This is a genomic window from Nitrospirillum pindoramense, from assembly GCF_007827955.1.
Lineage (GTDB): Bacteria > Pseudomonadota > Alphaproteobacteria > Azospirillales > Azospirillaceae > Nitrospirillum > Nitrospirillum amazonense_B.
On sequence record NZ_VITR01000007.1, the window covers coordinates 110,205 to 223,601 of the forward strand.

The 113,397-nt window shown below is 68.5% G+C and carries 98 protein-coding genes, 3 tRNA genes and 1 other RNA gene (2 of these 102 running past the window's edge); 59 read left to right on the plus strand and 43 right to left on the minus strand.

Annotated elements, in window-relative coordinates; all coding sequences use genetic code 11:
* Positions 1-374 carry the 3' portion of a ribosome biogenesis GTP-binding protein YihA/YsxC gene (yihA, locus tag FBZ90_RS13240; protein WP_145610552.1) on the plus strand. It extends 292 nt beyond the left edge of the window, so only the last 374 of its 666 coding nucleotides appear in the window; its start codon lies off the left edge, out of view; it ends in the stop codon at positions 372-374.
* A 130-nt stretch (positions 375-504) separates the two neighbouring features.
* Positions 505-1,431, plus strand: coding sequence for an acetylglutamate kinase (gene argB / locus FBZ90_RS13245; RefSeq protein WP_145732788.1), 927 nt, complete (start codon positions 505-507; stop codon positions 1,429-1,431).
* Between the two features lie 205 nt (positions 1,432-1,636).
* Here the strand turns inward: argB and FBZ90_RS13250 are convergent, their stop codons facing one another.
* The 3 genes from FBZ90_RS13250 to FBZ90_RS13260 all read right to left on the minus strand — a co-directional run bounded on the left by FBZ90_RS13250 (position 1,637) and on the right by FBZ90_RS13260 (position 5,099).
* Positions 1,637-1,981 carry a hypothetical protein gene (locus tag FBZ90_RS13250; RefSeq protein ID WP_145732789.1) on the minus strand — a complete coding sequence of 115 codons (345 nt, stop codon included), beginning with the start codon at positions 1,979-1,981 and terminating at the stop codon, positions 1,637-1,639.
* A gap of 80 nt (positions 1,982-2,061) precedes the next feature.
* The gene (locus FBZ90_RS13255) at positions 2,062-3,309 is read right to left on the minus strand and encodes a DUF2336 domain-containing protein (protein ID WP_145732791.1); all 1,248 of its coding nucleotides are present in this window, start codon (positions 3,307-3,309) and stop codon (positions 2,062-2,064) included.
* Positions 3,309-5,099, minus strand: coding sequence for a sensor domain-containing diguanylate cyclase (locus FBZ90_RS13260; protein WP_145732792.1), 1,791 nt, complete (start codon positions 5,097-5,099; stop codon positions 3,309-3,311). Before FBZ90_RS13260 ends, FBZ90_RS13255 begins: the two co-directional genes overlap by 1 nt.
* A gap of 220 nt (positions 5,100-5,319) precedes the next feature.
* Between FBZ90_RS13260 and FBZ90_RS13265 the strand changes: the two genes are divergently transcribed.
* The 4 genes from FBZ90_RS13265 to FBZ90_RS13280 all read left to right on the plus strand — a co-directional run bounded on the left by FBZ90_RS13265 (position 5,320) and on the right by FBZ90_RS13280 (position 8,891).
* Entirely contained in the window at positions 5,320-6,060 is a 741-nt protein-coding gene (locus FBZ90_RS13265) for a pyrimidine 5'-nucleotidase (protein WP_145732793.1), read from the plus strand.
* Between the two features lie 160 nt (positions 6,061-6,220).
* On the plus strand, positions 6,221-7,066 hold the full coding sequence (dapD, locus tag FBZ90_RS13270) for a 2,3,4,5-tetrahydropyridine-2,6-dicarboxylate N-succinyltransferase (protein ID WP_145732795.1): 846 nt from the start codon (positions 6,221-6,223) through the stop codon (positions 7,064-7,066).
* Between the two features lie 5 nt (positions 7,067-7,071).
* Positions 7,072-8,289, plus strand: a complete 1,218-nt coding sequence (gene dapE / locus FBZ90_RS13275) for a succinyl-diaminopimelate desuccinylase (RefSeq protein WP_145732796.1) — start codon at positions 7,072-7,074, stop codon at positions 8,287-8,289.
* A complete protein-coding gene (locus tag FBZ90_RS13280) occupies positions 8,286-8,891 on the plus strand; it encodes a hypothetical protein (protein WP_145732797.1) in 606 nt (201 codons plus the stop codon). The genes dapE and FBZ90_RS13280 overlap by 4 nt, the downstream gene beginning before the upstream one ends.
* 26 nt (positions 8,892-8,917) lie before the next feature.
* On the opposite strand, the gene truA is transcribed toward FBZ90_RS13280, so the two are convergent.
* The 3 genes from truA to def all read right to left on the minus strand — a co-directional run bounded on the left by truA (position 8,918) and on the right by def (position 11,270).
* Entirely contained in the window at positions 8,918-9,658 is a 741-nt protein-coding gene (gene truA, locus FBZ90_RS13285) for a tRNA pseudouridine(38-40) synthase TruA (protein WP_145732798.1), read from the minus strand.
* A 5-nt stretch (positions 9,659-9,663) separates the two neighbouring features.
* Complete coding sequence (fmt, locus tag FBZ90_RS13290; protein ID WP_145732800.1) at positions 9,664-10,623, minus strand: methionyl-tRNA formyltransferase; 960 nt, start codon at positions 10,621-10,623, stop codon at positions 9,664-9,666.
* Positions 10,624-10,763: 140 nt separating this feature from the next.
* The gene (def, locus tag FBZ90_RS13295; RefSeq protein WP_145732801.1) at positions 10,764-11,270 is read right to left on the minus strand and encodes a peptide deformylase; all 507 of its coding nucleotides are present in this window, start codon (positions 11,268-11,270) and stop codon (positions 10,764-10,766) included.
* Positions 11,271-11,505: 235 nt separating this feature from the next.
* Between def and FBZ90_RS27815 the strand changes: the two genes are divergently transcribed.
* The 3 genes from FBZ90_RS27815 to FBZ90_RS13310 all read left to right on the plus strand — a co-directional run bounded on the left by FBZ90_RS27815 (position 11,506) and on the right by FBZ90_RS13310 (position 15,425).
* Positions 11,506-12,309: a TonB family protein gene (locus tag FBZ90_RS27815; RefSeq protein ID WP_186455793.1), complete on the plus strand. Its 804-nt coding sequence runs from the start codon at positions 11,506-11,508 to the stop codon at positions 12,307-12,309.
* 508 nt (positions 12,310-12,817) lie between these two features.
* Positions 12,818-14,515, plus strand: a complete 1,698-nt coding sequence (locus FBZ90_RS13305) for a methyl-accepting chemotaxis protein (protein WP_186455794.1) — start codon at positions 12,818-12,820, stop codon at positions 14,513-14,515.
* A 145-nt stretch (positions 14,516-14,660) separates the two neighbouring features.
* Complete coding sequence (locus tag FBZ90_RS13310; protein WP_186455795.1) at positions 14,661-15,425, plus strand: energy transducer TonB; 765 nt, start codon at positions 14,661-14,663, stop codon at positions 15,423-15,425.
* A 23-nt stretch (positions 15,426-15,448) separates the two neighbouring features.
* On the opposite strand, the gene recR is transcribed toward FBZ90_RS13310, so the two are convergent.
* The 4 genes from recR to ffs form a co-directional block, all read right to left on the minus strand.
* The gene (gene recR, locus FBZ90_RS13315; protein ID WP_145732805.1) at positions 15,449-16,057 is read right to left on the minus strand and encodes a recombination mediator RecR; all 609 of its coding nucleotides are present in this window, start codon (positions 16,055-16,057) and stop codon (positions 15,449-15,451) included.
* A gap of 123 nt (positions 16,058-16,180) precedes the next feature.
* Positions 16,181-16,504, minus strand: coding sequence for a YbaB/EbfC family nucleoid-associated protein (locus FBZ90_RS13320; protein ID WP_040842623.1), 324 nt, complete (start codon positions 16,502-16,504; stop codon positions 16,181-16,183).
* A gap of 3 nt (positions 16,505-16,507) precedes the next feature.
* Positions 16,508-18,454 carry a DNA polymerase III subunit gamma/tau gene (locus tag FBZ90_RS13325; RefSeq protein WP_145732806.1) on the minus strand — a complete coding sequence of 649 codons (1,947 nt, stop codon included), beginning with the start codon at positions 18,452-18,454 and terminating at the stop codon, positions 16,508-16,510.
* 93 nt (positions 18,455-18,547) lie between these two features.
* An RNA gene (gene ffs, locus FBZ90_RS13330) (signal recognition particle sRNA small type) lies at positions 18,548-18,645 on the minus strand.
* Positions 18,646-18,777: 132 nt separating this feature from the next.
* Between ffs and nudC the strand changes: the two genes are divergently transcribed.
* Positions 18,778-19,749, plus strand: a complete 972-nt coding sequence (nudC, locus tag FBZ90_RS13335) for an NAD(+) diphosphatase (protein WP_338121716.1) — start codon at positions 18,778-18,780, stop codon at positions 19,747-19,749.
* On the opposite strand, the gene hisN is transcribed toward nudC, so the two are convergent.
* Together hisN and FBZ90_RS13345 are read right to left on the minus strand one after the other, a co-directional pair.
* Entirely contained in the window at positions 19,746-20,537 is a 792-nt protein-coding gene (gene hisN, locus FBZ90_RS13340) for a histidinol-phosphatase (RefSeq protein WP_145732809.1), read from the minus strand. The genes nudC and hisN overlap by 4 nt on opposite strands.
* Before the next feature lie 123 nt (positions 20,538-20,660).
* Positions 20,661-21,206 (minus strand): c-type cytochrome, encoded by a 546-nt coding sequence (locus tag FBZ90_RS13345; RefSeq protein ID WP_145732810.1) that lies wholly within the window; start codon positions 21,204-21,206, stop codon positions 20,661-20,663.
* Positions 21,207-21,492: 286 nt separating this feature from the next.
* Here FBZ90_RS13345 and FBZ90_RS13350 point away from each other — a divergent pair, with 286 nt between their 5' ends.
* The 3 genes from FBZ90_RS13350 (at position 21,493) to FBZ90_RS13360 (ending at position 24,396) form a co-directional block, all read left to right on the plus strand.
* The gene (locus FBZ90_RS13350; RefSeq protein WP_246130393.1) at positions 21,493-22,293 is read left to right on the plus strand and encodes a 3-deoxy-manno-octulosonate cytidylyltransferase; all 801 of its coding nucleotides are present in this window, start codon (positions 21,493-21,495) and stop codon (positions 22,291-22,293) included.
* Between the two features lie 101 nt (positions 22,294-22,394).
* Complete coding sequence (locus tag FBZ90_RS13355) at positions 22,395-23,279, plus strand: prephenate dehydratase (RefSeq protein ID WP_145732812.1); 885 nt, start codon at positions 22,395-22,397, stop codon at positions 23,277-23,279.
* Positions 23,280-23,463: 184 nt separating this feature from the next.
* Positions 23,464-24,396: a 2-hydroxyacid dehydrogenase gene (locus FBZ90_RS13360; RefSeq protein ID WP_145732814.1), complete on the plus strand. Its 933-nt coding sequence runs from the start codon at positions 23,464-23,466 to the stop codon at positions 24,394-24,396.
* 5 nt (positions 24,397-24,401) lie between these two features.
* Here FBZ90_RS13360 and FBZ90_RS13365 read toward each other — a convergent pair whose 3' ends face one another.
* The 7 genes from FBZ90_RS13365 to FBZ90_RS13395 all read right to left on the minus strand — a co-directional run bounded on the left by FBZ90_RS13365 (position 24,402) and on the right by FBZ90_RS13395 (position 31,008).
* Positions 24,402-25,145, minus strand: coding sequence for a cyclic nucleotide-binding domain-containing protein (locus FBZ90_RS13365; RefSeq protein WP_145732815.1), 744 nt, complete (start codon positions 25,143-25,145; stop codon positions 24,402-24,404).
* A gap of 154 nt (positions 25,146-25,299) precedes the next feature.
* Positions 25,300-25,677 carry a response regulator transcription factor gene (locus FBZ90_RS13370; protein WP_186455796.1) on the minus strand — a complete coding sequence of 126 codons (378 nt, stop codon included), beginning with the start codon at positions 25,675-25,677 and terminating at the stop codon, positions 25,300-25,302.
* A 129-nt stretch (positions 25,678-25,806) separates the two neighbouring features.
* Positions 25,807-26,454 (minus strand): response regulator transcription factor, encoded by a 648-nt coding sequence (locus FBZ90_RS13375; protein WP_145732818.1) that lies wholly within the window; start codon positions 26,452-26,454, stop codon positions 25,807-25,809.
* Positions 26,447-27,961, minus strand: a complete 1,515-nt coding sequence (locus tag FBZ90_RS13380) for a PAS domain-containing sensor histidine kinase (protein ID WP_246130394.1) — start codon at positions 27,959-27,961, stop codon at positions 26,447-26,449. Before FBZ90_RS13380 ends, FBZ90_RS13375 begins: the two co-directional genes overlap by 8 nt.
* A 134-nt stretch (positions 27,962-28,095) precedes the next feature.
* On the minus strand, positions 28,096-28,977 hold the full coding sequence (locus FBZ90_RS13385; protein WP_145732821.1) for a C40 family peptidase: 882 nt from the start codon (positions 28,975-28,977) through the stop codon (positions 28,096-28,098).
* A gap of 6 nt (positions 28,978-28,983) precedes the next feature.
* The gene (locus FBZ90_RS13390) at positions 28,984-29,397 is read right to left on the minus strand and encodes a MarR family transcriptional regulator (protein ID WP_145732822.1); all 414 of its coding nucleotides are present in this window, start codon (positions 29,395-29,397) and stop codon (positions 28,984-28,986) included.
* 210 nt (positions 29,398-29,607) lie between these two features.
* The gene (locus FBZ90_RS13395) at positions 29,608-31,008 is read right to left on the minus strand and encodes a leucyl aminopeptidase family protein (protein WP_145732823.1); all 1,401 of its coding nucleotides are present in this window, start codon (positions 31,006-31,008) and stop codon (positions 29,608-29,610) included.
* Positions 31,009-31,160: 152 nt separating this feature from the next.
* On the opposite strand from FBZ90_RS13395, the gene FBZ90_RS13400 reads away from it, so the two are divergent.
* Positions 31,161-31,835, plus strand: coding sequence for a glutathione S-transferase family protein (locus tag FBZ90_RS13400; protein WP_145732825.1), 675 nt, complete (start codon positions 31,161-31,163; stop codon positions 31,833-31,835).
* A 72-nt stretch (positions 31,836-31,907) separates the two neighbouring features.
* A complete protein-coding gene (locus tag FBZ90_RS13405; protein WP_145732826.1) occupies positions 31,908-32,261 on the plus strand; it encodes a VOC family protein in 354 nt (117 codons plus the stop codon).
* A gap of 24 nt (positions 32,262-32,285) precedes the next feature.
* Here the strand turns inward: FBZ90_RS13405 and FBZ90_RS13410 are convergent, their stop codons facing one another.
* Positions 32,286-33,434 (minus strand): TAXI family TRAP transporter solute-binding subunit, encoded by a 1,149-nt coding sequence (locus FBZ90_RS13410; RefSeq protein ID WP_246130395.1) that lies wholly within the window; start codon positions 33,432-33,434, stop codon positions 32,286-32,288.
* Between the two features lie 161 nt (positions 33,435-33,595).
* Entirely contained in the window at positions 33,596-34,168 is a 573-nt protein-coding gene (locus FBZ90_RS13415) for a PAS domain-containing protein (protein ID WP_145732827.1), read from the minus strand.
* 89 nt (positions 34,169-34,257) lie between these two features.
* Between FBZ90_RS13415 and FBZ90_RS13420 the strand changes: the two genes are divergently transcribed.
* A complete protein-coding gene (locus FBZ90_RS13420; RefSeq protein WP_145732828.1) occupies positions 34,258-34,899 on the plus strand; it encodes a glutathione S-transferase family protein in 642 nt (213 codons plus the stop codon).
* Between the two features lie 39 nt (positions 34,900-34,938).
* On the opposite strand, the gene FBZ90_RS13425 is transcribed toward FBZ90_RS13420, so the two are convergent.
* From FBZ90_RS13425 to FBZ90_RS13440, 4 genes are all read right to left on the minus strand, one after another.
* A complete protein-coding gene (locus tag FBZ90_RS13425) occupies positions 34,939-35,700 on the minus strand; it encodes an SDR family NAD(P)-dependent oxidoreductase (protein WP_145732830.1) in 762 nt (253 codons plus the stop codon).
* 191 nt (positions 35,701-35,891) lie between these two features.
* Positions 35,892-36,521, minus strand: coding sequence for a ParA family protein (locus FBZ90_RS13430; RefSeq protein WP_145732831.1), 630 nt, complete (start codon positions 36,519-36,521; stop codon positions 35,892-35,894).
* Positions 36,522-36,568: 47 nt separating this feature from the next.
* Positions 36,569-38,239: a CYTH and CHAD domain-containing protein gene (locus tag FBZ90_RS13435; protein WP_145732832.1), complete on the minus strand. Its 1,671-nt coding sequence runs from the start codon at positions 38,237-38,239 to the stop codon at positions 36,569-36,571.
* Between the two features lie 131 nt (positions 38,240-38,370).
* Positions 38,371-38,955, minus strand: coding sequence for a hypothetical protein (locus tag FBZ90_RS13440; protein WP_145732834.1), 585 nt, complete (start codon positions 38,953-38,955; stop codon positions 38,371-38,373).
* 148 nt (positions 38,956-39,103) lie between these two features.
* Here FBZ90_RS13440 and FBZ90_RS13445 point away from each other — a divergent pair, with 148 nt between their 5' ends.
* A complete protein-coding gene (locus FBZ90_RS13445) occupies positions 39,104-40,297 on the plus strand; it encodes a phosphoglycerate kinase (RefSeq protein WP_211102030.1) in 1,194 nt (397 codons plus the stop codon).
* A 181-nt stretch (positions 40,298-40,478) separates the two neighbouring features.
* Here the strand turns inward: FBZ90_RS13445 and FBZ90_RS13450 are convergent, their stop codons facing one another.
* On the minus strand, positions 40,479-41,273 hold the full coding sequence (locus FBZ90_RS13450) for a M48 family metallopeptidase (protein ID WP_246130396.1): 795 nt from the start codon (positions 41,271-41,273) through the stop codon (positions 40,479-40,481).
* Between the two features lie 610 nt (positions 41,274-41,883).
* Here FBZ90_RS13450 and glpK point away from each other — a divergent pair.
* From glpK to FBZ90_RS13465, 3 genes are all read left to right on the plus strand, one after another.
* The gene (gene glpK, locus FBZ90_RS13455) at positions 41,884-43,374 is read left to right on the plus strand and encodes a glycerol kinase GlpK (protein WP_145732837.1); all 1,491 of its coding nucleotides are present in this window, start codon (positions 41,884-41,886) and stop codon (positions 43,372-43,374) included.
* Between the two features lie 170 nt (positions 43,375-43,544).
* Positions 43,545-44,612 (plus strand): retroviral-like aspartic protease family protein, encoded by a 1,068-nt coding sequence (locus tag FBZ90_RS13460; RefSeq protein WP_186455797.1) that lies wholly within the window; start codon positions 43,545-43,547, stop codon positions 44,610-44,612.
* Between the two features lie 102 nt (positions 44,613-44,714).
* On the plus strand, positions 44,715-45,785 hold the full coding sequence (locus FBZ90_RS13465; protein WP_145732839.1) for a retroviral-like aspartic protease family protein: 1,071 nt from the start codon (positions 44,715-44,717) through the stop codon (positions 45,783-45,785).
* A gap of 94 nt (positions 45,786-45,879) precedes the next feature.
* Here FBZ90_RS13465 and gltB read toward each other — a convergent pair whose 3' ends face one another.
* Together gltB and FBZ90_RS13475 are read right to left on the minus strand one after the other, a co-directional pair.
* A complete protein-coding gene (gltB, locus tag FBZ90_RS13470; RefSeq protein WP_145733208.1) occupies positions 45,880-50,457 on the minus strand; it encodes a glutamate synthase large subunit in 4,578 nt (1,525 codons plus the stop codon).
* Positions 50,458-50,480: 23 nt separating this feature from the next.
* Positions 50,481-51,926 (minus strand): NAD(P)-dependent oxidoreductase, encoded by a 1,446-nt coding sequence (locus FBZ90_RS13475; RefSeq protein WP_145732841.1) that lies wholly within the window; start codon positions 51,924-51,926, stop codon positions 50,481-50,483.
* 477 nt (positions 51,927-52,403) lie between these two features.
* On the opposite strand from FBZ90_RS13475, the gene FBZ90_RS13480 reads away from it, so the two are divergent.
* The gene (locus tag FBZ90_RS13480; RefSeq protein WP_145732842.1) at positions 52,404-53,219 is read left to right on the plus strand and encodes an undecaprenyl-diphosphate phosphatase; all 816 of its coding nucleotides are present in this window, start codon (positions 52,404-52,406) and stop codon (positions 53,217-53,219) included.
* A 118-nt stretch (positions 53,220-53,337) separates the two neighbouring features.
* On the opposite strand, the gene FBZ90_RS13485 is transcribed toward FBZ90_RS13480, so the two are convergent.
* A complete protein-coding gene (locus FBZ90_RS13485) occupies positions 53,338-54,345 on the minus strand; it encodes a complex I NDUFA9 subunit family protein (RefSeq protein WP_145732843.1) in 1,008 nt (335 codons plus the stop codon).
* A gap of 348 nt (positions 54,346-54,693) precedes the next feature.
* Between FBZ90_RS13485 and FBZ90_RS13490 the strand changes: the two genes are divergently transcribed.
* The 9 genes from FBZ90_RS13490 to ptsN all read left to right on the plus strand — a co-directional run bounded on the left by FBZ90_RS13490 (position 54,694) and on the right by ptsN (position 61,841).
* Positions 54,694-54,780 (plus strand) — tRNA-Leu (locus tag FBZ90_RS13490).
* Positions 54,781-55,032: 252 nt separating this feature from the next.
* Positions 55,033-55,119 (plus strand) — tRNA-Leu (locus FBZ90_RS13495).
* Positions 55,120-55,288: 169 nt separating this feature from the next.
* On the plus strand, positions 55,289-55,900 hold the full coding sequence (locus tag FBZ90_RS13500) for a ribonuclease D (RefSeq protein ID WP_145733210.1): 612 nt from the start codon (positions 55,289-55,291) through the stop codon (positions 55,898-55,900).
* A gap of 186 nt (positions 55,901-56,086) precedes the next feature.
* Positions 56,087-56,938, plus strand: a complete 852-nt coding sequence (lptC, locus tag FBZ90_RS13505; RefSeq protein WP_186455798.1) for an LPS export ABC transporter periplasmic protein LptC — start codon at positions 56,087-56,089, stop codon at positions 56,936-56,938.
* 41 nt (positions 56,939-56,979) lie between these two features.
* Entirely contained in the window at positions 56,980-57,996 is a 1,017-nt protein-coding gene (locus tag FBZ90_RS13510) for an LptA/OstA family protein (RefSeq protein ID WP_145732847.1), read from the plus strand.
* A complete protein-coding gene (gene lptB, locus FBZ90_RS13515) occupies positions 57,993-58,820 on the plus strand; it encodes an LPS export ABC transporter ATP-binding protein (RefSeq protein ID WP_145732850.1) in 828 nt (275 codons plus the stop codon). Before FBZ90_RS13510 ends, lptB begins: the two co-directional genes overlap by 4 nt.
* A gap of 61 nt (positions 58,821-58,881) precedes the next feature.
* A complete protein-coding gene (gene rpoN, locus FBZ90_RS13520) occupies positions 58,882-60,429 on the plus strand; it encodes an RNA polymerase factor sigma-54 (protein ID WP_145732852.1) in 1,548 nt (515 codons plus the stop codon).
* Between the two features lie 138 nt (positions 60,430-60,567).
* Positions 60,568-61,212, plus strand: coding sequence for a ribosome hibernation-promoting factor, HPF/YfiA family (gene hpf / locus FBZ90_RS13525; RefSeq protein WP_145732854.1), 645 nt, complete (start codon positions 60,568-60,570; stop codon positions 61,210-61,212).
* Positions 61,213-61,382: 170 nt separating this feature from the next.
* Positions 61,383-61,841 (plus strand): PTS IIA-like nitrogen regulatory protein PtsN, encoded by a 459-nt coding sequence (gene ptsN / locus FBZ90_RS13530; RefSeq protein ID WP_145733212.1) that lies wholly within the window; start codon positions 61,383-61,385, stop codon positions 61,839-61,841.
* A gap of 154 nt (positions 61,842-61,995) precedes the next feature.
* Here ptsN and ubiG read toward each other — a convergent pair whose 3' ends face one another.
* A complete protein-coding gene (ubiG, locus tag FBZ90_RS13535; RefSeq protein ID WP_420872602.1) occupies positions 61,996-62,739 on the minus strand; it encodes a bifunctional 2-polyprenyl-6-hydroxyphenol methylase/3-demethylubiquinol 3-O-methyltransferase UbiG in 744 nt (247 codons plus the stop codon).
* 315 nt (positions 62,740-63,054) lie between these two features.
* Here ubiG and FBZ90_RS13540 point away from each other — a divergent pair, with 315 nt between their 5' ends.
* The 10 genes from FBZ90_RS13540 (at position 63,055) to leuC (ending at position 76,934) form a co-directional block, all read left to right on the plus strand.
* Positions 63,055-64,290 carry an aspartate kinase gene (locus FBZ90_RS13540; protein ID WP_145732858.1) on the plus strand — a complete coding sequence of 412 codons (1,236 nt, stop codon included), beginning with the start codon at positions 63,055-63,057 and terminating at the stop codon, positions 64,288-64,290.
* A 209-nt stretch (positions 64,291-64,499) separates the two neighbouring features.
* Positions 64,500-65,591, plus strand: coding sequence for an NAD(P)H-dependent flavin oxidoreductase (locus FBZ90_RS13545; RefSeq protein WP_145732860.1), 1,092 nt, complete (start codon positions 64,500-64,502; stop codon positions 65,589-65,591).
* 167 nt (positions 65,592-65,758) lie between these two features.
* A complete protein-coding gene (ptsP, locus tag FBZ90_RS13550; RefSeq protein WP_145733213.1) occupies positions 65,759-67,966 on the plus strand; it encodes a phosphoenolpyruvate--protein phosphotransferase in 2,208 nt (735 codons plus the stop codon).
* 204 nt (positions 67,967-68,170) lie between these two features.
* Positions 68,171-69,403 (plus strand): RodZ domain-containing protein, encoded by a 1,233-nt coding sequence (locus FBZ90_RS13555; RefSeq protein ID WP_145732862.1) that lies wholly within the window; start codon positions 68,171-68,173, stop codon positions 69,401-69,403.
* The gene (locus tag FBZ90_RS13560; RefSeq protein ID WP_246130397.1) at positions 69,403-71,013 is read left to right on the plus strand and encodes a GH39 family glycosyl hydrolase; all 1,611 of its coding nucleotides are present in this window, start codon (positions 69,403-69,405) and stop codon (positions 71,011-71,013) included. Before FBZ90_RS13555 ends, FBZ90_RS13560 begins: the two co-directional genes overlap by 1 nt.
* 140 nt (positions 71,014-71,153) lie before the next feature.
* Positions 71,154-72,290, plus strand: coding sequence for a flavodoxin-dependent (E)-4-hydroxy-3-methylbut-2-enyl-diphosphate synthase (gene ispG, locus FBZ90_RS13565; RefSeq protein ID WP_145732864.1), 1,137 nt, complete (start codon positions 71,154-71,156; stop codon positions 72,288-72,290).
* A gap of 173 nt (positions 72,291-72,463) precedes the next feature.
* Entirely contained in the window at positions 72,464-73,549 is a 1,086-nt protein-coding gene (gene prfA, locus FBZ90_RS13570) for a peptide chain release factor 1 (protein ID WP_145732866.1), read from the plus strand.
* Positions 73,546-74,451, plus strand: a complete 906-nt coding sequence (gene prmC, locus FBZ90_RS13575; RefSeq protein ID WP_420872598.1) for a peptide chain release factor N(5)-glutamine methyltransferase — start codon at positions 73,546-73,548, stop codon at positions 74,449-74,451. Before prfA ends, prmC begins: the two co-directional genes overlap by 4 nt.
* Before the next feature lie 351 nt (positions 74,452-74,802).
* Positions 74,803-75,252, plus strand: coding sequence for a DUF4167 domain-containing protein (locus tag FBZ90_RS13580; protein WP_145732868.1), 450 nt, complete (start codon positions 74,803-74,805; stop codon positions 75,250-75,252).
* A gap of 272 nt (positions 75,253-75,524) precedes the next feature.
* Positions 75,525-76,934 (plus strand): 3-isopropylmalate dehydratase large subunit, encoded by a 1,410-nt coding sequence (gene leuC / locus FBZ90_RS13585; protein WP_145732870.1) that lies wholly within the window; start codon positions 75,525-75,527, stop codon positions 76,932-76,934.
* 89 nt (positions 76,935-77,023) lie between these two features.
* Here the strand turns inward: leuC and FBZ90_RS13590 are convergent, their stop codons facing one another.
* Both FBZ90_RS13590 and FBZ90_RS13595 read right to left on the minus strand, forming a co-directional pair.
* Positions 77,024-77,569, minus strand: coding sequence for an NUDIX hydrolase (locus FBZ90_RS13590; RefSeq protein WP_145732872.1), 546 nt, complete (start codon positions 77,567-77,569; stop codon positions 77,024-77,026).
* Positions 77,570-77,607: 38 nt separating this feature from the next.
* Entirely contained in the window at positions 77,608-78,102 is a 495-nt protein-coding gene (locus FBZ90_RS13595) for a DUF1178 family protein (RefSeq protein ID WP_145732874.1), read from the minus strand.
* Between the two features lie 175 nt (positions 78,103-78,277).
* On the opposite strand from FBZ90_RS13595, the gene FBZ90_RS13600 reads away from it, so the two are divergent.
* Positions 78,278-78,865 (plus strand): methyltransferase domain-containing protein, encoded by a 588-nt coding sequence (locus FBZ90_RS13600; RefSeq protein ID WP_338121718.1) that lies wholly within the window; start codon positions 78,278-78,280, stop codon positions 78,863-78,865.
* 67 nt (positions 78,866-78,932) lie between these two features.
* Here FBZ90_RS13600 and FBZ90_RS27820 read toward each other — a convergent pair whose 3' ends face one another.
* A complete protein-coding gene (locus FBZ90_RS27820; protein ID WP_186455799.1) occupies positions 78,933-79,331 on the minus strand; it encodes a hypothetical protein in 399 nt (132 codons plus the stop codon).
* A 242-nt stretch (positions 79,332-79,573) separates the two neighbouring features.
* Between FBZ90_RS27820 and cwsA the strand changes: the two genes are divergently transcribed.
* Positions 79,574-80,377, plus strand: a complete 804-nt coding sequence (cwsA, locus tag FBZ90_RS13610) for a cell wall synthesis protein CwsA (protein WP_186455800.1) — start codon at positions 79,574-79,576, stop codon at positions 80,375-80,377.
* A gap of 27 nt (positions 80,378-80,404) precedes the next feature.
* Here the strand turns inward: cwsA and FBZ90_RS13615 are convergent, their stop codons facing one another.
* Positions 80,405-81,253 carry a tetratricopeptide repeat protein gene (locus FBZ90_RS13615; RefSeq protein ID WP_145732880.1) on the minus strand — a complete coding sequence of 283 codons (849 nt, stop codon included), beginning with the start codon at positions 81,251-81,253 and terminating at the stop codon, positions 80,405-80,407.
* A 190-nt stretch (positions 81,254-81,443) separates the two neighbouring features.
* Here FBZ90_RS13615 and FBZ90_RS13620 point away from each other — a divergent pair, with 190 nt between their 5' ends.
* Positions 81,444-82,340 carry an SDR family oxidoreductase gene (locus FBZ90_RS13620; RefSeq protein ID WP_145732883.1) on the plus strand — a complete coding sequence of 299 codons (897 nt, stop codon included), beginning with the start codon at positions 81,444-81,446 and terminating at the stop codon, positions 82,338-82,340.
* Here FBZ90_RS13620 and FBZ90_RS13625 read toward each other — a convergent pair.
* Both FBZ90_RS13625 and FBZ90_RS13630 read right to left on the minus strand, forming a co-directional pair.
* On the minus strand, positions 82,328-83,059 hold the full coding sequence (locus FBZ90_RS13625; protein ID WP_145732885.1) for a hypothetical protein: 732 nt from the start codon (positions 83,057-83,059) through the stop codon (positions 82,328-82,330). The genes FBZ90_RS13620 and FBZ90_RS13625 overlap by 13 nt on opposite strands.
* A gap of 273 nt (positions 83,060-83,332) precedes the next feature.
* Complete coding sequence (locus FBZ90_RS13630; RefSeq protein ID WP_145732887.1) at positions 83,333-84,004, minus strand: glutathione S-transferase family protein; 672 nt, start codon at positions 84,002-84,004, stop codon at positions 83,333-83,335.
* A gap of 195 nt (positions 84,005-84,199) precedes the next feature.
* Here FBZ90_RS13630 and FBZ90_RS13635 point away from each other — a divergent pair, with 195 nt between their 5' ends.
* From FBZ90_RS13635 to FBZ90_RS13645, 3 genes are all read left to right on the plus strand, one after another.
* Positions 84,200-84,547 (plus strand): GNAT family N-acetyltransferase, encoded by a 348-nt coding sequence (locus tag FBZ90_RS13635; protein ID WP_246130398.1) that lies wholly within the window; start codon positions 84,200-84,202, stop codon positions 84,545-84,547.
* 188 nt (positions 84,548-84,735) lie between these two features.
* Positions 84,736-85,260, plus strand: coding sequence for a hypothetical protein (locus tag FBZ90_RS13640; RefSeq protein ID WP_145732891.1), 525 nt, complete (start codon positions 84,736-84,738; stop codon positions 85,258-85,260).
* Between the two features lie 80 nt (positions 85,261-85,340).
* Positions 85,341-85,847, plus strand: coding sequence for a hypothetical protein (locus tag FBZ90_RS13645; RefSeq protein WP_145618743.1), 507 nt, complete (start codon positions 85,341-85,343; stop codon positions 85,845-85,847).
* Positions 85,848-85,940: 93 nt separating this feature from the next.
* Here FBZ90_RS13645 and FBZ90_RS13650 read toward each other — a convergent pair whose 3' ends face one another.
* Positions 85,941-87,203 carry a polyhydroxyalkanoate depolymerase gene (locus tag FBZ90_RS13650; protein ID WP_145732893.1) on the minus strand — a complete coding sequence of 421 codons (1,263 nt, stop codon included), beginning with the start codon at positions 87,201-87,203 and terminating at the stop codon, positions 85,941-85,943.
* 441 nt (positions 87,204-87,644) lie between these two features.
* On the opposite strand from FBZ90_RS13650, the gene recQ reads away from it, so the two are divergent.
* The 5 genes from recQ (at position 87,645) to acnA (ending at position 95,504) form a co-directional block, all read left to right on the plus strand.
* Positions 87,645-89,669 (plus strand): DNA helicase RecQ, encoded by a 2,025-nt coding sequence (gene recQ, locus FBZ90_RS13655; RefSeq protein ID WP_246130399.1) that lies wholly within the window; start codon positions 87,645-87,647, stop codon positions 89,667-89,669.
* 346 nt (positions 89,670-90,015) lie between these two features.
* A tRNA-Thr gene (locus tag FBZ90_RS13660) sits at positions 90,016-90,090 on the plus strand.
* Between the two features lie 148 nt (positions 90,091-90,238).
* Positions 90,239-90,937: a phosphate signaling complex protein PhoU gene (phoU, locus tag FBZ90_RS13665; protein ID WP_145732895.1), complete on the plus strand. Its 699-nt coding sequence runs from the start codon at positions 90,239-90,241 to the stop codon at positions 90,935-90,937.
* Between the two features lie 881 nt (positions 90,938-91,818).
* Positions 91,819-92,466 (plus strand): TerC family protein, encoded by a 648-nt coding sequence (locus tag FBZ90_RS13670; protein ID WP_145732897.1) that lies wholly within the window; start codon positions 91,819-91,821, stop codon positions 92,464-92,466.
* Between the two features lie 329 nt (positions 92,467-92,795).
* Positions 92,796-95,504: an aconitate hydratase AcnA gene (gene acnA, locus FBZ90_RS13675; RefSeq protein ID WP_145732899.1), complete on the plus strand. Its 2,709-nt coding sequence runs from the start codon at positions 92,796-92,798 to the stop codon at positions 95,502-95,504.
* A gap of 138 nt (positions 95,505-95,642) precedes the next feature.
* Here the strand turns inward: acnA and FBZ90_RS13680 are convergent, their stop codons facing one another.
* A complete protein-coding gene (locus FBZ90_RS13680) occupies positions 95,643-97,028 on the minus strand; it encodes a hypothetical protein (protein WP_145732901.1) in 1,386 nt (461 codons plus the stop codon).
* A gap of 58 nt (positions 97,029-97,086) precedes the next feature.
* Entirely contained in the window at positions 97,087-98,265 is a 1,179-nt protein-coding gene (locus FBZ90_RS13685) for a hypothetical protein (protein WP_145732903.1), read from the minus strand.
* 581 nt (positions 98,266-98,846) lie between these two features.
* On the opposite strand from FBZ90_RS13685, the gene FBZ90_RS13690 reads away from it, so the two are divergent.
* A complete protein-coding gene (locus FBZ90_RS13690) occupies positions 98,847-101,126 on the plus strand; it encodes a hybrid sensor histidine kinase/response regulator (protein WP_145732905.1) in 2,280 nt (759 codons plus the stop codon).
* 60 nt (positions 101,127-101,186) lie between these two features.
* Here FBZ90_RS13690 and FBZ90_RS13695 read toward each other — a convergent pair whose 3' ends face one another.
* Genes FBZ90_RS13695 through FBZ90_RS13705 form a run of 3 tightly spaced genes read right to left on the minus strand, consistent with a single transcriptional unit; the run spans position 101,187 to position 103,106 of the window.
* Positions 101,187-101,870, minus strand: coding sequence for a periplasmic heavy metal sensor (locus FBZ90_RS13695; RefSeq protein ID WP_145732908.1), 684 nt, complete (start codon positions 101,868-101,870; stop codon positions 101,187-101,189).
* Positions 101,867-102,424, minus strand: a complete 558-nt coding sequence (locus FBZ90_RS13700) for a hypothetical protein (protein ID WP_145732911.1) — start codon at positions 102,422-102,424, stop codon at positions 101,867-101,869. Before FBZ90_RS13700 ends, FBZ90_RS13695 begins: the two co-directional genes overlap by 4 nt.
* A gap of 10 nt (positions 102,425-102,434) precedes the next feature.
* The gene (locus FBZ90_RS13705; protein WP_145732913.1) at positions 102,435-103,106 is read right to left on the minus strand and encodes an RNA polymerase sigma factor; all 672 of its coding nucleotides are present in this window, start codon (positions 103,104-103,106) and stop codon (positions 102,435-102,437) included.
* A 417-nt stretch (positions 103,107-103,523) separates the two neighbouring features.
* Here FBZ90_RS13705 and FBZ90_RS13710 point away from each other — a divergent pair, with 417 nt between their 5' ends.
* The 4 genes from FBZ90_RS13710 to phoB all read left to right on the plus strand — a co-directional run bounded on the left by FBZ90_RS13710 (position 103,524) and on the right by phoB (position 109,420).
* Positions 103,524-105,809 carry an NADP-dependent malic enzyme gene (locus FBZ90_RS13710; protein ID WP_145732915.1) on the plus strand — a complete coding sequence of 762 codons (2,286 nt, stop codon included), beginning with the start codon at positions 103,524-103,526 and terminating at the stop codon, positions 105,807-105,809.
* 300 nt (positions 105,810-106,109) lie between these two features.
* Positions 106,110-107,633, plus strand: coding sequence for an ATP-binding protein (locus tag FBZ90_RS13715; protein WP_145732917.1), 1,524 nt, complete (start codon positions 106,110-106,112; stop codon positions 107,631-107,633).
* A 238-nt stretch (positions 107,634-107,871) separates the two neighbouring features.
* The gene (phoU, locus tag FBZ90_RS13720) at positions 107,872-108,636 is read left to right on the plus strand and encodes a phosphate signaling complex protein PhoU (protein WP_145732919.1); all 765 of its coding nucleotides are present in this window, start codon (positions 107,872-107,874) and stop codon (positions 108,634-108,636) included.
* A 79-nt stretch (positions 108,637-108,715) separates the two neighbouring features.
* Positions 108,716-109,420 carry a phosphate regulon transcriptional regulator PhoB gene (gene phoB / locus FBZ90_RS13725; protein WP_145732922.1) on the plus strand — a complete coding sequence of 235 codons (705 nt, stop codon included), beginning with the start codon at positions 108,716-108,718 and terminating at the stop codon, positions 109,418-109,420.
* 58 nt (positions 109,421-109,478) lie between these two features.
* Here phoB and FBZ90_RS13730 read toward each other — a convergent pair whose 3' ends face one another.
* The gene (locus tag FBZ90_RS13730; protein ID WP_145732924.1) at positions 109,479-110,678 is read right to left on the minus strand and encodes an FAD-dependent oxidoreductase; all 1,200 of its coding nucleotides are present in this window, start codon (positions 110,676-110,678) and stop codon (positions 109,479-109,481) included.
* 141 nt (positions 110,679-110,819) lie between these two features.
* Here FBZ90_RS13730 and FBZ90_RS13735 point away from each other — a divergent pair, with 141 nt between their 5' ends.
* The 3 genes from FBZ90_RS13735 to ubiB form a co-directional block, all read left to right on the plus strand.
* Positions 110,820-111,656, plus strand: a complete 837-nt coding sequence (locus FBZ90_RS13735; protein WP_145732926.1) for an AraC family transcriptional regulator — start codon at positions 110,820-110,822, stop codon at positions 111,654-111,656.
* Positions 111,657-111,769: 113 nt separating this feature from the next.
* Complete coding sequence (locus FBZ90_RS13740; protein WP_246130400.1) at positions 111,770-112,624, plus strand: class I SAM-dependent methyltransferase; 855 nt, start codon at positions 111,770-111,772, stop codon at positions 112,622-112,624.
* Between the two features lie 2 nt (positions 112,625-112,626).
* Positions 112,627-113,397, plus strand: partial view of a 2-polyprenylphenol 6-hydroxylase gene (gene ubiB / locus FBZ90_RS13745; protein WP_145732928.1) — the 5' portion only. It continues 768 nt past the right edge of the window; only the first 771 of its 1,539 coding nucleotides appear in the window; it begins with the start codon at positions 112,627-112,629; the stop codon falls past the right edge of the window.

The following is a 113,397-nucleotide window of genomic DNA, read 5'->3' on the forward strand; positions in this document are numbered from 1 at the left end:
TGGACATGCCAGGCTACGGCTACGCCAAGGAGAGCAAGGACAAGGTGGAGGCGTGGAACGAGTTCGTGCGCGCCTACCTCAAGGGCCGGGTGACCCTGCGCCGCTGCTGCCTGCTGATCGACAGCCGCCATGGCTTCAAGCCCATCGACATGGAGGTCATGGGCATGCTGGACAACGCCGCCGTGGTCTATCAGGTGGTGCTGACCAAGACCGACAAGCTGACACGCCAGGCCCTGAACCACGTGCACGCCGCCACCCAGGCCGCGATCAAGAAGCACCCCGCCGCCCATCCCGAGGTGCTGTTCACCAGCAGCGAGACCGGCCAGGGCGTGCCGGAACTGCGGGCCAGCCTGGCGGCTTTAGCGAATCCGTAACAGGCGTCGGGGCGTCCGCCCCGCTATGCTCGGGACCATCGCCGCACCGGCCGACAGGGGGATTGCCCCGGGGCCGGGTCGGGTATAGATACGAACCGCCCTTCCATCCCGTGACACGGATCCCGAGCCGATGACCGCTGCCACCGCCGCTTCCTCCTCCCTGGCCGCCTCGCGTGAGGATTGGTTGGGCAAGGCCACCACCCTGTCGGAAGCGCTGCCCTACATGCGCCGCTATGCCGGCCAGACCTTCGTCGTGAAGTATGGCGGCCACGCCATGGGCGACGAGCGCCTGGGCGAGATGTTCGCCCGCGACATCGTGTTGCTGAAGCAGGTGGGCATCAACCCCATCGTCGTGCACGGCGGCGGGCCGCAGATCGGCCAGATGCTGGACCGGCTGAAGATCAAGTCCGAGTTCATCGACGGTCTGCGCGTCACCGACAAGGAGACGGTCGAGATCGTTGAGATGGTGCTGTCCGGCTCCATCAACAAGCAGCTGGTGCAGCTGATCAATGACCAGGGCGGCCAGGCCATCGGCATGTCCGGCAAGGACGGCAACCTGATCGAGGCCCGCAAGGTCATGCGCACCAAGCGCGACCCCGACAGCAACATCGAGCGGGTGCTGGACCTGGGCTTCGTGGGAGACCCCTTCAACGTCAACCCGGGCATGATCCGCCGCATCCAGGACGCCGGCCTGATCCCTGTGATCGCCCCCATCGGCTTCGGCCCGCATGGCGAGACGTTCAACATCAACGCCGACACCGCCGCCGGCGCCGTGGCCGCCGCCGTGAACGCCAAGCGCCTGCTGCTGTTGACCGACGTGGCCGGCGTGCTGACCAAGGACAAGACCCTGATCCCCGAGCTGTCGGTGGACCAAGCCAAGGCCCTGATCGCCGACGGCACCGCCAGCGGCGGCATGATCCCCAAGATCGAGACCTGCATCCAGGCGGTGGAAAAGGGCGTCGACGCCTCCGTCATCCTGGACGGCCGCGTGCCCCACGCCATCCTCATGGAAATCTTCACCGAGGGCGGCGCCGGCACCCTGATCGGGCACAAGTAAGTTTCTTGTTCCCTCAATCGCCGGGCGCCGCCATCCGGCGGCTTGGCTTCCTCACGTTTCGGTCCGCTGGCGCTCCCCAAAACGCTCCGGCGGACGCAGTCGCGTCCTACAGCGGCATGAACAGTTCATGCCGCTGACATAGACGCCAAAGCCGTTCCTGAAATGCGAAACGCCGGGTGGATCGCTCCGCCCGGCGCTTTCGTTTTCAGCGCGCCATCACTTCTTCGAGATTCATATCGTCGGTGTCTGCATGAAGCTCAAAACCCTGCAGCATCGCGCGCACCTGCGGACTGTCGCAGGACTGCTCATCAACCCTCTGGTCAGCCTCCTGCTTCACTAAGCTCAGGCCGGTACTCAGAACATCCTCGACTTGTTGCGATGTCTGATCCGGATGCCATTCCCTCATCTGCCGCCTGGCGGCCTCAATCAGGGGGCGGAATTTGTCCTCGAACTTGATCAGGCGGGTATCGGTTGAAGGCAGGCAGCGGACGGCAACGGCCCTCAGGCCTGTGAGCTGCGCTAGATTTCGCAACATCCTGTTTTCGGCCACCCGGCTAGCCTCAGATCGCTGAGCCATGGCCGAAGACGCGGCGAATCCCAGACAGAGGGCCACCGTCAGGCCACACCACCTCACTCCACCCCGAAGAACTCCAACTGCCATTTCATCTCGTCGTCGGTCATGGGGTACTTGGTGCCCTCGCGCGCGTTCAGCACGTTGGACGGGGGGATTTGGGCCAGACGCATCTGCACCTGGCGGGCGGCGCGCATGGTCAGCTTGGCCTTCCAGCACAGGGCGGTGACCCCGCGTGGGCTCTGGCCGGCGATGATCTTTTCCACGATGGGCAGGGGCAAGCCGGACAAGAGCGCCAGGGCGGCCATGACGAAGCCCCGGTCGCCCTGGCCCAGCGCCATGGTCACCGTGTCCTCCGTCAGCTTCTTTTCCTTGTGCAGGCGGCGGGCGCGGTCGGCCGGGCGCTCCTTGGGCGTCTCCTCCTCATCCACCAGGCCATTGCCAATCCCGGTGCCGGCCTTGGCGGCGGGCAGGCGCTGGCGCACGGCCTGGGTGATGGCCTGGCGGGTTTCCGGCGGCAGGTCGCTGCGGCTTTCGAGCACCTTCACCAGGCTGTCGGTGACGAAACCGGCGATGCGGGCCGCCGCCGCCGCCGGCAGATGGGGCCGGCGCACCAGGGGGGCGTGCCAGGGCTCGTGCTTGGGCGCCAGGTCCAGGATGCGGTCCAGCGTCTCTTCCCGGATCTGGGCGCTGGCGTTGCCCAGCAGGCTGGCCACCGCCGCCTCGCGTTCCGTCTGCACGATGGCGTCGGACACGGCGACACTGACGTCGGCGCGTTCGGCGATGGCGCACAGCCGCTCATCCTCCGGCGCGCCGGCGATGATCTCCAGCAGGTCGTCGTCGGTCAGGATGGGGGAATGGCGCAGGACGGGGCCGGAAATGCTGGCGTCCAGGTCGCGGGCCAGTTGCTGGATGACCGTTGGCGGGGCGTTGGGCAGGTCCTTCAGCGCCGCGACCATGACGCCCCGCACCGCCGCCGCGCGATCCCGGGCCAGCGTTTCCAGGATCTGCAGGGTCATGCGCTCGATCTGCCCCACCCGGTCGGCGGACAGCGTGGGCACCAGGGCCGCGATCTTGGAGGCCAGGCCGCTGCGCACGCTCTCATCCACGTCGGTGGACAGCAGCATGTCCGCCTGGCGGGGCGTAGCGTTGTTCAGCGCGATCTCGCGCCGCACGTCGGCACTCTTGTCCGTCGCCAGCAGGTACAGGATTTCCGGCTGGGTCTCGGCGCGGGAGGCGACGAAACGCCGGTCGGCGGTGTCACCGGTGGCCAGCTTCTTGGCGGTATCGTAGTCCAGTCCGCCCATCACGAATCCTTTTCCCTGGGTTCACCGGGTTCCCCGGGGGCCTCTTTCCCGGTGTCGTCACTATAGGCCGGCGCCAGGGTGCGGTGGCCCTTGCCCAGGCGCTTGGCGGCGTACATGCCCTGGTCGCCGCGATCCACCAGGCTTTGCGCCAGTTCACCCCCGCCGCCCCGGTGGACGGCCACGCCCACCGACACGCCCAGCGGCTTTTCCGGTCCGGCCGACAGCGGGCGCAGGAATTCCGCCGCCTCGCGCAGCAGACGGTCGGCCACGGACAGGGCCTGGTCCCCGTCCACCCGGTCCACCCACAGCACAAACTCGTCACCGCCCAGGCGGCCCGCCAGGTCGCCCGGCCGCGCCATGCGGCGCAGCAGGTCGCCCACGGCGCGCAGCACGTCGTCGCCGGCGGTGTGGCCGCGCAGGTCATTCACCGCCTTGAAATTGTCCAGGTCGAAATACAGCAGGGCGGAAGAGCCGCCGGTCTTGGCGCCCAGGCGCTGGCCCAGCAGTTCCATGACGGTGCGGCGGTTGTAGAGGCCGGTCAGGCCGTCCCGCTCGGACAGGGTCTTGAGCCGCTCCTGATAGCGGGCCTGGGCGATGGCGGCCCCCACATGGTCGGCGATGGTGCGGACCATGGAAAGGTCGTCCGCCGACCAGCCGCTGGCCTTGGCGCCCTCACCGCTGGTGTCCTCCGCCGTATTGGTGTCGGCGGCGGGCCGCCAGACCAGGACGGCACCGTTGACCTCATGCCGGAACAGGGTGCGGGCGGCCAGCACGTCATAGCCCGCGGCATGGACCGTCACCGGCCCCTCGCTGCCGGCGGCGCGCTGGGGCAGGCCGGCCAGGACCGTCTCCAGCTCCGGCGGGATGCGCTCCTCCGCCCCCACCGGGGTGCCGACGGGGGTGTAATCGGTTGTGCCCACCGTGCGGGCGCGCAGCGCGGAACCGGCGGCGCCGGTGGCGTTCACCGCCACGCCGGCCGCGATCTCCAGCGTGCGGGCGGGATCGACGTCATCGCGGGTGGAGGAGACGATATAGCCCAGATACTGCTCGCGCAGCCGCACCTGGGCCAGTTCCATGGCCCGCAGCCGGGCATCGGTGATGTCACGGCACGCGCCCCGCGCGCCCGCCCACCGGCCGTCCGGCCCCGTCAGCGGCAGGGCGGAGGAGATGAGGCAGGCCGGGCGGCCATCCGCCGCGCGCAGCCAGACCTCCACCCGCTCGATGGCGTCCCGCGCCTCGAACGGGGACAGGCCGTCGTCGAATTCCGGCAGCAGGAAGTCGTTGGGATGGCGGCCCACCAAATCATCCGGGCGATAGCCGATGGCCCCGGCGGGGGAAACGAAGGCGAACCGCCCGTCCGGCCCGGTTTCCCAGGCGAAGTCGCTGGAGATCTCCACCAGGTCCTTGTACCGCTGGCGCGATTCGGTCAGCGCCTGGCGCAGGCGCCGCTCCAGGGTGGCCATGCGCCCCAGCAACAGGTAGCGGGGCTGGCCGTTCCCGTCCGAGCCGTCCGATCCGTCCACCTGGGGCGGCAGGGCCAGGGGCGTCCACTCCACCACCTCCTGGTCGGGCAGGGGGCTGGAATGGGTGCCCGGCTGCAAGGCGCCGCCATCGGCCACCCAGCGGGACAGCAGGTCCAGCCAACCGTCATCCCGGGTCAGAAGCTGGGCGCCGGCCGGATTGGCGGCGGTGACGGCGCCAGCGGCGTCCATCGCCAAGCCAGGCCCGGCCCAGCCCATCAGCAACGCCTGGCTGTCGGCCCCAGGCGCCACGGACCGGTCATCATGCATATCGGAACCCATGCCCGCGCCTCGCGCCCCAAGCCGCCCGGCTCCCCTCGTGGAGGCCAAGCCCATCTGCCCAAAGGAGTAGCCTACTCAACCGGTGGCGGCAACCAGCCCGGACGGGCACCCAGGGCCGCATTGGGGGACTGCATCGGGATAGGGTCCCCGCGCGGACGGGGCCGTTCCGCGTCTTGCCGCGAACCGGCGCCGGGCCCATGTTGGGGGCATGATGACCGACACAGCCGCCCCCGCCGCCCTCCCCGCCGCCGCCCCGGCAAGCTCCTTCGCCCATATCGACACCTGGATCTTCGATCTGGACAACACGCTGTACCCGGCGGCGTGCGACCTGTTCGCCCAGGTCGATGTGCGTATCGGCGCCTACATCGCCCAGGCGCTGGGCCTGGACGCCGACGCCGCCCGGCGGCTGCAAAAGGACTATTTCCGCCAATACGGCACCAGCCTGCGCGGCCTGATGCTGAACCACGGGGTGCAGCCGGGGCCCTTCCTGGACTATGTCCACGACATCGACGTCAGCGCCATCCTGCCGCAGCCGGCCATGGCCGAAAGCCTGGCGGCCCTGCCGGGGCGCAAGATCATCTACACCAACGGGTCGGCCGGCCATGCGGAGAACGTGATGCGCCGCCTGGGCGTGGCCGACCAGTTCCACGCCGTGTTCGACATCGTGGCGGCGGACTACACCCCCAAACCGGATGCCCAGCCCTACACCACCCTGGTGCGGCGCCATGGCATCGACCCCACCCGCGCCGTGATGGTGGAGGATATCGCCCGCAACCTGGAACCGGCGCGGGCGCTGGGCATGGCCACCGTGCTGGTGGAGACAAACTCGCCTTTCTCCCTGCCCAATCCGGAGGCGCCGCCAACGGCCTTGCCCTATGTGCAGCACCGCATCACCGACGTGCCCGCCTGGCTGGCCCAGGTGGTGACCGATCTGGCCCGGGGCCGGTGAGCGCCCCCACGCAACAATATGTCCGGGAGAGCCTGCTAAAGTAGGATCTGGCTTGTGGCCGCGGGACGTTGACAGGGGGCGAAGCCGCCCGCCATTGTCCCCCCGCCCCCATCGCCCCACCTCTAAAGTCGCCGCCAAGGCGCCATCCGGACGACGCCCCATGACCGCTTTCACCGACCTGCAAAGCCATATCGAGCAAGCGTGGGAAACCCGCGACACCCTCAACGCCAGCACCCACGGCGCCATCCGCGACGCGGTGGACGAGGCGCTGTCGGCCCTGGACCGGGGCGACCTGCGGGTGGCGGAGAAGGTGGACGGCGCCTGGGTGGTGAACCAGTGGCTGAAGAAGGCGGTGCTGCTGTCCTTCCGCCTGACCGACAGCGCGCCGGTGCCGGGCGCCCCGGGTGGCAGCACCTGGTTTGACAAGGTGCCGACCAAGTTCGAGGGCTGGGACGATGCCCGCTTCCGCGCCGCCGGCTTCCGCGCCGTGCCGGGCGCCATCGTGCGCCGCAGCGCCTATATCGCCCCGGGCGTGGTGCTGATGCCCAGCTTCGTCAACATCGGCGCCCGCGTGGGCAAGGGCACCATGGTCGACACCTGGGCCACGGTCGGCTCCTGCGCCCAGATCGGCGCCAACGTCCACCTGTCGGGCGGTGTCGGCATCGGCGGCGTGCTGGAGCCGCTGCAGGCCGGCCCGGTGATCATCGAGGACAACTGCTTCATCGGCGCGCGGTCCGAGGTGGTCGAGGGCGTGGTGGTCGAGGAGGGCGCGGTCCTGTCCATGGGCGTCTACATCGGCGCCAGCACCAAGATCGTCGACCGCACCACGGGTGAGGTGTTCGTGGGCCGCGTGCCCGCCTATTCCGTCGTCGTGCCCGGCAGCCTGCCCGGCAAGCCCCTGCCCGATGGCACGCCCGGCCCCAGCCTGTACTGCGCCGTCATCGTCAAGCGCGTGGACGAGCAGACCCGGGCCAAGACCTCGATCAACGACCTGCTGCGGGACTGATCCCCATGGCCCACGCCTCCCCCACGCCCCCGAACGCCGCGCTGGACCCCACGGATCCGGTGGCGCTGACCCAGGCGCTGATCCGCTGCGCCAGCGTCACGCCGGCCGACGCCGGCGCGCTGGGGGTGCTGGAGGGGGTGCTGGCGCCCCTGGGCTTCACCTGCCACCGCCTGACCTTCACCGAGGACGGGACGGCGCCGGTGGAAAACCTGTACGCCCGCCTGGGCGACGCCGGCCCCAACTTCTGCTTCGCCGGCCATACCGACGTCGTGCCGGTGGGGGATGAGGCGGCATGGACGGTGGCGCCCTTTGCCGGCGACATCATCGACGGCCGGCTGTTCGGCCGCGGCGCCTCGGACATGAAGGGGGCCATCGCCGCCTTCATCGCCGCCGTAGCCCGGCATCGGGCCGCCGGACTGCCCCTGGCCGGCAGCCTCAGCCTGCTGATCACCGGGGATGAGGAAGGCCCGTCCATCAACGGCACGCGCAAGGTGCTGGGCTGGCTGGCGGAACGGGGCGAGGGCCTGGACGCCTGCCTGGTGGGCGAGCCCACCAACCCGCAGCGCCTGGGCCAGATGATGAAGATCGGCCGGCGGGGCAGCATCACCTTCACCCTCACCAGCCTGGGCGCCCAGGGCCACGTGGCCTATCCCCACCTGGCCGACAACCCGCTACCCCGCCTGGCCCAGGCCCTGGCCCGCCTGTCGGGGGAACCGCTGGACCAGGGTACGCCGCACTTTCAGCCCAGCAGCCTGCAGATCACCACCATCGACGTGGGCAACCCCACCACCAACATCATCCCGGCCAAGGGCACGGCGGTGTTCAACGTCCGCTTCAACGACCTGCACAGCCCGGCCAGCCTGGAGGCCCACGTGCGCGGCGTCCTGGCCGAGGTGGGCGGCGCCTGGGATGTGAAGGTCGCGGTCAGCGGCGACGCCTTCCTGACCCCGCCGGGGCAGCTCAGCGCCATCGTTGCGCAGGCGGTTCAATCCGTGACAGGACTGGAGCCCGAGCTGAGCACCAGCGGCGGCACCTCCGACGCGCGCTTCATCAAGAATCATTGCCCGGTGGTGGAGTTCGGTGGCGTGGGCGCCAGCATGCACAAGGTGGATGAGCATATCGCCGTGGAAGACCTGACCCGGCTGACCGACATCTATGCCCGCGTGCTGGTCGACTGGTTCGCCGCCCACGGCGTGGGTCAGGCCCCGGGCGCCACCGCGTGATGGGCGAGCTGGGCCGCAGCCTGGTCAGCGCCCTGCGCCTGGCCTTCCTGGACAAGACGGCCGCCGACCGCTTTCCTGCGGACCGGGCCGGCGCCCTGCGCAGTTTCTGGGTTTTCCTGGTGCTGTTGCCCGGTGTCGTGGCCCTGGACACGGTGGATCGCTGGATGGGCCATCCGCTGACCCCGCTGGGGGATGGCGGGGTGGCCGCGACCATTCCGCTGGCGCGGGCCATTCCCGCCACGCTGCTGGCCTATCTGATCGGTACCTTCGGTTATTTCCTGATGGTGGAGTGCATTCTGCGCCTGATGGGCAGCCGCACGCAGTTTCCCCGCTTCATCGCCGCCTTCAACTGGAGCGGCATCGTCGCCCTGCTGGTGGCGCTGCCCCTCTCCATCCTGGCGCACAGCGGTCACGTGTCCATGCCCATGGGGGCGGCCATCATGGCGGTCACCTATTTCTGGAGCCTGTTCTACGAGGCCTACGTGACCCGCGCCGCGCTGGGCTGCGGCTGGGTGACGGCCACCAGCTTCGTCATCCTGGACGTGATCACGAGCGACCTGGCCACCACCCTGGTGCATGCGCCGCTGATGGCGGCCCCCTGATGGCGGCAAGCTGAAGCGCCTAAATCCTACTCATACCATGCTTCGGTGAAGTACAGCCCATCGGGCGGCGCCGTCTGGCCGGCGGCGGCGCGGTCGCGCGCCTCCAGCGCCCGGGTCACGTCGTCGGGCGTCCACTTGCCCTCGCCCACCAGGCGCAGGGTGCCGATCATATTGCGGATCTGGTGGTGCAGGAAGGACCGGGCGCGGGCCACCATGTGGATCTCCTGCCCCACCCGGCTCACCGTCAGCAGGCTCAGCGTCTTCACCGGACTCTTGGCCTGGCAGATGCTGGCGCGGAAGCTGGTGAAGTCATGGTTGCCCACCAGGCGCTGGGCGCCTTCGTTCATGGCGTCGGCGTCCAGGACCGTGGGGATGTGCCAGGCCCGGCCGATGTCCAGCGCCAGCGGCGCCCGGCGGTTGACGATGCGATAGAGATAGGCGCGGCCCTTGCAGGACAGGCGGGCGTGGAAGTCGTCGTCCACCGCCTCCACCGTCACCACGGCCACCGGCTCGGGCCGCAGGTGGAAGTTCAGAGCGTCGCGCACCGTGTCGGCCTTGGTCGGCTTTTCCAGGTCGAAATGGCAGACCTGGCCCAGGGCATGGACGCCGGCGTCGGTGCGGCCGGCGGCATGCACCCGCACCACCTCGCCCGAGAAGCGCCGGATGGCCTCTTCCAGGCAGGCCTGGACGGAGGGGCCGTGCGGCTGCAGCTGCCAGCCCTGATAGGGCCGGCCATCATATTCGACGGTGAGTTTCCAGCGCGGCATGGGGGTCAGACGGCGGCGATGGGCGTGCCCACCTGGTGCGGGAAGCCGCGCAGGAAGGCCGCCCCCTCCACCGGGCCCTTGCCCGGGCGCTGCACGGTGATGAGGCGCAGGGCGCCCTCGCCGCAGGCCACGGTGAGATTGGTGTCGAGCAAGGCGCCCGGCGCGCCGGAACCCGCGACAGGTTCAGCCGCCAGCACCTTGATCTTCTCGACCAGTCCTCCCGCCGCAGGGCCGCCCTCGACCGGCGCCTCGAACCAGGTACCGGGCCAAGGGGTCAGCGCCCGCACCTGGCGGTCCAGCTCAACCGCCGGCTTGGTGAAGTCCAGCAGCCCTTCCTCCTTGGCCAGTTTGGCGGCATAGGTCACGCCCGCCTCCGGCTGAACCGTGGCGGGCAGGTCGCCGGCGGCCAGGCGGTCCAGCGCCGTGACGATCAGGCGCGCGCCCATGGCCGACAAGCCGTCGTGCAACTGGCTGGCGGTCATGCGCGACGTGATCGCGATGCGCTCCTCCAGCAGCATGGGGCCGGTGTCGAGGCCCGCCTCCATCTGCATGATGGTGACACCGCTCTCGGCATCGCCGGCCAGGATGGCGCGTTGGATGGGCGCGGCGCCGCGCCAGCGCGGCAGCAGCGAGGCGTGGATGTTGAGGCAGCCCAGGCGCGGCGCGTCCAGCACCGCCTGCGGCAGGATCAGGCCATAGGCCACCACCACCGCGACATCCAGGGCCAGATCCCGGAACTCGGCCTGGGCCTGCTCGTTGCGCAGGGTGCGCGGCGTGCGCACAGGGATGCCCAGCGCCGCCGCTCGCGCGTGCACCGGCGTCAACTGCTCCTTATGCCCACGCCCGGCAGGGCGGGGCGGCTGGCTGTAGACGCAGGCGACCTCATGCCCGGCCGCGACCAGGGCGTCCAGCACCGGAACGGAAAAGTCGGGCGTGCCCATGAAGGCTAGGCGCAGGCGGGTCATGGACTAGCCTCCAACATCAAAAGAAAATCACCCCGGGCCTGCGACCGCAGGCCCCGGAGATTTCTGGGGAGCGTAGCGGACTGGAAATCGAGGATAGCCAAGCGGCCGGACGGCCGCGCCCGGCGCCTGAAGGAACAGCGTCAGCGAGACGCCTTGGTCACCTTGCGCATGATCATGTTGCGCTTCAGGGAGGACAGGTGGTCGATGAACAGCACGCCGTTCAGATGGTCGACCTCATGCTGGATGCAGCGGGCCAACAGGTCGTCGCAGTCACGCTCCTGCACGCTGCCGCCGCGGTCGACATAGCGCACACGGATCTGCTTGGGCCGCACCACGTCGGCGTAGATCTCGGGGATGGAGAGGCAGCCCTCGTTGTGCACGCAGGTCTCATCCGACAGCCACAGCAGTTCCGGATTGGCCATGGCGATGGGTTCCTTGGCGCCTTCCTTATGCTCCGACACGTCCACCACGATGATGCGCTCCAGCAGGCCGATCTGCGGGGCGGCCAGGCCGATGCCGGGGGCCTTGTACATGGTCTCCAGCATGTCATCCATCAGCTTCACCACCCGGCCATCGACATTGGCGATGGGGGCGCACTTCTTCTTAAGGCGGGCGTCGGGAACGGTGAGGATGGGCAGGAGGGCCATGGGTGTCGTGTCCAGGTCAAGCGGCGCCAAGTTGGGCGGCAAATGAATTAGGGCGGCAAGTATAATCACTTGTTCCCCTGCGAGATAGGGGAAGCCGTCGGCGGGGGCAAGGCCCGGTTGCGGCGCGGGGGGTATGCGGGCCTTTACAGGTCGGGAAAAGGACCTCCTGACAATTGATTCCGCCTGTCACTTATTCTAACGCTAAGGCATGCGTTAAGGGGGAACGCGCGTCGCCATGCACCACCGTCATCATCGACTGTTTGTCGCCCTATGCCTGGCCCTGCTGCCGTCCACCGCCGGTGCGGCGGACCCGCCCGACCCGACCCAGCCCCGCCTCGACGTCGCCTCGTTCAAGCAGCCGGACTATCCGGCGGAATCGGCGCGGGCGGGCGAGGAGGGCCGCGTCGGCGTCAGTGTCCAGTGCGGGGCGGACGGACACGTCAGCGACCCCCAGGTGGTGGAGCCCAGCGGCTTCGTCCGGCTGGACAACGCCGTGCTGGCCGTGGTGCCGGGCTTGCGCTGTTTTCCCGGTCACGATCCCAAGACGGGTGAGATCGTCACCGGCCGTACCCGCTTCCGCTTTAATTTCAAGCTACGGGAGCCGCCGCCACCGGCCAGCCTGCACCTGACCCCCGACGATATCCGCGACCTGGCGGCGGCGGCCCGTGCGGCCAACCCCGGCGTCACCATTCCCGAGCCCACGGACAGCGACAGCCAGCAGACCCTATGGAAACTGGCGCTGGAGGCCAAGCTGGTGCCCGGTGCCTTCAAACGCCCGGCCTACCCGGCCGCGTCCGTGGATCAGCGGGAGGCCGGCACGGCGGCCGTCGCCTTCCTCTGCGGCATCGATGGCCATGTCACCACCACCCGCGTCATCAACAGCGCCGGCAGCCCCCGGCTGGACGCCGCCCTGTCCGAGGCGGTGCCCGTGGGCACCGCCTGCGTGCCCACGACCACGGGACCGGATAAACGGCCCGTGGCGTCCTGGGGCTTCGTCGCCCACGCCTTCACGCCGCCGGAGCCGGCGCCGAACCACTGACGTCCAGAGCAGATCGCCCAAAGGTGGAATCGCCTTTGGGCGTGACGCTGCTCGCGGGACAGACTCAGCGAGAGCTGGCCGCGTCTGGCTTTACGCCGCCAGCTCTCGCCCCGCGACCCTCGTTGGGCGGCGGCGGCGCTTTCCCACACCGGGGAAAAAGTGGGCTGTCCACCTGATGGACAAAGACCCGCGCCATCCTTGAATCCACCGAGAGCCTCTGTTATCGCGCGCCGCTGGCTTGACCAAAGCCCACAGAACCACCCTATACAAAAGCATATACTGGTGATCCGTGACGCCAAACGATCGTATTGGCGCGTCAATCGCCAATCATTCTCAAATAATATTGGTTAATATTTCTTAGAAATCTATGCCATTTGCAGTGGTGACATACCAAATTAGTCATACTAATCTTGAACAAGAAAAAACAAAATCCATCCTGACCCCCCAAACAAATTCCAAAAACCCCCAACACATCGACACCCGGTCAGTCCGGGAAGGATACGGCCCCATGGCTTTGGAAAACCTTCGCATTTCAAATAAAATCAACATCATCGTCGGACTGTTCTCCATCGCCTTTCTGGCGTCAGTGGGCATCAGCAGCATGCGCATGCAGAAAATCGACGACGACTATTCAGACCTGGTAGCGCGCGTCGACCGTTCGGTCGTCGCGGGCGCCCGCGCCAACCGCAATCTCTCCACCTATTTGGCCTACACGTACCAGTTGGCGTTCGAAACGACCGATGAAGGCAACGCCCAGGCCAAGGCCTTGGTTGAGGAAAGCCAGAAAAAATATGGCGCCTTCATGGAAGAGGTTCGCCAGCGGCTGCCGGAAATGGCGGATGATTTCAAGGTCATAGATGCGGAGGCGAAGGCGGCGTTCACCGCCTGCGCGCCGGTGATCGACTTGGCGGCGAAGACCGCCACGGCGGAGGAAAGCCAGAAGGCGGCCGGTGAAATCAAAGCCCGATGCGCGCCCCTGATCACCCAGGCGACGAAAAACCTCTCTGCGTTCAATGACAAGGCCAGCGCGTACGCGCAGAAGGTATCCGATGAGCTGAGCGACCGGACCGACACCACCATCCGGACGCAGATAATCCTGGCCATCCTCAGCATCGCGGTCATCCTGGCCCTGGCGCTGTGGATCAGCCGGGCCGCCATCACCCGGCCATTGAACGTGCTGCGCGCCGCCATGGAGGCGTTGGCCACCGGCGACTTCAGCACCGAGGTCACCGGCCAGGCCCGCAAGGATGAGGTCGGCCTGATGGCCCGCAGCGTCCAGGTCTTCAAGACCAATGGCCTGGAGGTGCTGCGCCTGCGCGAGGAGCAGGAGCTGCAAAAGGAGATCGCCGCCCAGGAGCAGAAGCGGGTGCTGAACCAGATGGCCGACGCGTTCGAGGCCAAGGTCATGGCCGTGGTCCAGGCCGTGACGGTTTCCTCCGGCGAGTTGCAGGACACGGCCAAGACCATGTCGTCCAGCGCCAGCGAGTCCACCGTGCGCTCCACCACCGTCGCCGCGGCGGCCGAACAGGCGTCGGCCAATGTCCAGACCGTGGCGGCCGCGTCGGAGGAGCTGACCTCCTCCATCATCGAGATTTCCCGCCAGGTCACCGACTCCGCCCGCATCGCCAGCACGGCGTCGGAGGAGGCGGCCCGCACCAACGCGCTGGTCACCAACCTGGCGGAGGCGGCCAACCGCATCGGCCAGGTGGTGAAGCTGATCACCGACATCGCCAGCCAGACCAACCTGCTGGCCCTGAACGCGACCATCGAGGCGGCACGCGCCGGGGATGCCGGCAAGGGCTTCTCCGTGGTGGCGAACGAGGTGAAGTCGCTGGCCAACCAGACGGCCAAGGCCACGGACGAGATCGGCGAACAGGTCACCTCCATCCAGGAGGAAACCCGCCGGACCGTGGCCGCCATCGGCGAGATCGCCACCACCATCGAACGCCTGGGCGCCATCTCCACCGGCATCTCCTCGGCGGTGGAGGAGCAAGGGGCGGCGACGCAGGAGATTTCCCGCAACGTGCAAGAGGCCGCCCAAGGCACCCAGCAGGTGAGCGAGAACATCAGCGCCGTCTCGGAAAGCGCCACCGTCACCGGTGCCGCCGCCACCCAGGTCCTGGCCTCCGCCAGCGAACTGGCCGGCCTTTCCGTCCAACTGCGCCAGGAGGTCCAGGACTTCCTGGCCACGGTGCGGGCGGCCTGAGGCGGGCGGGACACGGCTTGGGGTGAGGGCGTTCCCTCATCCCAGGCCGCCCAACCTCGACCTTCACGATGAACCTGCTATCATCGTCCTATGGCGGAGAGGGGACGTCATGCGGACGAGTGCGGCGCACGCTGTTCTGAGCGGAATGTTGGTGGTGCTCGCCTGTTGGCCGTTCTCTCCCATGCCGAGGCGGGTGGAGGCGGCGGAGCGGGTGTTCCAACCGCTTGCTGCCCGGGTTCCCTTCGGATTTCCTCCGGTCAGGGAATACGTCTTCTATGCCGTCGCGCCGCGTCCCGTATCCAAAATCACCACACACTCCTTTCGCAGGTTTCCTCCAGCCTATCCGGCGGAATCGCGTGCCCGAAAGGAAGAAGGCACTGTCATCTTCACCGCGTTGTGCGACATGAAGCATAGAATTTTCGACGCCGAGATCGTACACAGCAGCGGTCATGAACGACTGGACGCCTCGGTGGTGGCGGCTGCCCAATCCTTGCGATGGCGTTGCGTGCGCCCACCGGGCAGTGATCCGACTCTCGCCTCCTTCGCGAGCGGCAGCTATAGCTTCCAACTGACCCAGGCGAACCCACCAGCCAAGTCCGTCACCCCAGTCACGCCCGGTAAAGCCACGGCCAGAATCGAAACGCTTTCCTTCAGAAGACACCCGCCGGCCTATCCGACCGCGTCATTAAGGCTGGGCGAGGAAGGCCAAGTCGTCTTCGAAGCCCTATGCGATGCGAACGGCTGGGTTTCGGATGCCAGGATCAGAACGAGCAGCAATCATGACCGCCTGGACGAAGCGGTCGTAAGGGCCGCCCAATCTCACCAATGGCGATGCAGCCCCATTTCCCAAAAAGATCGATACCGCCAGACATGGGCGAAGATGGTCTATCGCTTTCAGCTGCCGACGTGAAGAACACTGCCACCCACGCCGCCTCACCCCAGCGTCCGCCGCGCCCGTAACGCCGCGGTCAGCGTGCCGTCGTCCAGGTAGTCCAGCTCGCCGCCCACAGGCACGCCGTGGGCCAGGCGGCTGATGGCGACGTTCAGGCCGGAGAGGCGGTCGGTCAGGTAATGGGCGGTGGTCTGGCCGCCGGCGGTGGCGTTCAGCGCCAGGATGACCTCGCGCACAGCCACGCCATCCGTGCCTTGGGCGACGCGGGCCAGCAGGCCGGGGACGGCCAAGTCGTCGGGGCCGATGCCGTCCAGGGCCGACAGGGTGCCGCCCAGCACGTGGTAGAGGCCGCGATAGGCGCCCGTGCGCTCCAGCGCCCACAGGTCGCCCACTTCCTCCACCACGCACAAGGTGGTGCTGTCGCGGGAGGGGTCGCGGCAGACGCCGCAAGGGTCGACCGTGTCCAGGTTGCCGCAGACGGGGCAGGTTCGGATGCGGGCGGCGGCGGCGGCCAGCGCCTCGGCCAGCGGGTCCATCAACTGGTCGCGCTTCTTGATCAGGTGCAGGGCGGCGCGCCGGGCCGAGCGCGGGCCCAGGCCCGGCAAGCGCGACAACAACTGTATCAGGCGGTCGATTTCAGGGCCGATCATGGCCCCAAGATAGGGGCTGTGCCGGCTTTGTTCCAGCCCAGCTTTGTTCTAGCGGAAAAATGAAAACGCCGGGCCCGTCGCCAGGCCCGGCGTTCAAAACCATACCCTGACGGGCGGCGCCGATCAGAACGGCAGCTTCATGCCCGGCGGCAGCTTCAGGCCGCCCATGAGCTTGTTGGTCTCTTCGGCGATGTGTGCCTCGACCTTACTCTTGGCGTCGTTGAAGGCGGCGACCAGCAGGTCCTCCAGCACCTCGATGTCCTCGGGGTCGACGACGGACTTGTCGAGCTTCACCTTCTTCAGCTCGCCCTTGCCGTTGACCACGACGCGGACCATGCCGGCGCCGGACTGGCCGTCGGCCTCGATCTCGCCCAGCTTGCCCTGCATTTCCTGCATCTTGGCCTGCATCTGCTGGGCCTGCTTCATCATCTGGCCGATGTTTTTCATGGCCTAAAAATCTCCTTCCCAGTCGCCGTCGCTCATATCGGGCGGCGCGTCGAAATACGGGTTGTCCGGGGCATCCATACCGCCATCCTCGTAAGAAGGGAAGGCGGGGGCGCGTGCGGCCTCTTCGGCGGCGGCCTTGGCGGCGGCCGCGGCCACCTGGTCCAGGTCACGCACCGCCGTCATCTTGGCGCCGGGGAAGGCGGCCATGAGGGCCTGCACCAGGGGGCTGGCGGCCGCCTGCTCCCGGGTACGGTTCTCCGCCGCGCGATCCTGGTCGCTGAGCGTGGGTTCGCCGGGGGCGCCGGAAACGGTGACGATCCAGCGCCGGCCGGTCCATTCCGTCAACAGCTGCCCCACCCGGCCGGCCAAGTTGGGCACGGCCATGGCGGTGGGCCGCAGCTCGATCAGCCCCGGCTCGAACTTCACCAGGTGGACCATGCTCAAGAGGTTGCCTTGCAGCATGCCCTCGCGCCGGGCGCCGAACAGCTCCGCCACCTCGCGGAAGGATTTGGGATCGGCCGGGGGCAGGTCCGGCACAGGCTCCATCATCGGCGCCGGGGCCGCCACGGGCGCCGCCTTCACCGCGCCGGCCAAGCCGCCACGCAGCACGGCCATGGGGGCGCCACCGCCGTTCGAGGTGCCGTTGGACAGGGCCATGCCCCGCGCCAGGGCGCCGCCGCCGTTGCCCCCCACGGGGGCGCCACCGCCGTTACCGCCGCCGCCCATGGGGGCGCCAGTGGGCACGCCGCCCTCCATCACCTTGCGCACAAGGTCGCCCGGGCTGGGCAGGTCGGCGGCGTAGGCCAGGCGGATCAGCACCATTTCCAGGGCCTGCATGGGCACCGGCGCCTGCTGCACCTCCGACAGGCCCTTCAGCAGGATCTGCCAGGCGCGGGCCAGGGCCGGCATGCCCAGCTTGGCCGCCAGGTCGCCGCCGCGCACCCGCTCCATCTCCGGAATGCCCTGGTCCTGGGCCGTGCCGGGCACCACGCGGGCGCGGGTCAGGAAATGGGTGAAGTCCAGCAGGTCCTGGGCGATGACCACCGGGTCGGCGCCGCGCTTGTGCAAATCGTCCAGCACGGCCAGCGCGTCGGCCGGCTTGCCCGACAGGGTCGCTTCGAACAGGTCCACCACCAGGGTGCGGTCGGCCAGGCCCAGCATGTCGCGGACCTGCAGGCCGGTGACAGCACCGCCGCCGAGGGCGATGGCCTGGTCCAGCAGCGACAGGCCGTCACGCACCGAGCCATCGGCGGCGCGGGCGATCAGGCTCAGCGCCTCCGCCTCCACCGGCACCGATTCCTGGTCAGCGATGCGGCCGAAATGGGCCTGCAAGGTGCCCTGATCCACCCGGCGCAGGTCGAAGCGCTGACAGCGCGACAGCACCGTCACCGGCACCTTGCGGATTTCGGTGGTGGCGAAGACGAACTTCACATGCGGCGGCGGCTCCTCCAGCGTCTTCAGCAGCGCGTTGAACGCGCTGCGCGACAGCATGTGGACCTCGTCAATGACGTAGACCTTGTAGCGGGCGCCGGCGGGGGCGTAACGCACGCCCTCGATGATCTCGCGGATGTTGTCGACCGAGGTGTTGCTGGCGGCGTCCATCTCGATGACGTCGACGTTGCGGTCCTGCGAGATCGACACGCACTGCTCACACACGCCGCAGGGGCTGACGGTCGGGCCGCCCTGACCGTCGGGGCCAATGCAGTTCAGCGCGCGGGCGATGATGCGGGCGGTGGTGGTCTTGCCCACGCCGCGCACGCCGGTCAGCATGTAGGCCTGGTGGATGCGCCCCGACTGGATGGCGTTGCGCAGGGTGCGCACCAAGGCGTCCTGGCCGATCAGCTCATCGAAATTGCGGGGGCGGTACTTGCGGGCCAGCACGCGATAGACGGCGGCGCCGGCGGAGGCGGGGGATTGGACGTCGGGGGAAAGCGGGCTCTGATCGGTCACGGGATCGCTCAACCCTTCCGGCGCTGGCTGCCGCCGGCCAAGTGCGGGCCGGACCGTGTGGCCGGCCCAAAGGCGGCGTTCAGATTTTATGAGGTGGGAGGCTGGACATGCGACCCGCGCCGAAACTCGTTACGGCTGCTTCCTTCCGGACCTGACCGGGTTGGCGAGGGACACGTCCGCCGCCAACCTCCCGCCGCCATATATCGGCATCGACCCGCCCCATAGCAAGTGAAAAGGCGGCAGGGCCGACCCGCCCGTTCCGACGCGCTGCCCAAAAGGGGTGGCCTTGTCCCCTCCGCCCCGTCATGAGACGAATGATGATCATGACGAACCGCTCCCAAAAGAACTTCTACACCGGCGCCGGCCTGGACCGCGCCACCGTCGCCCGCAAGCAGGCCGACTGGCTGGCCCAGCGCCTGGCGGCACCGGAAAGCCGCTTCCTGGCCGTGTGGCGCGGCCAGTTCCTGGTGGCCTCGCCGCCAGAGGGGGCGCCGGAACGGGGGGCGCCAGGGGGAGAAGCGGTGCGGCCGGCCTATCTCGACCCCGGCAGCCCGTGGTGGCGGGAGGCGGCCACCGTGGCCCCCGCCTTCCTGGGCGTGGAGGGCGACATCGCCCATTTCGCCGTCGACCTGTCGGGCCTGGAGCAGGACCATCCGGAGCTGCTGGGCCTGGGCACGCCGACGGAGCTGCGCACCCTGGCCCACCAGGTGGACCGGCCCACGGCCAGCCTGCTGGCCTATGTGCGCGGCCTGCTGGGCTGGCACCAGCGCCACCGCTTCTGCGGCGTCTGCGGCACGGTGACCGAGGTGATCGAGGGCGGGCATGTCCGCCGCTGCACCAACCCCGACTGCCAGACCCTGCATTTCCCGCGCACCGATCCCGCCGTGATCATGCTGGTGCATGATGGCGACCGCTGCGTCCTGGGCCGGCAAAGCCGTTTCGGCCAGGGCATGTATTCCACCCTGGCCGGATTCGTGGAGCCGGGCGAAAGCCTGGAGGAGGCGGTGGCCCGCGAGGTGATGGAGGAGGCCGGCATCCAGGTGACGGACGTGCGCTATCTGTCCTCCCAACCCTGGCCCTTTCCTTCCTCCCTCATGCTGGGCTTCCACGCCCGCGCCGTGACCACCCAATTGACGGTGGATCTGGAGGAGTTGGAGGACGCGCGCTGGTTCACCCGAGAGGAGGTGCACCAGGCCAGCCTGCGGCGCGGGCCGTCGGACGGCAGCTTGCGCCTGCCCGGCGCCGACAGCATCGCCCGCCGCCTGATCGAGGATTGGCTGGAGGGCGCGGTTTAAGGCAGGACACCGCCACCCATGATGGCCAGCGCCTGGGCATGGGCCCTGACGTCGCCGGACGCCACCACCTCGCCCACCGCACCCAGCACCAGGTCGCGGCCCTGCCAGTCGGTCATGCGGCCACCGGCGCCCTCGACCACCGGCACCAGCGCGGCCCAGTCCCAGGGCGCCAGGTCGCGCTCCACCGAAATGTCCAGCCAGCCGTTGGCCACCTGGGCATAGCCGTAGCAGTCGCTGCCGTAGACGACGTAGCGCGAGGCGGCCTTGAGCCGGGCGAAGCGCTCCGCCTCCTCGCCCTTGAACATGTCCGGGCTGGTGGTGGTCACCGTCGCCTCCGCCAAGGTGGGGCAGGCGCGGGTGCGGACGGGGGTGCCGTTGAACCGGGTGGGGTGGCCCACGCCGCCGATCCAGCGTTCGCCCAGGATGGGCTGGTCGATGACGCCCAGCACCGGGCGGCCATGGCGCAGCAGGCCGATCAGGGTGCCGAAGATGGGCCGGCCGGTCATGAAGCTCTTGGTGCCGTCGATGGGGTCCAGCACCCAGACATACTCCCGGTCCAGGCCGTGGGTCCCCAGCTCCTCCCCCAGGATGCCGTCGTCGGGACGCTCGGCGGCCAGGATGGCGCGCAGGGCCTCTTCCGCCTGGCGGTCGGCGATGGTGACCGGCGTCAGGTTGGACTTGGCGTCGATCTCCACATCCGCGCGGAAATAGCGGCGGATAACCGCGCCCGCCGACTCGGCCATGCGGTGGGCCAGGGCGATGAGGTCGTCGGGCACGGGCGTGGTCATGGGGGCGCTTCCTGGGCAAACGGGACATGCAAAGAGGGGCGGCCCCGGCTGGGACCGCCCCTGCTTTTATACCGAAGAGGCCGCCGCCTCAAACCCAAGGCGGCGTGCTATCCCATCAGCGCCTTATTGCGGCAGCGGCGCCGGGCTGTCGGCCTGGGTGCGCAGATAGGCGATCACGTCGGCGCGGTCCTTCACGGACTTGAAGCCGGCGAAGGTCATCTTGGTGCCCGGGGCGTAGGTCTTGGGGCTGGCGAGGAACTCGTTCAGCTTTTCGTAATCCCAGGTGCCGCCCAGCTTCTTGATGGCGTCGGAATAGGCGAAGCCTTCCATATGCCCCTGCTTGTTGCCGATGATGCCCCACAGGTTGGGGCCCACCTTGGCGGCGCCACCCTTGTCGAAGGTGTGGCAGGCCTGGCAGACCTTGGTCAGCTTGGCGCCGTTCTCGGCACTGGCGCTGGCCAGCAGGGGGCTGACCGGGTCCGGCTTGGCCGGAGCGGCGGGTTCGCCACCGCCGGCGGCCGGCGCCGCCTCCGCCCCTTCGATCTTGTAGACGTTTTCGGTCAACATCGTCGGATGCACGACCTTCTTGGCGATGAACCCCGCCAGCAGGGCGATCAACGCGCCCAGCAGAATGGCCATGGAAATCTTGTTGAAGAAGCTACCCGCCATCAGATCAAGCCCTCATGTCCCACGCTGCTGCGGTTCGCGTGATGGTTATAGTCCCTGTGCGTTCAAATTAACGCCAGGTGGTGACGCTTGTCGATGCCCCGGGGCCGCCCCAGCAATGCAAGAGGGGGTCCGGCCATCTTTCTCCCAATTCCGGGCGACGATAAGCGGCCTGTTCAACCAGGGCAAGATAGTTCGGCGCCCCGCTTGTAAACCGGCTTGACCGAGGGTGGTAAATGTCGCACGCCTGGCCCGGCCATGAGGCAAATCAATTCGTAGGCGACACCCCATGTCTTCCCGTCCCGCCGGCAGCCCGCCCCCCGGCGCCCCGTCCCTGGGTGCCCCGACCGCCCCCATCGTCATCATTCCGGCGCGCCTGGCCTCCACCCGCCTACCCAACAAGCCGCTGGCCGACATTGGCGGCGCCCCCATGATCGTGCAGGTGTGGCGCCGCGCGGCGGAGGCCGACATCGGCCCCGTCCTGGTGGCGGCGGCGGAAAAGGAGATTGTGGAGGCGGTGCGCGACGCCGGGGGCCAGGCGGTGCTGACCGATCCCAACCACCCCTCCGGCTCCGACCGCATCTATGAGGCGCTGCGCCAGGTGGACCCCGACGGGCGCCACGACGCCGTGGTCAATGTCCAGGGCGATCTGCCGACGGTGGAGCCCGCGACGGTGCGCGCCGCCTTCGGCCCGCTGGCCAACGGGCAAGTGGACATCGCCACCCTGGCCGTGGAGATCACGGTGGAGGAGGAGCGGCACAACCCCAACGTGGTCAAGGCGGTGATCGAGTTGGCCCCCGGGGCGCGTGTGGGCCGCGCCCTGTATTTCACCCGCACCACCACGCCCTGGGGCGCCGGGCCGCACTATCACCATATCGGCCTGTACGCCTATCGCCGCGAGGCGCTGGCCCGCTTCGTCGCCCTGCCCCCCGCCGCCTTGGAGCAGCGGGAGAAGCTGGAACAGCTGCGGGCACTGGCCAACGGCATGCGCATCGATGTGGCGGTGGTGGACGCCGTCCCCTTGGGCGTCGATACGCCGGAGGATCTAGAGCGCGCCCGCGCCCTCATCGGCCGCATAGGCGCCCCCTGATTCCAACGGCATGAGCCCCGGCCCCCGCCGTTGTAGGCTGCCCCCGGTTACAGGACCGCAGACCGGCGGCACGAAGGCGCCGGTACAAGAAAGGGAAAGTGATGTCGAACAGTGTGCAGGGCGCTGAGAACACCATCGCCTACCAGGGGGCGCCGGGCGCCAATTCCGACATGGCGTGCCGCCAGGTGTTCCCCGACATGGTTCCCCTGCCCTGTCATTCCTTCGAAGACGCCTTCGCCGCCGTGACGGAGGGCCGCGCCCGCCTGGCCATGATCCCCATCGAAAATTCGGTGGCGGGCCGCGTGGCCGACATGCACCACCTGTTGCCCCAGGGCGGCCTGCACATCATCGGGGAGCATTTCCAGCGCGTGGTCCATTGCCTGGTGGCGCCCAAGGGGGCGACCATCGCCGGCCTGAAACAGGTGCATTCCCATATCCAGGCGCTGTCGCAGTGCCGGGGCTATCTGCGCGGCCACGGCCTGGCGCCCATCACCCATGCCGACACGGCCGGCGCCGCCGCCGACGTGGCCAAGTGGGGCGACCTGACCCAGGGCGCCATCGCGTCGGAACTGGCGGCGCAGATTTACGGGCTGGAGGTGTTGGCGCGCGGCATCGAGGATGCGGAGCACAACACCACCCGCTTCCTGATCCTGTCGCGGGACCCCAAGCCGGCGCCGCGCGGCCAGGGCCCCGTGATCACCAGCTTCGTCTTCCGCGTGCGCAGCGTGCCGGCCGCCCTGTACAAGGCCATGGGCGGCTTCGCCACCAACGGCATCAACATGACCAAGCTGGAAAGCTACATGGTGGGCGGCCGCTTCACCTCCACCCAGTTCTACGCCGACGTGGAGGGTCATCCCGAGGACCGGCCCCTGCGGCTGGCCTTGGAGGAGCTGGACTTCTTCGCCCGCGAACTGAAGATCCTGGGCGTCTACCCCGCTCACCCCTTCCGCTCCGAAAGCAGCCAGCGCGACGACGGTCAGGATTAGTTTTTGCTGACCGTTGATCGTCACCGATCAACGGTCCCCTCAAGCGCCGGGCGCCAGCATCCGCTGGCTTGGCTTCCTCGCTCCGCCCTGCGGTACTCGCTCCGGGGCCGGCGGTCGCCGGCCTCCAACAGCATGAGTCCGAGCCTCACGCTGTTGGTTCACCTCTCGACACCGGGATCGCGCTATGGCCCTGCTGTTCGTTTCCGCCCACGATCATGCCGCCGACTGGGTGCATGAGCTGAAAGCCCAGTTGCCGGACATGGATGTGCGCGTCTGGCCGGAGGGCATGGGCGACCCGGCGGAGATCGACTACGCCCTGGTGTGGAAGCCGCCGTCGGGCCTGCTGGCCAGCCTGCCCAACCTGAAGGTCATCTTCTCGCTGGGCGCCGGTGTCGACGCCCTGCTGGCCGACCCCACCCTGCCCGACCTGCCGCTGGTGCGCATGGTCGAGCCCGGCCTGACCGAGGGCATGACCGAGTATGTCTGCCTGCACGTCCTGCGCTGGCATCGTGATGCGCCCCTGTTCGAGGCGCAGCAGCGGGATGTCGTCTGGAAACAGCTGACCCACCAGCACCTGGCGCGGGAGCGGCGGGTGGGCATCCTGGGGTTGGGCGCCCTGGGCAGCGACGCGGCGCAGGCCCTGAAGGCCCTGCGCTTCGATGTGGCGGGATGGAGCCGCTCGCCCAAAAGCCTGGATGGCATCACCACCTATCATGGGGCGGAAGGGCTGACGCCCTTCCTGGCCCGCACGGACATCCTGGTCTGCCTGCTGCCCCTGACGCCGGACACCGAGAACATCCTGGATTCGGGCCTGTTCGCCCAATTGCCCCGGGGCGCGGTGGTCATCAACGCCGCCCGGGGGCGCCATCTGGTGGAGGAGGATCTGCTGGCGGCGCTGGACCGCGGCCATCTGGCCGGGGCCACCCTGGACGTGTTCCGCACCGAGCCGCTGCCGCCCGACCACCCCTTCTGGACCCACCCCAAGGTGACCGTCACCCCCCATGTCGCCGCCATCACCCAGGCGCGCACGGCGGTGGAACAGGTGGTGGGCGGCCTGAAGCGGCTGGCCGCCGGGCAACCGCTGATCAATCTGGTGGATCGTCAGCGAGGATACTGAACCGCTTACTGCACCAGGCCCGACCGGCCGCCGCCTTCCGACAGGTCGATCAGGGCCTCGACATCCACCAGTTCCACCATCTGGTCAGGCAACAGCCGAATGAGGCGGGTGGTCTTCAGCTTGGTGAAGGCGCGCGACACGGTTTCCATGGTCAGGCCCAGGAAATCCGCGATGTCGGTGCGGGTCATGGGCAACGGGATGCGGCAATGGTCCTGGGGCTCGGGCGTCACGCGGCGGGCCTGGCGCAGCAGGAAGCTGGCCAGCCGCTCCGGCGCGGTCTTGCGGCCCAGCAGCAGCATCTGTTCCTGCGCCACCTGCAATTCGGTGGCGGTGGCCGCCAGCAGGCGCAGGCGCAGCTCGGGATCACGTTCCAGCAGCGTATCGAACTGCGTGCGCGACAGACGGCGCAGGGTCACCGGGGTCACGGCCTCGGCGGAATAGAGGTAAGTGCCACCCAAGGCCAGCCCCAGCATGTCGCCGGGCTGGAGGAAGCCGACGATCTGGCGCCGCCCATCGGCCATCATGCGCAGGATGCGGACCATGCCGGAGGTGACGATGCGCACGCTGCTGGCCGGATCGCCCTCGGAGAAAATCACCTGGTCCCGGCTGTAGGCGGAAGCCTCATCCCCCCAGGGGGCGAACGGGCTGGCCGGAGCGGCACGGCCGGCGGAGGACGCGGGCACGGCGCCGAAGATGGCGGGGCTGGGGTGGCGAGCGGTGGCCGGGGCGGTGGCGAGCGATGGCGTCATCTGGGGGGCTCCCGTTGTGTCGGGCCTGAACCAGCCCGTCGTCGTTCCGTAAGAGGACGTTAGCGCCCGTGGGCCCGCCTGATGAGTTCGGTCTTCTACCTACGTAAAACCCCCTATGCCCGTAAAACCCCTTATGGATGTGACGGTCACGCCGTCAGGCGGCGGTGGCCAGCAGGCGGTGCAATTCATCCACCAGCCGGCCGGTATCGACGGGCTTGTCGAAAAAACAGGCCACACCCGCCCGCGCAGCACGGTCCCGCGTCTCCGGCTCCATGTTCGCGGACATCATCAGGACGGGCACGTCGCGCAGCAGGGCGCGGTGCCCTTCCACGAATTCGACGCCGGTCATACCCGGCATATGCTGGTCGAGCAGCAGGCAGCTCCGCCCGCCATCGTAGGTCGCGGCGAAGTCCTGGCAGGAGGCGTGGAGGTCGACCTCGAAGCCATACAGCCGCAGCAGGAACTTAAGGGAATGGCGGACGGACTCGTCGTCATCGACGACATGGATCCGTCCCGCCGCGTTCTCGGCCACATCAAATCTCCTCAGGGGCGTTACACCGGCGTCGGTGGTGCCGGCCCCGTCGACCCTGATGAATTTAAGGCGGCGGCGCGTACAGGAGTAATAAGGGTTTCCCCGTATTCCGTCCGTGTTTGACGCGGATCAACCCGCGTTCGGGCGAATACCTGCCGTCAGCGCCAGGCGGACCAGTTGGGACAGGCTGGTGGCGCGCATCTTTTCCATCACCCGGGCGCGGTGGATTTCCACGGTGCGCGGGCTGATGGACAGGTCGAAGGCGATGATCTTGTTGGGCTTGCCGTCGACCAGGCCCTGGAGGACATCCAGTTCCCGGGGCGTCAGCGCGCCCAGGCAGGCCAGAACCTCCGGCGAGGGCGCCTCCACCGGCGCCGTGGTCGAGGGCGGCGGAACCTCGGCCGCGGCGCGGGGACGCGACAGCGCCGACTGGATGGAGGCCAGCAGCGTCTCCTCCTCGAACGGCTTTTCGATGAAATCCACGGCCCCGGCCTTCATCGCGGCCACCGCCAGGGGCACGTCGCCGTGGCCGGTCATGATGATGACCGGCAGGGTGGACCCGGCGACGACCAGCCGCTCCTGGACCTCCAGGCCGGTCAGTCCCGGCATGCGGACGTCCACCACCAGGCAAGCGCAGCGCGCCGGGGCATCGGAGTCGAGGAAATCCAGGGGGGAGGGAAAGGCCGCGACCTGGTAACCCGACGCCATCAGCAACAGCCGCAGCGAATCCCGCACGGCGGCATCGTCATCCAGCACGGCGATGACAGGGTCAGGCATCCTGGTTTTCCTCGGACTCGGACAGCAGAGGCAGCGTGAAGCGGAAGGTCGCGCCGCCGTGTTCGTTACGTTCCGGCCACAGCCGGCCGCCATGGGCCTCGACGATGGACCGGCTGATCGACAGCCCCACCCCCATGCCACGTTCCTTGCCGGAAACGAAGGGCTGGAACAGGCGGGCCATGGCGGCGTCATCCAGGCCATGGCCGGTATCGGCCACCGCGACCTCCATGAACGCCGCGCCTTCCGGGGTCGCCATGGGGGCCGCCGTGATGGACAGGATGCGTTCCGGCTGGCCGCTCATCGCCTCGACCGCGTTGCGGATGAGGTTGAGCAGCACCTGCTGGATCTGGATTTTGTCGATGACGGCGCGCAGGTCCTGCCGTTGCAGGCGCAATTCCATGCGCACGCCGCTTTCCCGCGCCCCGACCAGGGCCAGGGCGGCGGCCTCCTCGATCAGGCCGTCCAGGCTTTCGGCGCGGCGGTCGGTGCCGCCCTTGGCGATGAAGTCGCGCAACCGGCGGATGATCTGCCCGGCCCGCAGCGCCTGCGCCGACGCCTTGTCCATGGCTTCCCGCGCCAGGGGCATGTCGGCGCCCTCCGCGCGCTCCAGCAGCCGCAGGGACGCCTTGATGTAGTTGACCACCGCCGTCAGCGGCTGGTTCAGCTCATGCGCCAGGGCGGACGCCAGCTGCCCCATGACGCTGACACGGCTGACATGCAGCAGTTCCGCCTGAAGCTGCTGCAGCCGGCGCTCCACCGCCTGGTGTTCCGTCAGGTCGTGGATGAAGCCGGTGAACAGGCGCTCCCCCTCCAAATCCACGGCCCCGACCGCCAATTCCATGGGGAAGACTGTTCCATCGCGGCGCTGGCCGGAAACGATGCGGCCGACGCCGATGATCCGCTTCTCCCCCGTGGCGAGATAGCGGCCGATGTACTGGTCGTGCTGTTCCCGGTAGGGCGAGGGCATCAGCATGCTGACGTTCAGCCCCAGCACCTCGCCCTCGGTATAGCCGAACATCCGCTGGGCCGCCGGGCTGAAGGAACGGATCAGCCCCTGGCCGTCGATGACGATGAGGGCGTCGGGAATGGTCTCGATGATGGAGGCCAGACGCGCCTCGCGGTTGCGCAGGGCCTGTTCCGCCGCCCGCCGGTCGCTGATGTCGCGGATGATGCCGATATAGGCGGGCGGGCCATCCTGCTGCGCCTCCCCCACCGACAGTTCCATGGGGAAGGTGGTGCCGTCGCGGCGCAGGCCCGTGACCTCGCGGCCGATGCCGATGATGCGCTTTTCCCCCGTCGCGTGGTAGCGGGCCAGGTACTGGTCATGCTCCTCCTGATAGGGGGAGGGCATCAGCACCTTGACGTTACGACCGATCACCTCCGCCGCCGTCCAGCCGAACAGGCGTTCGCAGGCGGGGTTGAAGGATTGGATCGTGCCCTGGCCATCGATGACGATCACGCCATCGGGCACGGTATCCATCAACGCGCGGAAGTGAGGTGAGAGCATGGGGTCCTCCGTCCGCCACACCATATGTCGCGGGCCGAACGTTTCCCATACCTAACAATCTTTCCACCCCCGCGTAAGGTTGAAATGCGACGCGGTGTTCGCTTGGTACGTGGGGTGTTCACCCCGGAGCACCCTCACCTCAGCCGCTTGACCGCCGTGACGCCCTTGCCGGCCGCCGCCCGCGCCAGGACATCGGCCAGGGGTTCGCGCACCGTGGCCATGTGATGGGCGTTGGCGTGCACCAGGTGGGTCTCATCCGCCATGATGCCGACATGGCCGGGGAAGAACACCAGGTCGCCGCGCTGGTAGGCGTGGCCGACGCCATCGGCCGAAACCAGCGTGCCCAGGGCCACCTGCTGCTGGTCGCTGTCGCGCGGGCAGGGCAGGCCGGCGGCGTCCAGCGCCAACTGAATCAGGCCGGAACAGTCGATGCCCACGCTGGTGCGACCGCCCCACAGATAGGGCGTGCCCAGCAGGCGCAGCGCGGTTTCCACCGGGTCGGCCGTCACGGCCCCGATCTCCGCCACATGCACCAGCGGGACCCAGCCGCCGCCGGCCACGCCGGCGAAGCCGTCGGCCTCTTCCACCACGCACAGCGGCGCGCCCAGGCTGATCATGTCCAGCGGCGGCGTCTTCAGGTCCGGCTCGGGATGGAAGAAGCTGCGCAGCGCCGTCAGCTTGTGCGTCGGCTCCGCCAGCTCGTCATCCAGCGCTTCCAGTTGCAGATAGCCGACATAGCCATCCGTGGCGTTCTGGCCCCAGACCCAGCCGTCCTTCTCCTCAAACACCGTGAACACCTCACCGAACAGCAACTGGCTGGACTGGCGGGCGGTGAAGGTCGGCTCTTCCTTCAGGCTGACATAGCCGGCGCGAACCTGGCAGGGCACGCCATCGACATAGCGGTCGGCCGTGACCTTGCCATAGAGGTGGGCGGAGGCGAGGTCGGAACGATAGGGGTTCACACGCGGGTCGAGGGCCGCCTTGGGGGCTGGCGTGGACTTGGACTTGCTGGACATCTCACATCATACCGGCGCTGAAACCGGCTCCGAAGCAGGGGCTGACGGCGGGCGCGGCGGCGTGGCGCGCGCCCCGTCCAATGCGCCCTGCACGGCGCCGGCGTCAATCACCATCTGCCCGAACTCATGCAGGAAGACCGAACCCTTGACCGTGCGCTGGACCAGGACGTTGCGCCGGTCGTCCGCGTCCCGCTTGCGCTTGGTGAAGCCCAGGCGGCCCAGCCGGTCCAGGGCGCGCGTGATGGCGGGCTTGGACACGTTCAGCGTCGCCGCCAGGCCCCGCACGGTATGGGGTGGCGGGGTCATGTAGACCGTCAGCAGCAACGCCAACTGGCGGGCCGAGAGATCCGGGCCGGCGGCCCGCACGCTGGCCACCAGCGCGCCGCGCCAGAGTTCCAGGGCTTCGAGATTACGCGACATGCTGCCCCCCGCATCCGGAAACGGTCGTCCGGCCACCCCCGCTGCGCCGGCCCCACCGTCATTCCGGTAGCGTATCGGGCAAGACGCAACTTTTCCGGAGTGTGCCGAAAGTCCCGCGCAGCGGCAAGGGCTTGCCACCCCCTTCGGGGTAGGCATTGGATAAAGTATCTATGATTTTATCCCCGGGGGCCGCCCGCGCCTGCCCCAGTGTCAGCCCTTGGGAAAGCGGCGGCTCAGCATGGCGAAGGCGGCGCGCAGGCCCATGGCCTCGCCCCCCTCGGGGCGGCCGGGCTTGGCGCTGGCGTTCCAGGCCATCAGGTCGATATGGGCCCAGGGGGTGCCCTTGGTGATGAAGCGCTCCAGGTACAGGGCGGCGGTGATGGCGCCGCCATAGCCCCCGCCGGGGGCGTTGTTCAGGTCGGCGATCTTGCTGTCCAGCTGCTTGGCGTAGCCCTGCCACAGCGGCAGGCGCCACAGCGGGTCGCCGGTTTCCTTGGCGGCGGCCAGGATGTCGTCCGCCAACGGGTCGTCGTTGGCGAACAGGGCCGGCAGCTCGGTGCCCAGCGCGATGCGCGCCGCCCCCGTCAGGGTGGCGAAGTCCAGGATCAGGGCCGGCTTGGCGCTGTCGGCCTCCGCCAGGGCATCGCACAGGATCAGGCGGCCCTCGGCGTCGGTGTTGCCGATCTCCACCGTCAGGCCCTTGCGCGTGGTGATGATGTCCATGGGGCGGAAGGCGTTGCCGGAGATGGCGTTCTCCACCGCCGGCACCAGCACGCGCAGGCGCACCGGCAACTGGGCCGCCATGACCAGGCGCGCCAGGCCCAGCACATGGGCGGCGCCGCCCATGTCCTTCTTCATCAACAGCATGCCGCCCGCCGCCTTGATGTCCAGGCCGCCGCTGTCGAAGCACACGCCCTTGCCCACCAGGCAGACCAGCGGACGGCCGGCATCGCCCCAGGTGAGGTCGATCAGGCAGGGCGCCTTGGCCGCGGCCCGGCCCACGGCATGGACGGTGGGATAGTTGGCAGCCAGCAGATCGTCACCGGCGATGACCGAAACGGCGGCGCCAAACTCGGCCCCCAGTTCCTGGGCGGCGGCGGCCAGGTCGGATGGGCCCATGTCCTCCGCCGGGGTGTTGATCAGGTCGCGCACCAGGGTGACGGCGCGGGCCATGCTGTCCACCGCCTGGGCATCGGCGCCGGCCGGCAGCACCAGGCGGGGCAGGTCCTTCTTCGGCTTGCGGTAGCGGGTGAAGCGATAGCTGCCCAGGGCCCAGCCGGTGGCAAGCGCGGTCGCCTGCTCCGGGGTCAGGCCGTCCTCCAGGGCATAACTGGCCTCCCCCCCCTTGGCGCCCGCCGGCAGCGTCGTGGGCAGGCCGGCGAAGCTCCACAGGTCCAACATCTCCCCCACGCCCACCAGCACCCGGTCCAAGCGGCCATCGGCGGCGGGCAGCAGGGCCGTGGCCCCAGGCTCGGCGGTGAATCCGACGCCACGCACCCAGGCGGCCGTCGCGGCGGGGGCCGCCGCCAGCCAGGCGTCCAGCCCATCCTTGCGCACGGGGATCAGAGTGACGGTGTCGGCGGCCTTTTCGGCCAGGAAGCAGGACAGCACGGGGGAAACCCTTTCGGCTTCGGAAAGTCAGGCCCGCAGGGTTCCACATCCGGGCGCCGGTTTCAAACGCGGTGGCGTCACATCGCTGGCGCGGGCCGGCATCCCCCGCTACCCTCACCCGCCCATCCTCACCGATCCCGAGGCGTCATCCCATGGGCCACCCCACATCCGCCGACCTGACCCTGATCCTGGGCAGCAAGACCTATTCCTCCTGGTCGCTGCGTCCCTATCTGGCGCTGCGCCATGCCGGCCTGGCGTTCGAGGAGGTGGTGATCCCCCTGCGGCAGCCGGACAGCAAGGCCCGCATGCTGGCCCACAACCCGGCGGGCAAGGTGCCGGCGCTGATCCACCGCACCGCCGACGGGCCGGTGACGGTCTGGGACAGCCTGGCCATCTGCGAATACGCGGCCGAGCTGGCGCCCAGTGCCAACCTCTGGCCCGAGGATCGCGCGGCGCGGGCGCACGCGCGCTCCGTCAGCGCGGAGATGCACGCCGGCTTCATGGACCTGCGCCGCAACCTGTTCATGGACCTGGCCCGCACCATCGACCGGCCAGAGCGGGTGGCCAAGGCCGCCGGTGACATCGCCCGTGTCCAAGCCCTGTGGGCCGATTGTCTGGACCGGTACGGCGGCCCCTTCCTGTTCGGCGCCTTCACCATCGCGGACGCGATGTACGCGCCCGTCGTCACCCGGTTCCAGACCTGGCGCGTGCCGCTGACCGAAAGGTCGCAGGCTTACGCCGCCGCCATCGAGGAGTTGCCCGCCATGAAGGACTGGCGCGCGGCCGCCGCCGCCGAAACCGTGGTCCTGGACATGCTGCTGGATTGAGGTCAGCATCGGCCGGTGAACGGCATCCGCAGATCGTCGCCGCGACGGTCCGGAGACCAGGGAGGGGACGGCATGGCGATCACCGGCATAGGCGGACTGTTCTTCCGGGCGCGTGACCCGGCGGCCTTACGCGCCTGGTACAAGACCCATCTGGGCATCAACGTGGGCGGCGTCTGGAACCAGGCGGCGGGGCCGACGATACTGGCGCCCTTCGCGCAGGACACCAGCTATTTCCCGGCGGATCACGCCTGGATGCTGAACCTGCGCGTCGATCAGTTGGACCCGCTGCTGGAGACGTTGCGCGCGGCCGGCATCGCGATCACGACCGACCCCAGCTGGGACACCCCGGAAACCGGCCGCTTCGCCCGTATCCATGACCCCGAGGGCAATCCCATCGAGCTGTGGGAACCGCCCGCCGACGATTGAGCGGGTCCGCCTGGCTGGCCAGGGTCAGCCCGATGTGGCCAGCGACACGTCGAACCCCTGCTCCCGGTAATAGCGCGCCGCACCCGGGTGCAGGGGCACGGCCAAGCCGGTCAGCGCCGCCTCTTTGCGGATGCTTTCCCCCCGGGGATGGCCGGCGACCAGCAGGCGGTGGGTGTTGGGGTGCCACAGCGCCTTGACGATGCCATAGGCCAGGTCGTCCGGCAGGGCGGTGGTGGCCAGCCACTGCGCGCCCACCCCCAGGGTCTTGGTCTCCGGCACGCCGACATAGGCGCCGTCACCGCCGATCATGGTTTCGGTGAACAGGGGCAGGCCGGGGCTGAGGCGCGGCAGGCGCGCGTCGATGATGGAGATGAGGCGTACCGGCAGGCGGGCCGCCACATCGGCCACCGCCGGCAGGGGGTAGCCGCCAATGATGAAAAAGGCGTCCAGCTGACCGGAAGCCAGGCGATCCCCGGCCGTGCCGGGGTTGAGGTAGAAGGGCTGCACCGTCTTTTCCGAGAGGTCGTGCGCCTGCAGGATCAGCAGGGCCGTGGGCAGGGTGCCGGACCCCTTCTCCCCCAGGGCCACGCGCCGGCCCTTCAGGTCGTTCACCGTCTTGATGGGGCTGTCGCCCCGAACCACCAGGTGCACCGTCTCGCTGTACAGGTTCGCCAGGGCCCGCAGGTCGGTGAAGGGCGGCTTGCCGGCGTAAGGGCCCTTGCCCTTGTACGCCAGGAAACCGATGTCGGCCTGGACCAGCCCGGTCTCATACCGCCCGGTGCGCAGGGCCTCGACATTCTCCACGGCGCCGGAGGTGGTCTGCGCCACGGCGATCATGCCCGGCACGCCGCAACTGCCGCCCCGGTCGCAACCGGGACTGCCGGGCGGGTTGCTGATGGCGTTGGCCAGGATGCCGCCGATGGGGAAGTAGGTACCGCCGGCCGTGCCGGTGCCGATGGTCAGGAAGCGGATGGACTCCGCGCGGGGGTTACCGCCGCCGCCGCCCCAACCCAGGCCCGCCGCCGCCAGCGCGCCCAATCCCCCCACCAGCACATGGCGGCGCGAGGCCGCGGCGGGGGGCGTGCCGGCGACCGTGCCTGGGGATGCCTCAGAACCCGCGTGCCCTTTCCCTGGTGACGGGACGGAGGGCCGGGTGGGGGAAACCTCAGACACGGCGGAAACATCCTTGGCGGCGGTGCGATGGAACGCGGTGCGACGGACGGCGGAGCAGCCCCAGGCTTCAAGGGCGACTCGGGTAATTATTATCGCGCCGAGATGCCTTTTTGCGCAACGTTCGAATGCCGCGCGCGCACACTTCCTTTGGCAGTGTGGCCTTAAAACGCCACCAGCCTCAACTCGCGGCGCAGCAGCCGGGCGCGGTCCTGCAGCACCCGCAGCCGAACCCTGAAGTTTTCCGGCGTCGGCTGGTAATGCATGACGATAGCCAACCTGTCCAGGCCGCCATCCGTTCCCCGGAACGGCAGGCCCAGGCGGGGAACGTTGTACATCACGCCCTCATCCGTGCCGATCTGGTCCAGGCCGAAGACCGGCCGGGCGTCGCGCACAATGGCCGCCTGGAAGCCCAGCGCCGCCTCCAGCATGTCGGGTGGATAGAATTCATCGAAAAACTGGCCGGTGGGGTCGCCCCCGGCGGCCAGGGCGGAGAGGGAGCCGCAGAACACCACACGCACCCGGCCATCGGCGCGATAGGCCGTGGTCACCGCCAGATGGGGCAGGAAGCTGTCGGGAACCGCGGCCAAATCCAGGGCAGCCGACGGCGGCGGAACGACATCCCCACCCAGCCCCCGCCACCACGCGTAGGCATGGGCGATGGGGCCGTCGGGCAATTCATCCGCATGGATGAAACCCGCGATATCCGGCAAGGGTTCGCATGCGTTCAATGGCATAATGATATGACCATACCGTCGTGCCCGGCCGACCGCCAGATGCAAGACCGTCGTCGGCGATCCACCTTTACGGTTGGAGGAGAACGCCCATGAAACTTTATGGCGCCGCCCTGTCCCCCTACTCCGCCCGCGTGATGCTGGCCATCCGCGCCAAAGGCCTGGACATTCCCCTGACGGACCCGCCAGGCGGGCAGAAATCCGCCGCTTTCCTGGCCATCAACCCGCTGGGCAAGACCCCGGTTCTGGAGGTGGGCGGGGCGCACATCATCGAGTCCGCCGTCATTTGTGAATTTTTGGAGGATGCCTTCCCCACGCCGCCCCTGCTGCCGGGGGAACCGCTGGCGCGGGCAGCCCAGCGCACGGTGACGCGCCTTCTGGACCTCTATGTCCTGCCGCCGCTGCTGTCGCTGATGGCCCAGACGGGCGACGCGGCGGCCGCGGCGGCGCGCCTGTCGGACCTGACCCGGGGCCTGGACGCGCTGGAAACGGTGGTGGGGCGCGGGCCCCCGCCCCCGGCGGCGGACGGGGTGCTGGGCCTGGCCGACTGCGCCCTGGCCCCCACCCTGATTTTCCTGGAGCGTTTCCTGCCCCGCTACACGCCACAGGACATGCTGGAGGGGCGGCCGGCGCTGGCTGCCCGCTGGGCCGCCTACGCCGACCATCCGCTGGTCACCCCGGTCGCCCTGGCGATGGAAACAGCGCTGGAGGCGTTCCGCCAGCGCCGGGGCTGATCCTCCAGGCGGCGACCGCGGCCACCGCCTGGGAAACAATCACTTGGCGTTCATGCGGACCGCGCCGTCGAGGCGGATGGTCTCGGCGTTCAGCATCACGTTGCGGACAATGGTCAGGGCCAGATCCGCATATTCCTCCGGCTTCCCCAAGCGCTTGGGGAAGGGGATGGAGGCCGCCAGGCTGTCCTGCACCTCTTGCGTGAAGCCGGCGACCATGGGGGTCCAGAAGATGCCGGGGGCGATGGTCATGACGCGCACGCCCACGCGGGCCAGTTCCCGGGCAATGGGCAGGGCCATGGCGTGGACGCCGCCCTTGGACGCGCTGTAGGCGGCCTGGCCCACCTGGCCGTCGAAGGCCGCGACCGAGGCGGTGTTGATGATCACGCCGCGCTCATTATCCTCCAGCGGGTCCAGGGCGCTCATGTCCGCCGCCGCCAGGCGCAGGATGTTGAAGGTGCCGATCAGGTTGATCTCGATGACCTTGCGGAAGGCGTTCAGATCCAGCGGGCCTTCACGGCCCAGCACGCGGCCGGCGGTGGCCACACCGGCGCAGTTCACGGCGATACGGGCGGCGCCATGGGCCTCGCGCGCGGCGGCGATGGCGGCGGCGGCGCTGTCGGCGCTGGTGACATCGCAGCTGAGCGCCAGGCCGCCGATCTCGGCGGCAACCGCCTCGGCCGCGGCCAGGTTCACGTCCAGCAGGGCCACCTTGGCGCCCTCGGCCGCCAGACGGCGCGCGGTCGCGGCGCCCAGGCCGGACCCGCCACCGGTGATGATGGCGGCAACACCTTGAACCTGCATGCTTCTCTCCCGAAAGTTCTGGCCCGACCATGTCGGCCCGAAAGTTTTGACGTCTGGCCTGGCTTGGCCACGTTTAGGCGTCTTTCTGGCAAGGCAGGAGGCTCAAGTCCAGGCCCCGATAGCCCGGTCCCGATAGCCCGGTCCCAAGTCCAGGCGGACCAGGGTGCGCGTCGGCTGCGCGGGGCGGCGCCTCAGCCGTTCGGGTCCACGATGAACGTCATCAGCGGCGCCCAGTCCTGCCGCAGATCGGCCAGACGCTTGGCCTTCTGGTCGAACAGGGTGAGGCCGGCGGCTGCCGCGTCGGGGTAGGCCTGGCTGTCGCGCAGGCGGGTCACCACCCGGTGGCCAACCGTGCCCAGGAAGGTGTCCAGCCGGTCGGCGGCGCGGGTGCGGGCGCGCACGCGGTTGCCCACCACCGCCACGGCCTTGCGGCTTTTACGGATGGGCTTCAGCTCATCCAGCTTTTTCAGGAAGCGCTCGGTCGCCTGCTCATCGAACGCGCCGGGCAGCAGGGGCAGTACCACCACGTCGGCCTCGGCCACCAACTGCTCCACCTCTTTCGCCTTGAGGGCGGCCGGCGCGTCGATGACCAGCACGTCGGCGCCCTTGGGCACGCTGCCGATTTCCTTCGTCCAGTCCAGGGCGGCGATGACCGGGGCCGTCACCGGGCGGCGGGCCAGCCAGCCCAGGGACGATTTCTGCCGGTCGACATCGGCCAGCACCGTCTGCCGGCCCTCGCCGGCGAAGGCGGCGGCCAGATGGGTGGCGACCGTGGTCTTGCCGACGCCGCCCTTGATGTTGGCCACGAGGATGGAAAGCATGAGGCGCCAATTCCCTTGAAATATGCAGCGATTGAAAGACGGGAAGGTCAGGAGGGCGGATGCGGCCAGTGATCGGCCGGCGTCCAGAAGGGGTCGGCGTCCATGAAGCCGTCCACCGCGCGGCACAGCGCCTCCTCCCCCACCGCCATATGGGCGGCATGCCACCCCAGCACCAGGCCGGCGCCCATGTCCCAGCCGGCGGGGCTCACATCCTTGGCGGCGGCGAGATCGGCCCGCAGGTCGCGGACCAGCGCGTCCATGGTGGCGACGTCATTCAGGTGGCCCAGCCCGTCCTGCAGGGCGGACAGCCGCTCCAGATAGCGGCGCACGCCCTTCTGCGGGTAAATCTCGCGGAAGAAGTCCACGGCGTAGCGCAGCTTCTTCAGGGCGATGCGCAGGCCATGGCGGGCGGGCGCGTCCAGCCGGGCGAAGTGGCGCCCGCGCTTGGCGGCGCGGTGGCGCTGGCGTGTCAGCACGGCGTCGGCGAAGGGCAGCAGGGGTTGGCCCAGCCAGGCCAGGCGCTCCGCCGGCGCCTCGTCGCGCCAACACCGCCCATCCACCCAGCGGCCCAGGGTCAGCAGCAATTCGGTGTAGCCGGGGCCCGACACGGCGGCGCGCGCGGCGGCATGGCCCCGGCCCCGGGCGCCCTGCGCCGCCACGGCCAGCGCCTCCAGGCTTTCCTGCTCCGGCATCGCCGCCGAGACCGGCGCCAGCAGCTCCTCCAGGAACACGTCCCAGGAGCGGGCGGGGCCGACGGCATCGGCCAGGCCCTTCAGGGCGGCCTTCAGGGTGGCGCCCTGGGCGTCGGGCAGGATGGCCTTGAACAGCGTCAGGGCGGAGCGCAGGCGCCGGACCGCCACGCGCAGCTGATGCACGCCCGAGGGATCGCCGGCCAGCACCGCCGCCTCGTTGGCCGCCATGTGATGCAGGCAGGCGCGGGCCACGCCGGCCAGGGCCGCCTCCACCGTCTCATCGGGTTTGAAGTTCAGGGGGCCGGCCTTCACGGCCTTGGCGGACGTCAGCTCCCCGCGCGCCAGGGCATAGCCCCGCTCGGCCTTGCTGCGCGGCTCCAGGCGCAGCGGCACGGTGCGGTGCAGGGCCAACGCCAGGTCATAGAGCACGCGGCGGTCCTGGCCGGCGGCCAATTCCAGCTCCACCTCCGCGATGGCCTCTTCCCGCCCGTCGGCCGCGCGGGTGACGCCCTGGTCCACCGCCACCTCCACCGCCAGGCCGGCGGCCAGCGGCAGGGTGCGGGTCCAGCGCTTGACCTCATTGCTGAACACCGGCGCCAGGCGGCGCAAATCCACGCCGTCCAGCAGGGCCTGGGCGGCGGGGTCGGTGAAGGCCTGGGGCACCAGATGGCCGTCCGGCGCCGGGATTTCCCATTCCGACCGGGACATGGCCATGCCGGCCCCGGCCGAGGGGCCCTTCAGAGTCTGCAGCACCTTTCCCGCCCCCTGAGGCCCCGACTGGCGCAGGCGCAGGCTGACGCCCCGGGTGGCCAATTCCCCCTCCGGCGTGTCGAAGTAGGTGTTGTGCAGGGTCTTGGTGACGGCGCGGGCGCCGGCCAGGACGGGCGCGGACTTCAGCCGGGACAGGTGCTCAGGCGCCACCGCCAGCTTCAGCTCGATCTCCTGCGGGGCATCCGCCTCCACAGGAATGGCCGCGCCCTCCGTCGGGACGGAAGGGGCGGGGGACGGCGACGGGTTTTCAGGCATCAAGGCGGGAATCCGGCATTGACAGGGGCGGCGGCCGCAGGGGCGCACCCATGTCCCTCAACGCTATAGGACGCGAGGGCCCGCGACAATATGGGTAAAGGTGAAACTTTCGCGGGCTGGCCAGCGCACCGTCACAGGTGTCCATGCCGCACGATGGCCAGGTTGATGGCCAGGTGCACCACCACCATGAGGGTGAACCATAGCGCGCGGGCCACCGGGTAGGTCGCCCGCACCGCCCAAAGCTGCCCGAACGACAGGGCGACGTGCAGCAGGCTGGGCACCGACCGCGCCACCAGCACCGTGCCCAGCGCCAGCAAGGGCGGAAATCCCAGGCCGAAGCAATGCGGATTGCCGGCGGCGCACAGGGGCAGCATGCCGCGCGCCAGCGCCCAGACCGCCCCGCCCAGTTCCCACGCCGCCCAGGCGTAGCCGGCGCTGACCGCCGCGCGGGTGTCGCGGTTGCTGAGCGACAGCAGTAGGTAGCGCCCCGCCTCCTCCACGCAGGCGCCCAGGATCAGCAGCAGGGTCACGGGCCCGACATGGCCGCCGGACAGGCCCAGGGCGCCCATGTCACGCGCAGCCCATCCCTCCATGGCCGTCACCCCGGGCAGGACCAGCAGGCCGGCGGCCAGCACCCGCCCCTCCAGCACGCCGCGGCGGGCCAGTACCAAGGTGGCCAGGGCCAGGATGACCAGGAAAAGGATGTAGTAGATCACGAACGTCCCCTCTATCCCTTCAATCACCGCGCGCCGCCATCCGCCTTTCGGCCAGACTGGTGTAGCGGGCCGCCTTGTGCGGTTGCAACAGGGTCCCGCCTATGCTTCCTTGGCCCCCGTCTTTCGCTTTTATGGGCCGGGAAACGAGATCATGACCTTCAAGACCCTAGACGATATCGCCCCCGCCAGCCGCACCGTGCTGGTCCGCGCCGACCTCAACGTCCCGGTGCAGGACGGCCAGGTCACGGACGCCACCCGCCTGGTCCGTCTGGTCCCCACCTTGAAGGAACTGGCGTCCAAGGGCGCCAAGGTCGTGGTGCTGTCGCATTTCGGCCGGCCCAAGAACGGCCCGGATGAGAAGAACTCCCTGCGCCAGGTGGTGCCGGCCCTGTCCGACGCCTTGGGCGCGCCCGTGGCCTTCGCCAGCGACTGCATCGGCAAGCCGGCCCAGGACGCCATCCGCGGCCTGGAAAAGGGCCAGGTGCTGGTGCTGGAGAACCTGCGCTTCCACGCCGGGGAAGAGAAGAACGACCCCGCCTTCGCCGCCGAGCTGGCCAAGCTGGGCGACCTTTACGTCAACGACGCCTTCTCCGCCGCCCACCGCGCCCATGCCTCGACAGAGGCGCTGGCCCGCCTGCTGCCGGCGGCCGCCGGCCGCCTGATGCAGGCGGAACTGGTGGCCCTGTCCAAGGCCCTGGGCCAGCCACAGCGGCCGGTGGCCGCCGTGGTCGGCGGCGCCAAGATCAGCACGAAGCTGGACCTGCTGCTGAACCTGGTGGGCAAGGTCGACATCCTGGCGCTGGGCGGCGGCATGGCCAACACCTTCCTCTACGCCCAGGGCGTGGACGTCGGCGCCTCGCTGGCGGAGAAGGACATGGCCGATCAGGCCCGCGCCATCCTGGCCAAGGCCGAGGCCGGTGGTTGCCAGATCCTGCTGCCCAAGGACGGCGCGGTGGCCAAGCAGTTCAAGGCCCACGCCCCCTCGCGCATCGCCGCCCCCGGCGACATCGCCGCCGATGAGATGATCCTGGACGCCGGCCCCGCCACCGTCGCCTATTACGGCGAGAAGCTGGCCACCGCCAAGACGGTGGTGTGGAACGGCCCCATGGGCGCCTTCGAGATCGAGCCCTTCGACGCCGCCACCAACGCCGTGGCCAAGATCGTGGCCGACCTGACCAAGGCCGGCACCGTCCTGTCCGTGGCCGGCGGCGGCGATACCGTGGCGGCCCTGGAGCATGCCGGCGTGGCAGACGCCTTCAGCTACATCTCCACCGCCGGCGGCGCCTTCCTGGAATGGCTGGAAGGCAAGGAGCTGCCGGGCGTGAAGGCGCTGGAGGCGTGATGGAGTGGCCATTGGTCCTAACGGATCAATGGCCCCCTCAAACGCCGGGCGGCCACATCCGTGGCCTTGGCTTCCTCGCTGCGCCCTGCGGTGCTCGCTCCGGCGGACGCGGTCGCGCCCTACAGCGGCATCAGATCGGATCTGATGCCGCTGACGGCTCTATGAACACCCAGGAGCCCAATCACCCAAACCGGTGCAGCTTGGCTCCATGGGCTTTCAACCAGGCGCGGGGCTTGTCCACGTCGCCAGCCAGTTCCGCGCACAAGGTCCAGAACTTCGGCCCGTGGTTCATCTCCTTGAGATGCGCCACCTCGTGCGCCACGACGTACTCGATGATCTGCGGCGGGGCCAGGATCAGGCGCCAGGAATAGCTGATGCGCCCGGTGGCGGAGCAACTGCCCCAGCGGCTGCGGGTGTCGCGCACGGAGACGCCGCTGGCGCGCAAACCGGCGCGGGCGGCCGTGTCCGCCGTCAAGGCCGACAGGTGGCGCCGCGCCTCCGCCTTCAGGAAGTCGGTCACGCGTCGATTTAGGAACTCCGCCTCGCCACCCACGCGCAGGTCCAGTCCACCCGGCCCTTCCACCAGGTGGGCGCCCCCCCGGCGGCCGGCGTCATGACGGATGATGGCCGAACGGCCCAGCAAGGGGACCGCCATGCCATCGATGAAGGGCTGGCGCGGCGGCAGCGCCGCCAGGCGGGCGTTCACCCAATCCAGATGCCGCCCGACGAAGCCCGCGATTTCAGCATCGCCGACGCGGGGCGGCACGGTGACGCGCACGGTGTCGGTGGCACCATCGACCTTGAGCGACAGGCGGCGGGCGCGCGGGCTGCGCCGCACCTCGACCGGCTGGGCTATCCCCGCCACGCGCAAGTGCGACACCGTGGTCGGCGTTACCCGCGCCTTGGTCCTGGTTTTCGGTGCGGGCTTTTTCGGGGCGGTCAGCCCCATGCCGCGCAGCAGGCCCATCAAACCCATCGGCCCCGGCCCTCGATTCCTCCAGCGGCCGCACCATCGGCCTGCCGTCTTCACCCTATATACGGTGTCCGGTGCCTAAGCGCACCCCTATAGAGGTCATGGCGCGGGGTGAACCGTCGGTGAAAGCGGCGTCCCGCCCCTGTTCCCATGCCCCAAAAAGCGAACCCCCGCGCCGGTCAGGGTCGCGGGGGTTCTTTTGGCTTCAGCGAAGCTCAGATATCCATCGAGCGATACACCGGTTAGCAACCGGCGTTAGCTACAGCTATATATGTGGAGTTGATCACACAACTCATACAGTACGCATCGGTGGAGTCATGGTTTGACGCACCCTCCTGGTTACGGGCAACACATCGAATACTGCATGCATTCGACGATTTACCTGATCTGGTGGGCTAATCTGGTTTCTGATGCCTCCTGAGTGCTTCGGTAAGACAGATGGTGCGCCTGTTACAGTTCCGCGTCAACCCCATTACGCAGGACTTTTCGCCCCCCTTCTGGATAGCTTTTTCCGACCCCGGCGTTGACAGGGTGGCCCCCGCGACGCACCGTCGGCGTACAGCGCACGGGCGACCAAGGCCCGTGATAACAAGACCCTGAGGGAGGAGCCCCGATGCCCGCCGACCTGATCCTGGCCATCGACCAGGGTACCACCTCGACCCGCGCCATCCTGTTCGACGCCGGGGGCCGGCCCATGGCCACGGCCCAGCGGGAACTGCCGCAGCACTACCCCGCCGACGGTCAGGTGGAGCACGCCCCCGAGGATATCTGGCGCGACACCGTCGCCGTCTGCCGGGGCGTGGTCGACAAGGCCGGGGTGGATGCCGCCCGCGTGGCCGCCATCGGCATCACCAACCAGCGTGAAACGACGGTGGTGTGGGACCGCCGCACGGGGGAGGTGTTGCACCCCGCCATCGTCTGGCAGGATCGCCGCACCGCCGGACTGTGCCAGGCCCTGCGCCGCGAAGGGGCGGAAGCCATGGTGCGCCAGCGCACCGGCCTGCTGCTGGACCCCTATTTCTCCGCCACCAAGCTGGCCTGGATCCTGGACACCGTGCCCGGTGCGCGCCGCCGGGCCGAGGCCGGGGAGCTGGCCTTCGGCACCATCGACTGCTTCCTGCTGTGGCGACTGACCGGCGGCCAGGTGCACGCGACCGACGCCACCAACGCCGCCCGCACCCTGCTGTTCAACCTGGAAACCCTGGACTGGGACGCGGAATTGCTGCGCCTGTTCGGCATACCCGCGGCCGTCCTGCCCCGGGTGCTGGACAATTCCGGCCCCTTCGGTATCGCCACGGCAGATCTGCTGGGCCGCCCCATCCCCGTGCTGGGCATGGCGGGCGACCAGCAGGCCGCCGCCATCGGCCAAGCCTGCCTGGCCCCGGGCATGATCAAGAGCACCTATGGCACCGGCTGCTTCGCCCTGATGAACATCGGCGACCGGCCGCGCCCGTCCGCCCACCGGCTGCTGACCACCCTGGCCTACCGCCTGGACGGCCGCGCCAGCTACGCGCTGGAGGGGTCGATCTTCGTGGCGGGCGCCGCCGTGCAATGGCTGCGCGACGGCTTGCGGCTGATCCCCGACGCGGCGGCCACCCAGGGCCACGCGGCAGCCCTGGCCGATACCGGCGGCGTCTATCTGGTGCCGGCCTTCACCGGCCTGGGCGCCCCCTACTGGGACCCGGACGCGCGCGGCGCCATCCTGGGACTGACCCGGGACAGCGGGGTCAGCCACATCGTGCGCGCGGCCCTGGAGTCCGTCTGCTACCAGACCCGCGACCTGATGGACGCCATGGCGGCGGACGGCGGCTGCGCCCTGACCGCCCTGCGCGTCGATGGCGGCATGGCCGCCAATGACTGGCTGATGCAGTTCCTGGCCGACCAGCTGGACCTGACGGTGGAACGCCCCGCCGTGACCGAGACCACGGCCCTGGGCGCCGCCTTCCTGGCCGGCCTAGCCGCCGGCCTGTTCCCCAGCCTGGACGCCATCGCCACCTTGTGGCGGGAGGAGCGGCGGTTCGAGCCCGCCGCCGACCCCGCCGCGCGGGAGCGCCTGTACGACGGATGGAAGCGCGCCGTCGCCCGTGTGCGGACGACGTCCTGAGTTCCACGACGCCAGGCGGGTGCGACCAAGAACCGCACGCCATTTCCCGCCCCTCTCGTCGGCGAGAGGGGCGCGGTAGTTGCAATCATGCTTCCCCATACCCGCGCGCGACGATAAATTGTTGCCAAGAATGGGTCCAAAAGGGATCCGGAACAGGGGATGAACGGGAAATGGGTTTTGGATTCAAAGCCTGGGGTGGTGCGGGGCGGCTGGCGGGCCTGGGACTGATGGGGCTGGCGTTGGCGGCTGCGCCCGCGCAGGCCGCGCCGAAATGCCAATTCGCCAAGGTGGCCAGCCTGCCGGTCAAGATGGAGGGCAACCGCCCCCTGATCCAGGGCAGCATCAACGGCCAGCCGGTGTACTTCCTGGTCGATACCGGTTCCTTCGCCAGCCTGCTGTTCCGCGGGTCGGCCGAGAAGCTGGGTCTACGCCTGAACACGGTGGAGGGGGCCACCGTCTACGGCGTCGGCGGCGGCAGCGATGTCTGGATCACCACGGTGGACAACCTGACCCTGGACGCGGCGTCGGTGAAGAACCTGAAGCTGAACGTGGTGGGAAGTAACCAGGGCGGCGACGGTCCTGTGACCACGGCCGGGGTCCTGGGCGAGGATCTGTTGCGGCAATTCGACGTCGAGATGGATTTGAGCCACGGCAAAATCAATCTCTATGACACCAAGAACTGCGACGACGTCGACCTCATTCCCTGGGACGATCCCTTCACGGTCGCGGAATTTCCGACAGTGACCCGGGAACACGCCGATATCCAGGTTATGGTCGAGGTGAATGGGGAGCACGTGCGCGCCGACCTGGATTCCGGCGCCTACTATTCCATCCTGACCAAGGCCGACGCCGCCCGCGCCGGTGTCGGCCCCGACAGCCCCGGTGTGGTCGAAGTGGGCAGGGTCGGCGGCATCGGCGCACGGCGGGAGCAGACATGGATCGGTACCTTCGACAGCTTCAGCATCGGCGAAGAAACCATCCGTCACCCCAAAATGCGCTTCGGTGATATGTTCAAGCACAGCGCTTTAACCCCCACCGGATCGCACATCCAAACGCAGGTGATGCCGGCGGGCATGCTGCTGGGGGCGGACTTCCTGCGGGCGCACCATGTGATGATCGCCCACAGCCAGGGCAAGCTGTACGTCAGCTATGTCGGCGGCACGGTGTTTCAGACGGATCAGCCGGCACCCGCGACGTCAGCGCCCACCAACCCCGCACCATCGTCCCCGAGCCCGTGACCCGGGCGGGACCAGGCGTCCCTTGATCCCCACACCATTTGCGCGCACTTTTCCGCGCACGAATGCGAACAATAGGGCGCCGTGCGGGAAATGGGGGAGCGGATGCGGAGGGTCGTGGGGCGTGCCGTGGCGGGGGCCATCGTGGCCGCCTTTTCCGTGGCCGGTGGGGTGCTGGTGGCTGGGGCGCTGGTGGCCGGGGCGGCGGCCCAGGCCGCCGAGACCTGCCAGATGATCAAGTCGGACACCCTGCCCGTCGAGATGGACGGCAACCAGCCGTTGGTGAAGGTGGCGGTCAATGGCCACCCGGTCTATTTCCTGGTCGACACCGGCTCCGCCCTCAGCATGATCCTGCGCAGCAAGGCGGAGGAGTTGGACCTGCCCAGTTTCAGCGGGCGCAACGGCACGCTGGTGGGCGTGGGCGGCCGCAGCGACATCCAGGGCACGCGCATCAAGACCTTCACCCTGGGCAAGCAGACGGTCACCGACATGCCCCTGAAGCTGGCGGGGGAGCGTCGCATCGGCCGCGAGGATGTCGTGGGCCTGCTGGGCGAGGACGTGTTCCGCAAGTTCGACGTCGAAATCGACCTGGCGCACAACATCATCAACCTGTACCAGCCGCGGGGCTGCGACAGCGCCTTCCTGGGTTTTTGGGCTGAAAACGCCATGACCGCCGACTTCCGGCCGGTGGACTGGCAGGCGCCCAGCATCGTCCTGGATGTCACCGTCGGCGGCAAACCGGTAAGGGCCATCCTGGACAGTGGCGCCACCCATTCCGTTCTGTCCCTGGAGGCGGCCAGCCGCGCCGGCGTCACCCCCGACACGCCAGGCGTGGTTATGGGGGAGAAGAGCGAAGGCATCGGCGCCAAGCTCGTCCAGGATTGGGTGGGTGTCTTCGACGGCTTCACCCTGGGCGATGAAACCATCAAGCGCGCCAAGCTGCGCTTCAGTGACCTGAACGGCTCGGCCAGCTACGCCGATGCCGGATCGCGCACCCGCTTCGACACCAGCGGCGGGCCGGAAATGCTGCTGGGCGCCGATTTCCTGCGGGCGCACCATGTGCTGATCGCCCACAGCCAGAACAGGCTGTACTTCACCTACAATGGCGGCCCGGTCTTCCAGGTCACCGGGCCGGCGCTGCGACGTGCGTCCGGCGAGAACGCCGACGCCAACTGATCCCATAAGGAAAGACCGCCACCGGTGCGTACCGGCGGCGGTCCTATTTTTCAGCGTGCGGCCCGGTCGAAACCGGGCCGCCTGACTGGAAGGCTCACTCGGCGCTCAGCGCCTGGGGCGGGACGACGGGCACCGCCAGGCGGTGCAGCATCTCCTTGGGCACGACCTGCCAGAAGTGGCCGCGCACCAGCGGCCAGTCGTTCAGCAGGGTCATGGCCCAGCGGCTCTGCGTGCGCGCCACGTGCTCCTCGATCAGGGACACCAGCATGTCCTCGTAATGCTGGACCTCGATGCGCTGGAAGATGACGCTATCCGGGTTGATGTGCAGCGGCAGGGTGCCGCTCTCGTCATAGACGAAGGCCATGCCGCCGGTCATGCCGGCCGCGAAGTTGTCGCCCACGCCGCCCAGGATGACCACCATGCCGCCCGTCATGTACTCGCAGCCGTTGGAGCCGCAGCCCTCCACCACCACGGTGGCGCCGGAGTTGCGGACGGCGAAGCGCTCACCCGCCTGGCCGGCGGCGAACAGCTTGCCGGCCGTGGCGCCGTACAGCACCGTGTTGCCGATGATGGTGTTCTCGTTCGACTTCAACGGCGTGGCCGTCATGGGCCGGACGATGATGGTGCCGCCCGACAGGCCCTTGCCGACATAGTCGTTGGCGTCGCCGAACACCTCCAGGGTCAGGCCCTGGACAGCGAAGGCGCCCAGCGACTGGCCGGCGGAGCCGCGCAGCCGCACCGTGCAGTGGCCGGGCTGCAGCCCGCTCATCCCGAACTTGCGGGTGATCATGGCCGACATCCGGGTGCCGATGGCGCGATGCGTGTTCTGGACGTTATAGGCCAGCTGCATCTTCTCGCCGTCCTCGAACAGCTGACGGGCGTCGCGGATCATCTGGGCATCCAGGGTGTCCGGCACCTCGTTGCGGCCCACCTGGGTGCAATACCGCGCACTGTCGCCGGCCGGATCGGCCTGGGCCAGCAGCGGGTTCAGGTCCAGGTCGTCCAGGTGGACGGCGCCACGGCTGACCTGGTGCAGCAGGTCGGTGCGGCCTATGACATCGCGCAGGGTGCGGAAGCCCAGGCCGGCCAGGATCTCGCGCACCTCTTCGGCCATGAAGCTGAACAGGTTCACCACCTTTTCCGGCGTGCCCACGAACTTCTGGCGCAGCGCCTCGTCCTGCACGCACACGCCCACCGGGCAGGTGTTGCTGTGGCACTGGCGCACCATGATGCAGCCCATGGCGATCAGGCTGGCGGTGCCCACGCCGAACTCCTCGGCGCCCAGCATCGCCGCCATGACGATGTCGCGGCCGGTCTTCAGGCCGCCGTCGGTGCGCAGGGTGACGCGGTGGCGCAGGCGGTTCAGGGTCAGAACCTGCTGCACCTCGCTGAGACCCATCTCCCAGGGCAGGCCGGCGAACTTCACGCTGGTCTGAGGCGAGGCACCGGTGCCGCCGACATTGCCCGACACCAGGATGACGTCGGCGCCGGCCTTGGCCACGCCGGCGGCGATGGTGCCGATGCCGGAGCGGCTGACCAGCTTCACGCAGACCTTGGCGTCCGGGTTGATCTGCTTCAGGTCATAGATCAGCTGCGCCAGATCCTCGATCGAATAGATGTCATGGTGCGGCGGCGGGCTGATCAGCATGACGCCGGGCGTGCTGTGACGCAGGCGGGCGATCAGTTCCGTCACCTTGAAGCCGGGCAGCTGCCCGCCCTCGCCGGGCTTGGCGCCCTGGGCCACCTTGATCTCGATCTCGCGGCACTGGTTCAGGTATTCGGCGGTGACGCCGAAGCGGCCCGACGCCACCTGCTTGATGGCGGAGTTCCAGTTGTCGCCGTTGGCGTCCGGCTTGAAGCGCGCCGGATCCTCACCGCCCTCACCCGAGTCGGACTTGGCGCCGATGCGGTTCATGGCGACGTTCAGCGTGCCGTGCGCCTCGGGGCTGAGGGCGCCCAGCGACATGGCCGGGGTAATGAAGCGCTTGCGGATGGCGGTGATGCTCTCCACCTCGTCCACCGGGACCTTGCCCTTGGAGGGGCGGAAGTCCAGCAGGTCGCGCAACTGCATGGGCGGACGCTTGTGCACGCCCTCGGAGTAGCGCTTGAAGGTGGAATAGCTGTCGTTGGACACCGCCTGCTGCAGCAGGTGGATCAGGCCGCCTTCCCAGGCGTGGCGGTCGCCGCCCTTGCGGAACTTGTAGAAGCCGCCGATGGGCAGGGCCACGACCTCCTCGTTCCAGGCCAGGGCATGCTGCTCCAGCACGTCCTTCTGGATGCCGACCAGGCCCAGGCCGGAGATGCGGCTGATCATGCCGGGGAAGTGTTCGGCCACCAGCGAGCGGGACAGGCCCACCGCCTCGAAGTTCAAGCCACCGCGATAGCTGGAGACGATGGAGATGCCCATCTTGGACATGATCTTCAGCAGGCCTTCGTTGATGGCCTTCTTGTACCGCTCCAGGCACTTTTCCAGAGGCATGTCGCCGAACAGGCCACGCCGCTGGCGGTCGGCGATGGCCTCCTGCGCCAGGTAGGCGTTGACCGTGGTGGCGCCCACGCCGATCAGCACGGCGAAATAATGCACGTCCAGGCACTCGCCCGCCCGCACGTTCACCGACGTGAAGGTGCGCAACTGCTGGCGGATCAGGTGGGTGTGGACGGCCCCCGTCACCAGGATCATGGGCAGGGCGGCGCGGCCGGGCCCCATGGCCTCGTCCGTCAGGATCAGGTGGGTGGCGCCGCCGCGCACCGCGTCCTCCGCCTCCTGCCGCACGCGGCGCAGGGCGTCGTTCATGGCGAACTCGCCGCCGGCGGGGTCGAACGTGCAGTCGATCTCCGCCGCCGTGTCGCCCATGTAGCGGCGCATGGCGGTGAATTCCGCCGTCGTCAGGACGGGGGTTTCCAGCTGCAGCAGGCGGGTCTGGCTGTCATCCTCGTCCAGGATGTTGCCCAAATTGCCCAGGCGGGTCTTCAGGCTCATCACCCGCTGCTCGCGCAGGCTGTCGATGGGCGGGTTGGTGACCTGGCTGAAGTTCTGGCGGAAATAGTGGTGCAAACCACGGTAACGATCGGACAGCACGGCCAGCGGGCTGTCGTCACCCATGGAGCCCACGGCCTCCTTCGCATCCTCCACCATGGGGTGCAGGATGGTCTCCACATCCTCCATGGAGATGCCGTAGGCCACCTGGCGGCGACGCAACTGGTCGCGGCTGAGTTCGGCCGTGGCGGCGGGCGCCCCCTTCACCAGATCGTCCAGCGCCGTGATGTGGCGCACCCAGCTGCCATAGGGCTTGCCGGCGGCCAGGGTGTCCTTGATCTCCCGGTCCTTGTAGAGGCGGCCCTCGGCCAGGTCCAAGGCGATCATCTGCCCCGGGCCCAGGCGGCCCTTCTCGCGCACCGTATATTCCTCGACCTTGGTCATGCCGGTCTCGGAACCGGCGATCAGCAGCCCGTCGCCGGTGACGACGTAGCGCATGGGGCGCAGGCCGTTGCGGTCCATGCCGCCCACGACCCAGCGGCCGTCATACATGGCCAGCGCCGCCGGGCCGTCCCACGGCTCCATCACCGCGTTGGCGTAGCTGTAGAGGTCGCGGTGGTTCTGGGGCATGGTCTCGCGGTCGGACCAGGCCTCCGGCACCAGCATGGTCTTGACCATGGGGGCGGAACGGCCGGAGCGCACCAGCACCTCGAACACCGCGTCCAGGCAGGCGCTGTCGGACCCGCCGGCGGGGATGATGGGCTTCACGTCCTCGATCAGGTTGCCGAAGATCTCGTGACCCATGCGGGTCTCGTGCGCCTTCATCCAATTGACGTTGCCGCGCAGCGTGTTGACTTCGCCGTTGTGCGCCAGCATGCGGAAGGGCTGGGCCAGCCACCAGGTGGGGAAGGTGTTGGTGGAATAGCGCTGATGGTAGATGGCGAAGTTGGACTCGAAGCGCTCGTCCAGCAGGTCCGGATAGAAGGACGTCAGCTGTTCCGCCAGGAACATGCCCTTGTAGATGATGGACCGGCAGGACAGCGTGCAGATGTAGAAGTCGCTGATGCTTTCCGCCTTCACCGCCTTCTCGATGCGGCGGCGGATGACGTACAGGTCACGCTCCAACTGGTCTTCGGGGATGTTGCGCGGGTTGCCCACCATGATCTGCTCGATCTCGGGGCGGGTGGCGTTGGCCTTCTCGCCGATGATCTCGATGTTGATGGGGACCTGGCGCCAGCCATAGATGATGTAGCCGAACTTCAGGATTTCCGTCTCGACGATGCAGCGGCAACGCTCCTGCGCCTCCATGTCGGTGCGGGGCAGGAAGACCTGGCCGACGGAAATCAAGCCCTCGGGCGGCAGGTGGCCGCTGCGGGCCACGTGCTCGCGGAAAAAGCTCTGCGGGATCTGCAGGTGGATGCCGGCGCCATCGCCGGTCTTGCCGTCGGCGTCCACGGCGCCGCGATGCCACAGGGCGCTGAGCGCCTCCACCGCCTTCTCCACGACGGAGCGGCGGGGCTTGCCGTCCAGGGCGGCGACGAAGCCCACGCCGCAGGCGTCATGCTCCATCTCAGGCGACCAGACGTGCGCGTCCTCCAGGCGGCGGGCGGCATCACGGTACCGCTCGACGAATTGGGCGCCGGTTTCGGCGTGGTTCCCGTTGGACACGGAAAGGGGGCTGCCGTTCTCGATCATTTCGCTCATGTCCAATCCCCCTCTTACTCGGCGGCCAGCGCGGCGGCGGCGCGGGCGGTGATGTAGTTATGGATGCCGGCGGCGGCGTCGCGGCCGTCGCGGATGCCCCAGACGACCAGGGAGGCGCCGCGCACGATGTCGCCGGCGGCGAACACGCCCTCCAGGTTGGTCATCAGGGTGCGCGGGTCGGCCATGACGGTGCCCCAGCGGCTGACCTTCAGGCCCGGTTCACCGAACAGGGTGGGCAGCGGCTCGGGATCGAAGCCCAGGGCCTTGATCACCAGGTCAGCCTCCAGCGTGAAGGCCGAGCCTTCGATGGGCTGCGGCGTCTGGCGACCGGAGGCGTCGGCCACACCCATGTGCATGCGGTGGGCGCGCACGCCGGTCACCTGGCGGTCGCCCAGGAAGGCGTCCGGGGCGGCCTGCCACACGAATTCCACGCCCTCTTCCTCGGCATGGGCCACCTCGCGCTGGCTGCCCGGCATGTTGGCGCGGTTGCGGCGGTACAGGCACTTCACCGACTTCGCCCCCTGGCGAATGGCGGTGCGCACGCAGTCCATGGCGGTGTCGCCACCGCCGATGACGACGACGTTCTTGCCCTTGGCATTCAGGCGGCCGTTCTCAAAATCGACCACCGTGTCGCCCAGGCTTGTGCGGTTGCTGGCGGTCAGATAGTCCAGCGCCGGGACGATGCCGTCCACGCCGCTGCCCGGGCCTTCCAACTCACGCGCCTTGTAGACGCCGGTGGCGATCAGGATGGCGTCGTGCTGCACCCGCAGTTGGCCCAGCGTGGCATGGCGGCCGACCTCGAAGCCCAGGTGGAAGACGACGCCGGCATCGGCCAGCAGCTTCGCCCGGCGCTCCACCACGTCCTTTTCCAGCTTGAAGCCGGGAATGCCGTAGATCAGCAGGCCGCCCACGCGGTCGTAGCGGTCATAGACATGTACCTGATAGCCCTTGCGGCGCAGCTGGTCGGCGGCGGCCAGGCCGGCGGGGCCGGCGCCGATGATGCCGACGCTCTGCGGCCGCTCACGCACGGGGGTGGCCGGCTTCACCCAGCCGCGTTCCCAGGCGGTGTCGGTGATGTACTTCTCGACCGCGCCGATGGTGACGGTGCCGTGGGTCGACTGCTCGATGGTGCAGTTGCCCTCGCACAGGCGGTCCTGCGGGCAGATGCGGCCGCAGATTTCCGGGAAGTTGTTGGTGGCCTGCGACACCTCGTAGGCCTCTTCCAGGCGGCCCTCGGCCGTCAGCTTCAGCCAGTCGGGGATGTTGTTGGAGACGGGGCAGTGCACCTGGCAGAAGGGCACGCCGCACTGCGAGCAGCGCGAGGCCTGCGTCACCGCCTGGTCGTCGGCGAAGCGGGCGTAAATCTCGTTGAAATCGTGCCGGCGCAGCGCGGGTTCCCGTTTATCGGGCATCTGCTGGTCCGTGTGGACGAACTGGAGCATCTGCTGCTTCTGCGCCATGGCCTTGTTCCTCGTGTCCAAACCGGCGGGCCCCCAGCCCGGCCGGGTGATCCCGACATTCCATCGGCGGCCCTGTGCGGGGACCGCCGTGTTCCCGATGCCCGCGACCGTCGTGGGTCACGGGCTTGCGCACAAGCGGGTGCGCCGAGTTCATATAAGTCGTTAGACACCACCGCTCCAGCACTTTTTTCACGATAGGTCAGTTTGATTGACCTATTGATTGCCAGCCAAGTGACTCGCGTGTGGAAAAGCAGTGACTGCCCGGGTTGCTGGCGCAGACAATAGTACACGATTGCTTACCAAATTTTTTCAAAGCATTGATTTATATAGTGGTTTTGATTTACATTTTTTGTCAGCCGGCGATGTCCGCGCCCGCAAGCCATTGTCGCGGGCCGCGGCGACCGCTGCTATAAGCAGGCAGCCGTCCCCCCGGCCGGGCCCGTCCGGCCGTCTTTCGCCCCCAGACGTTGAGGCGCCATGTCTTTTTTGCAGACCCTGATCTTCGCGATCATCCAGGGCATCACCGAGCTTTTCCCCATCAGCAGCGTGGCCCACGGGGTGCTGACGCCCTTCCTGCTGGGCTGGGGCCTGGACCAGGCGTTCCTCAAGGAACACTTCCTGCCCTATCTGGTGATGCTGCACCTGGGCACGGCCACCGCCCTGCTGGTGTTCTTCTGGCGTGACTGGATCAACCTGCTGACGGGCGTGATCAAGGGCGGCGAGGATCGCCGCGTGCTGGCCCTGCTGGTGGTGGGCACCATCCCCGCCGCCATCCTGGGCCTGGCCTTCGAAAAGGTGCTGCGCGCCGCCTTCAGCGACCCAGCCAACGCCGCCCTGTTCCTGATTGTGAACGGCTTCCTGCTGTTCTTCGGCGAGCGTCTGCGCGGGCGGGGAGACCGCACCCTGGCGCAGTTGGGCTTCGGCCAGGCGCTGCTGATCGGCCTGGCCCAGTCCCTGGCCCTGATTCCCGGCTTCTCCCGCTCCGGCGCCAGCATGGTGGCGGGCTTCTGGGCGGGCCTGCGCCATGAGGAGGCGGCGCGCTTCTCCATGCTGCTGGCCACCCCCATCATCGCCGGCGCCAGCCTGCTGGTGGTGCCCAAGATGCTGCGCCAGGCCGAGGGCGACGTGATCCAGAGCGCGCTGGTGGGCGGCGCCGTGTCAGGCGTCTGCGCCCTGGCGGCAGTCTGGGCCCTGATGCGCTGGTTCAAGCGCCACGAGGTCGACGCCATGCGCCCCTTCGCCTTCTATTGCTGGGCCCTGGGCGCCGTCGTGCTGGGGATGGTCTATATCTAAGAAGTGCCCCGCACCCGAATCGGCCCCCGAATCGCACAACGAAAAGGGCGCCTCCCGGCTGGGAAGGCGCCCTTTCCATTCAGATCCCGATCCGCCGTCCGGCGTCTAAGGGAATCTCTCAATAATGCGTGCCGTGGGCGTCGACCTTGGTCAGCTGCGGCAGGGACGGGCCCTGGCGGTGGGTACCGTAACGGCCGCCGACCTGGAAGCGATCCAGATAGGTGGGCAGGATCACCTCGGCGGCGGTGGGCGCCACGCCGAGGTCGGCCAGGCCCGGCAGCTTGCCGGACAGGACATTGTCGCTCTTCAGCAGGATGACCTGGTCACGGGTCAGCGGCTTGCCCGGCACCATCTCCAGGAAGGCGGCCTGCAGGCTGGCCAGCCCCCACGGGATGGAGATCAGGCGGGTCTTGCGGCCCGTCAGGTCCAGCGTCAGCTGGATCAGCTCACGGAAGCTATAGGCGCGTGGGCCGCCCAGCTCATAGGTCTTGCCCTCGGCGCCGGCGCGGGTGGCGGCGTTGACGATGGCGTCGGCGACGTCACCGACATAGACCGGCTGGAAGCGGGTGGCGCCGCCGCCGATCAGCGGAACGAAGGGCAGCGTCTTCGCCATGCCGGCGAAACGGTTGAAGAAGTTGTCCTCGGGTCCGAACACCACGCTGGGGCGCAGGATGGTGGCCTCGGGGAACACGGCGCGCACCGCCTGCTCACCCGCCGCCTTGCTGCGGGAATAGGCGGAGCGGGAGTTGGCATCCACGCCCAGGGCGGATACATGCACCAGACGGGCGACATCGGCACCCTTGGCCAGGCGGGCGATGCGGCCGGCGGCCTCGGTATGCACCAGGTCGAAGCGCTGGCGGCGGCCGCTCTCGGCCAAGATGCCCATCAGGTTGATGACGACATCGGCGCCCTCGATGGCGCGGGCGACGGAGGCGTCGTCGGCGACATCCACGGCCATCGGGACGATCTGGCCCACGGCGCCGTTGGTCTTGAGGAAGGCGGCCTCACCCGGGTGGCGGGCGGGCACACGGATGACGCAGCCCGTCTTGGCCAGGCGCCGGATGACATGGCGGCCGATGAAGCCGGCCCCGCCGAACACGGTGGCGATACGAATGCTAGTGCCCATCCTCTTAGACCCTCTGCCCACTGAACGATTGACCCGCCGGACCCGTTGGTTCCAGCCACCCCGCATGCGGGCGGAGGTGGGACCGGGGCCGGCGGCGGCCGAAGACCCAAGCTTATAGCGAAGCCGGCGGGCCAGGGCTAGGCGCTTGGAATGCAAGGGGGAGGACGCGCCCATGCGCGTGTGCGTGCGTGTGCACGTGAGCACCTCACTGGGTCGCCCGGGGACCGCCGGCTAGGCCGCCGGGCGGGCGCTGGCCCACCTCCGGCGGCGACGTCACAAAAAACGGAAAATCCCAAAAGAAGAGTATTGACAGGCCCCGGCCATAATCGTACTTAAGCGGCCCGCGCTGCCCAGGTGGCGGAATTGGTAGACGCGCAGGTTTCAGGTACCTGTGGCAGAGATGTCGTGGAAGTTCGAGTCTTCTCCTGGGCACCAATTACAGCGCGGGTTTAACGCAGGGCCGCCGTGTTCCAAATGGAACCGGCGGCCCGCGGCGTTTCTGGGGCTTGCTTCAACGCCAAAGCCTCCGCCCCCTCCCCCGAATACCTGCGCCCGGCGCCACCACCTCTGCTGAATGCCGGCGGAGGACTGTCCCTCGGCTTCAAGGCGCGATCAAAAAATATCGCCCCAGCCGAAAGAAGGGTGTTGACAGGCCCCGGCCATAATCGTACTTAGGCGGCCCGCGCTGCCCAGGTGGCGGAATTGGTAGACGCGCAGGTTTCAGGTACCTGTGGCAGAGATGTCGTGGAAGTTCGAGTCTTCTCCTGGGCACCAATTCAGCGCGGGTTTAAGGTCGCAGGGCCGCCGATGTTCCGATGGAACGCCGGCGGCCCGCGGCGTTTCTGGGGTCCGCTTCCCAATGCGCACCCCGATACGCGCCCTTGCGGCTTCCCAGCACGCGCGGACCTTAATCGGCAGCCCCACCAGCATGAAGGACGGTATGATGCCCATCGATCTCTATGACGGCGACTTGCCCGACGGCCTGGACCTGGGCCCGGTGGTGGCCATCGATACCGAAACCATGGGCCTGAACCCGCACCGCGACCGGCTGTGCCTGATCCAGCTGTCTTCCGGCGACGGCCGCAGCCATCTGGTGCAGCTACGCCAGGGCCAGTACGACGCGCCCAACCTGAAGCGCCTGCTGACCAATCCGGACCAGTTGAAGCTGTTCCATTTCGCGCGCTTCGACATCGCCGTGCTGAACCAATACCTGGGCGTGCTGACCGCGCCGGTCTACTGCACCAAGATCGCGTCCAAGCTGGTGCGCACCTACACCGACCGCCATGGCCTGAAGGATCTGTGCCGCGACCTGCTGGGCGTGGAACTGTCCAAGCAGCAGCAGTCGTCCGACTGGGGTGCGGAGGAGCTGACGGCCGAACAGTTGAAGTACGCCGCCTCCGACGTGCTGTACCTGCATGATATCAAGGCCAAGTTCGACGCCGTGCTGGCCCGCGAGGGGCGCACGGAATTGGCCGAGGCCTGCTTCCGCTTCCTGCCGCACCGCGCCCTGCTGGACCTGGCCGGCTGGGACGAGCCGGACATCTTCGCCCACTGACGCGGCCGACGCCGGCGCGTCCCGGGGCCCCATCCGCATGGGTGGGTCGCGGGGCGCCCCCCTGGAAAAAGGGACGGCGCATGACGATTTGACCGTGGAATCCAGGCTCGGGTAGATTACGCCCAAGCCGGCGTGGTGCCGCGTGACATGCCCGCGCCACATTTGGCGGCCAAACCCCGTGGAACCATGACCCTGCCCCCCCCTTCAGAAACCCCCGGCGCCGACCATGGCGACGTGGGCGGGATTCGGCAGCCGGCAAGCCCGGCCGGTTCCGCGCGTCCCTCTTCCAGCCCGCCCGCTCCAACCGCACCTGCCCCAGCCGCACCGGCCCCACGGGGCGGCGCCAGCGCCCGCCATACCCGCCGGGTGAACCAGGCCAAGGTGGTGCTGCCCACCCTGGCGGGATTGACCATCGCGGCCATCGCCCTGTGGCCCCTGATCAAGGAAACCACCAACCCGCGCCCCGCCGACCCCGGCACGGGGCAGCTGGAGATGTTGGACGCGCATTTCCTGGGCACGGACAAGACCGACCGCCCGGTGGAGGTGCGCGCCGACCGCGCGATGCAGGAGAGCAATCAGGACAACCTGATCGATCTTGTTTCGCCGGAGGCGGAGATCACGCTAAAGAATGGGCAGTGGGTGACCCTGAACGGGGACACCGGGCGGTACGACAAGCAGTCTGGCCACCTGACGCTGGAGGGGAGGGTCACGCTGTTCCACGACCATGGCTATGAGTTCACCACCGACAAGGCGGAAGTGGACACCAGCAAGAACATCGCCTGGGGCAACGCGCGCGTCGCCGGCCAGGGCCCCTTCGGCGACATCGACGCCGGCGGCTTCCGCATGACCGACAAGGGCAGCACCATCGTCTTCACCGGCAAGGCGCGCCTGCGCCTGGTGGAGAAGGACCGCCATACCGACGCCGCGCCCAGCGGCCCCGGCGCCATGCCCCGCATTCCGGCCCCGCCCACCCTGTCCACACCCGCTCCCTCTACCCCCAGTGCGGAACCGTCGCGGACCGGAGGCAAGCAACCTTGAGTACCCGGTTCATGAAAACGGCCCCGCAAAAAACCGCCCCGATGATGCGCACCCTGCTGCTGGGCGGTCTGGCGGTCGCGGCCTGTGCCCTGGTCACCCTGGCGCCCGCCTCCCGCGCGGAGGAGCCCGCGGCCCAGTCTGCCGCTGAAAAGCCTGCTGCTGCGGCGAAAAAGCCTGCTGCTGAAAAGGCCACGAAGACCAAGAAAGCCGCGCCGCCCGCGCAGAACCCGGCCGTGGCCGGGGAACCCGGCCTGCTGCCCTTCACCCCGACCGAGGTAACGGCCGCCCCGCCGGGCGCCATCGACATCACCTCGGACGAGACGATGGAATGGCACAACGACCAGCTGGCGGCGGTGGCCCGCGGCCATGTCGTTGTTGTGCGGGGGGAGGACACCCTGCATTGCGACACGCTGGTGGTCTATTACCGCAAGGCCCAGGACGGCTCGACCGAGATGTACCGCATGGCCGCCGACGGCCAGGTGGTCATGACGTCCCCCAGCCAGCAGGCCTATGGCGACCACGCCGTGTACGACGTGGACCAGGACGTGACCGTGATGACGGGCGACCATCTGCACCTGGTCACGCGCAGCGACACCGTCTACGCCCGTGACACCCTGGAATACTGGAAACAGCAGCAGTTGCTGGTCGCGCGCGGCAACGCCGTCGCCATCAACGACAAGGGTGACCGCATCCGCGCCGACGTGCTGGTCGGCATCATGGAACAGAACGCCGCCAAGCAGCTGGAAATGACGCGCATGGATGCCAAGGGCAACGTGCTGATCGTCACGCCCAAGGATATCGCCCGCGGCAGCGACGGCACCTATAACGTGAAGACGCGCATCGCCATCCTGACCGGCGATGTGAAACTGACCCAGGGTCAGAACCAGGTGAACGGCCACAGGGCCGAGGTCAACAACGCCACAGGGGTCAGCCGCATGCTGCCCGACGAGACCGTCAAGGGCGGGCGCGTGCACAGCGTGCTGGTGCCCAAGCGGTCGGACCAGCCGGCCGCCCCTGCCGGCAGCACCAAACCCCCTGGCGGCGGAGCGCAGCCATGAGCAAGACGACCGAACCCGCCAAGGCGGCGCCAAGGGACAAGGTGCCCGCCACCCCCAAGGATTCGAAAACGGAAGGCCCCCGTCTGGTGTCGGACAACCCCAACAGCGGCCTGACCGCCACCAAGCTGGGCAAGAGCTACAAGGGCCGGCCCGTCCTGCGCGATGTCAGCGTCAGTGTGCGCCGGGGCGAGGTCGTGGGCCTGCTGGGCCCCAACGGCGCCGGAAAGACCACCAGCTTCTACATCATGACCGGGCTGATCATGCCCGATTACGGCACCATCACCCTGGACGGGCTGGAGGTCACCGAGCTGCCCATGTACCGCCGCGCGCGGCTGGGCATCGGCTACCTGCCGCAGGAGGCCTCGATCTTCCGCGGCCTGACGGTGGAGAACAACATTCGCGCCGTGCTGGAGGTGGTGGAGCCCGACCGCGACAAGCGCGAAGCCACGCTGGATGAACTGCTGGCGGAGTTTTCCATCAGCCATCTGCGCCGCACCTCGGCCCTGGCGCTGTCGGGCGGTGAGCGTCGGCGCGTGGAAATCGCCCGCGCGCTGGCGTCCCAACCCAACTTCATCCTGCTGGACGAACCGTTCGCCGGCATCGACCCCATCGCCGTGAACGACATCCGCGAGCTGGTCAGCCATCTGCGCGAGCGCGGCATCGGCGTGCTGATCACCGATCACAACGTACGCGAAACCCTGGACATCGTTGATCGCGCATACATTCTTCACGACGGTATGGTATTGATGGAGGGTGAACCGTCGGAAATCGTGGCGCACAAGGATGTGCGTCGCGTTTATCTCGGCGAACGGTTCAGTCTGTAAAGCAAGTATAAGCGCATTCGCGCGATTCCATTTCGGGCCACAGTTATAATTTGGGCGGGTGATGGCGCTTCAACAACGCCTCGATCTTCGGCAGACCCAGGCGCTGGTGATGACTCCCCAGCTGCAGCAGGCAATTAAGCTGTTGCAGCTGTCCAACCTGGAGTTGGCCGACTACGTCGACCGCGAGATGGAGCAGAACCCGCTCCTGGAACGCGATGATGGCGACCGCAACCGCGATCCCGCCCCCGATGGCGTGGATCGTGAGGACCCTGTGGCGCGCGCCGACGATCAGCCCATCCGCGACACGGCCGACCTCACCGCATCCGACCGACTGGGCCCGTCCAGCGACGCGCCGCTGGACACGGATTATGAAAACGTCTGGACCAACTCCAGCGCCGTGGACATGGCCGCCGACATGCGGGCCGACGGTGGTGGCGATGGGGGCGAGGCCTTCGGCAACTGGTCCGGTCGGGGCGGCAGTTTCGAGGACGACGAGAACTCGTTCGAGCAGACGCTGTCGGGCAGCGTCTCGCTGCGCGACCACCTGACCGAACAGATCACCATGGACATCGCCGATCCGCTGGACCGGATGGTGGCCTTCGCGTTGATGGATTACCTGGACGAGGCCGGCTACTTCATCGGCGACATCGGAATCATCGGGGACCAGCTGGGCTGCACCGAATCGCAGGTCGTTTCGGTACTGGAACGATTGCAGCGCCTGGACCCGGTGGGCATTTTCGCCCGGTCGCTGAAGGAATGCCTGGCCCTGCAGCTGCGCGAACTGGACCGGCTGGACCCCTGCATGCAGGCGCTGCTGGACAATCTGCCCCTGCTGGCGGCGCGCAACGTGCCGGCCCTGCTGAAGGTCTGCCAGGTCGACACCGAGGACCTGTCCGACATGGTGTCGGAGATCAAGGCGCTGAACCCGAAGCCGGCGCTGGCCTTCGACCATGAGCCGGTGCACACCGTGGTGCCGGACATCCTGATGCGCGCCCAGCCCGGCGGCGGCTGGCTGGTGGAGCTGAACAGCGACACCCTTCCCCGCGTGCTGGTCAACCAGCGCTACTACGCCCGCATCCAGGGCGCCGCGCGCAACAAGCAGGACAAGGAGTATTTGGCCGAACAGTTCCAGTCGGCCAGCTGGCTGGTGAAGTCGTTGCACCAGCGCGCCAACACCATCCTGAAGGTCGCAACCGAAATCGTTCGCCAGCAGGACGCGTTTTTCCTGCACGGCTTGCAGTTCCTGCGCCCCCTTATCCTTCGGGATATAGCGGAGGCGATTGGCATGCACGAATCGACGGTCAGCCGGGTGACGACCAACAAGTTCATGGCCACGCCGCGCGGCCTGTTCGAGCTGAAATACTTTTTTACATCAGCCATTTCCGGGGCTGACGGCCAGGCCGCCCACTCCGCCGAGGCGGTGCGCTACCGCATCAAGGTGCTGATCGACGCGGAGAAGCCGGACGAGATCCTTTCGGATGACCGCCTGGTCGAGATCCTTCGGGATGAGGGGATCGACATTGCACGGCGGACGGTCGCCAAGTATCGTGAAGCCATGAAGATCCCTTCCTCAGTCCAGCGTCGCCGGGAGAAGGCCCTTGGGATCTGAACCATGCGCCCGATGGATGGCGCATGGCGGCTGGCCTTCCCAGCGTAACGAGGCCGGCCGCGGGCTATTGTAACGGCCGACGGCAAGGCACCACGCCGCCGCCACTCCTGGCTTCCAACCAAGCGAGACGGACAGGCCATGCATATAATCGTCAAAGGCAAGCAGCTAGACGTTGGCGAGTCCCTGCGCACCCATGTCGAGACGACATTGACCGGGTTGGTCGAGAAATATTTCAGCAGTCCGATCGAGGCGACCGTCGTGCTGTCGCGCGAGGCGCACCTCTACAAGGCGGACATTCAGGCCCATGTGGGCCGCGGTATTCTTCTGCAAGCCTACGCCGAGGCCACGGAACCCTATCCCGCCTTCGACGAGGCGGCGGAGCGCGTCGCCAAGCGGCTGCGACGGTACAAGCGTCGGCTGCGCGACCATCACCAGCGCGTCCATGGCGAGGCCGAGGCCGCCGTGCCGGCCCGCAAGTACATCATCAACGCCGACGCCCATGACGACGAGGCCGACGAAGGCGGCCATGAGGCGGGCGCCCACAATAGGCACGCGGTGAACGGCAACGGCACCGACCACCACCCCATGATCATCGCCGAGATGCAGACCCATATCGACATGCTGACGGTCAGCGAGGCGGTGATGCGCATGGACCTGGCGGATCTGCCGGCCCTACTTTTCCGCAACCGCGCGCACGGCCACCTGAACATGGTCTACCGCCGGCCGGACGGCAATGTCGGCTGGGTCGATCCGTCCGACGGAAAATCGGCGGCAACCCACTGAAACGGCGAGGCCCCCGGGGTTCCCCCCATTGACCTGGGGCCGGTGATCGCCGAAGCTTGAATCGGGGGTGGGGCGGAAAAGTTTGGTAACTTTTCCGCCCTATAACACTTCAAGTGAAAGCCGGGTAAGTGAGTGTGGTGGCAATGCCGTCCCAGTTTTTGTTGACGCCGATGGTCGAGTTGCTGAGGCCGGACGGCATTGTCGCCAATCTCAAGGCCTCCTCCAAAAAGCAGGTGCTGCAGGAGATGGCGAAGCGGGCCGCCGACCTGACGGGCCAGCATGAGCGGGCCATCTTCGACGTCCTGCTGGAGCGGGAGCGGCTGGGCACCACCGGCGTGGGGCGCGGCATCGCCATCCCCCACGGCAAGCTTCCGGCCCTGCCCAAGGTCTGCGCCCTTTTCGCCCGCCTGGACCGGCCGGTCGACTTCGATTCCATCGATGAACAGCCGGTGGACCTGATCTGCCTGCTGCTGGCCCCCGAATCCGCCGGCGCGGACCACCTGAAGGCCCTGGCCCTGGTGTCCCGCATGCTGCGCAACCCGCTGTTCTGCGAAAAGCTGCGCGGTGCCGATACCGCCGACGCCATCTACGCCCTGCTGACCCACACGGAAGCCAGCAACGCGGCCTAGTTCGTTTTCCTCGAGCGCCGGCAGGCCCGTCCGGGCCTTTGGCTGTCCTCGCTGCGCCCTTCGGTGCTCGCTCCGGCGCCCGCGGTCGCAGGCTACGGCGGCATGGGGTCATGCCGCCGCTTGGGCCGTGTTGCCAATTTGGCCGCTGGTTGCCTCAGCGGCTGGCCCAGAGCAGGTAGTTGACGTCCAGGTCACGGGCGTCCAGGCGGAAGGCGTCGTTGAAGGGGCTGTAGACCAGCCCCATGACCTCGCGCACCGTCAGGCCGGTGGCGCGCAGGCCCGCGGCCAGCTCGGACGGCTTCAGGAACTTGCGCCAGTCGTGGGTGCCGCGCGGCAGCCAGCGCAGCACGTATTCCGCGCCGATGATGGCCATGAGATAGGATTTCGGCGTGCGGTTCAGCGTCGCCATGACCAGCAGGCCCTCGGGCTTCAGCAGCGCGGCCAGGCTGTCCAGGAACAGGGGCACGTCGGCGACGTGCTCCACCACCTCCAGCGACAGCACGGCGTCGAAGGTTTCGCCGGCGGCGACCAGATCCTCCGCCGTGGTGTGGCGGTAATCGACCGGCGTGCCGGTTTCCATCGCGTGGGTGGCGGCCGTCTTCACGTTGCGCTCGGCGGCATCGATGCCCACCACCTCGGCGCCCATGCGGGCCAGCGGTTCGGACAGCAGGCCGCCGCCACAGCCGATATCCACCAGGCGCAGCCCCTTCAGCGGCTGCGGCGCCAGTGGATCGCGGCCGAAATGGGCGCAGATGCGGTCGCGCAGGTATTCCAGCCGCACGGGGTTCAGCTTGTGCAGGGGCCGGAACTTGCCCGCCTCATCCCACCATTCGGCGGCGATGGCCGAAAAGCGCTGGATTTCACCGGGATCGACGGTCGTGGCGGTCTGGCTCATGATGGCACCCTTGAACGGAACGGGCCAGAATATGGGCCGCCGCCGCCGCCAACTCAACACCCCCCAATTCAACGCTGCCGGCGCGGGACGGACGGGGACGCGCGAAATAGAAATGCTCTGTCGCCCGGTTTACGCAACCCTGACCTTTTATTACCCGTTTGTTGCCTGCGCGGCCGCGACGGGGTAAGGATAGCGCGCTTTCGCGTAGCCCCCGCGCAGGACCCGCCCCAACGGGACGGGCCCCGCCCGCGCGGCGCCGGAAGCCCCCTGCATCCACCGCCGGCGGTTGGCCGGCTTTTAGCAAGGCAGACACGGGTTATGGCACGCCTCGTCTTGAAGTTCGGCGGCACGTCGGTCGGCACCATCGACCGCATCAAGAATGTCGCCCGCAAAGTGAAACAGGAGGTCGACGCCGGCCATGAGGTGGCGGTGGTCGTCTCCGCCATGTCGGGCGTGACCAACCAGCTGGTGGATTATGTGAAACAGGTCGGCCGCCTGGCGGACGAGCGCGAATACGACGCCGTGGTCGCCTCGGGCGAGCAGGTGACCAGCGGGCTGCTGGCCATCGCCCTGCAGGAGATCGGCATCCCCGCGCGGTCGTGGCAGGGATGGCAGATCCCGCTGATCACCGACGACGTGCATGGCAAGGCCCGGATCGAGCGCATCGAGTCCGCCGAGTTGGTGGCCCGCATGTCCACGGGCGAGGTGGCGGTGGTCGCCGGCTTCCAGGGCGTGTCCAAGGACGGCCGCATCGCCACCCTGGGCCGCGGCGGCTCCGACACCTCGGCCGTCGCCCTGGCGGCGGCGGTCGGCGCCGAGCGGTGCGATATTTACACCGATGTCGATGGCGTCTACACCACCGACCCGCGCATCGTGACCAAGGCCCGCAAGCTGGGCCGCATCACGTACGAGGAAATGCTGGAGATGGCGTCGCTGGGCGCCAAGGTCCTGCAGACCCGGTCGGTGGAAATGGCCATGAAGCACCGGGTGCGCGTCCAGGTGCTGTCGACCTTCGAGGAAGCGGCCGGCAGCGCGTTGCCGGGAACTCTTGTCGTTGATGAGGACGAAATCGTGGAACAGGAACTGGTCAGCGGCATCGCCTACAGCCGGGATGAGGCGAAGGTGACCCTGGTGGGCGTGGAAGACCGGCCGGGCGTGGCGGCCGCCATTTTCGGGCCGCTCACCGACGCCGCCATCAACGTCGACATGATCGTGCAGAACGTGTCGGAGGACGGCACCACCACCGACATGACCTTCACCGTCACCAAGGCCGACCTGGACCGCACCGTGCAGGTGCTGGAGGGCGCCCGGGATGACCTGAAGTTCCGCCGCCTGATCGCCGACAGCAACGTGGTCAAGGTCTCGGTCATCGGCGTCGGCATGCGCAGCCACGCCGGCGTGGCCCAGCGCATGTTCAAGGCGCTGGCCGACCGCGGCATCAACATCCAGGTCATTTCCACCAGCGAGATCAAGGTCAGCGTCCTGATCGCCGAGGAATACACCGAACTGGCGTTGCGCGCGCTGCACACCGCATACGGCCTGGACCAGGCATAAGCATCTGAGCGACACTGTGCCCCGGGGGTCCGCCAAGACGACCCCCGGGGCATTGTTGTTTTCAGCGGCTGTTTTGGGTTAGGGATCGGCATCGTCCCGGTGCCGGACCGCCCGGGGCGCCCCACTCGGGGAGCGGCCCCACGGAATACCCGTCGCAAGACACCCGCCGGGCACCACGCCTTTTTCGCCAAACAGGGACTAGCGTTTTGATGACCATCGCCACCACGACCGGAACCGCGCGCGGCAAGCTGGACGCGCTTTGGGCCCGTGGACGGGATTTCCTGGGAACGGAGCTGGCCATCATGGGCGGCGCCATGACCTGGGTGTCGGACGCCAATCTGGTGGCCGCCATTTCGAACGGCGGGGGGTTCGGTGTCCTGGCCTGTGGCGCCATGACACCTGAGATGCTGGCCCAGGAGATCGACGCCACCCGCGCGCTGACCACGAAGCCTTTCGGCGTCAACCTGATCACCATGCACCCGCAACTGGACGTGCTGGCCGACATCTGCCTCAGCCACGGTGTCCACCATGTGGTCCTGGCCGGTGGCCTGCCGCCCGCGCCGGTGATCAAGCAGCTGAAGGATGGCGGCGCCAAGGTCATCTGCTTCGCCCCGGCGTTGGTGCTGGCCAAGAAGCTGGTGCGCATGGGCGTGGACGCCCTGGTGATCGAGGGCATGGAGGCCGGCGGCCACATCGGGCCCGTCGCCACCTCCGTCCTGGCGCAGGAGATCCTGCCGGAAATCCACGACGTGCCGGTGTTCGTGGCCGGCGGCATCGGCCGGGGCGAGGCCATCGTGGCCTATCTGGAACTGGGCGCCGCCGGCGTGCAGCTGGGCACCCGCTTCGTCTGTGCCACCGAATCGCGGGCGCACCCGAATTTCAAGCGCGCCTTCATCCGCGCCAGCGCGCGCGACGCCATGCCGTCGGCCCAGTTGGACAGCCGCTTTCCCGTCATCCCGGTGCGCGCCCTGCAGAACGAGGGCACCCGCCGCTTCATGGATTTCCAGCGCGAGGTGGTAGAACGCTTCAACCGGGGCGAGGTGGAGCAGAAGGACGCCCAGCTGGAGATCGAGCACTTCTGGGCGGGCGCCCTGCGACGCGCCGTCATCGAAGGCGACGTGGAGAACGGCAGCCTGATGGCCGGCCAGTCGGTGGGCATGGTGACGCGGGAGCAGCCGACCGCCGAAATCCTGGCCGAACTGGTGGCCCAGGCGGAAGACGCGCTGGCCGGCCGCTATGGCCATGTCCGTGAAACGGTGGAGACGGGACCGGCGTTGGCGCTGGCGGGAGCGGCGGGCTAGTGGCACCGAACTCCGGAACTCCTCCCCTCCTCATCGACCCGGGGCTTGACGTTCCGGAGGCCGGCACCGTCGCCACCGGTGCCCCCCCCGACGCCGTGACCACGCTGCGCCGCTCCGCCGATGCGGCCGGCGGCGCCCGCCGCCTGCTGGCCCGGCTGCGCGACGTCATGGCCGCCGGCGGCACCGCCCAGTCGCGGCTGGACAAGATCGTCATGCTGATCGCCGCCGAGATGGGGGCGGACGTCTGTTCCTGCTACGTCATGCGGGCGGGCGAGGTGCTGGAGCTGTTCGCCACAATCGGCCTGAACCTGGACGCCGTGCACAAGACGAGGCTGAGGGTGGGCGAGGGTCTGGTGGGCGACATCGCCGCCCACGCCCGGCCGGTGGCCCTGGCCAACGCGCCCAGCCATCCCAACTTCGCCTATCGCCCGGAAACCGGCGAAGACCCGTTCGACAGCTTCATGGGCGTGCCCATCCTGCGCGGCGGCCGCGTGCGCGGCGTGCTGGCCATCCAGCACATCGCGCGCCGCGCGTATGACGAGCAGGACGTGGAGACGCTGGAAACCATCGCCATGGTGGTGGCCGAGTTGGTGGCCACGGGCGAGCTGGTCGACAACCGCGAACTGCAGGTGGCCAACGACCTGGTGCTGCTGCCGTCCCGCCTGGATGGCGTCAGCCTGAACCGGGGCATCGCCATGGCCGTGGCGGTGCTGCACCGGCCGCAGCTGACCATCCGCCAGATGGTGGCGGACGATCCGGAGATGGAGCTGGGCCGCCTGCGCGAGGCGGTGGACAGCATGCACTCCGCCATCGACCGGCTGCTGATCCTGTCGGGCGAAAGCGGGGGCGAGCACCACGAGATCATCGAAACCTACCGCATGTTCGCCACCGACCGCGGCTGGCTGTCGCGCATCCGCGAGGCCATCCGCACCGGCCTGACGGCGGAGGCGGCGGTGCAGCAGGTGCAGAACGACAACCGCGCCCGCATGGCGTCGGTGACCGACAGCTACATCCGCGAACGCCAGCTGGACCTGGACGACATCACCAACCGCCTGCTGCAGCACCTGGCCGGGCGGCAGGACAAGGCCGATGGTGGCACCCTGCCGGAGGAGTTCGTGCTGGTGGCCCGCAACCTGGGCCCCGCCGAGCTGCTGGATTACGACCGCACGCGGCTGCGCGGCCTGGTGTTGGAGGAAGGGGCGGCCTACAGCCACGTGGCCATCGTGGCCCGCGCCCTGGACATCCCGGTGGTGGGCCAATGCACCGGCGTGCTGAGCCGGGTCGACCCGCTGGACTTCGTCATCGTCGATGGCGACCACGGCCAGGTCTTCGTGCGCCCGGCGGAAGACATCACCGAAGCCTTCCTGAAAAGCATCGAGGTGGGGGAGGAGCGCAAGCGCGAGTTCGCCGCCGCCCGCGAGCTGGAGTCGGTGACGCGCGACGGCGTGCCCGTGCGCCTGATGCTGAACGCCGGCCTGCTGATCGACCTGCCCCACCTGCACGCCACCGGCGCCGACGGCATCGGCCTCTACCGCACCGAAATCCCCTTCATGGTGCGGCACACCTATCCCGACACGGCGGTGCAGAAGGAAACCTACGCCAAGGTGCTGGACGAGGCGGGGGACAAGCCCGTCACCTTCCGCACCCTGGACGTGGGCGGGGACAAGACCCTGCCCTATTTCCCCGACCTGGGCGAGGAGAACCCGGCCCTGGGCTGGCGCGCCATCCGCATCGGCCTGGACCGCCCGGCCATGCTGCGCAAGCAGCTGCGCGCCCTGCTGTGGGCGGCGGCGGGCCGCGACCTGCGGGTGATGTTCCCCATGGTGGCCGAGGTGTCGGAGTTCATCCGCGCCCGCCGTGTGCTGGACCTGGAATTGCGCCGGCTGGCGCAGGACGGCGTGGCCCCGCCCCGCGACCTGAAGGTGGGCGTGATGATGGAGGTGCCGGCCCTGCTGTTCCAGCTGGACGCGCTTCTGCCCAACATCGACTTCATGTCCGTCGGCTCCAACGACCTGCTGCAGTACCTGTTCGCCAGCGACCGCGGCAACCCCATGCTGAACAACCGCTATGACCTGCTGTCGCCGGCCATGCTGTCGGTGCTGCGCATGCTGGTGCGGCGGTGCGAGGCGGCCGGGGTGCAGCTGTCGCTGTGTGGAGAGATGGCCAGCCGCCCCCTGGACGCCATGGCCCTGCTGGGCTGCGGCTTCCGCACCCTGTCGATGAGCCCCGGTGCCTTCGGCGAGGTCAAGACCATGATCCGCTCGGTGGACGTGGGCGTGCTGCAGCAGTTCCTGGACAGCCTGCTGGGCCGGCCGGACCGCAGTTTGCGCCTGCACCTGCTGGCCTTCGCCCGGGACCACGGCGTTCGGCTGTAAGTCAGCGGCGGCATCGCTCCACCGTCGGTGCCCGGGGACAAGCCCAAGGGCATATGCCCGCCGACGTTCGGAGCGGCTGGAGACTTACTGTGGTTGCGGTACCGCGAGCCCCTTGATAAGACTCCGGCCAACATCGTCGTCGGCGCAATAAACGGACCGGCGGTTGGGATAATTCGTGCACCATTCTGTGCTGGGACAGCCGTCATGACTGAACGCCGCGACCGTTATCGGGACATGATAGACGCCGGTCGTGCCGCCGAACCGCAGGCCCCGCGCCAAACGGTGGGCGACATCCTGCGCATGCGGCGGGAGGAGCTGGGCTACGACCTGACGGGCGTGGCCAATGTCCTGCGCATCCGCCGCGCCTATCTGGAAGCCATTGAGGACGGCCGTTACGGCGACCTGCCGGGCCAGGCCTACATCCTGGGCTTCCTGCGCAGCTATGCCGACCTGCTGGGCATCGATTCCGGCGACCTGCTGAACCGCTTCAAGGATGAGACGGCGGGCCATGTCCGCCCGGCGGAGCTGTACCTACCCATCCCCGTCAGCGAGAACCGCGTGCCCAGCGGTGCCCTGATGGTGGCGGCCGTGGTGCTGGCCGCCGTGCTCTACGGCGGCTGGTATCTCTATTCCTCCGCCGACCGCAGCGCGCTGGACCTGGTGCCCAAGCTGCCGGAGCGGCTGGCCCACCTGACGGGCAGCGGCGACACGTCGTCCCCGCCGCCGGCCAACGTGCTGCCGGCCCCGGCGGTGCAGGCCCTGCTGAACCAGGCGCAGCCCACGGCGCCGGAGGTGGGGGCGGCGCCGGACGCCACCGCCCCGATGCCCGATGCCATGCCGGGCCCCGTGCCGGTGGCCCCAGCCGGCAGCCCAGCCGCTGCCCCGGCGGCAACGGGCGCCCCCACCCCGACCGGCACCCCGGCGACTGGCCCGGCCACGGCCACCCCCGCCCCGGCGGGAAAGACGGTCCCGGCGGCGACGCAGCCGACGGCCCCCGTGACGTCGGAAGCGCCCGACGATGAGGCGCCGCAGATGCCGGATTTGGGCCAGCCCAAGAGTGCCGCCGCCGATACCGACGCGGCGCCGGCCGATACCGGCATGCGGCCCGACACCACCGCCCCCGGCACGGCGCCGGTCGCCACCAAGGGCCGCGTCTTCGGCCAGACCGGACCCGCCCGCGTGGTGGTGCGCGCCACGGACGAAAGCTGGATCCAGGTGCGCGACGCCAAGGGCACGCTGTGGGCGTCGCGCGTGCTGCACCCGGGCGACAGCTTCCGCGCACCCGACGTGCCTGGCCTGTCCCTGGAAACCGGCAACGCCGGCGGCGTTGTCATCAGCCTGGACGGCAAGGACCTGCCGGCGCTGGGCGCCAAGGGCCAGGTGGTGCGCAGCTATCCCCTGCAACCGGACGATCTACAGGCTCGGGTGACACATTGATGGCTTCCCTGTTCCGCGGCCGGGCGGTCGCCGCCGCCTGCCTTTCCGCCTGCGTCGCCCTGACGGCCGGCCTCGCGTCCCCGACGGCGGGGGCCGCGGGCCGCGTCCGCCAGATCGACGTCGACGTGGCCAAGGCGACCCAGCCGCTGGACCGCTTCTACGACCTGTCCATCGGGTCCGATTTCCCGGGCACCCTGATGCGCCCGGACAGCATGGCGCAGCTGAGGACCACGCAGGATGAGCTGGGCTTCCGCTACATCCGCTTCCACGCCATTTTCCATGACGTGCTGGGGACGGTGAAGGTCGAGAACGGCGCCACCACCTACGACTGGAGCAAGATCGACCAGTTGTACGACGACCTGAAGGCGCGCGGGCTGAAGCCCTTCGTGGAGCTGGGCTTCACGCCCAAGGCCATGGCCACGTCGGACAACAAGATTTTCTATTGGGAAGGCAACACCTCCCATCCCCGTCCCAACGCTTGGCGCGACCTGATCACCGCCTTCGTCCAGCACATCGAGGCGCGCTATGGCCAGGCCGAGGTGCGCAGCTGGTTCTTCGAGGTATGGAACGAGCCCAACCTGGCCGGGTTCTGGGAGGGGGCGGACCAGCAGGCCTATTTCGCCCTGTACGACCTGACCGCCAACACCATGAAGGCCATCGATCCCGAACTGAAGGTGGGCGGCCCCGCCACCGCCGGCGCCGCCTGGGTGCCGGAGTTTCTGGACCATGTCGCCAAGAGCGGCGCGCCGGTCGATTTCGTCACCACCCACACCTATGGCGTGGACGGCGGCTTCCTGGATGAGGCGGGCAAGGCCGACACCAAGCTGTCGCCCTCCCCCGATGCCATCATCGGCGACGTGCGCAAGGTGCGCGAGCAGATCGCCGCCTCCCGCTTCCCGCACCTGCCGCTCTATTTCACGGAATGGAGCACCAGCTACACCCCCCGCGACCTGGTGCATGACAGCTATATCAGCGCGCCCTACATCCTGGCCAAGCTGAAGGCCAGCCAGGGCATGGTCCAGGGCATGAGCTACTGGACCTACAGCGACCTGTTCGAGGAGCCCGGCCCGCCCACCGCCCCGTTCGAGGGCGGCTTTGGCCTGATGAACCGCGAGGGCATCCGCAAGCCGGCCTATTTCGCCTACAAGTACCTGCACGCCCTCAAGGGCGACGCCGTGCCGGTGACGGACGGCCAGGTCATGGCCGCCGCGACGGAGGCCAAGGCCGCCGCCCTGGTGTGGGACTTCCAGCAGCCGCGCCAGCCGGTCAGCAACCGGTCCTTCTACAGCAAGATCGTGCCCAACAAGCCGGCACCGGCCATCAAGGTGGCGTTCCAGGGGCTGAAGCCCGGCCAATACCGCCTGGCGGTCCATCGCACCGGCTATCGCGCCAACGACGCCTATTCCGCCTACCTCGACATGGGCGCGCCCAAGACCCTGTCGCCGGAGCAGCTGGCCAAGCTGACCGACCTGACGCGCGACCTGCCCGAGGCGGACAAGACCGTGACCGTCGGCGCCGATGGCCGCTACGCCGTCCCGCTGCCCATGCACAGCAACGACATCGTGCTGGTCACGCTGGAGAAAAGCGGTGCTGCCGCCGGCGGCAAATAGGCCAGCCGGTTCGGCCGCTTAACCGTTCAAGCCCGCGCCGTCCCGCACGCGGCGCGGTGAAGCCTTGTGCGATGGCCTCTTGATCCCGGGGCCGTCCGGCAGCACTTTACGGTCAAAATTCCCTCATGAGGCCCGTTCCCATGTCCACCTCCCATCGTGCGTATCGCCAGATCCTGCGCCGGCCCTCCCGTCAGATCCGTGTCGGCAAGGTCCTGGTCGGTGGCGACGCGCCGATCTCCGTCCAGACCATGACCAACACGCTGACCGCCGATGCCAAGGCGACCATCGAGCAGGTGTTGCGGGCCGAAGAGGCCGGCGCCGATATGGTCCGCGTCTCCTGCCCCGACGAGGAGTCGACGGCGGCGCTGAAGGAGATCGTGAAGGCGGTGAACGTGCCCATCGTGGCCGACATCCACTTCCACTATAAGCGCGCCATCGAGGCCGCCGAGGCGGGTGCCGCCTGCCTGCGCATCAACCCCGGCAACATCGGGTCGCACGACCGCGTGCGCGAGGTGGTGCAGGCCGCCAAGGACCATGGCTGCGCCATGCGCATCGGCGTCAACGCCGGCTCGCTGGAGCGCGAACTGCTGGAACGCTACGGCGAGCCCTGCCCCGAAGCCCTGGTGGAAAGCGCCCTGACCCACGCCAAGATCCTGGAGGACCATGACTTCCGGGAGTTCAAGATTTCCGTGAAGGCGTCGGACGTGTTCCTGGCCGTGGCCGCCTACCAGGGCCTGGCCGAGGCCTGCGATTATCCCCTGCACATCGGCATCACCGAGGCCGGCGGCCTGCGCGCCGGCACCGTGAAGTCGTCCATCGGCCTGGGCATGCTGCTGTGGTCGGGCATCGGCGACACCATCCGCGTGTCGCTGTCCGCCCCCCCGGAGGAGGAGGTCAAGGTCGGCTTCGAGATGCTGAAATCGCTGGGCCTGCGCCGCCGCGGCGTCACCGTCATCTCCTGCCCGTCCTGCGCCCGCCAGCAGTTCGATGTCATCAAGACGGTCGAGGTGCTGGAGGAACGCCTGGCCCACATCACCACCCCCATGACCGTCTCGGTCATCGGCTGCGTGGTGAACGGCCCGGGTGAGGCCACCATGACCGACATCGGCTTCACCGGCGGCGGCAAGGGCGTGCACCAGGTGTTCCTGGCCGGCCAGCCGGCCCACCGCCTGAAGGACGAGAGCATCGTCGACCACCTGGTGTCGCTGGTGGAAAAGAAGGCCGAGGAAATCAAGGCTGCCCAGGCCGCCGAAGAAGCCGCCGCTGCCGCCGAGTAGTATGAAAGTGCCCGCGGCATGAGCCTTGGCTCATGCCGCTAGGCCCCAAGTGGGGCCGCCGGAGCTTTTTGGGAAGCGAAGCGGACTGAAAAGCGAGGAAGCCAAGCGGCCGGATGGCCGCGCCCGGCGCTTGAGGGCTTTAGTCAGCCCGGATACGGGATGACGGATAAGATATGACCACATTGGAAGAACGGTTCGGGGACACGCTGGCCAAGCTGTCGGCCCGGCATGACGAACTGCGCGACGCCCTGGCGACGGGCACGCTGGCGGCCGACGCCTACACCCGCATGAGCAAGGAGTTCGCGGAGCTGACGCCGGTGGCGGAGTCCATCGCCACGCTGCGCCGCGCCCGGTCCGACCTGGCGGACCTGGCCCGCATGGCGGAGGCGGAAGCCGATCCCGAGATGCGGGAGTTGGCGCAGGACGAACTGCTGCAAGCGGAAAAGGCCCTGCCGGGGCTGGAGCGCCAGGTGATGCTGGCCCTGTTGCCCAAGGATGCCGCCGACGACAAGAACGCCATGCTGGAGGTGCGCGCCGGCACCGGCGGCGATGAGGCGGCGCTGTTCGCCGCCAACCTGTTCGACATGTACCGCCGCTACGCCGGTATCCAGGGCTGGCGCTTCGAGGTCATCGAGATCTCCGAGACCGGGCTGGGCGGTTACAAGGAAGCCATCGCCAGCATTTCCGGCCGGGGCGTGTTCCGCCGGCTGAAGTTCGAATCGGGCGTGCACCGGGTGCAGCGCGTGCCGGCGACCGAGACTCAAGGCCGCATCCACACCTCGGCCGCCACCGTGGCCGTGCTGCCCGAAGCGGAGGAGGTGGACATCCAGATCGACGAGAAGGACCTGCGCATCGACGTGTTCCGCTCGTCCGGCCCGGGCGGGCAGTCGGTCAACACCACCGACAGCGCCGTGCGCATCACCCACCTGCCCACCGGCCTGGTGGTCAGCCAGCAGGATGAGAAGTCGCAGCACAAGAACAAGGCCAAGGCCCTGCGCGTGCTGCGCTCCCGCCTCTATGACCTGCAGCGCAGCGCCCTGGACGCCGAGCGGGCGGCCAACCGCAAAAGCCAGGTGGGCAGCGGCGACCGCTCCGAACGCATCCGCACCTACAACTTCCCCCAAGGCCGGGTGACCGACCACCGCATCAACCTGACGCTCTACAAGATCGACAAGGTCATGGCGGGCGAAGCCCTGGACGAGGTGGTGGAGGCGCTGATCGCCCAGGATGAGGCGGAGCGCCTGGCCGAACTGCAGTGAGCGCGGCGATCCTTCCCCCCCTGCCCCTTCGCACCGTGCTGAAGGCGGCCGAGGCGCGCCTGGCGGCCGCCGGTTGCGCCAGCCCGCGGCTGGACGTGCGCCTGCTGGCGGAAGAGGCGCTGGGCTGGTCGCGCACCGTCCTGCTGCTGGAGGGCGACCGGCCTGTGCCGGCCGAAGCCCAGGCCGCGCTGGCCGCCTTCGTCGAGCGCCGCGCCGCGCGGGAACCGGTGTCCCGCATCCTGGGCAAGCGGGAGTTCTGGAGCCTGGAGTTCCGCCTGGCCCCCGACACGCTGGACCCCCGCCCCGATACCGAGACCCTGGTGGAAACGGCCCTGCGCCACCTGCCCGACGGCGGGCGCCCCCGGCGCCTGCTGGATTTGGGCACGGGCAGCGGCTGCATTCTGCTGGCCCTGTTGTCGGAGCTGCCGGGCGCCTGGGGCCTGGGCGTGGACATCGCCCCCGGTGCCGCGCGGGCCGCCGCCGCAAATGCCCGGCATCTGGGGTTCGCCGGCCGCAGCGCCTTCCTGGTGGGCAGTTGGACGGACGCCCTGGCGGATGGTGCGCCCGGGGGCCGCTTCGACGCCATCGTGTCCAACCCGCCCTACATTCCCGCGGCCGACATCGCCGGCCTGGAGCCGGAGGTGCGGACCTTCGACCCCCTGCGCGCCCTGGATGGCGGCGCCGACGGGCTGGCCCCGTACCGCCACCTGGCCAAGGTCGCCGGCGGGCTGCTCATCCCCGGCGGGCTGCTGGCGGTGGAGCATGGCGCCGGCCAAGGGGCCGACGTTGCAGCCTTGTTCACCGCCGGGGGCCTGGAGGTCCTGGAACGGGTCGACGATCTGGCCGGTCATGACCGGGTGGTGGCCGCCCGTACCCCGCCCGGCAGCCCCGCCTCTTCCTAAAGGACGGAACGACGCCGGCGGACCTGACCGTCTGCGCCGGGAACGCAGGGGCGCTTCGCCAAAAAAGATGTTGGATTAGCGGGATACTGCGTTTAGGGTCGTTCTCGCGTGGTGAAGGCCGAAGGGGCGACGCGCCAGGTCCAAACGGGGAAACACCCGTGCAGGGGTCCGGCTAGCGTTCATGGGCCAAGAATGATCACCACGGCATGCCAGTTTGCCCAGCATGGTCGATCCGGTTTCAATCCGGGTAACGGGTGGATTCCGGGATCGGATGCAGTGGCGCGGATGGAAAAGCTCCGCCCCCTTGGCACGGCATGCATTGAACTCCAACGGGGCTAGAGCAGCAGTCGGATGAGACAGGGACCGAACTCCAGGCGTTCGCGTGGACGCGGCGGTAACAACGGTGGCAATGCCGGCGGCAACGGCGGCGGCAATGGCAACAACGGGGGCGGCAATAACCGCCGCCAGAACGTGCCCCTGCGCCACCAGACCTTTGACAGCAACGGCCCGGATGTGCGCATCCGCGGCAACGCCTTCCAGGTGCATGAGAAGTACCTGGCCCTGGCCCGGGACGCCCAGTCGTCCGGTGACCGGGTGGCGGCGGAAAACTACCTGCAGCATGCGGAGCACTATTTCCGCATTATCACGCAGATCAACGAGTCTGAGCAGCGCCAGCGCGGCGGTGAGCCCCGGCCTTACCAGCCGCAGACGGGCTACGACGACGCCGATGGCGGCGAGGCGTCCGACGACGGCGAGGGCGATGCCCAGGCCGAAGACGAGCGCGAGCCGCTGAGCGCCTGATCTTAAAAAGCCCCGCCCTCACCGGCGGGGCTTTTTGTTGCCCTGTTTTGGGCGCCTCGGGCGCCGGCGGCCCCAATCGGGGCCTCGGGCCGTGGAGAAGTCCGCCCCGGTGCTGGGGACGCAAGAACAAATGACCGCTATGCGGCGATGGCACGCTCTTGCGCTTGTTCACGACAGGACCGGTCGTTATTCTGCGCCTCCGTGAAACAAAAAGACCCGCCGCAGGGGTTTTGGCGTTTCGGAAATGTCGGTCCGCATCAGAGTGAAGATCCATGGGCAAGCCGCGCACCCTCTATGACAAGATCTGGGACAGCCATGTCGTTCACCGGCAGGAGGACGGCACATGCGTGCTCTATATCGATCTCCACCTCGTGCATGAGGTGACGAGCCCGCAGGCGTTCGAAGGACTGCGCATGGCCGGCCGCAAGGTGCGCCGCCCGTCCGCGACCCTGGCCGTGGCCGACCACAACGTCCCCACCAGCCATGACCGCCTGGCCGGCATCAAGAATGAGGAAAGCCGCGTCCAGGTCGAGCAGCTGGCCATCAACACCAAGGAATTCGGCGTCGACTATTACGACATGTCCGACATCCGCCAGGGCATCGTCCACGTCGTGGGGCCGGAGCAGGGGCTGACACAGCCCGGCATGACCATCGTCTGCGGCGACAGCCACACGGCCACGCATGGTGCGTTTGGCGCTTTGGCCTTCGGCATCGGCACGTCGGACGTGGAGCATGTGCTGGCCACGCAGACCCTGCTGCTGAAGCCGTCGAAGAACATGCGCATCACCGTGGATGGTGAGCTGCCCGTGGGCGTGACCGCCAAGGACGTGGTGCTGGCCATCATCGGCAAGATCGGCACCGCCGGCGGCACCGGCCACGTCATCGAGTTCGCCGGCTCCGTCATCCGGGGCCTGAGCATGGAAGGCCGCATGACGGTCTGCAACATGGCCATCGAGGCGGGGGCCCGCGCCGGCCTGATCGCCCCGGACGAGACCACGTTCGAGTATCTGAAGGGCCGCCCGCAGGCGCCCAAGGCCGCGACCTGGGAACAGGCCGTCAACTGGTGGAAGAGCCTGCCGTCGGACGAGGGCGCGGTGTACGACCGCGAGGTCGTGCTGAAGGCCGAGGACATCGCCCCCATGGTCACCTGGGGCACCAGCCCGCAGGACGTGCTGCCCATCACCGCCGCCGTGCCCAACCCAGCCGAGGAGACGGATGAGCATCGCCGCGCCGCCATGGAACGCGCGCTGAAGTACATGGGCCTGACGGCCGGCACGCCGCTGGACGCCATTCCCGTGGACAAGGTGTTCATCGGCAGTTGCACCAACAGCCGCATCGAGGACCTGCGCGCCGCCGCCAAGGTGGTGGAGGGCCGCCACGTGGCCGACGGCATCTACGCCATGGTGGTCCCGGGATCCGGCCTGGTGAAGGAACAGGCGGAGGCCGAGGGCCTGGACAAGGTGTTCACCGCCGCCGGCTTCGACTGGCGGGAGCCCGGCTGCTCCATGTGCCTGGCCATGAACGACGACAAGCTGAAGCCGGGTGAGCGCTGCGCCTCCACCTCCAACCGCAACTTCGAGGGTCGCCAGGGCCCCGGCGGCCGCACCCATCTGGTGAGCCCCGAGATGGCTGCCGCCGCCGCCCTGACCGGCAAGCTGACGGACGTGCGCACGCTGAACTGAGCGGACGCCACGGAGTGATCCGAGCGACGGCGCGGGCCCTTCGGGTTCCGCGCCGTTCGCGTTTCAGCGATAACCCACGCCCGCCGGGGTTACAGTCCATCCACCGGATTGGCGGCGGGAGCGAAGGGCTGGCCGGCGCGGATGAGGTCCCGCCGGGCCTCGTACTCGCGCAAGGCCCAGTCGACGCTGGGGAAGGCCAGGTCGGTCCAGGGGATCTCATCCCAGGCGAACAGGGCGACCTCCTGGCTTTCCACGCCGGCGGCGATGTCCGGACTGGTCAGGGTGGCCAGGTAGATCAGTTGCACCTGGCTGATGCGGGGAATGTTGTAGACGGCCAGCAAGGGCCCGATGGCCAGGCGCGCGCCCGCCTCCTCCCATGCCTCGCGGGCGGCGCCGTCCTGGGTGGTTTCCCCCAGTTCCATGAAGCCGGCGGGCAGGGTCCAGTAACCGATGCGGGGCGGGATGGCGCGGCGGCACAGCAGGATGCGGTCCTGCCACAGGGCGACGGAGCCCACCACGATCTTGGGATTGTCATAGGCGATATAGCCGCAGTCGGGGCAGACCAGCCGTTCCCGATCCTCCCCCGGCGGCACCGTCACCACGCGGGGCCCGAACGTCGGCGCGGGATCGGACATGGATGCACTCCCTTGGCTTCCGTCCCGCCACTATGGGCTCAAGAGTCGTGTTTGGGTACCCACGGGATGCGGGCGAAGGTCACGCCCTCATCTTCCAGCTCCGCCGCTTCCTCATCGGTGGTCTGGCCGTAGATGGGCTTGGCCTCGGTCTCGCCGTAGTGGATTTTGCGCGCCTCTTCGGCGAAGCGGTCGCCCACATGGGTGGCGTTGGCCTCCACCTGGCGGCGCACCTCCCGCAACAGGGACAGCACCGCCGCCGGGCCCTGGGCCGCCGCCTCGGCCATCACCGCCGGCGACACCTCCGGTGCTGGCTGCGGCGGCGCCGGCACGGGAACGGGGGCATTCCCCTCTTCCGCGCGGCCGCCCCGTCCCTTGGCGATGCGAGGGGCCATGGGCGCCTTGCCCACCTGATGATCGCCGCAGACCGCGCACGCGACCTCGCCCGCCGCCAGCTGCTGATCACAGGCGTCGGCGTTGCGGAACCAGACATCGAAGGTGTGGCCCTGGCCACATTTCATTTCATACAGGATCATGGAACGGAATCTTGAGGGGCGCGGCGCCTTGCGACGACTCGGGTCAGTCAATGTCATATACAGTCTGGATGTGGGTGGGGAAAGCCACCCTGACAATGAACCGCCAATGCGGGCACGCCCTGGCGCGCGCCTCATACCGGCCCTTCCCCGCCCCCAACGCCTGGGACCCCATGCCATGATGCCGTCCGTTTGCGATCCCCGGGGCCAACCCAGCGCCTGGGTGGCTCGTTTCGCGCCGTTGGTGGCCCGGGGTGGCGCCGTGCTGGACGTGGCCTGTGGTGGCGGCCGGCATACCCGGCTGTTCCACGGGCGGGGCCATCCGGTCACGGCGGTGGACATCGACCTGCGCGGCTTGGCCGATCTGGCGGACCAACCAGGGGTCACCCTTCTGCAAGCGGATCTGGAGGGGGAGGTGCCGGTGGATTTGGGGGGCGCTTACGCCGGCATCGTCGTGACGAACTACCTGCATCGGCCGCTTCTGCCGCGCCTGCCCACCTTGCTGGCCGCTGGCGGGGTACTGCTGTATGAGACCTTCGCCCAAGGCAACCAGCGCCATGGCCGGCCCTCCAGCCCCGCCTTCCTGTTGCGCACGGGCGAACTGCTGGCCCTGGCGCGGGACGCCGGCCTGCAGGTGGTCGCCTTCGAACAGGGGGAGATCGCGCTGCCCCGCGCCGCCGTGGTGCAGCGCCTGGCCGCCGTGCGCCCCATGCCGGCCCCAGACCTGGAGGGCGAGCCCGAGCCACGCCCCCTGCCGCACGCCTGAAAACAGGAACGGCCCCGACCACTGGGGCCGGGGCCGTCCTGTTCAGGAGGCGTGTGGAAGCTGAGGCTTACTTCTTGGGCGCGGCGGTTTCGCTGCCGGCTTCGGCCTTGGCCTTCTTCGCATGATGATGATGGGCGACCTTCTTGGTCTCCTTCGTGCCCTCGGCCTTGGTTTCAGCCTTGGCCTCGGTCTTGGCCTCAGACGCCTTGGCGTCGGTCTTCACCTCGGTGGCCTTGGTGGCCTCAACCGGCTTGCCAGCCTCGGCGGCCTTCTGCACCGGGGCGGTCGTCGTGCCCGCGGTGGTGGGGGTGGCGGCGACGGGCGCGGTGGCAGGGGCGGTCGCCGTGGAGGCGGCGGTCTTGGCCGGAGCGGCGGGGGTGTCCGCCGCGAACGCCCCGTAAGACACCATCACGGCCGCGGCGGTAGCGAAGGCCAGCAGGGGACGGCGGTGGGCGAACATGCTCATGGTCGTGATCCTTAGTGATCAGAGGGGTTTGATCGGGCGTCCCACCATCGGGGCGCAGGGTCATAATCCCAAGGCATGAGGGCCGCCGTTGGCCCGGATTGTGGCAAAGACGCGATTTCATCACGGCCTTTCCGCCGAACTCCTTGCCAAAAGGTTAAGACTTTTCCGCCCTATGTGCCCGACCGCCGCTGCGTACTATGAGCGTCTGGCATAGGCTGGGGCGCGGGGGCGGGGCGGAAGGTATGAACAGCACAAAGGACAAGGACCGGGAGCACATCGCCAAGCTGGTCCGCCTGATGGGGTCGGAACATGAGGGCGAGGCCACCGCCGCCTTGCGGAAGCTGCAGGGGGCCTTGAGGCAGCGCGGCCTCAACTTCAACGACCTGGGGCACTGGATCACCCAGCCGGCCCCCGCCGCCACGCGGACAGGACCGGCCGACCACACCGCCTGTAACCGCCGCGCCAACGACCTGACGCGGCAGAATCAGCAGCTGACCCTCAGCCTGCGCGAGGCCCAAGCCCAGCTTGCTGCCGCGCAAACCGCCGCCCAAAAGGCGGAGGCCCGCGTGGCCCAGGTGACGAAGGAGGGCGAGGCCGTTCGCCGCCGGGGCCGCCGGCACTGGTGGGCCCACGGAACCTCAGGCGCGCTGGTGTGCGCCCTGGCCGTGCTCATAAGCGTGCAATCGCGGACCGTACCCCCGCCGCGTCCCGTGGCGACGGGCCCGGGGTCTCATCAAATGGCCACCGATGATCCGCGACCCGCCGTCCCCGCCAAGCCCCGCGTCCCGGCCAAGCCTATGCCGGCGCCAACGGATGCCGTCCTGCGCCGCGACCGCGAAATTGCCGACCGCACCGCCTACCTCTACGGATCACCGGGCCGGGAAGAGACCATCGACATCCTGCTGACACCGCACACCCCGGTGGAAGTGCTGGCGGGCGACGTGGTTCCCGGCTGGATGCGGGTCCATGTCGAAACCGAAGACGGGGACAAGGTGGGCTATGTCCAGGCGGGCCGCATTGGACCGCGCATAGCCGGAGCGCCCTGAAAGCAGAGGGACCGTGAGCCTCGGCCGTCACTGGCCCTGGGGCTTGTCGTCCGTCTTTTTCCCATCGGTCTTCGGGGCCGCCTTGCCCGCCGCGTCATCCTTCAGCGGGTCCTTGCCATCCAGGCGGAGAATGTTGTCCTGGGCGGCCGCGCCGGCGGCGGTGTCGCCCGCCACCTGCACGGCGTGGGACCAATCGGCCTTGGCCCCAACCTTGTCGCCCCGGTCAGCCTTGATGTTGCCGCTGAGCAGCAGGCCCTGGGCATTGTCCGGGTCCAGCGACAGGGCCATGCGCAGGTCGCGCCCCGCCTCCACGTCGCGGCCCAGGCGGTGCTTGGTTTCCGCCCGCATGATGATGGCGTCCACCCGGCCGCCGTCCAGGGTCAGCGCCCGGTCCAGGTCGCGCAGCACGTCCCACCAGCGCTCCGCCCCCGCCCGTTCGGTGGCGCGGTCGATCAGCAGGTCGGGATCGGTGGGCTGCAGGCCGATGGCCTTGGTGTAGTCGACATCCGCCTTGGCGTGTTCCTTGGCGTTGAACCAGGCCCAGCCAGCCTTGCCCCACAGCCCCGCCGTCACCTTGGGCGGCAGGCCCAGGGCGGGGATCACCGCCTCCAGCGCCACCGCCGATTCCTTGTATTCGCCCCGGAACAGCTGGGCCATGGCCTGGCACAGGCGGGCATCGTCGCCGCCGCCCTTCTTTTCCCATAGCTGCGCCTCGGCATAGGCGAAGTCGGGCAGTTGCTTGGCCCGCTCCAGGCAGGTGTCGCGGTTCAGGGCCACGGGCGCGGCACTGGCCACGCCGGCGATGCCGCACAGGACGGTGACCGCCGCCGCCAGGCGGGTGGAAAAGCGGAGGGGGTGCTTGAGGGTAATCATCATGGCGCCTAGAGTCCCGAACGGCGGATGGATCGCAAGTGCTTTCATCCCGGGCCTTGCCGATTCGGGCGCGGCCACGGGTCACAGGATAGCACGGGCGGACACCGCCCCAGCAGGCGTGAGCCCTGCCATCCTGAAGGTGCAGGGGTCGCCGCCGGCGCCCCTTACGGTTAATCTAATGGAGCCTGACCCGATGCCGCAGTCCCCCGCGCCCCGCCGCCTGTTCTGCTTCGGCCTGGGGTTCAGCGCCACGGCGCTGGCCCATCGGCTGCTTGAGGCCGGCTGGCTGGTCGCCGGCACCTGCCGCACGGCGGAAAAGGCGGCCACCCTGCGCGCCCGGGGAATCGAGGCCCATGTCTTCGGCCCCGGCCTGGCGTTGGACCCAGCGGCCCTGGCCGGCACCACCCATCTGCTGGACTCCGTGCCGCCCACGCCAGAGGGGGACGGCGTGCTGGCGGCGCTGACACCCGCCATCCTGGCCCTGCCCGACCTGCGCTGGGCAGGCTATCTTTCCACCACCGGCGTCTACGGCAACCGGGATGGCGGCTGGGTGGACGAGTCGGCGCCGGTGCGGCCCAGCACGGAACGGGGCGTGGCCCGCGCCGTGGCGGAAGGGCAGTGGATGGCCCTGCATGAGGCCCACGGCCTGCCCGTCCACCGCTTCCGCCTGCCCGGCATCTACGGCCCGGGACGCAGCGCGCTGGACCAGATGCGGGCCGGCACGGCGCGGCGGGTGGACAAGAAGGGCCAGGTATTCAGCCGCATCCACATCCACGATCTGGGCAGCGCCCTGATGGCCAGCATGGAACGGCCCAACCCCGGCGCCATCTACAACGTCGCCGACGACCACCCCTGCCCCTCGCCCGAGGTGGTGGCCTATGCCGCCGAGCTGCTGGGGCTGGAGCCGCCGCCCCTGGTGCCGTTCGATCAGGCCAACCTGTCGCCCATGGCCGCCAGCTTCTATGGCGAGAACAAGCGCATCTCCAACGCCCGCATCAAGGCGGAGCTGGGGGTGAGCTTGCGCTATCCCAGCTACCGCGAGGGGCTGGCGGACCAGTTGGCGGCGGAGCGGGACGCTCACCGCCCCTGAGGGGCCGCCGGCGCGTAGGCGGAGAAGGTGACGCGGGCGGTCTGCGTCGCCTTCTGCGCCACGTCCAGCCCGCCGCCCTCGGCCGAGGCGCCGTCCGCCGTCTTGGCCATGGCCATCATCGGCGCCCGGGGCGCCATGCCGCCGCCGATCACCGGGGCGTTGAAGTCCACCCGGCCGACGCGGAAGTCCCGGCCGGGGAAGGCGGTGTTCAGGCCCTTCATCTCCTCCGTCACGCGGCGGTACAGCGTTTCGCGCAGGCGGGTGCGCACGGCCTCCTGCTCCGCCAAGGTGGGGGTGAAGTCCACGCCCGCCACCCGGATTTGCAGGCCGGCGCGGCTGGCCTGACGCGCCCGGTCGGCCAAACCGCCCAATTGCGCCTCGGGCAGGCGCGCCTCCAGCTCCGCCCGCCAGTGGTCCAGGCCGGCGGCGTCCTGCTGCCGGTCAAAGGCCACCACGCGCCACTCGCCCTTGTCCGACACGCTCTGCGCCGCCTTCAGCACATCGGCGCGGGCGGAACCGGCGTTGCCGCCGCCGGCGTCCACCGTCAGCGACACGCGGGCCGTGTCGGTCTTCACCCAGTCTTCCGCCATCAGGGTCAGGGTCACCTGGTCCTGCACCGGCGGGGCCGTCATGACCTGCGCCACAGCGGGGGCGGCGGCCAGGGGCAGGGCCCCGAGGCTGGCGGTCGCGATCAGGGAGGCGGCAATCAGGCTACGCATCGGGGTCCACCCATCGTTCCTTGGCCGGCGCGGAATGCACCGGCGATCCCCTTGCTTGTGGCAAAGGGTCACGGCGGATTTATGGCGGGAACGAAACCCAGGTTTGGCAATCAGCCGGTTCAATAGGCCCCAGCGGCATGAACATCATGCCGCTGTAGGCCCCGACCGGGCCCGCCGGAGATTTCCGGGGAGCGTAGCGGATTGGAAAGCGAGGGCCTGGAAAGCGAGGACAGGGTAAGCGGGCGGATGCCCGCGCCTGCCGTCTGAGGGTACTCAGAAATCCAAATCCGCGTAATGCTTGGGCGGCGGCGCGCCGGGCAGGTGATCGCCCAGCAGGGGTCGGAAGCTGGGCCGGCACTTGATGCGCATGTACCAGTCCTTGGCCTCGGGATGCTGGTCCCACGGCACGTCGCCCAGATAGTCGATGGTGGACAGGTGGGCCGCCGCCGCGATGTCGGCCAGCGAGAACTCGTTGCCCGCCAGCCACTTCCGCCGGTCCGCCAGATAGGCGATGTAGTCCAGGTGGTAATGGATGTTGGCCAGGCCGGCACGGATGGCCTGGGCGTGCGGCGTGCCGGAGCCGGAGAAGCGCTTGATCAGCTTTTCGCCCACCAGGTTCTCCGTCACCTCCTGGTTGAACTTCACGTCGAACCAGGCGGCCAGGCGCCGCACCTCCGCCCGCAGCAGCACCTCCCGACCCAGCAGGGTGGGGGCGTGGGGGTAGGCCTCTTCCAGATAGCTGCAGATGGCGGCGTGTTCCGCCACCGTCGCCCCGTCATCCTCGATCAGCACCGGCAGCTCGCCCGCCGGATTCAGCGCCAGGAACTCATCCCGGCGCTCCCACGGCTTCTCGACCTCGAGTTCGACCTCAAGACGTTTTTCCGCCAGGACGACGCGCACCTTGCGCGCGAAGGGGGACAGGGGATGGTGGACAAGTGTACGCATGTGGGCGGCAATCTAACGTAAGCGCGTTGAATCCAATAGAGCCTAAAGGCCTTAAGCGGAGATCACCCTATGGCCAAGCCCGAGTCATCCGCCCTGGGAATTAAGATAGAGCCCATCGGCCCCGATGACGAGGCCGCATGGCGTCCTTTATGGGACCAATACTGCGCTTTTTACCAGGTCAACGTGGATATCGCTGTGACATCTACGCTGTGGACCCGGCTCATGGACCCGGATTTCGCCATCAAGGCGCTGGTGGCGCGGGGCGGGGATGGCCGCATCCTGGGCTTCTGCCACTACGTCCTGCACCCCAACACCTGGGGGACCAGCCCGGTCTGTTATCTGGAGGACCTGTTCACCGACCCGGCGTTCCGCGGCCAGGGGGTCGGCCGGGCCCTGATCGACCAACTGGTGGCCCTGGGGCGGGCGCGCGGCTGGGGCCGCGTCTACTGGCACACGCAGGAGACCAACACCACGGCCCGCCGCCTGTACGACAGCGTGGCGGGCGGCGCGGACGGCTTCGTGCGCTACGTGATACGGCTGTAGCATATGCGGCAATACGCCGCATATCCCCCCTCAACCCCTTTGGTTGTTTTTGTTGACACAAATGCCAACGATAAACATCAAATACTATTATCATAAAAGCGTCCGGCAATAATCTTGCCGAGCCGAAGATGGTTTTCATAAGATCGGGTGGGGTAATGTTTTTAGGAAATATTAAAGCGGCCATTGCCGTGGCCGTTCTGTTGTCCGTCTGCGCCTGCACATCAAGCAGCACGGTCGAGTCGAACAAATCTGCCGATTATAATGGAAGTATCAAGAAGCTATTCCTATTCACCAACCTCGGTAAGACGCTGTATAGCCAGTCAGTCGTGGAAAGCACACAGGAGACGGATCCGGCAGCCTTTGTTGCCCTTATGAGGAGCAGCCTCGGAAGTTGCGGCATTGCCATGGATTCCTTTGCCCGTCCCGCTGATGGCCCCGCGCACAACATCCTTCCGCAACATATCCCCTTGCAGGGCGCAGACGCGATTCTGGAGATCAGCTGGACACGGGAACGCACGGGCGGCCAAGGGCACATCACCGACTACCTAGCCTCGCTCCTGGACGTGCAGAGCAAAACCGTCGTGTGGAAGGCCACGATCGAACTGAAACAGCATTTCAAGGCGCCGGAAGAACTGACCAGTGCGCTGATCAACCGCATGAAGCGGGACGGCCTAATTGGCGCCAATTGCGTCCCCCCCAAATCCGACTGGTAATTCACCAGCGCTTTTTCCTTGGAATTTCAATGCCTTCCAAAATCACTCTTTTCGCACGTCTTCAGCGGATTTGGCCCGCCATGGCGATGGCGGCCCTGGTTTCCGCCTGTGGCACGGCCCCGCCTGAGGCGACGTCAATCAAACGACCGAATTTTACCGGCCAGACCAGCCGGCTGTTCATCGTGGCGAATGTCGGCGATGACTTGCGCACTTCCAAGGACGAGGGCAGCGACGAGTTCGCGGCCTTGGTGACGAAGACCCTGTCTGCGTGCGGCACTGAGGTTGAGTTCCTCTTCCGGGATCCGCTGGATCTGCAGGACACGACCCGGCAGAAGATCGCGGCTTTCAAGCCCGATGCCATTCTGGATTTCCACTGGCTGAAAGCCCAGAGCGGTGGAAGCATGGCCTTTACCAGTTATGTCGCGGAGATGTTCGTCGTGGGCAGCAAGACCGGCGTATGGCAGGCCGACATCCATTTCTACGATGTCGGCAACCTTGGCCGGCGCATGGCCCACCTTCTGTTGGACCGTATGAAGGCTGACGGGGTGATCAGCCCCACCTGCGTCGTGCCATCGCCCAGGGACTAAGTTGTCCGGCACTCTGGCCAAGGGTCAAGCGGATAAATGAAAGGGCGGCCCCGGCGGGACCGCCCTTGCCATTTCAGCGCCTGCGACCGTCGATCAGACGGCGGCGTCGCGGCGCGGTTGGGCCGCCGCCTTGTCGTGGCTGCGGATGAAGGACCGCACCCGCGGCATGATGTGTTCACGCCAGCGGCGGCCGTTGAAGATGCCGTAATGGCCAACGCCCAGCTGCAGGTGGTGCTGCTTCATCTCTTCCGGCAGGCCGGCGCACAGGGCGTGCGCCGCCACCGTCTGGCCGGGGGCGGAGATGTCGTCCAGCTCCCCCTCCACCGTGAACAGGGCCGTCTTCTTGATGGCCGAGGGGTCGACCCGCATGCCGCGGTAGTGCAGGGTGCCCTTGGGCAGGGCATGTTCCTGGAACACCAGATTGACGGTCTGCAGGTAGAATTCCGCCGTCAGATCCATGACCGACAGGTATTCATCATAGAAGCGGCGGTGCGCCTCGGCGCTTTCGCCGTCACCGCGCACCAGGTGATTGAACATCTTCATATGCTCGCCGACATGCCGGTCCAGGTTCATGGACATGAAGCCGGTGAGCTGGACGAAGCCGGGGTACACATGGCGCATGGCGCCGGGATAGTAGGGCGGGACGGTGGTGGTCACCGTACGCTCGAACCAGCCGATGTCGCGGGTTTCCGCCAGTTGGGTCACCTGGGTGGGTGACACGCGGGTGTCGATGGGCCCGCCCATCAGGGTCATGCTGCGCGGCTGGCAGTCGTCGGCGGTCTGAGCCATGACGGCGGCGGCGACCAGGGTCGGCACGGCCGGCTGGCAGACGGCGATGACATGGGTGTCCGGGCCCAGGAAGCGGATGAAATCCATCACGTATTCGACGTAGTCGTCGAAATCGAAGCGGCCGCGGGCCAGCGGCACCAGCTTCGCGTCCACCCAATCGGTGATGTACACGTCGTGGGCCGGCAGCAGCGCCTCCACCGTGCCGCGCAGCAGGGTGGCGTAGTGGCCTGACATGGGGGCCACCACCAGCACCTTGGGATCGCTGTGCGGTGTCGCGCGCTCAAAATGGCGCAGCACGCAGAAGGGCTTGCGCAGCGCCGCCTTTTCCGTGACCGCGACCTCGCGCCCGTCGATATGGGTGATGTTGAGGCCGAACTCCGGCTTGCCCCAACGTCGGGTCGTGCGCTCGATCAGCTCGCCAGCGGCGGCCATGGCGCGGCCCATGCCGGTGTAGGACGCGGGCACGAAGGGGTGGCGGAACGTCGCCTGCGTCGCCTCCGCCACCAGGCGGAGGGGGGTGAGGGCGGCATGGTGCAGGTCAAACAGCTGGTAAAGCACGCGGATCATCCTCGTCATTGGACGTGGCGGCGCCGTACGACCCGCGCTGCGGGGCGGCGTCTCGGGAATAAATAGGCTTTGCCGCGTTGGCGGCCCCAGGCGCGCCGCTACCCCACATCCACCGGAACCTATATCCGGAGGGGTAGGCGGCCTTCCAACTATGCCTCGTCCATTACCCTAGCTGGGTAAGGATGAAAAGGTCCTTAATGAAGGCGACGAACGATAGCGGTCACATTTCCGCAACGGAACCACTTTTTCCCCGCTGCGGCCGGCTTTTTCGAGTCCAGACAAGAACTCCCGGCGTTCGCGGGATGTTCCGCCCACGGTGGGCGACGCCACAGGAAGCAGTGGACAGCGGCCCCTTGGCACCCCTAGATATTGGCTTATCCTAAGCACGCACCCGCTATCCCTGGCCCCATTCGCGGCATCTTCCGCTGGTGGGACCCGGCCATGCCCAGAGCCGTCATGTCCCACGCCCGGCCCCTTCCCCTCGCCCTGTTCGACCAGGATCCCGGTACGCCGGACTCCGGCTATCCTGATATGGGTCACCCGGATATGGGCGACTTCGTGCCCGACCATTATGGCGACCTGCCGGAGCCCAGCATCATCCACGGCGACTGGCTGGAGGATGAGGCCCCCCAGGGCACGCGCGACCCGGTGGCGACGGCGCGGGACATCCTGAAGCGCGTCTACGGCTATTCCGCCTTCCGCGGCAACCAGGAAGACATCATCACCCATGTCATCCAGGGCGGCGACGCCCTGGTGCTGATGCCCACCGGCGGTGGCAAGTCGCTGTGCTTCCAGATCCCGGCCCTGGCCCGGCCGGGCGTGGCCATCGTCGTCAGCCCCCTGATCGCCCTGATGCGCGACCAGGTGGACACGCTGCGCCAGGCGGGCGTGCGGGCCGCCTATCTCAACTCCACCCTCGACTGGCGCGAGGCGCTGGATGTGGAGCGGGCGTGCGAGCGCGGTGACCTGGACCTGCTGTACGTGGCGCCGGAGCGGCTGGTGACCCCGCGCTTCCTGGAACTGCTGGAGCGCTCGCGCCTCTCCCTGTTCGCCTTGGATGAGGCGCATTGCGTCAGCCAGTGGGGCCACGACTTCCGGCCGGAATATCTGCAGCTGTCGGTGCTGCATGAGCGTTTCCCCACCGTGCCGCGCATCGCGCTGACGGCCACGGCCGACGCGCAGACCCAGGCCGACATCGTGGAGCGCCTGGCCCTGGGCGAGGCGCGGCAGTTCGTCTCCAGCTTCGACCGGCCCAACATCACCTATCGCGTGGCGCCCAAGGACAACGAGCGCCGGCAGCTGCTGGACTTCATCCGCCGCCACCATGCGGAGGACGCGGGCATCGTCTATTGCCTGTCGCGCGCCCGGGTGGAGGCGCTGGCCGACTGGCTGAAGGAACAGGGGCTGGACGCCCTGCCCTATCACGCCGGCCTGGACCCGGCCGTGCGCCAGGCCAACCAGGACCGCTTCATCAAGGGCGAAGGCGTGGTGGTGGTGGCGACCATCGCCTTCGGCATGGGCATCGACAAGCCCAACGTCCGATTCGTGGTGCACATGGACGCGCCCAAGAGCCTGGAGGCCTATTACCAGGAAACCGGGCGCGCCGGCCGCGACGGCCTGGCCGCCAACGCCCTGATGCTGTACGGCCTGCAGGACGTGGTCATGCTGCGCCAGATGATGGACGCGTCGGACAGCAGCGCCCAGCACAAGCGGACGGAACGGCGCAAGCTGGACGCCCTGCTGGGCTTCTGCGAGACCGCGCATTGCCGCCGCCAGGTGCTGCTGACCTATTTCGGGGAGGAGCACCCGGGCAATTGCGGCAACTGCGACACCTGTTTTGAGCCGGTGGAAACCTGGGACGGCACGGTGGCGGCGCAGAAGGCATTGTCGGCCGTCTATCGCACCGGCCAGAAGTTCGGCGTGGGCCACCTGATCGACGTGCTGCGCGGCGGCGCCACGGAAAAGGTGGTGCGCTTTGGCCATGAACAGCTGAAGACCTTCGGCTGCGGCGCCGACATCTCGAAAAGCGATTGGCAGACGGTGTTCCGCCAGTTGGTGGCGCTGGGCCACCTGACGGCCGATCCGGAGGGGCATGGCGGCCTGATGCTGACCGATCAGGCGGCGTCCGTGCTGAAGGGGCAGGAAACCGTGCGCCTGCGCCGTGACCGCGCCGTGCTGTCGGGCGATGGCCGGCGCGGCGGCGGACGGACGAGCGGCGGGCGCACCGGCCCCTCGCTGGCCCCGCCGGACGACAAGCTGTGGCACAAGTTGAAGGCCGTGCGCCTGGAACTGGCCAAGGCCCAGGGCGTGCCGCCCTACGTCATCTTCCACGACAGCACGCTGATGGAAATGGTGATCAGCCGCCCGCGCGACCTGACCGGCCTGGGCCTGCTGCCCGGCGTGGGTGTGCGCAAGCTGGAACGCTATGGCGCGACGTTTTTGGACGCCATCCTGGCGGATGGCTGAGTTTTGTTTTCCTCCCTCAAACGCCGGGCGCCGGCATCCGCCGGCTTGGCTTCCTCGCTGCGCCCTGCGGTGCTCGCTGCGGCGGCCGCAGTCGCGGCCTGGCCCAGTTCCATGGGAACGCTCGTGCAACCTGCCGGGCGCACCTGGAGCGTAGCGACAAGGACGCGACCGCGTCCGCCACAGGTTTCCGGGGAACGCAGTGGACTGGAACCGAGGACAAGCCTAGGCCACGGATGTGGCCGCCCAGCGTCTGAGGGCGAACGAAGCACTAAATAACCTCAAAATCGCACCGCGCTGTTGCCATCCGCGTTTCGGTCTGCTAATACCCCCCTCCATTCCAAGGGGCGCCCCAATAGCTCAGTGGTAGAGCAACCGCTTCGTAAGCGGTAGGCCGTTGGTTCAAATCCGACTTGGGGCACCATCCTTCCCGTCATTCCCGCATCGCTGAGCCAAACCGCGTCCAACCGGGCGTTGATTTGCCGTTCCCTGCGACGGACGGTCGCACGATTGCAATACGATGACGGTATGGTGGCGCCACCCTGGTTTCCACCCTTCTGGATGCACCGCCCATGTCCGAGCAGCTGCCCCGTCACATCGTCACCTCTTACGAAAACGAACTGCAGCGGCTGGACGCGCTGCTGGCGGAAATGGGCGGCCGGGCCGAACAGCAGCTGGAACAGGCGACCCGCGCCGTGCTGGGCCGCGACGACGCGCTGGCACGCGAGACGGTGGCCCAGGATCAGGTGCTGGACGCCCTGGAGCATGAGGTGGAGAGCCTGATCATCCGCCTGCTGGCCCTGCGCCATCCCATGGCCATCGACCTGCGCCACACCCTGGCCGCCCTGAAGGCCGCCAACGCCCTGGAGCGCGTGGGCGACTACGCCAAGAACATGGCCAAGCGCGCCCTGGTGCTGAACGCCGTTCCCGCCATCGCCGCCACCGCCTCGGTGGGCCGCCTGTCGGAGCTGGCGCGGCGCCAGCTGGCCAGCGCCATCGAGGCCTTCACCCGCCGCGACACCGCCCTGGCCGCCGAAGTGTGGCGCCGCGACCAGGAGCTGGACGACATGCACGCCGGCGTTACGCAGGAGATTTTCGCCTTCGTCGCCAAGGACGCCAGCCTTATCGAGGCCTGCACCAGCCTGCAGTTCATCGCCAAGAACCTGGAGCGCGTGGGCGACCTCGCCACCAACATCGCCGAGATGGTGCAGTTCGACGCCACCGGCACGCTGGTGGAACCGGCACGCCCCCGCGGCGGCGAAGCCCACTGACCGTCCAGGACAAGAGGTGATCCGTCATGATCGCCTCTTGCTCGGAACCTGCTCATGGTGGAGCGGAGTCACACGACCAGGGGGTCGACCTGATCCCATCCCCCTGTAGTGGTGCCGACGCGGCTGGCCCCGGCCGGATTGACGCCCGGGCCAGCCCGATATCCTGACTTGAATTTCCCGCAGCCCTGCGGCTCTCACGAGGTCGGCGCCTGGTGCACCGGCCCGATTTTTAATCATTACCCCCACCTGCTTCGTTTTCAGGCGGTTTTGCCGCCCCATGCCGTGTGGGAGGTCGACGGAGCCGTACCTGCGACCCGCGACGGGCGCGGGAGGGATTCGCGAATCGCGTGTGGCCCAGCCCGGCCAACGCTGATTCTTTTCCCTTTTTCAGTGAAGCCCTTACCTTAATTCCGCGACGCCGGGGCCCTTTGAAGTTGCTAAATCAACCCCAACCTCAGGTTCACCCCTTATGAATTAACACGTTCATCATTTGGGTATAGAGCTACGGCCCCAGGGAACTTTCGCAGACGCGGCGTCGCGTAAAACAATACATATCCTTTTGCTACAGGTTCATTGCTTGACATCTTTTACGCCATGGGTTTTACGTAATGTGTCCTGTATCACAGAGCAGGACCCAACTGCCAAAACTCTCGGCCCGCCACTTCTTGAAGTGTGCGGGCCGTATTTTATCCAAAATACATTCTACTCACCGCATCGTTTCTAGCCCGTCGCTGCCCGGTTCCAGTTGAGGCCAGTCTAAAGCGCGGCCGTTGCGCCCCCGGTTCAGGCTTATTGGGCGATATACGCGTCGCAATGCGACGCGCGCTTATGCCGCAGCCGTGCTATTAAGGGTCGATCCACGACCGGAACGGCTGTACCCCATGCTGCTTGCTGAACTGACCGCCCTGATCCAGGTGCTTCTCATTGACCTTGTCCTAGCCGGGGACAACGCCCTGGTGGTGGGTATGGCGGCGAGCGGCGTGCCGGCGGAAAAGCGGCGTAAGGTCATCTTCTGGGGCATCGGCGTGGCCGTGCTGTTGCGAATCGGCTTCGCCCTGCTGGCCACACGCCTGTTGGACATCATCGGCCTGACGCTGGCCGGTGGCATCCTGTTGCTGTGGGTCTGCTGGAAGCTGTGGCGGGAACTGCGCCAGCATGGCAAGGAGCAGGCCACCACGGCGGCGGTGGAGGGGCGCGACTCGCCCATGGCGCCGGTCGCGGGCAAAAGCGTGGGCGTCGCCATCCGGCAGATCGCGCTGGCCGACGTCTCCATGTCGCTGGACAATGTGCTGGCGGTGGCCGGCGCCGCGGAGGACCACACCCGGGTCATGGTGCTGGGCCTGGTGCTGTCGGTGGCACTGATGGGGGCGGCCGCCACGCTGATCGCCCGGCTGCTGGCCCGCTATTTCTGGATCTCCTACATCGGCCTGGCCATCATCGCCTACGTCGCCTGTCACATGATCTGGGACGGCGGGACGGAGGTGGCGCCCTTCGCCCAGCCCCTGATCGACATGATCAAACGGATTTAAGCGGCCCGTGGCTGGATGGTCGCGGCGGCTGTCGCGCCTTGGGCGCAGGGCTGGGGAATCTCGGCAGGGGAGGCATGCGATGTCGCCCCCACCGCAACCGTCCGGGCATTTGATCGCAGGCGCAAAAAGCGGTAAACCTCGCGCGCGCGCCTTTCCGCGCAAACCTTTCGATCAAGGGCGTCCCCAGCCCGGTATTCTTATTTCATAAGGGTCTCAATAAGGGGACGTCGCGAAGGGTGTCGGAATGGCCGTCCGCATCGCTGGCCATGACACCCGCTGAAGGGTGCCGGCGGCGCGGTACCATCCCCTTCCCCTAGGAGGCCACTCCTGTGTCCACGATCACCGGTCACGACACGCTGAAAACCCGCCGCAGCCTGAGCGTCGGCAGCAAGAGCTATGACTACTTCAGCCTCAAGGCGGCTGAGGAAGCCGGCCTGGGCGACCTGTCCCGCCTGCCCTACAGCCTGAAGGTGCTGCTGGAGAACCTGCTGCGCTTCGAGGACGGCCGCACCGTCAGCGTCGACGACGTGAAGGCCGCCGCCCAGTGGCTGGTCGACCGCCGCAGCGACCGTGAGATCGCCTACCGCCCCGCCCGCGTGCTGATGCAGGACTTCACCGGCGTTCCCGCCGTGTGCGACCTGGCCGCGATGCGCGAGGCCATGGTGGGCCTGGGTGGCAAGCCGGAGCGCATCAACCCGCTGACCGCCGTCGACCTGGTCATCGACCACTCGGTGATGGTGGACTATTTCGGCGGCCCCGACGCCTTCCAGAAGAACGTCGACGTCGAATTCCAGCGCAATGGCGAGCGCTACGCGTTCCTGCGCTGGGGCCAGAAGGCCTTCAACAACTTCCGCGTCGTGCCGCCCGGCACCGGCATCTGCCACCAGGTGAACGTTGAGTACCTGGCCCAGACCGTGTGGACCGACGGCGACCAGACCGGCGCCACCGTCGCCTACCCCGACACCCTGGTCGGCACCGACAGCCACACCACCATGGTGAACGGCCTGGGCGTGCTGGGCTGGGGCGTGGGCGGCATCGAGGCCGAGGCGGCCATGCTGGGCCAGCCCATCTCCATGCTGATCCCGGAAGTCATCGGCTTCCGCCTGACGGGCAAGCTGAAGGAAGGCGCCACGGCGACCGACCTGGTGCTGACCGTCACCCAGATGCTGCGCAAGAAGGGCGTGGTGGGCAAGTTCGTGGAGTTCTACGGCCCCGGCCTGGACGCCCTGACCCTGGCCGACCGCGCGACGATCGCCAACATGGCCCCGGAATACGGCGCCACCTGCGGCATCTTCCCGATCGACGCCGAGACCATCCGCTTCCTGAATTTCACCGGCCGTGACGCCGACCGCGTCGCCCTGGTGGAAGCCTACGCCAAGGCCCAGGGCATGTGGCGCGACGCCAACAGCCCCGAGCCGGTGTTCACCGACACGCTGGAACTGGACCTGAACAGCGTCGAGTCCTCGCTGGCCGGCCCGAAGCGCCCGCAGGACCGCGTGCTGCTGTCCAACGCCAAGACCGAGTTCGAGGGCGTGTTCGCCAAGGACTACGCCGGCAAGCCCGCCAGCAACCCGGCCAAGGTCGCCGGTGAGGACTTCACGGTCGACCACGGCGACGTGGTGATCGCGGCCATCACCAGCTGCACCAACACCTCCAACCCCAACGTGCTGGTCGCCGCCGGCCTGCTGGCCAAGAAGGCGGTCGAGGCCGGCCTGGCCACGAAGCCGTGGGTGAAGACCTCGCTGGCCCCCGGCAGCCAGGTCGTGACCGACTACCTGAACGCCGCCGGCCTGACCCCGTTCCTGGACAAGCTGGGCTTCAACCTGGTCGGCTACGGCTGCACCACCTGCATCGGCAACTCCGGTCCGCTGCCCGACGCCATCGGCGCCGCGGTGGATGCCAACGACCTGCTGGCTTGCTCTGTCCTGTCGGGCAACCGCAACTTCGAAGGCCGCGTGAACCCGCAGGTGAAGGCCAACTACCTGGCCTCCCCGCCGCTGGTGGTGGCCTACGCCCTGGCGGGCTCCCTGCGCAAGGACCTGACCACCGAGCCGCTGGGCAAGGGCAAGGACGGCAAGGACGTCTTCCTGAAGGACATCTGGCCGAGCAGCGCCGAGATCGAGGACGCCATCTCCAAGTCCCTGACCCCGGAGATGTACCGCTCGCGCTACGCCAACGTGTTCCTGGGTCCGCAGCAGTGGCAGTCCATCGAGACCGCCACCGGCCTGACCTACAAGTGGGAAGACGACAGCACCTATGTGAAGCTGCCGCCCATCTTCGAAGGCATGACCACCACCCCGGGTGCGGTGCATGACGTGAAGAAGGCCCGTCCCCTGGCCATCCTGGGCGACAGCATCACCACCGACCACATCTCCCCCGCCGGGTCGATCAAGAAGACCAGCCCCGCTGGCACCTACCTGATCAGCCACGGCGTGGAGCCGGTGGACTTCAACGGCTACGGCGCCCGCCGCGGCAACCACGAAGTCATGATGCGCGGCACCTTCGCCAACATCCGCATCAAGAACGAAATGGTCCCGGGCGTCGAAGGCGGCGTGACCAAGTACATCCCCACCGGCGACGTCATGTCGATCTACGACGCCGCCATGAAGTACCAGGCCGATGGCACCCCGCTGGTGGTGTTCGCCGGTCAGGAGTACGGCACCGGCTCGTCCCGCGACTGGGCGGCCAAGGGCACCCGACTGCTGGGCGTCCGCGCCGTGGTGGCCGAGAGCTTTGAGCGCATCCACCGGTCCAACCTGGTGGGCATGGGCGTCCTGCCCCTGCAGTTCAAAGACGGCGCCAGCCGCAAGACCCTGGGCCTGGACGGCACCGAGGTCATCGACATCACCGGCGTCGAGGCCGGCCTGAAGCCCCGCATGGACCTGACCCTGACCATCACCCGCGCGGATGGCAAGGTCGACACCGTGCCGGTGCTGTGCCGCATCGACACCCTGGACGAGGTCGACTACTTCAAGCACGGCGGCATCCTGCAGTACGTGCTGCGCAACATGCTTAACCAGCCCCAGGCGGCCGAGTAAGCAGTTGTTACGGGCTCGGCGGTCCTCTGGACTGCCGAGCCTTCCGGCCTTCCTTGGAACATGCCGGAGCGAAAAGGAAAGGGGCGCCACCCAGCCGGGTAGCGCCCCTTTCCTTTTGGCTCCATGTATGGAGCCGGATCAGTCGAACTGCAGGTCGCTGACGGCGCCACCAACCTCGTGGACAGGCAGCAGGCCGGCGGCCGTCAGGTCGCCCGCCGCCACCAGCAGGGTGCGGCCAGCGGCGCCGGGGATGCCGGCGGCCTGGGCCAGGGTGGACAGGGCGTCACGCGTCGGCGCCTGGCTGATGACGCCGTTGCCGTAGATGAGGATGGAGACGGCCAGGGTGCCCGGCCGGCTCTTTTCCACCAGCGCCGCCGCGTTCATCAGGCCGCGCAGGGTGGAGACGCGGGGGAAGCCGCTGTCGCTGAGGGTGTCGCCCTCCTCCCCCAGCACCCAGTGGCGGCCCACCAGATCCTCAACCCCCACCAGGATGGCCAGCGGCATGCCGCGGTGCCGGCCCGTGGCCACGGCCACCAGGCCGCCATCCTGCGGCGTCTGCGGCAGTTGCACGGTGCCGCCCAGGATATGACCCACGCTATCCAGCACGGACGCAACGGCCTGGGCCAGCGCCTCCGCCCCCGTGGGCCGCATCAGGCTGGGCCAGGCGCCGAACACCAGGGAAGCGAGGCCGGCGGTGCCGCCATCGGCCCGGTCGGCTGGCGCGGACGCGGGCGCCCGACGCAGCTTCTCCTCCACCGCGTCCAGCCGACCGGCCAGCGCCTGCACCGCACCCGTGTCGGGGACGGTCGCCTTCGCGTCGGTCGCCCTGCCCTCGGCCACCTTGCCCTCGGCGGCCGGCGGCGGCAGGGCGGGAACACCACCCCTGACCTGATCGCGCAGGTCGCGCACATCCAACTGCGTGGCGCGCACGGCGTTGACGACGCGCAGCAGCGATTCGTGCAGATGGTCGACCAGGTTGTTCAACTGTTCCGGCAGAGGGCCGGGGGGCAGATCGGGCAGGCGCACGCCGTTCACGGCCTTGGCATGGCTGAGCCAATTCTCCAGCACGCCCACCCGCTGGGTCACGTCCTGAAGGGTGTTCGACAGCTCGCCGACGCCGCGGGCCAGGCGCTCCGCCTCTTCCGCCGGCCGGCCGGCGTGATGGCTGACCACGCCGGTCAGGTGGGCCACCCGCTCCCGCAGTTCCTGGATCGACTGTCCCAGCGCGTTGATCCGCATCGTTTCCGGTAGCGAAACGACGGCGGAATGCATGGCCGTCAGGTCATTGCGCAGGTCACGCAGGCGGCCGCCGACATGCAGCGCCAAGTCGCGGACGATGGATTCAGCGTAATCGAAGGGGTCAACCCCGTCGTCGATCTCCCCCTCGCGCACGGCGGCCGGCACGGGAGGCGATGACACCTCGATGTCGGGGGACGGCGCGGCCGGGGTGGCCGGCACGGCGCCGGGGGCTGCCGAACCGGCGTCGCCATCAGGGCCTGGGGCGTCACGGTGCTCGTCGGTCATGGCATCGCTCACGAGGATCGGGGAGGGGGGCTGGCGGGCATAGGTGTCACAAGGGGCGTCACAACTCGCCGGCAATCGCTTCTAGCAGACGCGCCCGGCGCTTGTCCGCCTGTTCGCGCGGCATGCGTGGCACGGCCGCGGCCGGACGCCGCGCCACCGGCGGCTGGGGCGGCGGCACCGGCGCGTCGGAGGAGACACGGGGCGGCGGCACGACCACGGGCGCGGCCAGGGGCGCCGCGCCCTCCGGATTGGAAACGGCGGCGGGGCTGGGCTTGGGGCCGTGCAGGGTGACACGGGCGGCGGCGACGGGATTGGTGGCCATGCGTGCGCCGCCCGGAACGGTCACGGCCGACACGGTCACGGGCGCGTGGATCGGTGTCGGGCGGCTGGGGGTGGACAGGGGTTGCGCCGGCAGCGTGCCCGCCACGGCCGAGGCCCGCACCGGCGTCGGCGGCGCCGCGCGCAAGGACAAGGCCCCGGGCACCCGGGGGGTGGGCGTGGGTACGGCCCGCATTTCCGCCCGGTCCGCCGGATGGGCATCACGGGTGAGGGCATCGCGCCCCTTGGCCGCCAGGGTGGTGAACAGCGGGCCCGTGCGCGACGGCTGCGGGCCCGGGGCCGGAGGGGCCGACGCGGGCGGCGCCGGAACCGACAGCGGGGCGGACGCCGTGGCCGTCATGACCGGCGCTGGCGGGGCCACCGGCGACGAGGCGGCGGATATCTCCGCCTCGCCCCTGGACAGAGGCGGTTTGGATCCAGATGGGCCGGATGGGGAGGCTTCGGACGGGGCGGTTGGCCCGCCCTCGCCCGCGGGCTTTCCCCCATCGCCGATATCGCTCAGCAGGCGGCGCAGCGTGGTGGCGCTGGCGGCGCGCCCGTCCCCCAGCTGGGCCAGGGCCTTGGCGGTCAGGGCCGGGTCGATGCTGATCTGCAGGAAGCCGAACTGCTCGGTCGACAAGGACTGCAGCTTGCGGACCAGCCCTTCGGCCTGTTCCTCACCCGCGACGTAGCGGCGGATGGTGTCGATGGTGGAGGTGACGACGGCGGCGTCCCGCACCGCACGGGAGGAAAACACAGGGCTGCGGCCGGCATCGGCGAAGCCGGCCCCGCTTTGACCGTGCCCCCCGTCTGCCCGCAGGGCGCCGCCACTGGCCCCGTCGGCGGAAAGGACAGCATCCGGCGGAGGCGACGTGTCATCCCCCTTGCCGGCAATCCAGCCCATCACCTTCCGAAACATGCCACCCTGCCCCCTGCAAGAGACCGGAATTATGACCCCACGGGTCCCGGCACGGCAAACGGTTTGCACCGGCCGCGAGTTCTCGACGGACTAATGGTTACCACGGCCGATCCGGCCGATTCAATTTCTACCCCCGGCGAATTCTTCCGGCGCTTGTGCCCTGTAATGCAAGAAAAAAGGCACCCTTCACACGACCGCATCCCATTTCCCCGGGGCTCTCGCGACAAACGCCGACCAACAACCGCTGATTGACGGCCTCGACCGAGCCTTTCCACTTGCGCCGGCGGCGCTGACGAAGGCTGGGCGGAGAGGGGTGTTTAAAATTTTACAGATCTTTTCTGATCTTTAATTACGCAAGGGATTCGCAAATGTGATTGGCCAATTTCCGCCGCCGTCGTACAGTCGGCCCCGGGGATTTCGCATGGAAATTGACGGGTTCAGGGCCGACCGCGGCCTTCACCGGGCGGCATCGCCCCCCGGCACCCGCATCCCATGGCAGTAGACCCTTCCGGCACCGGGACGCTGGGGGGATCATCCCCGAATGGACCAACACCCGGAACAGACCACGGGGAATACCGGACGTGCGGCGCTTGGAACCGGGATTGCGGCGATGGACCGGCCCGCTGATCGGCGGCCCTGCCACCGACCCCCTGGAAGCGCTGGGCGACCGCGCCCCGACCATTGCCCGCCCGCTGCTGGTCGAACTGGGCCAGCTTATCCTGATGGCGCTGAACCATCGCGATGATGTCTGGCTGCTGCCCCTGCTGACGGTCGTCGTCGCCGGCGGAATCGCCACGTGGGCGCCCTGGCCGGCCGTCGTCGTCTGGTCACTGCTGTCGATCGGGGCGGCGGGCATATCGCAACTGGTGTTCCAGCGTTTCCTGGTCCGGGCCAACAGCCTGACCGATCCGCGTCCCTGGTTGTGGGTGCTGGCCGCCGCGCGCTTCGCCACGTCCGCGGTGTGGGGCCTGCTGCCCCTGTTCGCCTGGCCCGACCATGACTTGGCCGGTCGATGCTTGCTGATGCTTATCATGGGCACGGCCATGGCGCTGCGCACCTGTGGAACGATACCGCATCCCTTGATGCTGGGTTTGCAAATGGTGCCGCCGGCCCTGGCGCTGCTGGTCCTGGCCGGCGCCACGCTGGCCGAGGAAAGCGGCACGGCACGGGGCGGGGCCCCCGGTATGGCCCTGGTTCTGGGCAGCCTGCTCTATTCGGTGTTCATCTACCGGATGGGCCGCCAGATCTGCCGACGCATGCGCCATATGCTGGAGATGCAGCTGGACCTCGCCGCCGCCAAGCGGGCGGCCGACCAGGCCAACGACGCCAAGTCCGGCTTCCTGGCCACGCTGAGCCATGAAATCCGCACCCCCATGACCGGCATCCTGGGCCTGACCCAATTGCTGCTGGAAACGGGGCTGTCCATGCGACAGCGCGACTACGTCCGCACCGTGCACGAGTCGGGCGAATCGCTGTTGGCCATCCTGAATGACGTGCTGGACCTGTCGAAGGTGGAGGCTGGCAAGCTGGAGATAGACCAACGCCCCTTCGACACGGCCGCGCTGCTGGACGGGGTGCTGAAACTGATGGTCGGCCGCGCGGCGGAGAAGGGGCTGGACCTGCAGCTGCGCACCAGCCAGGCCTTTCCCGCGCGGCTGATGGGCGATCCGTTGCGCCTGCGCCAGGTGCTGCTGAACCTGGTGGGGAACGCCATCAAGTTCACCGACCGTGGCTGGGTGCGCATCAGCGCCTCCGCCGACCGCCTGGACGACGGACGCATGCAATTCGGCATTATCGTGTCGGACACCGGGATGGGGGTGCCCGAGGCGTCACAGGGGCGCCTGTTCGAAACCTTCAGCCAGGCCAGTGTCGAGGTCACGCGCCGCTATGGCGGCAGCGGGCTGGGCCTGGCCATCGCCAAGCGCCTGGTCCAGGCCATGGGGGGCGAGATCGGCTTTCGCAGCCGCCCGGGCAACGGCAGCCATTTCTGGTTCACCATTCCAACCGCTGAGCCCGAAGATGAGGTGGCCATCGCCCGGAATACCGACGCCCCGCCCCTGTGCCTGCCCCCCCTGGCCGTCCTGGTGGTTGAGGATGTGACCGCCAACCAGGTCGTGCTGGATGCCCTGTTGCGGGCACGGGGACACGCGGTCACCGTGGTGGCCGATGGCGCCGCCGCCGTCCGCCTCGTGGCGCAGGGCCGCTTCGACCTGGTGCTGATGGACATGCAGTTGCCGGGCATCGACGGGCTGGAGGCGACCCGCCGCATCCGCGCCCTGCCGGACGGCAGCCGCGCGCGCGTCCCGGTGGTGGCCACCACCGCCAACACCGATGCGACCGACGGCGACCACTGCCTGGCGGCGGGCATGGATGGCTTCGTCACCAAGCCCATCCGCCCCGACGCCTTGGTCGAGGCCATGCACAAGGCGTGGACCGCCCGGGGCACCCATGTCTGGCCGAGCGCCGAGCCCGACGCGGCGGATGCCGTTCTGGACGCGCGGCAGATCGAGACCGTGGCCCAAGCCATCGGCGCCCAGGATATGCCGGAGTTCATCACGATCACCGCGCGTACCCTGGTCGAAACGGCGGATCGTTTCGTGGAGAAGGTGGTGGCCGGCGATCTTCCGGGCGCCGGCCAGGCGGTCCACACCCTTTACGGCGTCGCCGCCAACGTCGGCCTCAGCGGCCTGTCGGCCGAGGCGCGACGGGCGCAGCAAGCCCTGCGCGACGATCCGCCGGAAATTCAGCGCGCCCTGGCCGGCACCCTGCGAAGCAATGCCGAGCAGGCGGCGGCGGCCTTGGCCGACTGGCTGGGGGAATGGCTGGGCAGCCAGCGCCCCGCCGACAGCGCCGTGGCCTGAGACGCGCCCCGGGATGCGAAAGGCCCCGGATCGCTCCGGGGCCTTGGCGGTGGGATGGGGTCAGTGCGGGGCCACCGGTGTGGCGGTCGGCGCCCGGGGCGTCAGGGGGATGCCCCCGGGATTGGCGGGCGTCACCGCCGGATTGCCGGCCGGGCCGGGCCCATCGGCGCCATCATCCGGCGGCGGCGGTCCGTCCGGGAAGGGGGGATGGTCGAAGCGGCCGTCACCACGGCCATCCGGTCCCCGCCCTTCCGGACCCCGGCCATCCGGATGGGGCCCATGCATGCCCCCCAGGATGAAGGGGGCCTTCAGCTCCGACAACTTCTTGCGGCCTTCCGGCGACATCTTGGACAGGACGTCGATCAGCGCCGCCTGGCGCGACGCCTCGAAGGCGCGGCGGCTATCGGCGACCTTCTGCAGGGCGGCGGCGAAGGCCTGGGCGTCGAAGGTGTCGGCCGCAAGCAGGGGCTGGATTTCGGCCCAGCTTTCGCGGGCCTGCTTCTCCAGCGCCTTGAAATCGGCGCGGTCGGGCGCCATGGCCTTCTGCAACAGCTCGGCATCGGCCGGCGGCAGGATGTCGGCCAGGGGACGCGGGCGATAGTTCAGGCCCGGCGCGGGCTCGCGGCCCGGCCCGCCGTCATGATGCCCCAACAAGTGGGGGATGAAGGTGCCGGCCAGGAACAGGTTCATACCGACCGACGCGATCAGCAGGGGCCCACGCCACCGGCTGGAAAACACACTCATCGCGCGTGGGTCTCCACCGTGTAAGAGGTGAACAGCAGGCTGGGCATGTCCGTGACATCGGCCTGCGCCGTCTCCACCGTTCCCGCCGTCTGGGCCACGGTTTCAGACATCGGCAGGGTGGCGGCGGGCATGGTCATGACGCCCACCATGATGCCGGCCGCCGTGGCACCGGCCAGCCAACCGGCCTGGGGCGCCCGGACGCTCAGCCACGACAGGGCCGCGCGCACCACGTCGAAGGGCGACGGCAGGAAGGTGTCCAGCCGGCGCGGCGCGGCCTTGGCCGCCGGTACGGCCATCGCATCCAGCCGCGCCAGCGCGCCGGCCACCACGCTATCCACCCGGGTGGCCGAAATCTCCGGCTCCGCCACCAGTGACAGCAGCGCGTCCAGCCGCGCCTCGTTCACCACCAGCTCATGCGCCTCACCGTCCGCGGCCAGGGCACGCACCGCCGCGGCCCGGCGATCCGCCGGCCAGCGGGCGGGGTTGCCGCCGTAAACCGCGGTGAGCGCCGCGATATCCTCCACGTCCACCGTGGACCATTCCCTGTCAGCCATGACCAACCCCCTAGACCTCACCCGTATCCTGAACCACACCGGACAGGCGCGCCCGCAACGCGCGCCGGGCCCGGGCCAACAGCGATTCCACCGCCGAAACAGAGAGGGAAAGGATTTGCGCAGCGTCGGCGGCGCTGCGTTCCTCGTAATAGCAGAGCGTGACGGCCAACCGCTGCCGTTCCGGCAACTCCGCCAATGCCTGCGACACCAATTTGGCCGTCTGTTGCCGCGCCATCACATTCACCGCGGATGGCGTCGGGTCAGGCGGCTCGGGTATTCCTTCCAGCCCGGCGAAGGCGGGACGCCGCCGCCGGTCCACACATAAATTCACCACCACGCGGTGCAGCCAAGTGGAAAACCGGGCGCGGCCATCGGGAATCCAGTTCTTGGCCCCCGTCCACACCCGAAGCAAGGCCTCCTGCACCACCTCATCCGCGTCGGCCGCGTTGCCCAGGATGCGCTGGGCCAGCTTCATGGCCTTGGGCGCATGGCGGGCGGCCAGCAGGGCGAAAGCCTGGCGGTCCCCCTGGGCGATGCGCGCCAGCAAGGCGTCATCCCCCGGTTCCGGCAGGGAGCCGCCCGGAATGGACGCGGATAGGGCCCCGGACCTGGTCCGGGACGCGGCGATGTCAGCGGCCGAGGCTGCGCCGATGCGCGGCTCCGGCTGGACGGATTCGTCCATCAGTTCCCCTGAAGAGTGACCCGGGACGTCTATGTCGCGAAGTGCATACATGACCCCTTATACGGACCGCGGGCAATGCCCTGTCGGTAAGGTTGTCAAATAAAATCCGGCCTGGTCGAGACGGGATACCGTCTGCGGGGCGTAAAAGGATAGTCACGGGGACGGTCCTGCCCCAAACCGCCGATCCCGTCGACGCCGGCCACGCCAGCCCCGATACGGCGTGGCCGACCGGATGCGCGCCCCCGCACGCATCCCGGCGCCGCCCCCGACCTACCGCGATTGCAGCCCCGCCCGCGGAACAGAGGTCGGGGGCGGATTTGCCCGTGACCCCGGCCGGACCGCTCGGCTACCATCGCGCGCAATAATTGAAGGGCCGGCAACAAGACCGGACCCGCAAACGCGGTGGAGAGAGAACGTATGGCCGATACCGAGAAGCGCGTCACCGACGCCGAGGCCCTGCTGCTGCATGCCAGCGGGCGTCCGGGCAAGCTGGAAATCACCCCGACCAAGCCCCTGACGACCCAGCGCGACCTGGCGCTGGCCTATTCACCCGGCGTCGCGGTGCCCTGCCTGCGCATCCATGAGGACCCGGCCACCGCCTACGACTACACCGCCAAGGGCAACCTGGTGGCCGTCATTTCCAACGGCACCGCCGTGCTGGGCCTGGGCGACCTGGGGGCCTTGGCCTCCAAGCCGGTCATGGAAGGCAAGGCCGTGCTGTTCAAGCGCTTCGCCGACGTGGACGGCATCGACCTGGAGGTCGACACCCGCGACGTCGATGAATTCATCAATTCCGTGCGCTATCTGGGCCCCAGCTTCGGCGGCATCAACCTGGAAGACATCAAGGCGCCCGACTGCTTCATCATCGAGCAGCGGCTGCGCGAGCTGATGGACATTCCCGTCTTCCACGACGACCAGCACGGCACCGCCATCATCGCCGCCGCCGGCCTGATCAACGCCCTGCATCTGACGGGCCGCAGCATGAGCGACGCCCGCCTGGTGGTGAACGGCGCCGGCGCCGCCGCCATCGCCTGCGTGGAATTGATCAAGTCCATGGGCATGCCCCATGAGAACGTGACCCTGTGCGACACCAAGGGCGTCGTCTACCAGGGCCGCACCAACGGCATGAACCAGTGGAAGTCCGCCCACGCCGTCACCACCGACGCCCGCACCCTGGCCGAGGCGGTCAAGGGCGCCGACGTGTTCTTGGGCTTGTCGGTCAAGGGCGCCCTGACGGCCGAGATGGTGGCCAGCATGGCGGCCAAGCCCATCATCTTCGCCATGGCCAACCCCGATCCGGAAATCACGCCGGAAGAGGTGAAGTCGGTGCGTGACGACGCCATCGTCGCCACCGGCCGGTCCGACTATCCCAACCAGGTGAACAACGTCCTGGGCTTCCCCTACATTTTCCGCGGCGCCCTGGACGTTCGGGCCAGCACCATCAACGACGCCATGAAGATCGCGGCCGTGAACGCCTTGGCCGAGCTGGCGCGCGAAGACGTGCCGGATGAGGTGGACGCCGCCTATTCCGGCCGGCGCCTGCGCTATGGCCCGGAATACATCATCCCCGTGCCGTTCGACCCGCGCCTGATCGTGAAGGTGCCGGCGGCCGTGGCCCAGGCGGCCATGGACACCGGCGTGGCCAAGCGCCCCATCACGGACATGGAGGCCTATGGCCGCGCCCTGCGCCTGCGCCTGGACCCCACGGCCGACAGCCTGCAGCAGATCTTCGACAAGGTGAAGGCCAACCCGCGCCGCGTCGTCTTCGCCGAGGGCGAGGAGGAGCGGACCATCCGCGCCGCCCTAGCCTTCCGCTCCGCCGGCTACGGCACGCCCATCCTGATCGGCCGCGAGAAGGTGGTGGCGGAGCAGATGGCGGCCTTGGGCCTGCCCCAGGGCAGCGCGCCGCTGGAGGTGCGCAACGCCCGTCTGTTCCAGTCCACGGAAAACCAGCGCTACACCGACTTCCTGTACAGCCGCCTGCAGCGCAAGGGCATGCTGCACCGCGACTGCCAGCGGCTGGTCAACCAGCATCGCAACGTCTTCGCCGCCTGCATGGTGGCCCTGGGCGACGCCGACGCGGTGGTCACGGGCCTGACCCGCGACTTCTTCACCTCGTATGAGGAGATCGGCCACGTCATCGACGCCCGTCCGGGCGCGCCGGCTTTCGGCCTGTCGGTGCTGGCGTTGCGCAAGCAGACGGTGTTCATCGCCGATACCACGGTGCATGAACGCCCGACCGCCCAGCAGTTGGTCTGCATCGCCGAGGGGGCGGCCCGCACCGCCCGCCAGATGGGGCACGAGCCCCGCGTGGCCTTCCTGTCCTTCTCCAACTTCGGCCAGCCGATGCGGGAGCGGGCGCAGCATGTGCGCGACGCCGTGGCCCTGATGGACCAGCGCGGCGCCGACTTCGAATATGAGGGCGAGATGTCGGTCGACGTGGCGCTGGACCACGATCTGATGAAGCGCCTGTACCCGTTCAGCCGCCTGTCGGGCCCGGCCAACGTGCTGATCATGCCGGCACTGCACACCGCCAACATCGGCGCCAAGCTGCTGCAGAAGATGGGCGGCGGCACCCTGATCGGGCCGTTGCTGATCAACCTGGAGAAGCCGGCGCAGATCGTGCAAATGGGCGCCACGTCCAACGAGCTGCTGACCGCCGCCGTCATGGCGGCCCACGACAGCCTGTCCATCTCCGCGTAGGGAAATCGGCCGCATCGATAGTTTATCCAGTATACAGATGGCGCGGGTTCAGGCCCGCGCCGGTACGCAAATAAAAGCGGGCCGCGGACAGATGGTCGCACCACCGGATGCCGCGGCCTTTTCTTATCAGGCGGGGCCGGTCGTGAGCCGGGCCCGGAATTAAACTTCCATGACGTGGGTTCCGCGCGCATTTCTTGCGCTATGTTCGAGGCAATGACCGGGGCGATGAACGGGGCGGTACGATTTTGACCTGGCCTGTTTGGCCGGTCTCGCCGGAATCAGCATGGGTGGGTTAGGGAGATGAGTCGTTTGGAAGCGCGTCCCGATCGTTTCGTGGCCATCGCCGTGCTGATGCTGGCGCCGACGGGCGCACTGCTGGCGGCGCTGGTTCTGTCCGGGCGTCTCCACCCCTTGCTGGCGCTGGGCGCCTTTGTCCTGGTGGCGGCCGTCACCGCCGTGGCCCGGCATCTGGTGTTGCGCGACAGCCGGCTGATCGCCGCCTATCTCGACCAGGTGCGTGACCGGCGCACCCCCCTGGCGCCGCCCCTGGCACGCACCCTGACGGGCGCCGCCCTGCTGGAGGACATCGCCCACCTGCACCAGAATTGGCTGCGCCACCGCGAGGAGATCGAGCACCGCCTGGCCGCCGACGAAGCGGTGGTGGAAGCCCTGCACGACCCCCTGATGCTGGTCGACGCCAAGCGCAAGGTGGGGCGCGCCAACAGCGCCGCCCGCGCCTTGTTCGGCGACCGCATGCTGAACCGCGACCTGGCGGTCAGCGTGCGCAACCCCGACGTGCTGGCGGCGGTGGATGCGGTGCTGGCGGGGGGCGAAAGCCGGCGGGTGGAATTCACCCTGCCCCTGCCGGTGGAACGGGTGCTGGAGGTGCGGGTCACCCCCTTCCAGCCCGCGGCGGAGGATGGCGCGGACGAACGCGAGATCACCGCCATCATCACCCTGCACGACATCACCGCCATCAAGCGGTCGGAACAGATGCGGGCCGACTTCGTGGCCAACGCCAGCCATGAGCTGCGCACGCCGCTATCCACCCTGGTGGGCTTCATCGAGACCCTGCGCGGCCCGGCCCGCGACGACGCCGACGCCCGCGACCGCTTCCTGGCCATCATGCAGGAGCAGGCCGGCCGCATGTCGCGCCTGGTGATGGACCTTTTGTCCCTGTCGCGCATCGAGCTGGACGAGCACACCCACCCCACCGGCGAAACCAACGTCGCCCAGTTGGTGCAGAGCGTGGTCGCCATGCTGGAGCTGAAGGCGGCGGCCCGCAAGATCACCATCAAGGTGCAGGGCGGCGAGGATCTGCCGCGCGTGCAGGGGGACGAGGACCAACTGACCCAGGTGTTCCAGAACCTGATCGACAACGCCATCAAGTATGGCCGCGAGCAGACGGACGTGGTGGTGACGCTGGAGCGGGCGGACGCGCCGCCGGCACCGGGCGCCACCGGCATCCGCGCCCGCCAGGCGTCGCCCCAGAAGGTGGCCGGCATCAAGGTGTCGGTGACCGACAAGGGCGATGGCATCGCCCGCACGCACCTGCCCCGCCTGACGGAACGCTTTTACCGCGTGGACGCCGCCCGCAGCCGCGCCCTGGGCGGCACCGGCCTGGGACTGGCCATCGTGAAGCACATCGTGAACCGCCATCGCGGGCGCCTGACCATCGACAGCGAGGTGGGCAAGGGCAGCACCTTCACCGTGCACCTGCCGGGGGCGGAGAAGCCCAGCGAGAAGGCGCGCGAAAAGGGGGAAAAGTCGCTCACTCAATCCGCCCCGAATCTGTCACACGAAGGCGGTCGCGGCGCCGCCTGAGCCCGAAGCCGGGGGACACGTCGCGCGGCGCATCCTACCCCCGTATGGTATAAGCCCTTGAGTACGAGGCGTTTTCCGCGCTCGAGCCAGCCTTGTGCGGCGTCATAAAACTGTCTCCTTTTTGTAGCAATTCCATAGCGACCTGCCGCTATGGTCCACCCTGCCCGATCGGCGACGTCCCGCCGGTCGCTATTTTTCATGCCCCGGCCGGGACCGCCGGGGATGGGGTGGTAAGAGAATGCCCGCCGAACACACCGTCAAATCGTTCGAGCAACAGTTGCAGCGCCTGTCCAACCTGATCACCCAGATGGGTGGCGTGGCCGAAGCGCAGGTGGACGGTGCCGTACAGGCGGTGGTGCGCCGGGATGTCGACCTGGCCGCCCGCGTGATGAAGGCGGACCTGCAGTTGGACGACTATGAGCGCGGGATCGAGCAGGAGGCCGTGCGCATGCTAGCCCTGCGCCAGCCCGTGGGCAGCGACCTGCGCGAGATCCTGGCCGCCCTGAAGATTTCCGCCGACCTGGAACGCACCGGCGACTACGCCGCCAACATCGCCAAGCGCAGCATGGCCTTGGCCAAGCTGCCCGCCGTGCGGCCCGTCAGCGCCATTCCGCGCATGGGCAAGCTGGTGGAAAGCATGCTGAAGGACGTGCTGGACGCCTATATCGACCGCGACGTGGGCAAGGCCATCGACGCCTGGAACCGGGATGAGGAACTGGACGACCTGTACACCAGCCTCTTCCGCGAGGTCCTGACCTATATGATGGAGGACCCGCGCAACATCACCCCTTGCACCCACCTGCTGTTCATCGCCAAGAATCTGGAGCGGGCGGGCGACCATGCCACCAACATCGCGGAAAACATCCATTTCCTGGTGTTGGGCCAGCCGCTGACGTCCAGTCGCCCCAAGCATGACGAGTCCAGCTTCGTCGTCGGCCCCACCGCGGACGTCGACCTGCATGGCAGCGGCCTGCATGGGGCCGAGTCGCTGGATGACCTGTAAGTAACGCCTGCGCCTGTACCGATTAGATTTCTCGACCCACCTGCCTCCGCCTGCGGACAGCCAGTTTTAGGGACACCCCATGAACGCCTCGTTGAAGCCCTTGGTCCTGATCGTCGAGGATGAAACCGACCTCGTCACGCTGCTGAGCTACAACCTGGAGAAAGAAGGCTTCCGGGTGCTGACCGCCAACGACGGTGAGGAGGCACTGCTGCTGGCCGACGAGCAGGCGCCGCACCTGGTGCTGCTGGATTGGATGCTGCCGCTGATGAGCGGGCTGGAGGTCTGCCGCCAGATGCGCCGCAACCCCAAGACCCGCGAGATCCCCATCATCATGCTGACCGCCCGGGGCGAGGAGGCGGACAAGGTGCGCGGCCTCAATTCCGGCGCCGACGACTACATCTCCAAACCCTTCAGCCCGACCGAACTGGTGGCCCGCATCCGCGCCGTGCTGCGCCGGGCCGTCCCCTCCCTGGCGGAGGAACTGCTGCGCTACGGCGACATCAGCATGGACCTGGCCGCCCACCGGGTGCGCCGCAACAGCCGCGACATCCACCTGGGCCCGACGGAGTTCCGCCTGCTGCGCCACTTCATGCAGCACCCCGGCCGCGTCTTCTCGCGGGAGCAGTTGCTGGACATCGTCTGGGGCCATGACGTGTACGTGGAGCCGCGCACCGTGGACGTGCACATCCGCCGCCTGCGCAAGGCCCTGAACGAGGAGACAGAACTGGACATGATCCGCACCGTGCGGTCGGCCGGTTACGCCCTGGACATGAAGTCGGCTTGATATTTCCATATCAACGGCTGAGATCGTGGACCTCGGACAGGCTTAATCCTCAATCCCCTTAAAACACGTCCGCAAATAGAGCCGCGGCGCCTACCTCTGAAAGATGAATGGCGCGCGCCGCCCGCACGCGCATCTCAACCTCGTACTCCCGCGCCGCCGCGATCGGGGACGAGGTGCGGGACAGGCTGTCCGCCAGCACGGCGGCATCCCGCAGGGCGGTGTTGGCCCCCAGGCCGCCGGCCGGGCTCATGGCGTGGATGGCATCGCCCAGGAAAGTCACCGCCGCCGCCGTCCAGTGGGGCCAGGTGCGGGCCAAGCGGGCGCTGCGCACCGGCAGCAGGGCTATGCCTTCCGGATCGGCATGCCGGAACAGACCGCGCAGGCTGGGATGCCAGTCGCGCGCCAGATGCCGTGCCACCGCCGCCGGCACGGCATCTGGCAAGGCCCCCATCATCCGCGTGCGCGGACCAATCAAGGCCCAGTAGAGATAGTCGGCCACGGGGGTCAGGCTGGTCGAAGCGCCCTCCGGGGCAAAGGCCGCAGGCGGAAACAGCATGGGCTCGATGATGCCGGCGTAGCCGTCGGCGAAGACCACGCTGGTGCCTGTACAGAGGTCATCGCCCACCACCGCCCGCACCTGAGGCGTCAAAACGGTGCGGCCGTAGAGGCAGACCGCTCCCACATCCAGCGGCTCTGCCTGGGGCATCAACTGACGGCGCACGACGGAGTTGACGCCGTCGGCGGCCACCACCAGGCCGGCGCGAACGGTGGTGCCATCAGCGAAGGCAATATGGGCGCGGCCGTCGGCACCCACGGCCAGGCCCTGAAACGCGGCGCCGAAGCGCACCCGGTCCTCGATGCCCGAGAGCAGGATTTCCCGCAGCGTCTGGCGATGGACGCAGAAGTCTCCCGCCGCCGCGCCGCCCACCGCGCTGTCCCGGCCTTGCGCATCGGGGGCCGCACTCCACACCGCCGGCGCGCGACCGGTCACCGGCGCCAGTTGGCCGTCCAGGAAGCGGCTGCGTGGGGCCGGCACGGCGCAGGCCCGCCGGAATAGGCGGTACAACGGTGGGGGCAGGCACCGGGCCAAGGCATCGGCACCATCCGCGTCGATGCGCACGCGATAGCCCTGGGACCGGCTGTCCACGGCCACATCCCGCTCGTACACCACGCACGCGACACCGGCGCGCGTCAGTGCCTGCGCCAGGCACAGCCCCCCCAGGCCCGCCCCGATGATCGCCACCTGCGTCCTGTTCATCTCGTCACCATTCGCCAAGCCTTTGCACTGGAAAGTCGATACTCCGAAGCGCGGCGCACTTGATAACGACAGTCGGACGAAAAATAATGTGAAACGGCCAAACGATCCGCCGGTCCCCTCCGCCCCCTGCCAGGGAAAGCCATGCGTCCCGCCAACGACACCCCCCGCATGACCAAGGAAGCTTTTCTGGAGATGTGCGAGCGGCCGGACGGTCCGCCCGTCCTAACCTTCTGGGGCAGCCATTCGCGGGAGGACCGGGACCGCATGGGCACGAGGGAGATCGACTGGCATGCCCACCGGCGGGGACAACTGTTCTGCGTCGCCAGCGGCCTGGTCCATGTGCGAACGGCGCATGGTTCCTGGATGCTGCCGCCCCTGCGCGCGGGATGGCTGCCACCCGGCATGATGCACAAGGTGACCATCAGCGGCGTGCTGGACGGATGGGGCATGATGCTGACGCCTGAGGCCAGCGCGGGCCTGCCCGACAGCCCCTGCGTCATGGGCATCAGCGACCTGTTGCGATCGCTGGTGCGGCGGGTGGCAGATTGGCCGCTGGAAGCGGCGTTGACGCCGGAGCAGGAGCGGCTGCTGGCCGTGTTGTTGGATGAGATCCGCCTGGCCCCGCACGAACCGCTGCACCTGCCCATGCCCACCGATCCGCGCCTGCTGCGCCTGGCCCTGCGCCTACTGAAGGCGCCGGACGACGACCGCCCCCTGGGCATGCTGGCCCGCGACGCCGGCCTGTCGGAACGGACGGCGCGACGCCTGTTCGCGGCGGAAACGGGGCTGAGCGTGACCCAGTGGCGCCAGCAGGCCCGACTGACCCTTGCCCTGGAGCGGCTGGCGAAAGGGGAGCCGGTGGCGGAGGTGGCGGATGCCCTGGGCTATGCCACGCCGAGCAACTTCATCGCCATGTTCCGCCGGGCCTTTGGTGAGCCGCCCGCCCGCTATTTCGCCCGAAGAGGGATTGCTGCCTGACCTTCTGCCTAGGGCCGCCAAACGGATAAGCCACTTATCCTGCCCCCTTTTCAGGGCAGGCCTGCCCACCAAGCCCGCTACCCAAGCGCCGTTCCCGACGCTATGGTGCCGCCATGGTCGACCATCCCACGCCCCCGCCCTTCACCGCCGACACCACCGCCACCGACGCCCTGACGGCGCAGGAGCGTGAGGCGCGATCCTTCGGTTTCCGCGCCATCAACCCGGCGGAAAAGGCGCCGCTGGTGCAGGGTGTGTTTTCCAGCGTCGCCAGCCGCTACGACGTCATGAACGACCTCATGTCGGTGGGCATCCATCGGCTGTGGAAGGCGGATTTCGTCAGCCTGGTCAACCCCCGCGCGGGCGAAACCATCCTGGACGTGGCCGGCGGCACGGGCGACATCGCCTTCCGCATGGCGGCCAAGGCACCCGCCGCCCGGATCATGGTCTGCGACCTGACGGAAGCCATGGTGCGGGTGGGCCGCGACCGCGGCATCGACAAGGGGTCCATGCCGGGCTGGGACCAGTCGCCGGAAACGCGCGGCGGCCTGCCCACCGGGGGATTACAGTGGACTGTGGGCAATGCCGAGTCGCTGCCCCTGCCCAACCGCTCGGTCGACGCCTACACCATCGCCTTCGGCCTGCGCAACGTCACCCATATCGACAAGGCCCTGGCCGAGGCCCACCGCGTGCTGAAGCCCGGCGGCCGCTTCTACTGCCTGGAATTCAGCCAGGTGAACCTGCCCATCCTGCGTGAGCTGTACGACCGCTATTCCTTTGAGGTGCTGCCCCGCATCGGCCAGGTGGTGGCGGGTGACCGCGACAGTTATCAGTACCTGGTGGAAAGCATCCGCCGCTTCCCCGAGCGGGAGGCGCTGTGCCGCCGGCTGGAGGCCGTGGGCTTCAGCCAAGCCAAGGCCCGGCCCTTGACGGGTGGCGTGGCCGCCATCCATTCCGCCTGGCGCGTCTGACCATGTTCCGCATCCTGCGCAACCTGCGCCGCCTGTACATCATCGGGCGTACGCTGGGCCGCCATGGCGCCCTGTTCCCGGAGGAATTCCGCGACGTGGCGCCGGGCCTGGCCATGGTGCTGCGCCTGATGAACAACAACCGGGCGCCCGGCCGCAAGGGCCAGCGCCTGGCCGCGGCCATCCAGGAACTGGGTCCCAGCTTCATCAAGCTGGGCCAAGCCCTGTCCACCCGGTCCGACCTGGTGGGCGACGCCGTGGCCGAAGATTTGGCCCTGCTGCGCGACCGGCTGCCGCCCTTCCCCACGCCCCAGGCCGTGGCCATCATCGAGGAGCAGCTGGGCCGCCCGTTGGGCGAGATTTTCCAGAGCTTCGAGCCCGAGTCCGTGGCCGCCGCCAGCATCGCCCAGGTCCATTTCGCCGTGACGGCGGAGGGCAAGGAGGTGGCGGTGAAGGTGCTGCGCCCCGGCGTGGAACTGGCCTTCCGCCGCGACATCGACCTAATGTTCTGGCTGGCCGGGCTGGCCGTGCGCGTCCTGCCCCGGCTGAAGCGCCTGAAGCCGGTGGAGGTGGTGGAGACCTTCGCCGAGACCGTGCGCATGGAAATGGACCTGCGCCTGGAGGCCAGCGCCGCCTCCGAACTGGCGGACAATTTCACGGGCGACGTCACCTTCAACATACCCAAGGTGGATTGGGACCGCACCAGCCAGCGGGTGCTGACCATCGACCGCATCCACGGCATCCCCGTGGACCAGGTGGACGCCATCCGCGCCGCC

What these genes read in the sequence shown, in the direction of transcription:
- FBZ90_RS13730 (WP_145732924.1), bottom strand. Translation starts at nt 110,678, where the DNA reads ATGAACAGGACGCAGGTGGCGATCATCGGGGCGGGCCTGGGGGGGCTG.
- FBZ90_RS13715 (WP_145732917.1), top strand. Translation starts at nt 106,110, where the DNA reads ATGAGTCGTTTGGAAGCGCGTCCCGATCGTTTCGTGGCCATCGCCGTG.
- hpf (WP_145732854.1), top strand. Translation starts at nt 60,568, where the DNA reads ATGCATATAATCGTCAAAGGCAAGCAGCTAGACGTTGGCGAGTCCCTG.
- FBZ90_RS13615 (WP_145732880.1), bottom strand. Translation starts at nt 81,253, where the DNA reads ATGATGATTACCCTCAAGCACCCCCTCCGCTTTTCCACCCGCCTGGCG.
- FBZ90_RS13625 (WP_145732885.1), bottom strand. Translation starts at nt 83,059, where the DNA reads ATGCGTAGCCTGATTGCCGCCTCCCTGATCGCGACCGCCAGCCTCGGG.
- dapD (WP_145732795.1), top strand. Translation starts at nt 6,221, where the DNA reads ATGACCGCTTTCACCGACCTGCAAAGCCATATCGAGCAAGCGTGGGAA.
- FBZ90_RS13500 (WP_145733210.1), top strand. Translation starts at nt 55,289, where the DNA reads ATGCCCATCGATCTCTATGACGGCGACTTGCCCGACGGCCTGGACCTG.
- FBZ90_RS13385 (WP_145732821.1), bottom strand. Translation starts at nt 28,977, where the DNA reads ATGTCCAGCAAGTCCAAGTCCACGCCAGCCCCCAAGGCGGCCCTCGAC.
- FBZ90_RS13705 (WP_145732913.1), bottom strand. Translation starts at nt 103,106, where the DNA reads ATGGACGAATCCGTCCAGCCGGAGCCGCGCATCGGCGCAGCCTCGGCC.
- FBZ90_RS13650 (WP_145732893.1), bottom strand. Translation starts at nt 87,203, where the DNA reads ATGATCCGCGTGCTTTACCAGCTGTTTGACCTGCACCATGCCGCCCTC.
- phoU (WP_145732895.1), top strand. Translation starts at nt 90,239, where the DNA reads ATGTCCGAGCAGCTGCCCCGTCACATCGTCACCTCTTACGAAAACGAA.
- gltB (WP_145733208.1), bottom strand. Translation starts at nt 50,457, where the DNA reads ATGATCGAGAACGGCAGCCCCCTTTCCGTGTCCAACGGGAACCACGCC.
- argB (WP_145732788.1), top strand. Translation starts at nt 505, where the DNA reads ATGACCGCTGCCACCGCCGCTTCCTCCTCCCTGGCCGCCTCGCGTGAG.
- FBZ90_RS13345 (WP_145732810.1), bottom strand. Translation starts at nt 21,206, where the DNA reads ATGGCGGGTAGCTTCTTCAACAAGATTTCCATGGCCATTCTGCTGGGC.
- FBZ90_RS13480 (WP_145732842.1), top strand. Translation starts at nt 52,404, where the DNA reads ATGTCTTTTTTGCAGACCCTGATCTTCGCGATCATCCAGGGCATCACC.
- FBZ90_RS13260 (WP_145732792.1), bottom strand. Translation starts at nt 5,099, where the DNA reads ATGCATGATGACCGGTCCGTGGCGCCTGGGGCCGACAGCCAGGCGTTG.
- FBZ90_RS13305 (WP_186455794.1), top strand. Translation starts at nt 12,818, where the DNA reads ATGGCTTTGGAAAACCTTCGCATTTCAAATAAAATCAACATCATCGTC.
- FBZ90_RS13265 (WP_145732793.1), top strand. Translation starts at nt 5,320, where the DNA reads ATGATGACCGACACAGCCGCCCCCGCCGCCCTCCCCGCCGCCGCCCCG.
- ptsN (WP_145733212.1), top strand. Translation starts at nt 61,383, where the DNA reads ATGGTCGAGTTGCTGAGGCCGGACGGCATTGTCGCCAATCTCAAGGCC.
- def (WP_145732801.1), bottom strand. Translation starts at nt 11,270, where the DNA reads ATGGCCCTCCTGCCCATCCTCACCGTTCCCGACGCCCGCCTTAAGAAG.
- FBZ90_RS13555 (WP_145732862.1), top strand. Translation starts at nt 68,171, where the DNA reads ATGACTGAACGCCGCGACCGTTATCGGGACATGATAGACGCCGGTCGT.
- FBZ90_RS13580 (WP_145732868.1), top strand. Translation starts at nt 74,803, where the DNA reads ATGAGACAGGGACCGAACTCCAGGCGTTCGCGTGGACGCGGCGGTAAC.
- phoB (WP_145732922.1), top strand. Translation starts at nt 108,716, where the DNA reads ATGAACGCCTCGTTGAAGCCCTTGGTCCTGATCGTCGAGGATGAAACC.
- lptC (WP_186455798.1), top strand. Translation starts at nt 56,087, where the DNA reads ATGACCCTGCCCCCCCCTTCAGAAACCCCCGGCGCCGACCATGGCGAC.
- FBZ90_RS13360 (WP_145732814.1), top strand. Translation starts at nt 23,464, where the DNA reads ATGGCCCTGCTGTTCGTTTCCGCCCACGATCATGCCGCCGACTGGGTG.
- FBZ90_RS13710 (WP_145732915.1), top strand. Translation starts at nt 103,524, where the DNA reads ATGGCCGATACCGAGAAGCGCGTCACCGACGCCGAGGCCCTGCTGCTG.
- fmt (WP_145732800.1), bottom strand. Translation starts at nt 10,623, where the DNA reads ATGACCCGCCTGCGCCTAGCCTTCATGGGCACGCCCGACTTTTCCGTT.
- rpoN (WP_145732852.1), top strand. Translation starts at nt 58,882, where the DNA reads ATGGCGCTTCAACAACGCCTCGATCTTCGGCAGACCCAGGCGCTGGTG.
- FBZ90_RS13600 (WP_338121718.1), top strand. Translation starts at nt 78,278, where the DNA reads ATGATGCCGTCCGTTTGCGATCCCCGGGGCCAACCCAGCGCCTGGGTG.
- FBZ90_RS13255 (WP_145732791.1), bottom strand. Translation starts at nt 3,309, where the DNA reads ATGGGCGGACTGGACTACGATACCGCCAAGAAGCTGGCCACCGGTGAC.
- nudC (WP_338121716.1), top strand. Translation starts at nt 18,778, where the DNA reads ATGACGAACCGCTCCCAAAAGAACTTCTACACCGGCGCCGGCCTGGAC.
- ispG (WP_145732864.1), top strand. Translation starts at nt 71,154, where the DNA reads ATGTCCACCTCCCATCGTGCGTATCGCCAGATCCTGCGCCGGCCCTCC.
- recR (WP_145732805.1), bottom strand. Translation starts at nt 16,057, where the DNA reads ATGATCGGCCCTGAAATCGACCGCCTGATACAGTTGTTGTCGCGCTTG.
- cwsA (WP_186455800.1), top strand. Translation starts at nt 79,574, where the DNA reads ATGAACAGCACAAAGGACAAGGACCGGGAGCACATCGCCAAGCTGGTC.
- FBZ90_RS13630 (WP_145732887.1), bottom strand. Translation starts at nt 84,004, where the DNA reads ATGCGTACACTTGTCCACCATCCCCTGTCCCCCTTCGCGCGCAAGGTG.
- FBZ90_RS13365 (WP_145732815.1), bottom strand. Translation starts at nt 25,145, where the DNA reads ATGACGCCATCGCTCGCCACCGCCCCGGCCACCGCTCGCCACCCCAGC.
- dapE (WP_145732796.1), top strand. Translation starts at nt 7,072, where the DNA reads ATGGCCCACGCCTCCCCCACGCCCCCGAACGCCGCGCTGGACCCCACG.
- FBZ90_RS13380 (WP_246130394.1), bottom strand. Translation starts at nt 27,961, where the DNA reads ATGCTCTCACCTCACTTCCGCGCGTTGATGGATACCGTGCCCGATGGC.
- FBZ90_RS13320 (WP_040842623.1), bottom strand. Translation starts at nt 16,504, where the DNA reads ATGAAAAACATCGGCCAGATGATGAAGCAGGCCCAGCAGATGCAGGCC.
- FBZ90_RS13700 (WP_145732911.1), bottom strand. Translation starts at nt 102,424, where the DNA reads ATGGCTGACAGGGAATGGTCCACGGTGGACGTGGAGGATATCGCGGCG.
- FBZ90_RS13560 (WP_246130397.1), top strand. Translation starts at nt 69,403, where the DNA reads ATGGCTTCCCTGTTCCGCGGCCGGGCGGTCGCCGCCGCCTGCCTTTCC.
- FBZ90_RS13670 (WP_145732897.1), top strand. Translation starts at nt 91,819, where the DNA reads ATGCTGCTTGCTGAACTGACCGCCCTGATCCAGGTGCTTCTCATTGAC.
- FBZ90_RS13620 (WP_145732883.1), top strand. Translation starts at nt 81,444, where the DNA reads ATGCCGCAGTCCCCCGCGCCCCGCCGCCTGTTCTGCTTCGGCCTGGGG.
- FBZ90_RS13355 (WP_145732812.1), top strand. Translation starts at nt 22,395, where the DNA reads ATGTCGAACAGTGTGCAGGGCGCTGAGAACACCATCGCCTACCAGGGG.
- glpK (WP_145732837.1), top strand. Translation starts at nt 41,884, where the DNA reads ATGCCCGCCGACCTGATCCTGGCCATCGACCAGGGTACCACCTCGACC.
- FBZ90_RS13695 (WP_145732908.1), bottom strand. Translation starts at nt 101,870, where the DNA reads ATGAGTGTGTTTTCCAGCCGGTGGCGTGGGCCCCTGCTGATCGCGTCG.
- FBZ90_RS13425 (WP_145732830.1), bottom strand. Translation starts at nt 35,700, where the DNA reads ATGCAGGTTCAAGGTGTTGCCGCCATCATCACCGGTGGCGGGTCCGGC.
- FBZ90_RS13390 (WP_145732822.1), bottom strand. Translation starts at nt 29,397, where the DNA reads ATGTCGCGTAATCTCGAAGCCCTGGAACTCTGGCGCGGCGCGCTGGTG.
- FBZ90_RS13545 (WP_145732860.1), top strand. Translation starts at nt 64,500, where the DNA reads ATGACCATCGCCACCACGACCGGAACCGCGCGCGGCAAGCTGGACGCG.
- leuC (WP_145732870.1), top strand. Translation starts at nt 75,525, where the DNA reads ATGGGCAAGCCGCGCACCCTCTATGACAAGATCTGGGACAGCCATGTC.
- FBZ90_RS13450 (WP_246130396.1), bottom strand. Translation starts at nt 41,273, where the DNA reads ATGGGTTTGATGGGCCTGCTGCGCGGCATGGGGCTGACCGCCCCGAAA.
- truA (WP_145732798.1), bottom strand. Translation starts at nt 9,658, where the DNA reads ATGCCGCGCTGGAAACTCACCGTCGAATATGATGGCCGGCCCTATCAG.
- hisN (WP_145732809.1), bottom strand. Translation starts at nt 20,537, where the DNA reads ATGACCACGCCCGTGCCCGACGACCTCATCGCCCTGGCCCACCGCATG.
- FBZ90_RS13310 (WP_186455795.1), top strand. Translation starts at nt 14,661, where the DNA reads ATGTTGGTGGTGCTCGCCTGTTGGCCGTTCTCTCCCATGCCGAGGCGG.
- FBZ90_RS13685 (WP_145732903.1), bottom strand. Translation starts at nt 98,265, where the DNA reads ATGTTTCGGAAGGTGATGGGCTGGATTGCCGGCAAGGGGGATGACACG.
- prfA (WP_145732866.1), top strand. Translation starts at nt 72,464, where the DNA reads ATGACCACATTGGAAGAACGGTTCGGGGACACGCTGGCCAAGCTGTCG.
- phoU (WP_145732919.1), top strand. Translation starts at nt 107,872, where the DNA reads ATGCCCGCCGAACACACCGTCAAATCGTTCGAGCAACAGTTGCAGCGC.
- ptsP (WP_145733213.1), top strand. Translation starts at nt 65,759, where the DNA reads ATGGCCGCCGGCGGCACCGCCCAGTCGCGGCTGGACAAGATCGTCATG.
- lptB (WP_145732850.1), top strand. Translation starts at nt 57,993, where the DNA reads ATGAGCAAGACGACCGAACCCGCCAAGGCGGCGCCAAGGGACAAGGTG.
- FBZ90_RS13485 (WP_145732843.1), bottom strand. Translation starts at nt 54,345, where the DNA reads ATGGGCACTAGCATTCGTATCGCCACCGTGTTCGGCGGGGCCGGCTTC.
- FBZ90_RS13475 (WP_145732841.1), bottom strand. Translation starts at nt 51,926, where the DNA reads ATGGCGCAGAAGCAGCAGATGCTCCAGTTCGTCCACACGGACCAGCAG.
- FBZ90_RS13740 (WP_246130400.1), top strand. Translation starts at nt 111,770, where the DNA reads ATGGTCGACCATCCCACGCCCCCGCCCTTCACCGCCGACACCACCGCC.
- recQ (WP_246130399.1), top strand. Translation starts at nt 87,645, where the DNA reads ATGCCCAGAGCCGTCATGTCCCACGCCCGGCCCCTTCCCCTCGCCCTG.
- FBZ90_RS13460 (WP_186455797.1), top strand. Translation starts at nt 43,545, where the DNA reads ATGGGTTTTGGATTCAAAGCCTGGGGTGGTGCGGGGCGGCTGGCGGGC.
- FBZ90_RS27815 (WP_186455793.1), top strand. Translation starts at nt 11,506, where the DNA reads ATGCACCACCGTCATCATCGACTGTTTGTCGCCCTATGCCTGGCCCTG.
- FBZ90_RS13430 (WP_145732831.1), bottom strand. Translation starts at nt 36,521, where the DNA reads ATGCTTTCCATCCTCGTGGCCAACATCAAGGGCGGCGTCGGCAAGACC.
- FBZ90_RS13375 (WP_145732818.1), bottom strand. Translation starts at nt 26,454, where the DNA reads ATGCCTGACCCTGTCATCGCCGTGCTGGATGACGATGCCGCCGTGCGG.
- FBZ90_RS13350 (WP_246130393.1), top strand. Translation starts at nt 21,493, where the DNA reads ATGTCTTCCCGTCCCGCCGGCAGCCCGCCCCCCGGCGCCCCGTCCCTG.
- FBZ90_RS13595 (WP_145732874.1), bottom strand. Translation starts at nt 78,102, where the DNA reads ATGATCCTGTATGAAATGAAATGTGGCCAGGGCCACACCTTCGATGTC.
- FBZ90_RS13465 (WP_145732839.1), top strand. Translation starts at nt 44,715, where the DNA reads ATGCGGAGGGTCGTGGGGCGTGCCGTGGCGGGGGCCATCGTGGCCGCC.
- FBZ90_RS13590 (WP_145732872.1), bottom strand. Translation starts at nt 77,569, where the DNA reads ATGTCCGATCCCGCGCCGACGTTCGGGCCCCGCGTGGTGACGGTGCCG.
- FBZ90_RS13680 (WP_145732901.1), bottom strand. Translation starts at nt 97,028, where the DNA reads ATGACCGACGAGCACCGTGACGCCCCAGGCCCTGATGGCGACGCCGGT.
- FBZ90_RS13645 (WP_145618743.1), top strand. Translation starts at nt 85,341, where the DNA reads ATGGCGATGGCGGCCCTGGTTTCCGCCTGTGGCACGGCCCCGCCTGAG.
- FBZ90_RS13420 (WP_145732828.1), top strand. Translation starts at nt 34,258, where the DNA reads ATGAAACTTTATGGCGCCGCCCTGTCCCCCTACTCCGCCCGCGTGATG.
- FBZ90_RS13735 (WP_145732926.1), top strand. Translation starts at nt 110,820, where the DNA reads ATGCGTCCCGCCAACGACACCCCCCGCATGACCAAGGAAGCTTTTCTG.
- FBZ90_RS13405 (WP_145732826.1), top strand. Translation starts at nt 31,908, where the DNA reads ATGGCGATCACCGGCATAGGCGGACTGTTCTTCCGGGCGCGTGACCCG.
- FBZ90_RS13435 (WP_145732832.1), bottom strand. Translation starts at nt 38,239, where the DNA reads ATGCCTGAAAACCCGTCGCCGTCCCCCGCCCCTTCCGTCCCGACGGAG.
- FBZ90_RS13540 (WP_145732858.1), top strand. Translation starts at nt 63,055, where the DNA reads ATGGCACGCCTCGTCTTGAAGTTCGGCGGCACGTCGGTCGGCACCATC.
- FBZ90_RS13510 (WP_145732847.1), top strand. Translation starts at nt 56,980, where the DNA reads ATGATGCGCACCCTGCTGCTGGGCGGTCTGGCGGTCGCGGCCTGTGCC.
- FBZ90_RS13400 (WP_145732825.1), top strand. Translation starts at nt 31,161, where the DNA reads ATGGGCCACCCCACATCCGCCGACCTGACCCTGATCCTGGGCAGCAAG.
- FBZ90_RS27820 (WP_186455799.1), bottom strand. Translation starts at nt 79,331, where the DNA reads ATGAGCATGTTCGCCCACCGCCGTCCCCTGCTGGCCTTCGCTACCGCC.
- FBZ90_RS13415 (WP_145732827.1), bottom strand. Translation starts at nt 34,168, where the DNA reads ATGCCATTGAACGCATGCGAACCCTTGCCGGATATCGCGGGTTTCATC.